This window comes from Microbacterium sp. gxy059 (assembly GCF_050958665.1).
GTDB lineage: Bacteria > Actinomycetota > Actinomycetes > Actinomycetales > Microbacteriaceae > Microbacterium.
In genome coordinates this window covers 1-99,235 of sequence record NZ_JAMXWT010000009.1, presented here as the reverse complement: position 1 = coordinate 99,235, position 99,235 = coordinate 1, and the positions used below count along the sequence as shown (strand labels likewise).

At 70.5% G+C, this 99,235-nt stretch carries 79 protein-coding genes, 3 tRNA genes and 4 pseudogenes; 42 read left to right on the top strand and 44 right to left on the bottom strand.

What is annotated here, in order from left to right:
• Together NHL53_RS07525 and NHL53_RS07520 are read right to left on the bottom strand one after the other, a co-directional pair.
• Positions 1–1,041 (bottom strand): collagen-binding domain-containing protein (locus tag NHL53_RS07525; protein ID WP_433776236.1); only part of this gene is annotated, 1,041 nt, incomplete at its 3' end.
• Between the two features lie 311 nt (positions 1,042–1,352).
• Positions 1,353–2,003, bottom strand: a complete 651-nt coding sequence (locus tag NHL53_RS07520; RefSeq protein ID WP_433776235.1) for a TetR family transcriptional regulator — start codon at positions 2,001–2,003, stop codon at positions 1,353–1,355.
• 181 nt (positions 2,004–2,184) lie between these two features.
• Between NHL53_RS07520 and NHL53_RS07515 the strand changes: the two are divergent.
• A pseudogene (locus NHL53_RS07515) lies at positions 2,185–2,391 on the top strand (transposase); the annotation flags it as partial.
• 147 nt (positions 2,392–2,538) lie between these two features.
• On the opposite strand, the pseudogene NHL53_RS07510 reads toward NHL53_RS07515, so the two are convergent.
• A pseudogene (locus tag NHL53_RS07510) lies at positions 2,539–2,829 on the bottom strand (transposase); the annotation flags it as partial.
• An 85-nt stretch (positions 2,830–2,914) separates the two neighbouring features.
• On the opposite strand from NHL53_RS07510, the gene NHL53_RS07505 reads away from it, so the two are divergent.
• Positions 2,915–4,291, top strand: coding sequence for an IS30 family transposase (locus NHL53_RS07505; RefSeq protein WP_433776234.1), 1,377 nt, complete (start codon positions 2,915–2,917; stop codon positions 4,289–4,291).
• 1 nt (position 4,292) lies between these two features.
• Here NHL53_RS07505 and NHL53_RS07500 read toward each other — a convergent pair.
• From NHL53_RS07500 to allB, 17 genes and pseudogenes are all read right to left on the bottom strand, one after another.
• Positions 4,293–4,994, bottom strand: a pseudogene (locus tag NHL53_RS07500) (DDE-type integrase/transposase/recombinase); the annotation flags it as partial.
• Between the two features lie 28 nt (positions 4,995–5,022).
• On the bottom strand, positions 5,023–6,120 hold the full coding sequence (locus NHL53_RS07495; protein ID WP_433776233.1) for an IS110 family transposase: 1,098 nt from the start codon (positions 6,118–6,120) through the stop codon (positions 5,023–5,025).
• Positions 6,121–6,339: 219 nt separating this feature from the next.
• Positions 6,340–6,609 (bottom strand): annotated as a pseudogene (locus NHL53_RS07490) (transposase); the annotation flags it as partial.
• A gap of 281 nt (positions 6,610–6,890) precedes the next feature.
• On the bottom strand, positions 6,891–7,976 hold the full coding sequence (locus NHL53_RS07485) for an ornithine cyclodeaminase family protein (RefSeq protein ID WP_433776232.1): 1,086 nt from the start codon (positions 7,974–7,976) through the stop codon (positions 6,891–6,893).
• Complete coding sequence (locus tag NHL53_RS07480; RefSeq protein WP_433776231.1) at positions 7,973–9,226, bottom strand: amidohydrolase; 1,254 nt, start codon at positions 9,224–9,226, stop codon at positions 7,973–7,975. The genes NHL53_RS07485 and NHL53_RS07480 overlap by 4 nt, the downstream gene beginning before the upstream one ends.
• Entirely contained in the window at positions 9,223–10,077 is an 855-nt protein-coding gene (locus NHL53_RS07475) for an aspartate/glutamate racemase family protein (protein ID WP_433776230.1), read from the bottom strand. Before NHL53_RS07475 ends, NHL53_RS07480 begins: the two co-directional genes overlap by 4 nt.
• Positions 10,007–11,515, bottom strand: coding sequence for a chlorohydrolase family protein (locus tag NHL53_RS07470; protein WP_433776229.1), 1,509 nt, complete (start codon positions 11,513–11,515; stop codon positions 10,007–10,009). The genes NHL53_RS07475 and NHL53_RS07470 overlap by 71 nt, the downstream gene beginning before the upstream one ends.
• A complete protein-coding gene (locus tag NHL53_RS07465) occupies positions 11,515–13,056 on the bottom strand; it encodes an ABC transporter substrate-binding protein (protein ID WP_433776228.1) in 1,542 nt (513 codons plus the stop codon). The genes NHL53_RS07470 and NHL53_RS07465 overlap by 1 nt, the downstream gene beginning before the upstream one ends.
• Positions 13,057–13,164: 108 nt before the next feature.
• The gene (locus tag NHL53_RS07460) at positions 13,165–13,983 is read right to left on the bottom strand and encodes an ATP-binding cassette domain-containing protein (protein WP_433776227.1); all 819 of its coding nucleotides are present in this window, start codon (positions 13,981–13,983) and stop codon (positions 13,165–13,167) included.
• Complete coding sequence (locus tag NHL53_RS07455) at positions 13,980–14,981, bottom strand: ABC transporter ATP-binding protein (RefSeq protein WP_433776226.1); 1,002 nt, start codon at positions 14,979–14,981, stop codon at positions 13,980–13,982. The genes NHL53_RS07460 and NHL53_RS07455 overlap by 4 nt, the downstream gene beginning before the upstream one ends.
• Positions 14,982–14,997: 16 nt before the next feature.
• On the bottom strand, positions 14,998–15,939 hold the full coding sequence (locus NHL53_RS07450) for an ABC transporter permease (protein WP_433776225.1): 942 nt from the start codon (positions 15,937–15,939) through the stop codon (positions 14,998–15,000).
• A 95-nt stretch (positions 15,940–16,034) separates the two neighbouring features.
• Positions 16,035–16,955, bottom strand: a complete 921-nt coding sequence (locus tag NHL53_RS07445) for an ABC transporter permease (RefSeq protein WP_433776224.1) — start codon at positions 16,953–16,955, stop codon at positions 16,035–16,037.
• Between the two features lie 194 nt (positions 16,956–17,149).
• Positions 17,150–18,031, bottom strand: coding sequence for a MurR/RpiR family transcriptional regulator (locus NHL53_RS07440; protein WP_433776223.1), 882 nt, complete (start codon positions 18,029–18,031; stop codon positions 17,150–17,152).
• Positions 18,032–18,077: 46 nt separating this feature from the next.
• A complete protein-coding gene (locus NHL53_RS07435; RefSeq protein WP_433776222.1) occupies positions 18,078–19,361 on the bottom strand; it encodes an allantoate amidohydrolase in 1,284 nt (427 codons plus the stop codon).
• 38 nt (positions 19,362–19,399) lie between these two features.
• Positions 19,400–20,587, bottom strand: coding sequence for a pyridoxal-phosphate-dependent aminotransferase family protein (locus tag NHL53_RS07430; protein ID WP_433776238.1), 1,188 nt, complete (start codon positions 20,585–20,587; stop codon positions 19,400–19,402).
• A gap of 99 nt (positions 20,588–20,686) precedes the next feature.
• Complete coding sequence (locus NHL53_RS07425; protein WP_433776221.1) at positions 20,687–22,399, bottom strand: AtzH-like domain-containing protein; 1,713 nt, start codon at positions 22,397–22,399, stop codon at positions 20,687–20,689.
• The gene (allB, locus tag NHL53_RS07420) at positions 22,383–24,923 is read right to left on the bottom strand and encodes an allantoinase AllB (protein ID WP_433776220.1); all 2,541 of its coding nucleotides are present in this window, start codon (positions 24,921–24,923) and stop codon (positions 22,383–22,385) included. The genes NHL53_RS07425 and allB overlap by 17 nt, the downstream gene beginning before the upstream one ends.
• A gap of 169 nt (positions 24,924–25,092) precedes the next feature.
• Here allB and NHL53_RS07415 point away from each other — a divergent pair, with 169 nt between their 5' ends.
• Positions 25,093–25,881, top strand: coding sequence for a sulfite exporter TauE/SafE family protein (locus NHL53_RS07415; RefSeq protein ID WP_433776219.1), 789 nt, complete (start codon positions 25,093–25,095; stop codon positions 25,879–25,881).
• 65 nt (positions 25,882–25,946) lie between these two features.
• Here the strand turns inward: NHL53_RS07415 and NHL53_RS07410 are convergent.
• From NHL53_RS07410 to NHL53_RS07400, 3 genes are all read right to left on the bottom strand, one after another.
• A tRNA-Gly gene (locus tag NHL53_RS07410) sits at positions 25,947–26,019 on the bottom strand.
• Positions 26,020–26,103: 84 nt separating this feature from the next.
• Positions 26,104–26,176: transfer RNA gene (locus NHL53_RS07405), tRNA-Ala, on the bottom strand.
• 91 nt (positions 26,177–26,267) lie between these two features.
• Entirely contained in the window at positions 26,268–27,437 is a 1,170-nt protein-coding gene (locus tag NHL53_RS07400) for an acetyl-CoA C-acyltransferase (RefSeq protein ID WP_433776218.1), read from the bottom strand.
• A 91-nt stretch (positions 27,438–27,528) separates the two neighbouring features.
• Here NHL53_RS07400 and NHL53_RS07395 point away from each other — a divergent pair, with 91 nt between their 5' ends.
• On the top strand, positions 27,529–28,146 hold the full coding sequence (locus NHL53_RS07395; RefSeq protein ID WP_433776217.1) for a flavin reductase family protein: 618 nt from the start codon (positions 27,529–27,531) through the stop codon (positions 28,144–28,146).
• Between the two features lie 174 nt (positions 28,147–28,320).
• Entirely contained in the window at positions 28,321–28,692 is a 372-nt protein-coding gene (locus NHL53_RS07390; RefSeq protein WP_433776216.1) for a cupredoxin domain-containing protein, read from the top strand.
• A gap of 200 nt (positions 28,693–28,892) precedes the next feature.
• On the opposite strand, the gene NHL53_RS07385 is transcribed toward NHL53_RS07390, so the two are convergent.
• The 11 genes from NHL53_RS07385 to dnaA form a co-directional block, all read right to left on the bottom strand.
• The gene (locus tag NHL53_RS07385; RefSeq protein WP_433776215.1) at positions 28,893–29,117 is read right to left on the bottom strand and encodes a hypothetical protein; all 225 of its coding nucleotides are present in this window, start codon (positions 29,115–29,117) and stop codon (positions 28,893–28,895) included.
• A 1-nt stretch (position 29,118) separates the two neighbouring features.
• Positions 29,119–29,298 carry a hypothetical protein gene (locus NHL53_RS07380; RefSeq protein WP_433776214.1) on the bottom strand — a complete coding sequence of 60 codons (180 nt, stop codon included), beginning with the start codon at positions 29,296–29,298 and terminating at the stop codon, positions 29,119–29,121.
• Positions 29,299–29,317: 19 nt separating this feature from the next.
• A complete protein-coding gene (locus NHL53_RS07375; protein WP_433776213.1) occupies positions 29,318–29,878 on the bottom strand; it encodes a hypothetical protein in 561 nt (186 codons plus the stop codon).
• A 74-nt stretch (positions 29,879–29,952) separates the two neighbouring features.
• Positions 29,953–30,026: transfer RNA gene (locus tag NHL53_RS07370), tRNA-Ile, on the bottom strand.
• An 88-nt stretch (positions 30,027–30,114) separates the two neighbouring features.
• Positions 30,115–30,519, bottom strand: coding sequence for a DUF3566 domain-containing protein (locus tag NHL53_RS07365; protein WP_433776212.1), 405 nt, complete (start codon positions 30,517–30,519; stop codon positions 30,115–30,117).
• Positions 30,516–33,077 carry a DNA gyrase subunit A gene (gyrA, locus tag NHL53_RS07360; protein WP_433776211.1) on the bottom strand — a complete coding sequence of 854 codons (2,562 nt, stop codon included), beginning with the start codon at positions 33,075–33,077 and terminating at the stop codon, positions 30,516–30,518. The genes NHL53_RS07365 and gyrA overlap by 4 nt, the downstream gene beginning before the upstream one ends.
• Positions 33,078–33,156: 79 nt before the next feature.
• Positions 33,157–35,229, bottom strand: coding sequence for a DNA topoisomerase (ATP-hydrolyzing) subunit B (gene gyrB, locus NHL53_RS07355; protein WP_433776210.1), 2,073 nt, complete (start codon positions 35,227–35,229; stop codon positions 33,157–33,159).
• 121 nt (positions 35,230–35,350) lie between these two features.
• A complete protein-coding gene (locus NHL53_RS07350) occupies positions 35,351–35,845 on the bottom strand; it encodes a DUF721 domain-containing protein (RefSeq protein WP_433776209.1) in 495 nt (164 codons plus the stop codon).
• Positions 35,838–37,034 (bottom strand): DNA replication/repair protein RecF, encoded by a 1,197-nt coding sequence (gene recF / locus NHL53_RS07345; RefSeq protein ID WP_433776208.1) that lies wholly within the window; start codon positions 37,032–37,034, stop codon positions 35,838–35,840. The genes NHL53_RS07350 and recF overlap by 8 nt, the downstream gene beginning before the upstream one ends.
• A 4-nt stretch (positions 37,035–37,038) precedes the next feature.
• Complete coding sequence (dnaN, locus tag NHL53_RS07340; protein WP_433776237.1) at positions 37,039–38,190, bottom strand: DNA polymerase III subunit beta; 1,152 nt, start codon at positions 38,188–38,190, stop codon at positions 37,039–37,041.
• 544 nt (positions 38,191–38,734) lie between these two features.
• Positions 38,735–40,147 (bottom strand): chromosomal replication initiator protein DnaA, encoded by a 1,413-nt coding sequence (gene dnaA / locus NHL53_RS07335; protein WP_433776207.1) that lies wholly within the window; start codon positions 40,145–40,147, stop codon positions 38,735–38,737.
• A 276-nt stretch (positions 40,148–40,423) separates the two neighbouring features.
• Between dnaA and rpmH the strand changes: the two genes are divergently transcribed.
• The 8 genes from rpmH to NHL53_RS07295 all read left to right on the top strand — a co-directional run bounded on the left by rpmH (position 40,424) and on the right by NHL53_RS07295 (position 46,115).
• The gene (gene rpmH / locus NHL53_RS07330) at positions 40,424–40,561 is read left to right on the top strand and encodes a 50S ribosomal protein L34 (protein WP_433776206.1); all 138 of its coding nucleotides are present in this window, start codon (positions 40,424–40,426) and stop codon (positions 40,559–40,561) included.
• A gap of 21 nt (positions 40,562–40,582) precedes the next feature.
• Positions 40,583–40,921 (top strand): ribonuclease P protein component, encoded by a 339-nt coding sequence (gene rnpA / locus NHL53_RS07325; protein WP_433776205.1) that lies wholly within the window; start codon positions 40,583–40,585, stop codon positions 40,919–40,921.
• Positions 40,918–41,268 (top strand): membrane protein insertion efficiency factor YidD, encoded by a 351-nt coding sequence (gene yidD / locus NHL53_RS07320; protein WP_433776204.1) that lies wholly within the window; start codon positions 40,918–40,920, stop codon positions 41,266–41,268. Before rnpA ends, yidD begins: the two co-directional genes overlap by 4 nt.
• Positions 41,269–41,274: 6 nt before the next feature.
• A complete protein-coding gene (gene yidC / locus NHL53_RS07315) occupies positions 41,275–42,351 on the top strand; it encodes a membrane protein insertase YidC (protein WP_433776203.1) in 1,077 nt (358 codons plus the stop codon).
• Positions 42,348–42,827 (top strand): protein jag, encoded by a 480-nt coding sequence (locus NHL53_RS07310; protein ID WP_433776202.1) that lies wholly within the window; start codon positions 42,348–42,350, stop codon positions 42,825–42,827. The genes yidC and NHL53_RS07310 overlap by 4 nt, the downstream gene beginning before the upstream one ends.
• Before the next feature lie 946 nt (positions 42,828–43,773).
• Complete coding sequence (rsmG, locus tag NHL53_RS07305) at positions 43,774–44,424, top strand: 16S rRNA (guanine(527)-N(7))-methyltransferase RsmG (RefSeq protein WP_433776201.1); 651 nt, start codon at positions 43,774–43,776, stop codon at positions 44,422–44,424.
• Positions 44,425–45,021: 597 nt separating this feature from the next.
• Positions 45,022–45,513: a pyridoxamine 5'-phosphate oxidase family protein gene (locus NHL53_RS07300; protein ID WP_433776200.1), complete on the top strand. Its 492-nt coding sequence runs from the start codon at positions 45,022–45,024 to the stop codon at positions 45,511–45,513.
• 212 nt (positions 45,514–45,725) lie between these two features.
• A complete protein-coding gene (locus NHL53_RS07295) occupies positions 45,726–46,115 on the top strand; it encodes a VOC family protein (RefSeq protein WP_433776199.1) in 390 nt (129 codons plus the stop codon).
• A 905-nt stretch (positions 46,116–47,020) separates the two neighbouring features.
• On the opposite strand, the gene NHL53_RS07290 is transcribed toward NHL53_RS07295, so the two are convergent.
• Positions 47,021–47,743, bottom strand: a complete 723-nt coding sequence (locus NHL53_RS07290; protein WP_433776198.1) for a GNAT family N-acetyltransferase — start codon at positions 47,741–47,743, stop codon at positions 47,021–47,023.
• Positions 47,744–48,843: 1,100 nt separating this feature from the next.
• Between NHL53_RS07290 and NHL53_RS07285 the strand changes: the two genes are divergently transcribed.
• From NHL53_RS07285 to NHL53_RS07265, 5 genes are all read left to right on the top strand, one after another.
• The gene (locus NHL53_RS07285) at positions 48,844–49,581 is read left to right on the top strand and encodes an NUDIX domain-containing protein (RefSeq protein ID WP_433776197.1); all 738 of its coding nucleotides are present in this window, start codon (positions 48,844–48,846) and stop codon (positions 49,579–49,581) included.
• 3,397 nt (positions 49,582–52,978) lie between these two features.
• Positions 52,979–53,905 (top strand): ParA family protein, encoded by a 927-nt coding sequence (locus NHL53_RS07280; protein WP_433776196.1) that lies wholly within the window; start codon positions 52,979–52,981, stop codon positions 53,903–53,905.
• Complete coding sequence (locus NHL53_RS07275) at positions 53,905–55,065, top strand: ParB/RepB/Spo0J family partition protein (protein ID WP_433776195.1); 1,161 nt, start codon at positions 53,905–53,907, stop codon at positions 55,063–55,065. Before NHL53_RS07280 ends, NHL53_RS07275 begins: the two co-directional genes overlap by 1 nt.
• A gap of 98 nt (positions 55,066–55,163) precedes the next feature.
• Positions 55,164–55,421, top strand: a complete 258-nt coding sequence (locus NHL53_RS07270; RefSeq protein WP_433776194.1) for a Rho termination factor N-terminal domain-containing protein — start codon at positions 55,164–55,166, stop codon at positions 55,419–55,421.
• Between the two features lie 52 nt (positions 55,422–55,473).
• The gene (locus NHL53_RS07265) at positions 55,474–55,824 is read left to right on the top strand and encodes a tryptophan synthase subunit alpha (RefSeq protein ID WP_433776193.1); all 351 of its coding nucleotides are present in this window, start codon (positions 55,474–55,476) and stop codon (positions 55,822–55,824) included.
• A 1,072-nt stretch (positions 55,825–56,896) separates the two neighbouring features.
• On the opposite strand, the gene trxA is transcribed toward NHL53_RS07265, so the two are convergent.
• A complete protein-coding gene (trxA, locus tag NHL53_RS07260; RefSeq protein ID WP_433776192.1) occupies positions 56,897–57,220 on the bottom strand; it encodes a thioredoxin in 324 nt (107 codons plus the stop codon).
• A 50-nt stretch (positions 57,221–57,270) separates the two neighbouring features.
• On the bottom strand, positions 57,271–58,221 hold the full coding sequence (gene trxB / locus NHL53_RS07255; protein WP_433776191.1) for a thioredoxin-disulfide reductase: 951 nt from the start codon (positions 58,219–58,221) through the stop codon (positions 57,271–57,273).
• 237 nt (positions 58,222–58,458) lie between these two features.
• Between trxB and NHL53_RS07250 the strand changes: the two genes are divergently transcribed.
• From NHL53_RS07250 to NHL53_RS07200, 11 genes are all read left to right on the top strand, one after another.
• The gene (locus NHL53_RS07250; RefSeq protein ID WP_433776190.1) at positions 58,459–60,195 is read left to right on the top strand and encodes a dihydroxyacetone kinase family protein; all 1,737 of its coding nucleotides are present in this window, start codon (positions 58,459–58,461) and stop codon (positions 60,193–60,195) included.
• Positions 60,192–60,650, top strand: coding sequence for a ribose-5-phosphate isomerase (locus tag NHL53_RS07245; RefSeq protein ID WP_433776189.1), 459 nt, complete (start codon positions 60,192–60,194; stop codon positions 60,648–60,650). Before NHL53_RS07250 ends, NHL53_RS07245 begins: the two co-directional genes overlap by 4 nt.
• Before the next feature lie 3 nt (positions 60,651–60,653).
• Positions 60,654–61,424, top strand: a complete 771-nt coding sequence (locus NHL53_RS07240) for a triose-phosphate isomerase family protein (RefSeq protein ID WP_433776188.1) — start codon at positions 60,654–60,656, stop codon at positions 61,422–61,424.
• The gene (locus tag NHL53_RS07235; RefSeq protein WP_433776187.1) at positions 61,421–62,110 is read left to right on the top strand and encodes a GntR family transcriptional regulator; all 690 of its coding nucleotides are present in this window, start codon (positions 61,421–61,423) and stop codon (positions 62,108–62,110) included. The genes NHL53_RS07240 and NHL53_RS07235 overlap by 4 nt, the downstream gene beginning before the upstream one ends.
• Positions 62,111–62,206: 96 nt before the next feature.
• Positions 62,207–63,139: a sugar phosphate isomerase/epimerase family protein gene (locus tag NHL53_RS07230; RefSeq protein ID WP_433776186.1), complete on the top strand. Its 933-nt coding sequence runs from the start codon at positions 62,207–62,209 to the stop codon at positions 63,137–63,139.
• Positions 63,140–63,267: 128 nt separating this feature from the next.
• A complete protein-coding gene (locus NHL53_RS07225) occupies positions 63,268–63,960 on the top strand; it encodes a GntR family transcriptional regulator (RefSeq protein WP_433776185.1) in 693 nt (230 codons plus the stop codon).
• Between the two features lie 149 nt (positions 63,961–64,109).
• Positions 64,110–65,093, top strand: a complete 984-nt coding sequence (locus NHL53_RS07220) for a 4-hydroxythreonine-4-phosphate dehydrogenase PdxA (RefSeq protein WP_433776184.1) — start codon at positions 64,110–64,112, stop codon at positions 65,091–65,093.
• 35 nt (positions 65,094–65,128) lie between these two features.
• Entirely contained in the window at positions 65,129–66,106 is a 978-nt protein-coding gene (locus NHL53_RS07215; protein WP_433776183.1) for a tripartite tricarboxylate transporter substrate binding protein, read from the top strand.
• A complete protein-coding gene (locus tag NHL53_RS07210; RefSeq protein WP_433776182.1) occupies positions 66,103–66,621 on the top strand; it encodes a tripartite tricarboxylate transporter TctB family protein in 519 nt (172 codons plus the stop codon). Before NHL53_RS07215 ends, NHL53_RS07210 begins: the two co-directional genes overlap by 4 nt.
• Positions 66,621–68,228: a tripartite tricarboxylate transporter permease gene (locus NHL53_RS07205; protein WP_433776181.1), complete on the top strand. Its 1,608-nt coding sequence runs from the start codon at positions 66,621–66,623 to the stop codon at positions 68,226–68,228. Before NHL53_RS07210 ends, NHL53_RS07205 begins: the two co-directional genes overlap by 1 nt.
• 138 nt (positions 68,229–68,366) lie before the next feature.
• On the top strand, positions 68,367–70,364 hold the full coding sequence (locus NHL53_RS07200; RefSeq protein ID WP_433776180.1) for a beta-galactosidase: 1,998 nt from the start codon (positions 68,367–68,369) through the stop codon (positions 70,362–70,364).
• Between the two features lie 183 nt (positions 70,365–70,547).
• On the opposite strand, the gene NHL53_RS07195 is transcribed toward NHL53_RS07200, so the two are convergent.
• From NHL53_RS07195 to NHL53_RS07185, 3 genes are all read right to left on the bottom strand, one after another.
• Positions 70,548–71,432: a hypothetical protein gene (locus NHL53_RS07195; RefSeq protein WP_433776179.1), complete on the bottom strand. Its 885-nt coding sequence runs from the start codon at positions 71,430–71,432 to the stop codon at positions 70,548–70,550.
• 219 nt (positions 71,433–71,651) lie between these two features.
• Complete coding sequence (murJ, locus tag NHL53_RS07190) at positions 71,652–73,247, bottom strand: murein biosynthesis integral membrane protein MurJ (RefSeq protein ID WP_433776178.1); 1,596 nt, start codon at positions 73,245–73,247, stop codon at positions 71,652–71,654.
• Positions 73,248–73,257: 10 nt separating this feature from the next.
• Positions 73,258–75,393: a DUF6049 family protein gene (locus NHL53_RS07185; protein ID WP_433776177.1), complete on the bottom strand. Its 2,136-nt coding sequence runs from the start codon at positions 75,391–75,393 to the stop codon at positions 73,258–73,260.
• Between the two features lie 181 nt (positions 75,394–75,574).
• Between NHL53_RS07185 and galT the strand changes: the two genes are divergently transcribed.
• Together galT and galK are read left to right on the top strand one after the other, a co-directional pair.
• On the top strand, positions 75,575–76,759 hold the full coding sequence (galT, locus tag NHL53_RS07180) for a galactose-1-phosphate uridylyltransferase (RefSeq protein WP_433776176.1): 1,185 nt from the start codon (positions 75,575–75,577) through the stop codon (positions 76,757–76,759).
• Positions 76,756–77,949 (top strand): galactokinase, encoded by a 1,194-nt coding sequence (gene galK, locus NHL53_RS07175; RefSeq protein WP_433776175.1) that lies wholly within the window; start codon positions 76,756–76,758, stop codon positions 77,947–77,949. The genes galT and galK overlap by 4 nt, the downstream gene beginning before the upstream one ends.
• 477 nt (positions 77,950–78,426) lie before the next feature.
• Here the strand turns inward: galK and NHL53_RS07170 are convergent, their stop codons facing one another.
• Complete coding sequence (locus NHL53_RS07170) at positions 78,427–79,935, bottom strand: DUF7059 domain-containing protein (protein ID WP_433776174.1); 1,509 nt, start codon at positions 79,933–79,935, stop codon at positions 78,427–78,429.
• A gap of 422 nt (positions 79,936–80,357) precedes the next feature.
• On the opposite strand from NHL53_RS07170, the gene NHL53_RS07165 reads away from it, so the two are divergent.
• From NHL53_RS07165 to NHL53_RS07140, 6 genes are all read left to right on the top strand, one after another.
• A complete protein-coding gene (locus NHL53_RS07165) occupies positions 80,358–81,785 on the top strand; it encodes a CCA tRNA nucleotidyltransferase (protein ID WP_433776173.1) in 1,428 nt (475 codons plus the stop codon).
• Between the two features lie 595 nt (positions 81,786–82,380).
• The gene (locus NHL53_RS07160; RefSeq protein WP_433776172.1) at positions 82,381–83,568 is read left to right on the top strand and encodes a glycosyltransferase; all 1,188 of its coding nucleotides are present in this window, start codon (positions 82,381–82,383) and stop codon (positions 83,566–83,568) included.
• Positions 83,565–85,250 carry a glycosyltransferase gene (locus tag NHL53_RS07155; protein ID WP_433776171.1) on the top strand — a complete coding sequence of 562 codons (1,686 nt, stop codon included), beginning with the start codon at positions 83,565–83,567 and terminating at the stop codon, positions 85,248–85,250. Before NHL53_RS07160 ends, NHL53_RS07155 begins: the two co-directional genes overlap by 4 nt.
• Positions 85,251–85,533: 283 nt before the next feature.
• Positions 85,534–86,283: an SDR family NAD(P)-dependent oxidoreductase gene (locus tag NHL53_RS07150; protein WP_433776170.1), complete on the top strand. Its 750-nt coding sequence runs from the start codon at positions 85,534–85,536 to the stop codon at positions 86,281–86,283.
• Positions 86,284–86,605: 322 nt separating this feature from the next.
• Positions 86,606–88,810 (top strand): ATP-dependent Clp protease ATP-binding subunit, encoded by a 2,205-nt coding sequence (locus NHL53_RS07145; protein ID WP_433776169.1) that lies wholly within the window; start codon positions 86,606–86,608, stop codon positions 88,808–88,810.
• An 86-nt stretch (positions 88,811–88,896) separates the two neighbouring features.
• The gene (locus NHL53_RS07140; protein ID WP_433776168.1) at positions 88,897–90,693 is read left to right on the top strand and encodes a hypothetical protein; all 1,797 of its coding nucleotides are present in this window, start codon (positions 88,897–88,899) and stop codon (positions 90,691–90,693) included.
• Positions 90,694–90,883: 190 nt separating this feature from the next.
• Here the strand turns inward: NHL53_RS07140 and NHL53_RS07135 are convergent, their stop codons facing one another.
• Complete coding sequence (locus NHL53_RS07135) at positions 90,884–91,984, bottom strand: ABC transporter permease (protein WP_433776167.1); 1,101 nt, start codon at positions 91,982–91,984, stop codon at positions 90,884–90,886.
• Positions 91,981–92,865: an ABC transporter ATP-binding protein gene (locus tag NHL53_RS07130; RefSeq protein ID WP_433776166.1), complete on the bottom strand. Its 885-nt coding sequence runs from the start codon at positions 92,863–92,865 to the stop codon at positions 91,981–91,983. Before NHL53_RS07130 ends, NHL53_RS07135 begins: the two co-directional genes overlap by 4 nt.
• A 183-nt stretch (positions 92,866–93,048) precedes the next feature.
• Between NHL53_RS07130 and NHL53_RS07125 the strand changes: the two genes are divergently transcribed.
• The 4 genes from NHL53_RS07125 to NHL53_RS07110 all read left to right on the top strand — a co-directional run bounded on the left by NHL53_RS07125 (position 93,049) and on the right by NHL53_RS07110 (position 96,630).
• Positions 93,049–93,954 carry a MetQ/NlpA family ABC transporter substrate-binding protein gene (locus NHL53_RS07125; RefSeq protein ID WP_433776165.1) on the top strand — a complete coding sequence of 302 codons (906 nt, stop codon included), beginning with the start codon at positions 93,049–93,051 and terminating at the stop codon, positions 93,952–93,954.
• 71 nt (positions 93,955–94,025) lie between these two features.
• Entirely contained in the window at positions 94,026–95,057 is a 1,032-nt protein-coding gene (locus NHL53_RS07120) for a methionine ABC transporter ATP-binding protein (RefSeq protein WP_433776164.1), read from the top strand.
• The gene (locus tag NHL53_RS07115) at positions 95,054–95,725 is read left to right on the top strand and encodes a methionine ABC transporter permease (RefSeq protein WP_433776163.1); all 672 of its coding nucleotides are present in this window, start codon (positions 95,054–95,056) and stop codon (positions 95,723–95,725) included. Before NHL53_RS07120 ends, NHL53_RS07115 begins: the two co-directional genes overlap by 4 nt.
• A gap of 293 nt (positions 95,726–96,018) precedes the next feature.
• A complete protein-coding gene (locus NHL53_RS07110; RefSeq protein ID WP_433776162.1) occupies positions 96,019–96,630 on the top strand; it encodes an NADPH-dependent FMN reductase in 612 nt (203 codons plus the stop codon).
• A 63-nt stretch (positions 96,631–96,693) separates the two neighbouring features.
• Here the strand turns inward: NHL53_RS07110 and NHL53_RS07105 are convergent, their stop codons facing one another.
• Positions 96,694–97,194 carry a VOC family protein gene (locus tag NHL53_RS07105; RefSeq protein WP_433776161.1) on the bottom strand — a complete coding sequence of 167 codons (501 nt, stop codon included), beginning with the start codon at positions 97,192–97,194 and terminating at the stop codon, positions 96,694–96,696.
• A 629-nt stretch (positions 97,195–97,823) separates the two neighbouring features.
• Here NHL53_RS07105 and NHL53_RS07100 point away from each other — a divergent pair.
• Positions 97,824–99,110, top strand: a complete 1,287-nt coding sequence (locus tag NHL53_RS07100) for a sensor histidine kinase (protein WP_433776160.1) — start codon at positions 97,824–97,826, stop codon at positions 99,108–99,110.
• Positions 99,111–99,235: the final 125 nt, after the last annotated feature.

Genomic DNA, 99,235 nt, shown 5'->3' with positions numbered 1-99,235 from the left:
CGGATCCGCCGGGACCGTGGGCTGGTTGCCGCAAGGAAGGCTACCGAGGAAGGTGTGGTGGTGGATCTCTCCACCGCCAGCTGAGGTGATGTCTCCGCCTGCGAACCACTGCCCGTTGGTGGTGACACCGGAGTTGAAGTGCAGGCTCGCGTTCGGGGCCCAGATCGAGCCCAGCGCAAGACCATCGATCGTAACGTCGCCTGTCACGTCGGACATGTCGAGCATGATGTAGCGGGCAAGCGACTGCTGGGCACCCGCCTGTGGCGACCAACCTTCGAAGTTCAGTTGCCCGATGCTTGTGGTGCCGTCTGAGACACGGATGACAAGAGGCGCGTCAGCCGTGGGAACGTATCCGTCGGCGTTGTCCATCTTGATCGTCTTACCAGCGATGTCGGCGTAGTCGATCACGTTCGGACGATCGGTCGCGAACCCGCTCGGGAACGCCATACCGCCTTGATCGTTCAGATCAACTGCGTGAGCCAGACCGAGACTTGGCTCATACATCGAGGCAAGGCACTGGTTCGTCTGTGCCACGTGCGCATCGATGTCGGGGAAGTATGCGGCGACCGACGATTCGGCCGTCTCGTAGTTCGCGACGTCTGACCCGGAGAACGGTACTCTCTTCAGGTCAATGTTTCCATCGTCGGAGTTCGTCAGGCGCAGGAAACCGCTGCGGTCGGAGCCCTGAAGCCCGTCCGTGTTGACGAGCTTGAGAGCAGCGTTTGCTTCGGGAGAATCCGGGCTGATCGTGCCGGAGTCGTCACGGTTCGACAGATCAAAAGACCCGGGCCCCGCGAACACGTCCGCCAGGATCCTCACCGGCGTCCCATCCACGCTCGGGACGGTGTAGTCAGGCTCGCCAGCCGCGGAGTGGACGACGGGGTAGCCATTCTGGTTCCCGCTTGAGATGGACCCGAACGCCGCAACCGAGCCTTCGATCTCCCCGTTGTTGAGGGTGATGTCTCCCTGTGCGACGGTGGTGAAACCGTTGTTGATGTCGAACGGGTTGAACGTCGTCGGGGCTGCTGTCGCAGCCGACACGCCTCCGCCCACGATCGCGCCAGCAACCAGGGCTGAGGCCCCAATGCCTGATAGAGCCCGCTTCCAGCCCGCGAGAGCGGGTGGGCGTGATGATCTCGCCAAAGTAAATCTCCCCTTGAGGTGCCGCAGACACGTAAAGAGCGCCCCAAGGGTGCACCCCACAACCCCGTAGACGCCCGTCTACTAGACGCTAGTCTAGACCTGTACGTAGCGCAAACTGTGTCCTCGCGGGCAGGGAGAGCGGCGTCTCCTTAGGGGTGCGTGCTTGTGTGAGTCCGTGAGTGGCAGCGACTGATTACCGTTGCGGGAGATTAGTGGTCATCGATACGGGCGTAGTCAAAGGCGGGAAGGCGGCCGTCGTGCTTGCTGAGAACGTCGTCAGCATGCTGATCCACGTGTGAGACGCCTGCGGCCTTAAGCCCTGCGCGCACGAACCGTAGTTTCTGTGTTCCCGGCATATTCAGTCGAACGTGGCGTCCGAAGAAAGCGGCCCCGAGGTTCGTCACCAAGAAGATTTCGGCCGCTTCAAGCGTAGAAGGGCTGGGGGCAGGCTCGCGGGCTGTTTCGAGCGCTTCGATACTCAGCGCCAGCCAGTCCTGAATCACGTCGTCCGCTTCGAACGTGGGCGAGGCACTATCGGTGAACAACGCCATTCCCGCTGCGTAGCATGGCACGGTAGCACTCCAACTCCCCATCACCATGAAATGCAGTAACAGCCTTCGGGCGCCGCATGTGGGGTATTCGGAATTCGCGTAGGCGTCTGCTTGCGCAGTGGCAGCACGGAGTGTCCGGATGAAATGATTCGCGAAATCAGCCTTGGTAGGAAAGTGATAGGCCAGAGCACCTTTAGTGAGACCTAAACGTTCGGCAACCGCAGATAACGAAGTGCCCGCATATCCACGCAAGAGAAACTCCTGAGCTGCCGCTTCCGCGATAGCTCTGCGAGTGTCTGCACCTGTCACTCACCGCTCCCTCCGATCAGTGGCGATTCTACCCGCCGCTGCACGTCAAGCACCGGAACCTTCAGTCGGTCAGAAGCCGATGCCGCGTTCACGGTACGGATCGGCCTGCGGGCGTTGCCCGTGCTCAACGGACGTGATTGAAGCGCCCCGGGTGTGATGGAGGCTCTCAAACCAGTGAAGGATGAGAGTCATGGCAGCACCACGGAAGTACAGCGAGGAGCTCAAACAGCGCGCGACACGGATGGCGCTGGACGCGCGCCGAGACCCCGCGACGAAGACGGGAGCGATCAAGCGGATCGCCGAGCAGCTCGATATCCATCCCGAGGCCTTGCGCACATGGGTGAGGCAGGCCGAGATCGATGCCGGCGACGCGCCGGGCACCACGACCGCGGACACGCAGAAGATCGCCGCCCTCGAACGCGAGGTCCGCGAGCTGCGGCGGGCGAACGAGATCCTGAAGACCGCGTCGGCTTTTTTCGCGGCCGCGGAGCTCGACCGCAAGCTGAAGTGAACCGCCGCAGGTTCTCTGCCGCTGTTATGCGGGGAGCGGTTCCTCGGTGGGGGCCGCGTAGTGGGCCTGCTCGAACTCGTTCGGGCTGACCATGCCGAGGCTACCGTGGAGCCTGCGGTGGTTGTACCAGTCGACCCAGCCGGCGGTCGCGTACTCGACGTCGGCGATGGTCTTGTAAGGGCCGTCGTGGTAGATCGTGGTGCGGATGCATTCGGCCTTGTAGAGCCCGTTGATCGTCTCCATGAGGGCGTTATCGTAGGCGTCGCCGACGGACCCGATCGAGGGGGCGATGCCGTCGAGGGCGAGTGTCTCCGTGTACGAAATCGCGGTGTATTGACTGGACTCAACCGGTGGAAGCAACACCTGACCGGAGGGTGTTGTGGGAAGACCATCGAATTGGATGAAGGAAGTGACTGGACGAGCGCCGATGCGGTCGCCCGGTGCGCCCTCGCACCCGCGTGCGCGGGAGCGTGAGTTCTGGGCGAAGATCAGCACAGGGCTGCTCCCGACTGAGGCCGGGATCGCTATCGGCGTGGCGCCGGTAATGGGGTCGCGATGGTTCCGACAATCAGGCGGTATGACACCGTATTCATGGCCGGCACCGTCGCGCCGGTATCTGTCGCTGGCTGAGCGCGAGGAGATCGCGATCTTGAAGGCGACCGGCAGCGGGGTCCGGGCGATCGCGAGAGCGCTGGGACGTAGTCCATCGACGATCTCGAGGGAGTTGCGCCGAAACGCCGCGACGCGAGGCGGGAAGCTGGACTACCGAGCCTCGGTTGCGCAGTGGAAGGCGGAGCTGTTCGCGCGAAGACCGAAGGTCGCGAAGCTGGCCGCGAACCGTCGGCTGCGTGAGTACGTCCAGGAGCGACTCTCCGGCCAGATCCGAAGACCCGACGGCAGCATCGTCACCGGGCCGGTATCACCACAGTGGATCGGGAGGAACAAGCCTCACCGGAAGGACCGTCAGTGGGTGTCGGGGTGGAGTCCGGAGCAGATCGCGAACCGGATCAAGCTCGACTTCCCCGATGATGACAGCATGCGCATCAGCCACGAGGCCATCTACCAGGCACTGTTCATCGAGGGCCGCGGCGCTTTGAAGCGCGAGCTCATCCTCTGTCTGCGCACCGGACGCGCTCTGCGAATGCCGCGGGCCAGGTCCAAGCGAGTGCCGTGGGCTCATGTCACCGCCGATGTCCTGATCAGTGAGCGGCCCGCCGAGGCGGAAGACCGCGCTATACCTGGTCACCACGAGGGTGATCTCATCATCGGCCTCAATCGGTCCGCGATCGGCACCGTCGTTGAACGAAGCACAGGGTTCACCACACTCGTTCACCTGCCCCGCGAGGACGGGTGGCGGGAACAGCCCATCGTCAAGAACGGGCCGGCGCTATCCGGGTACGGGGCGCTGTCGATGAACCGCGCGCTTGCGAGGGCGATGAGCACTCTGCCGTCGGAACTCAAACGCTCGCTGACCTGGGACCGCGGGAAGGAGATGTCCGCTCATGCCCAGTTCGCGATCGACACCGGCCTGACGGTCTACTTCGCAGACCCTCACAGCCCCTGGCAGCGCGGCACGAACGAGAACACGAACGGGCTGCTCCGTCAATACTTCCCTAAAGGCACCGATCTCTCACGCTGGGCCCCAGACGACCTCGCCGCCGTCGCCCACGCCCTCAACACACGACCCCGCAAACGACTCGGTTGGCGAACTCCGGCTGAAGCACTCGACGAACACCTACACTTGCTGCAAACAAGCGGTGTTGCGACCACCAGTTGAATCCGCCTTGCGACCCGGCATCCGAGTGTGCGCGGAGCTGACCGGCGGCGACGGGGTGGCCTTGCCGTTCGCGTTCCCACAGCGCCATCCGCAGCGGGATCATCACCAGTTCGACGTGTTTGGTGGTCTGGATGTGCCAGGCGACGAGGCGCTGCGAGTAGACGTCGAGGATGAACGCGACGTACACGAACCCGGCCCAGGTACGCACGTAGGTGAAGTCCATCACCCAGGTGTGATCCGGGCGCGGGGCGGTGAAGTCCCGGTTCAGCAGGTCCCCGGCCCGGACGCCGCCCTTCCCGGGGATCGTCGTGCGCACCGCCTTGGCCCGCTTGACGCCTTCGAGGGTGAGCAGGCGCATCGCCCGGTCCACCGCACCCCAGGACGCGTCCGAGAGCGCGGTGCGGCGGGTCAGCGCGGTCATCTTCCGACGCCCGTAGAGCCCTTCCGGAGTCATCTTCCGACGCACCTCTCCCGTCGCGGGATCGGTCTCATCGTGCCAGGCGGCGTCGCGGACCGCGTCCACCACGAACGCGTCGGTGACGGTCCGCGCGCTGATGCGGCCTTGCTTCCACGCCCGGTAGGTGCGCGCGGCGATCTTCACGCCCTGCTGCTGCAGGACGCGGAGGATCGACTCGACCGCATGCCCCTGGGCCCGCATCTGGTCGATGAAACCCATGATCATCGGTTGCGGGGGTCGAGTTCCCCGATGCTCCTATGTCAAGTGCGATCGCTCAGGCGGCCATGAGCGTCATCGAGGACGCGGGATCCTCGATCGTCGGCGGCCCCAATGGACCATCACTCGCAGGCGCCTGGACGGTGGGGACCACGTCGGCTCGCTGTGCCGCGTAGACGCGGTCCGAGAGTCGACGTCGTAGTAGCCGTAGCGCCTCTTTGCGAGTCTTGCCGGCGGCGATGAGCTTGTCGTAGTAGACGGCGCCTTCAGCGCCCATCCGGATCTGGGTGAGGGCAGCCATATGCAGGGCGGTGTTGATCGTGCGATTCCCTCCACGCGAGAGGCGAACACGGACCTTGTTGCCTGACCAGACCGGGATCGGCGCGGTGCCGTTGAACCGTGCGTAAGCACCGCGGGAGCGAAACCTGGCGATCCCCGCGGTCTCGCCGATGATCATCGCTGCGCCCAAGGTGCCCATACCCGGCACGGCGACCAGCGAGGGATGACTTGACCGCACCAGTCGGCTCAGGCGGCTCTCCAGTGCGTTGATCCTGACGGTGAGCTCTCGGATATCGACCAGGAGGTCGAGAGCGATCTCGGCGACCGCCCCCTCGACCGGCTCCAGGTACTCGATCAGCTCGTCCAAGAGGTGGTATCGGCGCAGAGCACGAGAGGGAATCTCCAGCTCAGGATCGATTTCATGGAGGAACCAGCGAGCCTTGGACTGCATCGCAGTGCGCCGGGCGACCAAGGTCCTGCGATGGTCAGACAGGAGCTTGATGTCCCTGGAAGCGCCCGGAAGCTCAGCGGTCGGCAAGCCCTCTTCGCGCAGTGCCACCCGGGCCACGGCCTCGGCGTCAATGGGGTCCGACTTCCCGCGCTCGCGGCTGCTACGCCTCATGCCAGCCATCAACCTGGTGTGCACGCGCACGACTCGATGGCCGGCCTCGAGCAGATCCGCCTCGAGCCGACGAGTCAAGTGTCGACAGTCCTCGACCGCGACAGTGACGTCTTCGAAGGCTTCCAGCCAGGTCATGATCTTCCGGTGCCCGGCGGCACGTGCTTCGACCGTGAGCTCCTTGATCCTGCGTCCCACTTCGTCCACCGCGACGAGCGTGTGCCAGTCCTTGTGAGCGTCGATCCCGACGACAGTCATGACAGTCCCTTCCACAGGTCGGTTACTGCTCGAGCAGCGGTGCCGAACGCGGGAGGGCACGCCTCAGTGGGGCATTCGAACCAGCAGGCTCCTATCAGGCCACGCCCACCTCCAGCACCGCGGGCCCCGGCGGGACGGCACATCGCGGACAAGCCACGAAGGACAGCGAAAAAACGAGCCAGTCCCGCCGGGACACCCTCAGTCTGGTACTGACGCGAAGAAAGTCGCGGCCGCTTTCAGGATCGCCACGTCCTCCCGCAGCCGCTTGTTCTCGGCCTTGAGGCGACGGATCTCCGCGGCCTCCTCGCTGGTGACACCGTCACGGTCGCCCGCGTCGATGTCGGCCTGCATCACCCACCGACGCAGGCTCTCGCGCCCGACACCCTCCTGCCGGGCGACGGCCTTCGCGTTCGAGGGGTACTCGGCGCGGTGCTCCCGCACGAGCCGGACAGCTCGTTCCTTGAGCGCGGGATCGATCTTCTTCGGCATGACGCCATCCTTCCAACCAGAAAAGACGCGGCATCAAACCTGCGGCGGTTCAAATCACCCGTCGAGTTCGAAGCAATCATGACCACACCGACCGCATCCGCGGCCTAACGAGAAGAGTCCCCAAGACCTTCAGCAGTCCCGAAAGTCTCAACCATTCTCGAGTGGAGCCGAGGAGATTCGAACTGCGGGATCGGACGCTTGCGAAGCTGGCGCGGGAACACGTCGATTCGGTCGCGATGCCCTGCATCGCCGCGTTGCGCTCACCAGAGCAGCGCCCCGTATCACCGGATTGGCGCCGTGCTCCCTACCTGTGCGCCTTCCGCAGCAGCGAGCACGAGGCGCGCGGCGGCGAGGTCCTGCGCGCCCACGCCCACGGAGTTGAAGACGCGCACGTCGCTCGCGGAGAGCGCCTCGACCCGCGCAGCGTCGCCGCCGGCATCAGCAGAACCAGCAAGCTCGACAGCAGACCCGGCAGCGCCCGCAGAGCCTCCCCGCACCTCGCCCAGTTCCACCAGGTCCTTCTCCTCCACGGCTCCTGCCTCCAGGGCGCCGCGGACGTTCCCGGACTCCGCCAGCGCCACGGTGCGCACATCCACGACGGTGAGCGCGCAGCGGGAGAAGACCTCAGGCAGGAGCTCTGCGAAGCACGGACGCGGGGGAGAGCCCACCGCGTTCACGAGCGCGCCCGGCCGCAACCATTCCGCACGCAGATAGGGCTGCACCGCCGGGGTGAGCGTGCACACGACATCGGCGGCCCGCACCGCCTCCTCCACGGTTTCCGCGACGATCACGTCAGGGGAGACCGGCTGCGCTGCGTCCGCACGGATCTGCCCCGCGGCTTCGCGCGCCCGCTCCTGCGACCGCGACCAGACCAGCACCTTCTCGAAGCGGCGCACCCGCAGCAGGGCACGCGCGTGCTCCACCGCAAGGGGACCCGCCCCGGCGAGCGCGAGCACCCCCGCATCCGGCCGGGCGAGCGCATCCGTGGCCGCGGCCGTCACGGCCGCCGTGCGGATCCGGGTGAGCGCACGGCCATCGATGAGCGCCGTGCACACACCCGTCGCCCCGTCGAACAGCGCCACCGAGGACCGCTGCGCAGGCAGCCCGCGCGCACGGTTCGCCGGGGCGTCCGCGAGCACCTTCACGACGAAGTCCCCGGTCTCCAGATCGTGGGCGAGCATGGGCACCACCGCCGGCCGGTCCGCGGGATCCAGTGCGGGGTCCGCCAGAGGATGCGGCGCCGGCTGGAGCACGCGGCCCTCGGCGATGCCGCGGTGCACGGCGACGAGCGCGCCCCGCAGCCGGTCGCGCGCCTCGGCCCCGGCGAACAGCCCCTCCACCTGCTCCGAGGTGAGGATCCGCGTCACAGCAGCGTACCGTCCTCGGCCACCACGCGCCCGCCGTGCACCACGGTGCGCCCGCCCGGCCGGTCCATGACCACCTGCGCCGGCAGCTCGCCGGGCACCAGCACGAAGTCCGCAGGGTCGCCCACGTCGAATCCCCGAGCCGGTCCGAACGATGCCGAGGCGTCCATCACCCGGGCACCGCCCAGCGTCGCGGTCTCGAACGCACGCTCGATGTCCTCGTCACGGCGGAGGTTGTTCGTGAAGGCCAGCTGCCACGTGCGATCGAGCATGTCCGTGCTGCCGTAAGGAGACCAGTAGTCGCGCTGCCCGTCCTGACCCAGGCCCAGACGGACTCCCGCGTCCATGATCTCCAGCATGGGGAGCACTCCCCTGTCGCCGGGTGCCACGGTGGTGAGGGCGATGTCCAGCTCCGCCATGTCCGCGAGCACATCGGCGCGCTGGCTCTCCGTGATCCCCGCGAGGAAGAAGGAATGCGCCAGCGTCACCCTCCCGCGCAGATCGAGCGCCCGCACCCGCTTGATCACCTGCCGTGCGCTGAACAGACCCAGCTCTCCGGGTTCGTGCAGATGGATGTCGATCCGTGCTCCGTGGCGCTCGGCCATGTCGAACACCGTGTCGAGGTGCTGCCGAGGATCGGCGTCGAGCGCACAGGGATCGATCCCGCCCACCAGGTCGACGCCGCTGCGCAGACCTTCCTCGATGAGCGCGGGCACTCCCGGCTCCAGCAGCAGGCCGGCCTGAGGGAATGCGACGACCTCCACCTGTGCGCGGTCCCTGTGCTCCTCACGCGCGGCGAGCACCCCTTCCAGACGTTCGAGCCCGCAGTCCGCGTCGATCTGCGCATAGCTGCGCGCCCGCGTCATGCCGTGGGCCACGGCCCGGCCCAGGGTGAGGGAGGCGCGCTCGGAGACGGAGGCCTCGGCCTCGCGCCAGTGGTCGCGGTCGTTCTGGATGAACGACCACAGGCTCTTCCGCACGACGTCGTTGGGTCGGAAGGGCAGCCCCACGCGCGTCGAGTCGAGGTGCACGTGCACGTCCGAGAACGCGGGGAAGGCGAGTCTGCCGGCACCGTCGACGGTGCTCCCCGGCGCCTGCCCGGATCCCGCCGATGCGGGGAAGAGGCCCGTGGGATCCTTCCCGGGCGCCTCAGCTCCGGCGGGCTCCACCTGCGCGATCGTCCCGGCGCGCACCGTCACATCCACAGGCTCCCCGCCCCACGGACGGACGTTCGCGATCAGCGCGTCATTCATGCCTCTCCCCTCGGATCCTGAGCTGTCTGGTATTCGTGCGGCGGCCACATCTTCCACGTCTTGTCCTCATTCACCGGTCGGTACGCACCGTGCCGGGACGTCTGCAGACCGGAACGGCACAGCACCTCCGCCATCCGCACCGCGGCGGCCACGGGATCCACGACGGGAACTCCCAGCCGGTCCTGGAGCTCCGCGTCGAGGCCCGCGAAACCGGCGCACCCCAGAACGATCGCCTCCGCACCGCGCCGGAGCAGGTCCCGGGAGCAGCGCTCCAGAGCGGCCGCGGCCGCGCGCACGGAGGAGTGGATGCCGGAGACGGGGATGTCTCCCGCCACCACGTCCGTGCACCGCGCGTCCAGACCGGCCCCGCGCAGGCTCTCCCAGATGAGCGGGAGCGTGCTGTCCAGTGTCGTGACGATCCCGTACCGGTGCGCGACCAGCTGCGCCAGCTGAGGGCCGGCCTCTGTGATGTCCACGACCGGCACGTCCCAGCGCTGGCGCATCCCCTCGCGACCGTGCTCGCCGAACCCGGCCAGCACGATCGCGTCGAAGTGCTCTGGTTCCTGTTCCACGGCCGCGAGCATCCCGGCCGCCGCGACGAAGCTCTCGTAGTAGCCCTCTGCCGATTCCGGGCCGAACGGCGGGGTGAGCGCCGTGATCCGTGTGCTCGGCAACGCTGCGGACTGCGCCGTCGCCCCGATCGCCCGCGTCATCTCCGCATTCGTGTTGCAGTTGACCACGAGGATCCGGCGTTCGGGTGTGCTCACTAGTGCTCCCTCGTCATGCGGGTGAACCCTCCGTGGTGAACGCCGGCGGGAACAGCTCATCAGCACTGCGATGACGGTAGTCACGATCGGCGTACGAACTGCGCAGCGTGGCGAACAGCTCCTGCGCCTGCGCGGCCAGGGCATCCATGTCGTCGACCCCCCGCACCACGCCGTCGGCCATGATGGTGCGCCCGGCCACGACGGTGCGCACGACGTCGCGCCCCGAACCGTTCACCACGAGGGTGCGCACGGGATCGTCCACCACACCGGTGGCGAAGTCCGTGAGGTCGGCGACGATGTAGTCCGCCGTGGCCCCGGGAGCCAGCCTGCCCAGGTCCGGCCGGCCCAGCACGTCCGCCGCGACGGAGGTGGCCGCACGCACATAGTCGTCGACGCGCCCCGCCGCCAGCGATTCATCGACGATCTTGGACAGCTGCACACCCACGTCGATGCCGCGGAAGAGGTCCGGCGGGAACGAATCGGTCCCCAGCACCATGGTGAGACCCGCCCGGCGGTACGCCTCGAAGGACAGCAGGGCGGAGCCGTAGCGCGCGGACGTGAGCGGGCAGTGGATGATGGGCACATCGTGGCGCACCAGCGCCTGCACCTCTGCTCCGGCAGCGACCTCAGGATCCCGCAGATCACCCAGCTCACGGCCGTGCGGGATGAGCAGCTTCGCCTCGAGCAGGCCCGAGCGCTCGAGCGATTCGACGACGTCCATCCCCCAGAACCGCTGCGTGTAGACAGGTTCCTTCGCCCCCTGCAGGCAGTGCAGGCGCACGTGGACGTCGCGTTCGCGGGCCAGCTGCGCCGTCTGCTCCATGAGCTCGAACGTGAGCGTCTCGATGCGGCAGGGAAGCAGAACCCCGTGGACGAGGTCCGTGTCGAGGGACTCTGCGTGGTCCAGGAACGCGCGAGCCTCTGCCAATCCTGCCTCGCCGCGCTCCACGTCCTGGTGGACGTCCGCGCCCTCCGGGCCGTACACGCTCACGCCGGCCCGGTAGGAGGGCCCCATGTACCCGCGCAGTCCCAGCCTCTGGGTCACCTCTGCGACGTCTGCGAAGTCGCGGCACGTCTCCGCCCACTGCGCATGCACCTCGGAGGCGATCGGCATGTATGTGGTGACGCCGTGACGCGCCAGCTGTGCGAGGGCGTACTCCCGCATGAGGGCCCGTTCCTCCTGGGTGAGGGCTCCCGTGGGATCGGCGGCGTACTCCGGCGACCAGTTGAACCCGCCCGTCTCCTCGCGGTCGCCCCACGAGTCGAGCAGGCAGTGGTCGATGTCCGTGAGCGCGTCCAGGTCGATGAGACCCGGCATGACGAGGGAGCCGCGCGCATCGACCTCCTCATCCACCTCGCCGGTGTAGCCGTGCCCCGCGAAGACGATCTCCGCCCCGCGGTGGACCAGTTCCGCATCCCTCAGCAGCACGTGATCCGCACCGTCCCAGGCGAGCAGGTGACCGGCCCGCACGCGAGTCACCGGCGCATCTGCTGCGCCCTGCTGTGCGTCTGCTGTCGCCATTACTCTGCTGCTGCCTCGCCGCCGATGGGGAAGAAGAGGTAGAGCCCGTCCGCACGCGGATCGAACTCCACGTCGTCCGACACGACGAAGTTGGTGTCCGGCACGTACAGCGGGATGAGCAGCGAGTTCTCCTCGTTGTAGCGCATCAGATCGCCGTACGCCTCAACGCGCTCCTCACCCTCCGTCTCGCGGGTGAGGTCGACGAGCTCGTCCGTCTCGTCCTCCATGGCGTAGTCGTTGTAGCCGCCTGCGAACATGTCCTCGATCACCGGATCGCCGTCCATCTGCGAGGGAGCGTACGTGTTGAGGTAGATGCCGGGCATGTCCTTGTCGGAGTACACCCGGTCGCTGAAGGTCGACTGGTCCATGCCCTCCAGCTCGATCTCGAAGCCCACGTCCTGGAGCATCGCCTGCACCGCCTGCACGTACTCGGCGCTGAGCGGGATGCGCCCGGCAGAGGCGTAGGAGAGCGTGATGGGAGTGCCGTCGTAGCCGGCCTCGTCGAGGAGCTCGCGGGCCTGATCCGGGTCGAAGTCGCTGACCTCGAGGGAGTCGTCGTAGCCCGCCACCGCGGGTGCGATCATCTGCGAGGCGACCGATGCCCGGCCGTCCAGCACGTTGTCCACGAGCGACTGCTTGTCGATCGCGAGCTCGACCGCCCTTCGCACCTTCTGGTCCTGCAGCGGCCCCTCCGTGCTGTTCATGCCGAAGAAGGTCACGCCGTTCGACTCCTGCGACATCGCTTCCGCCGCCCCGCTCACGGAGTCCACCTGGTTGGGGGCGATGAGAGCCACATCGACGCTGGAGGAGAGGACGCCGTTGAGGCGCGCGTCCTCGTCCGCGATGGTCTGGAACGTGATCTTCTCGTACGGGGCCTGCTCTCCCCAGTAGTCGTCGTTGCGCTCGATCACGTAGTCCACACCCACGTTCCGGCTGGTGAACTGATACGGGCCGGAGCCCACCGGGGCCTCGGCGAAGGCCTCGCTGCCCATCTCCGTGTAGGTGTCCTCCGGCACGATCGACACCGAGGTGGTGATGGAGGGGAACGGGGAGAACGGGGTGTTGAGGTGGAACTCGACCGTCGTGTCGTCGATCGCCTCTGCGCTCTCGAGCGGCTGCATGTAGGAGCGCGGCGAGGAATCCGGTTCGGAGAGGATCTGGTTGTAGGTGAAGGCGACGTCATGGGCGGTGAGCGGATCGCCGTTCGTGAACGTCACGCCCTCACGCACGTTGAACGTCCAGGTCATGAGGTCGTCGGAGGACTCCCACTCCGTCGACAGCCGGGGGACGATCTCCCCGTCCGGCGTGAGAATCGTGAGCGTGTCGAAGAGCGCGTAGTACCAGCTGTAGCCGGCCAGCGACCCGTCGATGATGGGGTCGGCCACCCGGGTGGGTTCGGATTCCTTGGCGACGACGATCTCCGCCGGGACATCGCTCTCGTCTCCGCCGCCCCCGCTGCCTCCGCCGCTGCAGGCGGAGAGCGTGAGAGCAGTGGTGACGGCGGCTGCGAGGACTGCGGCGCTGCGCTTCTTGGTGAACATGGGAGGTCTCCTCAGGGAAGGAATGGGGATGGGGTGAGGGAGCGGTGCGAACCGGTGTGAGGACGGGACATGAGGGGAAGGGAGCGGCCCCGAGCGTGAGCGGTCTCCTCATACCCCGGCCTCGCGCCGCTGGTGCGGGTCCGGCACCGGCACCGCGTCGAGCAGGGTGCGGGTGAAGTCCTCCTGCGGAGAGTCGAAGACCTGATCCCGAGTGCCGGTCTCCACGATCCGGCCCGCGTCCATGACCGCCACCCGATCCGCGATGTGGCGGATCACGGACAGGTCGTGGGCGATGAACAGGTAGGACAGCCCCAGGGAGGACTGCAGGTCGTCGAGCAGGTTGAGCACCTGCGCCTGGACGGACACGTCGAGGGCGGAGACGGGCTCGTCCAGGACGATCACCTCCGGCCGCAGCGCCAGCGCCCGTGCGATGCCGATCCGCTGGCGCTGCCCGCCGGAGAACTCGCGGGGGCGCTTGGACAGCGCACTCTCGTCGAGGCCCACCTGCTCCAACAGCTCGACGACGCGGCTGCGGTCGTACTCGCGGTTGATGCGCAGAGGCTCGGCGACGATGTCGTGGGCGGTCAGCGCGGGATCGAGTGAGGAGTACGGATCCTGGAACACCATCTGCACCTGCCGATACAGCTGGGTGCGGGCGCTCCTGCCCATCGAGGCGACGTCCCTGCCGAACACCTCGATGGAGCCCGAGGCGATCGGGTTGAGGCCGAAGATCGTGCGCACCAGCGTGGACTTGCCGCAGCCGGACTCTCCCACGAGGGCCAGGGTCTCGCCGCGCCCCACGGAAAGGCTCACTCCGTTCACGGCACGATTCACGGGCCGCTTCAGCCCCCGGCGGGTGGAGAACTCCACCACGAGGTCCTCGATGCGGATGGGCGGAGCGGGCACGGTGCTCTCCGGCGTGCTCATGCTGCTGCACCTCCGGCCTCCGCCTCGGCGTGCTTCTCCGCCAGCGGGACGCAGGCTGCCTGATGCACTCCGCCCAGGTCGACGGGCACCGGCCTGCCGCTGTGGCAGGCCGGCCCCTTGAGCTCGCTCTCGCAGCGCGGGGCGAACGGACAGCCCGCCGGCCTCTGCGCCGGGGCCGGAGGCGAACCGGGGATGGCGTAGGCGCGCTGGCCCAGCGTCGCAGCCGTGAGCAGGCTGCCCAGCAGTCCGCGGGTGTAGGGATGGGCCGGGCGGTCGAACACGTCCCAGACGGTGCCCTTCTCCGCCACGCGGCCGGCGTACATGACGGCGACGTCGTCCGCGATCTGTGCGACCAGACCGAGGTCGTGGGTGATCATGAGCATCGCCGCACCGGTCTCCCGCCGACGGCGGGCGAGCACGTCGATGACCTGCGCCTGCACCGTGACGTCAAGAGCCGTCGTGGGTTCGTCCGCAAGCAGCACCGCGGGATCGTTCGCCATCGCCATGCCGATCACCGCACGCTGCCGCATGCCGCCGGACCACTGATGCGGGTACGAGCGCATGCGCTCATCCGCATCCCGGATCCCCACTTCGTCGAGGATCTCGCGCACCTTCTGCCGGACCTCGGACGACCCCGCATTGCGGTCGTGCGCCCTGATCGCCCGGCCTATCTGGTCGCCCACGCGCTTGACGGGGTTGAGGCTGGTCATGGGGTCCTGGAACACCATCGCGATGTCTTTGCCGCGCAGCCTGCGCATCGCCGCCTCGGACAGCTCGGTGAGCTCCCTGCCCCGGAACCGGATGCTGCCGGAGAGCACCTCCAGCGGCGGCGGGAGCAGTCCCAGCACGGCGAGCGCCGTGACGGACTTGCCGCTGCCGGATTCGCCCACGAGGCACAGCGTCTGGCCCTCGTGCAGCGTGAAGGAGACGTCCTCGACGATCTCCACCGTCTCGCCGGATTCCGTCTCGAATCCCACCCGGAGGTTCTCGACCTCCACCAGTGCGTCGCTCATGTCATGCCTTCCTGGTCCTGCGAGCCGATTTCCGCGAGGTCCTGCGCAGGCGCGCTGCGGAGTTCTCCCCCGTGAACTTCTGGCTGAAGAGGTTGGTGCCGGACACCGCGAGGAAGATCGCGATGCCGGGGATGATGGCCTGCCAGGCCTCTTCGCGCATGTACCGCTGCGAATCGCCGATCATGGACCCCCAGCTGGGCAGCGGGGCCTGCACGCCCAGCCCCAGGTAGTCGAAGGCCGACATGAGCAGGATGATGGTGCCGATGTCCGTGCTGGCGAGGATGAGCATCTGCGTGCCCACGCTGGGCAGGACGTGCGTGCGGATGATCCGCGCCGTGGTCGCTCCCTGCAGCTTGGGCGCCAGCACGAAATCCCGTTCGCGCAGACTGCGGGCCGTCGTGCGCGCCACGCGAGCGTAGCCGACCCAGAAGGTCAGGGAGAGCGCCGCCACCATGAGCGTGACGCTCGGCCCGCGCACCGCCGCGAGTGCGGTGAGGACCAGGATCATCGGCATCGCCAGCTGGATGTCCGCGAGCGCCATGAGCGCGTTGTCCAGCTTGCCGCCGAAGTACCCGGACAGCGTGCCGATCACCATGCCGATGACGGCGTTCGCCACGATGATGATGACGATCGCGAGAAGAGTGACGCGGCCGGCGAGCGCCAGGCGCGACGCGGTGTCGCGCCCCAGGCTGTCCGTGCCGAGGATGTGCGCCGGATCCGCTCCCGGGGCCAGCAGGGACTTGGTGAGGTCCTGCCCGTAGGGGTCGTAGCCGGGCAGGAGCGGGAGAACGAGCGAGTACCCCACGACGAGGACGAGCATCGCCAGCCCCACCCACGGCTGCCACTGGTCGACCGAACGGGGCAGCCAGCGCAGCGCCAGCGGCCTGCGCGCCGGAGCACCTCCACGCGAGTCCTCTGCGAGGCCGGGCTGCGTCGCCGGCATGGCCAGTGCATCCGCCGCTGCCTGTGATGTGGCGTTCACAGAGGCGGGGGCGGGTGCTGCCGGGTTCCGCGAGGTGCCGGCGGAGTCTGTGGGTGTCATGAGAGCCTCACACGGGGGTCGAGAGCGGCCTGCAGCAGATCGACGAGCAGGTTCGCGCACACGAAGAGGAGGGCGACGAGGATCAGCCCGGACTGCACGACCGGGAAATCACGGGTGTAGACGCTGCCCACGATCAGCTGGCCGAGCCCCGGCCAGGCGAACACGTTCTCGATGAGGACGAGCCCTCCCAGGAAGGATCCGAGGTTCATCCCGGCCAGGGTCAGCACGGGGACGACGGCGTTGGGCAGCGTCTCCGCGAAGAGCACCCGGGTGCGCGTCTCGCCGCGGGCGTAAGCCGTCCGCACGTAGTCGGCACCGGACTCCACCGTCATCGAGGAGTCGAAGAGCCTCATGTACACGACGAACTGCGCCGTGGCGATCGTGACTGCCGGCATGATCACCGCTCCTGGGGCCGAATTGCCCAGTGAGGGGAGCCAGCCCAGCTGCACGGAGAACAGCAGCACCAGCAGGAGGCCGAAGAAGAAGTCGGGGATCGATGCGCGGATCGAGCCGATGGACAGCAGGATCGAGCGCAGCCACCGGCTCTCCGTCATCTGCAGGAGGAGCACAGCCGCCAGGGCGAGCACGAGCCCCAGGACGAGCCCCGTCGCTCCCAGCTGGAGGGAGTGGGGGAAGCGCTCCAGGACGAGCTGCATGGAGGACGTCCCGGACTGCTGGTAGGAGTTCTGGAAGTCCCCGGTGAGCACACCACCCAGGTAATCCAGGTACTGGGTGAGCAGCGGGCGGTCGAGGCCCAGCTCCGCATTGAGCGCGTCGACCTGGTCCTGGGTCGCGTTCTCCGGAAGCATCTGCGCCGCAGGGCCGCCGGCCAGCCGGCCGAAGAGGAACGTGATGCTCACGACCGCGAAGATCGTGAACACGGCCTGTGCAAGGCGCCGCAGCAGAAATCCGAGCACTGCCACCCCTTCCTGATCATGGATGTGATGATCACGGCCGGAGCGTCCGGCCGTGACACCGCTCACGGGCGGCGTCTGGAAGGAACGGTATTCCTCGGATGTTTCGCGAGTGTTGCACCCGTGGGGCACAGGTGAAACATATGGATCTTACAAATCTGCCGCGTGAAACGCTATGAAACGTTGCGCGGCGCTCCTCAGAGCTCCAGCTCGCCCAGCTGCTCGTAGCCGGACGTGATGGAGGAGATCCGCCTGCTCCCCTGCGCGGGGATCGTGCTGAGCACGCCGTTGGACAGGAGGCTCACCAGCGACATCGGGGCGGCATAGCTGTCGAAGGCGCTGTCCGTGCCCAGCGGGCACTCGATCCAGCAGTCCGTGAGCATCGCGAAGCGCCGTGCGCTCGAATCCCCCACGCAGATGAGCTTGGCCGGCGATTCGGCGAGAACGTCGATCACCTGACCGAATGCCGCCGGCCGGCGGCGGAATCCGAACGCGACCACGACGTCCTCAGCAGTGAGGCCAGCGAGCTCCTCGCCCAGTGTCTGTCCGGGCTGCGGAATCAGCCGGACGCCCTCACGCACCTGGATGAGCTGCTGACGCAGGTGCAGTGCCAGCGGATAGCTGTTGCGCAGCCCGAAGACCCGGATGCTGCGTGCATGTGCGAGCAGGTCCACGGCGGCCTCGATGCGCGTGCCCGTGAGGTCGGTGCTCATGCGCGCCAGGTTCTCCTGGTCGCTGGCCACATGCCGCTGCAGGGCGGTGGAGTCCTCCGTGTTGGCGGACCGGGCGGGTCCGGCGGTGGGCAGGCCGCTCCTGCGCAGTTCCAGCGCGTGCTCGCGTGCCTCCTTGTAGTCCTCGAATCCCAGCTTGCGGATGAACCGGGAGACCGTCGCCTTCGAAACACCTGTTTCACGGCTGATGTCCGCCGCCGGCATCACGGACAGATCGCCCAGGTGCTCCAGCAGGAAATCGGCGACTCTGCGCTCCTGCGGCGCCAGCGCTCCGTACTGTTCGTCGATCCGGATGTCGATCCGCACCGTACGCGCGCTCATCGCCGCGCGGTCTGGCAGCTCCGTCATCAGCACCCTCTCCCTCGGCCGGTCGTCATGATGGCACAGATCCGCATCACCGGCGCTCTGCGGCGAGGTGGAGGACGGCCTCGGCGAGCGCCTGCAGCCCCGCACGCACGTCCTGCGCGCTCACGAACTCGTCCGGGTGGTGGCTGATGCCGCCGGGGTTGCGCATGAACAGCATCCCCACGTCCGTGATGCCGGCGAGGGCCATGCCGTCGTGCCCGGCCCGGCTGAAGATCTGCGCGGGCTCATCCGCGCCCCGGGGCAGTGTGGAGACGATTCCCTCGCGCACCACGTCCCTGAGCAGGGGGGCGCAGAAGACAGCCGGGGCACTGTGGAACTCCTGTGCTCGCCAGTGCAGGCCACGCCGGGCCATGATGGCGTCGACCTCGTCGGAGATCTGCTGCCACACCCTGTCCCGGGTCTCATCCAGCTCTCCGCGCAGGTCCAGGCTCAGCTTCGCCTCGCCGGGAACCACATTCACCGCTCCGGGGAAGGCACCCAGCTGCCCCACCGTGCCGATGATGTGGTGCTCCGCCCTGCAGATGCGCTCCACGGCCAGTGCCGCCTCGCTCGCCCCCAGCAGCGCATCGCGGCGCATGTCGTAGGGCGTGCCGCCTGCGTGCCGGGTCTCCCCCTCCACCGTGATGTCGAAGCGACGTGCACTCGCGATCGAGGAGACGACGGCCAGCGACTCCTCGCGTCCTTCGAGCTCAGGCCCCTGCTCGATGTGCGCCTCGAGATAGCCCACGAGATCCTCGGGACGACGGGCGGCCTCGCCCACCCGGCCGGGGTCCAGTCCGAATTCCACGAACGCCTCGCGCAGGCTCACGCCCTGGGCGTCCGTGAGCTGCCACCATTCCTCGCGCCAGGTTCCCGCCACGGCTGCGGAGCCCAGCAGCGCCGCCCCGAACCGCGTGCCCTCCTCGTCCGCGAAGGCGATCACCTCGAGCGCGAACGGCAGCACCACGGTGCCAGAGGCCCCCGGCGCGGCGGTCTCTGCCTCGCCCGGGCTGCGCAGCATGCGCACCGTCTCCAGCGCCATGAGCACTCCGGCTATCCCGTCGAACCGGCCGGCGTCCGGAACCGTGTCCAGATGGGAGCCCAGCACGAGGGCCGGACCACCGGGCTCGCGATCGGCGGGCTCGATCCGTCCCACGAGATTGCCCGCCGCGTCCTGCCGGGCGCTCATGCCGACCTCGCGCATCCACGCGGCCACCACGCGATTCACCTGCGCGTGTTCGGGCGAGAGGTAGACCCGCTCGATCCCGCGACCGGGGGTCGCCGTGATCCGTGCGAGCTCGTCGCAGCGGGCCATGATGCGCTGTGCGGCCACAGCGGCGGAGTCGACCAGGGTGCTGCCCAACCGCCGGCTCACGCAGCTGCTCCCCGGAACACCGCACGGGCCGCCTCGACGCCGTCGCCGTTCGGCACGGAGGCACCGTGGCTGCGCAGCGCGGACTCGAGCGCCGCGAGCGTCTGGAGCACTGCGTCCTCTCGTGCGTTGTGGCCCATCGTCCCGATCCTCCACACACGGCCGTGCAGGGGGCCGAACGACGTCCCGATCTCGATCCCGAAGTCCTCGAGAAGCGAGGCGCGAACGGCATCCCCGTGCACCATCTCCGGGATTTCGACGGCCACCACGTTGCTCATCTTGTGCGCGACGTCGCCGAACACGCCCAGGCCCAGTCCGCGCACCCCCTCCAGCATGGCTTCGCCGGCGACCCGGTGCCGCGCGATGACGGCGTCTCGTCCCTCCTGCAGGAGCAGCCGGGCGCATTCGTGGGCTGCGTAGAGCATCGACGTGGCCTCGGTGTGGTGGTTGAGGCGGCGCGGCCCCCAGTAGTCGCAGATCTGGCCCAGGTCGAAGTAGTTGGACCGGATGAAGTCCGGGGCGGAATCGTCGCCGTCCTCACGGATGCCCGCCTCGATCCGGCGGCGCGAGCGGATCACCCCCAGCGCCCGTTCCGAGAGTGTGAGGGGCGAGGAGCCGGACGGGCCCCCCAGGCACTTCTGCAGACCCGCCGTCGCAGCGTCCACGCCCCACGCATCCGCTTCGAAGGGGTTTCCTCCCAGGGAGGCGGTGGCATCGGTGTAGAAGAGCGCGCCGTGCTTGGCGCAGAGCTCTCCCACCTCGTCCAGCGGCTGGTTCATGGTCGTGGAGGTATCACCCTGCACGAGCGCGAGCAGAGTGGGCCGCACCCGTGCGATCGCCTCCTCCAACACGGACACGGGGAACACCTGTCCCCAATCCGTCTCGATCGTGTGCACTTCCGCCTGCGCGCGCTCCGCGATCTCAGCGAGCAGGTGGCCGAACCGTCCGAACACCGGCACGAGCACCCGCTCACCGGGGCGGATCAGGGAGACGAGGGCCGCCTCGATCCCGGCGCGCGAGGTGCCGTCGACGAGCAGCGTGGCGTCGTTGCGCGTGGACCATACACCGCGGTACAGCTCCTGCGTCTCCTCCATGAGTGCGGTCATGTACGGGTCGAACTGCCCCACGAGCGGTGCGGACATGGAGCGCAGCACGCTGGGATAGGCGGAGATGGGGCCGGGGCCCATCAGCAGACGGGCGGGCGGGTCGACGGGACCGGGAATGTTCATGCGTGCTCCTTCGGGACGGCGGAGTTCGGGGTGCGGGTCATCAGCCGGTGCAGCCCCTCACGACGAGAACCGCGACGAGTCGACCGCGTGGCTTCGGTCGACCGGGGCCGACCCCTCGAGGGCGAGAGCGACGAGGCTCCTGCCCAGACGGACGAGGCCGGGATCTGTGCGCGCGGCTCCGACGAGCGCAACGCCCACCGGAGCCGGGCCCAGAGATGACGGCACGGTGAGCAGCGGAACCGACAGGGAGGGCAGACCTCCGACCGCCGCCGGTGTGGTCATACGCAGGGTCGCCGTGCGCACCGCTTCCATGTCTGCTCCCGCGAGCGTGCGTGCAGGAGCAGTGCCAGGGACGGTGGGATGGACCAGCACGGCACCGCGGACAAGTGCATGGAGCCGGTCGCGGAGCCCCGCGAGCACCGCGCGTGCTGCGGTCTCCTCCGGCGCGGAGACGGACTCGGCGACGCGGAACCGCTCAGCGGCGGCCTCGCCCACGGACCCGGGGTGCGCGCGCAGCCACTCCCCGTGGCAGCGCCAGGCCTCCGCGGCCTGCACCGTGCGGAAGGCCTCCTGATACTCCGGGAGCGCGCCGATCCGCACAGTGGAGATCTGCGGTGCGCCCACGACATCGCCCACGAGCGAGAGGAAGTCCGCGAAGGCCTCGCGTGTGGCCGGTTCCGCGGCCTCGAGAGCCTCCTCGACGACCAGCAGTCGCGCGGGGAGACGCGGGGGTCCTGCCATCTCGGCGCTGCCTGGGCGCCCACCCCCCGCGGACGGCTCCCGGGCCACGGCAGGTTCCGCGGCCTCTGCCGCCGAGTTCTCCGCACCCAGGCACGTGTCCACCACGCGCTGCAGGGTCTCGCCGTCGCGGGTCAGCCAGCCCACCGTGTCGAAGGACGGCGCCAGCGGCAGCAGCCCCCGGCGGGTGACCAGGCCGTGCGTGGTGCGCAGGCCCCACAGCCCCTGATACGAGGCCGGGACGCGGATGGAGCCCGCTGTATCCGTGGCGAGCCCGATGTCCGCCTGGCCCGCGGCGACCGCTGCGGCCGGACCGTTCGAGGAGCCGCCGGGCAGTGCGCCCGGTACGGCGGCGTTGGGCGGCGTGCCGTAGTGGGGGTTGGCCCCGGCGATGCTGTAGGCGAACTCGTCCGTGCGGGCGATCCCGCGCAGGGAGACGCCGGCGCGGAGGAGGTCGCCGACCGCTGCGGCGGAATCCGTCTCCGGGCGCGCATGCGCGAGGAACGTCGGGTTGCCCGCGCCGATCGCATGCCCCTGCACCGCGAACAGGTCCTTCACCGCCACCGTGAGTCCGGCGAGCGGGCCCGCCTGCGCGCCCGGCAGCAGGGGATCGCCCACGATCCTCCACACCGAGCGATCGAAGACCTGCGCCCGTGGGGTCACATGCGCGGCGGTGATGAGCCAGCGGCCGCCCTCACGCTGCCACAGCTGGGTCTGCAGGCCCGTTCCCCCCGCGGCGAACCGGGAGACGGACACGATGAGCGCGGCATCCTCCGTGAGCGACCTGTGCTCGATCCGCTCGATCACGCGCTCCGGCACCCCGCCGCGCACGCCGCGGAAGGCGGAGAGCGCCGCATGGCCCACGAGCAGACCGGCGGAGTCCCCGCGGAGGGTCTCCGGGGAGTCCGCGAAGGCTTGATCGAGCGCATCGAGGTCGTTGGCGAGGAGGGCCCTCTCATAGGCGCAGAAGGCGCGGAGGAGGTCCGTGGGCACGGCCTCGGCGCCGGGGATCCGCTCACCGCTGCGCGTCACGGTCCACCGCCTCGAAGTCCGATTCGCGGATGCGGGCGTGCACGCCGCACACCTGGTCGACCACCTGGGAGATGTCGAAGTCCGTCGCCGCGCTCAGATAGGCGTAGGCCAGGTGCTCGTCCATCCCCCAGCGGGCGCGGATGAGGGAGAGCGCTGCGCGCACGCATGCCCGCATCGCCTCGTCGAGGTCCGGGTCCAGTCCCGTGGGGATGAGGTACCCGCCGGCACGGGCGAGCGGTCCGAGCACGTCGCCGAACGAGGCCAGCGCCTCCTCCCGGGGCACGATGTCGAAGCGCAGTGTGGCGCGCAGCGGCGCCTCGAGGGCGGTGAGTGCGACCTCGCCGTCCCCCTGGGCGAAGTGCGGATCGCCGACATACGCGAGTGCGCCCGCCACCTGCACGGGCAGGTAGAGCACCGATCCCTCGCCCAGCAGGTTGATGTCGATGTTCCCTCCGTGAGCACCGGGCGGAACGGAGTGCGGCCGCACATCCGCGTCCGCGGCCACGCCCATCGTGCCGAGGAACGGGGCGAGCGGGTAGACCACGGCGTGCGGGCCGCCCTCCGTCACGGGCAGGGTGCCCACGAGGCCGCCCTCGCGCTCCTCGACGGCGCTGAAGACGCTCACGTTCCCCTCGCCGCGCGGCAGCTCGCCGGAGAGCGCCCCGCGGCCGTGGCGGTTGGAGATCACGCCGTAGGGCGCGCGCAGGTCCAGCCGTTCCACCGTGATCCGCAGCAGATCGCCGGGTTCGGCACCCGTGATGCGGATGGGCCCGGTGAGCACGTGCGGCCCGTCCGTCCGCACGTCCCGAGTGCCCGCCGAGGCGATCTCGACGGCGTCGCGCAGGACAGCCTCGGCGGGCACTCCGTGCGCGGAGAAGTAGGCGAGCGGATCCGAGCCCTGGTCCTCGAGGATCCCCTCGTGACTGACGGTGTCGATCGTCACGGAGGTTCCGGGATCCACCGTGAGCACAGGGGGGTCCGTGCGGCACGGGGAGCGGCCCCACAGCACGGTCTCCGGTGCGGCTGGGAGATACACGGAGCCCGGGATGGCGCCCTCCCCCCGCTGCAGCACCGACACGACGGGTCTGCGCAGCAGGCAGCCCTGCGGCTGCTGTTCGCGCACGGGTGCCGAGTCGGACACGGTGCTCGCGTCGAAGACAGGGGATCCGCGCAGCCAGGTGCGGCGGACGCGGCCGGTCAGGGCGGCACCGTCGTAGGCGCTGATGGGATTGCGGTGCCGGAGCGCGTGCGCGTCGACCGTGAAGGGCTCCTCGGGACCGAACTCCGCCAGGTGCGCGGGCGCACCCACGGCGATCTCACCCAGCCCGGTCAGTCCTGCCACCGCGGCCGGACCCGTGGTGAACAGCGGGAGCAGCGCCGAGAGCGGGACGTTCCTCCGCTGCGCCTCCGTCCACACGGCGGAGAGGCCCAGCTGCAGGCCGGAGATGCCTCCCCATGCGAGTCCGAAGTCCCCGTCGCCGCTGCGCTTGAGTTCCACGGTGCTCGGGGAGTGATCGCTCACGATCGCGTCGATGGTGCCGTCCAGCACTCCGTCCCAGAGGGCGTCCCTGTTGGAGGCCTCCCGAACGGGCGGGCAGCACTTGAACTCCCCCGCTCCGTCGGGGATCTGTTCGGCCGCGAGGGTGAGGTAGTGCGGACAGGTCTCCACCGTGACCGGCAGTCCTTCGGCCTTCGCGGCGCGGATCAGCGGCAGGGAGCGCGCGTCGCTGAGGTGGAGGATATGGACCCGGGCGCCCGTGGAGCGTGAGGCGTCGATGACGGCGGCGATGGCCGATTCCTCGCTCTCCGGCGGCCGGGTGGCCAGGAAGTCGTCGTATCTGCGGCCCAGCGCACCCTCGCCTCGCAGCAGCGCCGGATCCTCCGCGTGGACGATGAGACGCGAATCCAGAGCGGCGATCTCCCGTGCGGCTGCGAGGAGCTGCGGGCGGGTGAGGTAGCCGAACTCGTCGACGCCGGAGGGGGACAGGAAGCACTTGAAGCCCAGCACTCCGGCCTCGTGGAGCGGCCGCAGCCGGCCCAGGTTCTCCGGCACGGCACCGCCCCAGAACGCGACGTCGACGTGCGTCGAGCCCGCGGCCGCGGCACGTTTGACGTCGAGTGCGCTCCGCGTGGTGGTGGGCGGGATCGAATTGAGGGGCATGTCCACGATCGTCGTCACCCCTGCCGCGGCGGCGGCCCGGGCGGCGGACCCGAAGCCCTCCCACTCCGTGCGACCGGGCTCGTTGACGTGCACGTGAGAATCGACGAGGCCGGGCAGCAGAACCGTATCGTCCGGCACCCGGAGCTCAGCGCCGCGCACGGCCGCAGCGGAAGGGCTCGCGCCCAGGGCACCGGCGCCTCCGCTGTCCGGGGAGGAGGACCCCCGATGCTTCTCGCTCTGCACGGAGGACTCGTGCGGATCGATCGCGGTGATGATGCCATCCTCGACCCTGACCCGCGCCGCTCGGAACTCACCGTCGATCCATGCCCGCTGAGCAGCGAGGGTGAACGCGGACTTCGACATGTGTGCCTCCCCGTGGATGTGGACCGTGCAGCGTCACGCTAGCCGCCACATGCTTCGTGATTGTTTCATCCATCATGCTTGGATGAAACGATAGTGTCGGTTCGAGTGCACGCGTACGTCGAGCACGTCCCCGGCAGTCGCCGCTCGCCGGCAGAGAGAACGAGGCAGCATGAATCCACCGACACCGCGCCCCGGTTTCGCGTCCCTTGCTCTCGCGGGAGCCGTCACGGGGCTGATGTCCGGACTGTTCGGGATCGGCGGCGGAGTGCTGCTCGTCCCCGCCCTCGTCATGCTGCTGGGCTTTCCCCAGCGGCTGGCCGCCGGCACCTCCGTCGCCGCGATCCTGCCTGCCGGGATCGTGGGCGGCATCGCCTACGGCCTCCAGGGCAACGTCGACTGGATCTCCGCACTGGCCCTCGCCGTGGGCATGGTGGCCGGTGCGCAGCTGGGCAGCTGGCTGCTCTCCCGGGTGTCCACCCGCTTTCTCAAGGGGCTGTTCATGGTCTTCCTCGCCGCCGTGGTCGTGAGCCTCTGGTTCGCGGTGCCGCAGCGCGATGCGGAGATCGACCTCGACGTCCTCACCTTCGTCCTCCTCGTCGTCACGGGGCTGGCGACCGGCACGCTGTCCGGCCTGGTGGGCGTGGGCGGAGGTGTGATCGTGGTGCCGGTGCTCATGTTCTTCTACGGCGCCAGCGACCTCGTGGCCAAGGGGACGTCGCTCATCATGCTCATCCCCGGCTCCGTGTCCGGAACGCTGGGCAACTGGAAGCGGAAGAACGTGGACCTGCGCGCTGCGCTCATCATCGGCATCGCCGCCAGCGTCGTCTCTCCGCTCGGCACGCTCTGCGCGGGGCTCATCACGCCGCTGTGGTCCAACATCGCGTTCTCCGCGCTGCTGCTGATCATCCTCGTGCAGATGGTGGTGACGTCGATCCGACAGGGACGCCGGCGCGACTGAGGGCGTCGGCGGCGGCCTGCCCCCGAACGCGAAGAAGGGCCCCTTCCGGGACCGTTCTCGATCGGAGCGGGTGACGAGGCTCGAGTTCGCGACCCTCACCTTGGCAAGGTGCTGCGCTGTCGGCTGCGCCACATCCGCTCATCCGGAACAGCGGAAACGATAAGCGCCTGGCTCGTCAGAACCAGGCGCTTGTCAACGAGGAATGTCTCAACCATTCTCGAGTGGAGCCTAGGAGATTCGAACTCCTGACATCTTGCTTGCAAAGCAAGCGCTCTACCAACTGAGCTAAGGCCCCTCCGTCGCCTGCGGCGAGCGCAGGACAACCCCGTCATCATACCCGGGGCGGGGCGGCGGGGCCAAACCGCGCGGTCGGCACCGCCGGGGGGTCAGACGGCGCGGAGGATGATCGCGCTGCCCTGGCCGCCTCCGCCGCAGATGCCGACCGCGCCGAGGGATCCGCTGCCCCGCTCCGCGAGCTGGCGGGCGAGGGTGCCCACGATACGGGCGCCCGAGGCGCCGATCGGGTGGCCGAGGGCGATCGCGCCGCCGTGCGGGTTCACGATCTGCGGATCCAGGCCCAGCTCGCGCGTCGACGCGACGCCCACCGCGGCGAAGGCCTCGTTGATCTCGACGACCTCGAGGTCGCTCGCGGTGGCGTCGGTCTTCTCCAGCGCCGCGGCGATCGCGCGGGCCGGCTGCGCGTGCAGGTGGGTGTCGGGGCCCGCGACGAACGACGTCGCCTCGACCCGCGCGAGCGGCGAGAGCCCGAGCCGCTCGGCCGCCGCGTCGCTCACGAGCACGAGCGCCGCCGCGCCGTCGGTGATCTGCGAGGCGTTGCCCGCCGTGATCGTGCCGTCCTTCGCGAACGCCGGACGCAGCCCGCCAAGGGTCTCCGCCGTCGTGTCGGGGCGGATGCCGTCGTCGGCGTCGACGACCGTCTCGCCCCGCCGCGACGAGACGACGAAGGGCTCGATCTCGCCCACGAGGAATTCTGCCGACGCTGCCGCCCGCTGGTGCGAGGCCGCGGCGAACGCGTCCTGCTCGTCGCGCGTCAGGGCGAGCGGGGCGTTGCCCTGCTCGGTGAGGGCGCCCATCGCGACCTGGTCGAACGCGTCGGTCAGCCCGTCGTGGTCGGCCGTGTCGACCAGCTGCGCGGATCCGTACTTCGTGCCCGCGCGCAGCGGGATCACGTGCGGCGCGAGAGACATCGACTCCTGGCCGACAGCGACGACCACGTCGGCCTCGCCCGCCCGGATCAGCCGCACGGCCTGCGACACGGCCTCCGTGCCGGACAGGCACACGGCGTTGACCGTGATCGCCGGCGTCGACAGCGGGATCCCCGCGCCCGCCGCCGTCTGGCGGGCCGGGTTCTGCCCCGCGCCGGCCTGCAGCACCTGGCCGGCGACGACCTGATCCACCTGGTCGGGGGCGACGCCGGCCCGCGCGAGCGCCGCCTTCGCGGCGTGCGCGCCGAGCGCGGTCGCCGGCTGCGCGGCCAGCTGCCCCGTGAACCGGGTGAACGGCGTGCGGGCGTACCCCGCGATCAGAGCGCTCATGACGATATCCTCCCCTGAATCGGTCCATGCGGCGCACCCCGCGCCCCGTCACATTCGGGGCCGGATCCCGCCTGCGCGCTAGCGTCGGAGCATGGAACACGTCGTCGCCCGTCCCGAGACGCTGTATGTCGGCACCCCGGCCTATCTCATCGCGACCGAGAACCCCGACGGCACGGCGAACCTCTCTCCGGCATCGTCCTACTGGGCCCTCGGCCGCACGCTCGTGCTCGGCCTCGAGCTCGCCGGCCAGACCGCCCGCAACCTGCTCGAACGGCCGGACATCACGGTGAGCTTCCCCGACGGCGACCTCTGGCGCGCGGTGCTGCGCCTCGACGGCACGACGGGCAGGGATCCCGTGCCGACCGAGAAGCTGCCCCGGTACCGCCACGTCGCCGACAAGTTCGCGGAGGCGCATCTCACGCCGCAGGCCTCGGATCTCGTCTCCGTGCCCCGCGTCGAGGAGTGCCGGCTGCAGTTCGAGGCGCGGGTGCGCCGCACGACGACGGGTCTCGACGGCAGCTACCTCATGGTCGAGGCGGAGGTGCTGCGGGTGCACGCCGACCCCGACATCCTCAAACCCGGCACGGATCTTCCCGACCCCGCCCGCTGGAGCCCGCTCGTCTACCAGTTCCGACACTTCTTCTCGACGGGCGAGGAGCTCGGCTGGCTCCCGAAGAGCCCCACGGCCGACGGCCCGCCGCCCGCCTGAGGGGCACGCGGGAGCGCCCTCCCCAAGTCGGCGATTCGCACCGATGACGCCCCCGATTCGGTGCGATTCCCCGACTCGGAGCGGCAGCGCCTCCCCCGAAGCGCGGAATCGCACCTCCCGATAGCCTGGATCGGCGGATCCGAGGTCCGCGGGATGATCGACCGGAGGAGATCTATGACCCTGACGCGACGCGCTCTCCGGCTCCCCGCCCTCGCGCTGCTCGTCGCCGGATCCCTCGCGGCCACCGGGTGCGGAGCGGAAGACGACGCCCCTGTCCTGACGGTCGAGGTCGAGGCCGACGGGATGCGTTACGCTCCCGACCGCATCGAGGTGCCCACCGGCACGCGGCTCGTCGTCGAGTTCGAGAACGCCGACGACCAGGCCCACGACCTCGTGTTCGACGACGTGCGCAGCCAGCGCCTCGCGCCCGGCGACAGCGAGACGATCGACGTGGGCGTGATCGACGGCGACCTGGACGGCTGGTGCTCCATCAGCGACCACCGTCAGATGGGCATGACGCTCGAGGTGGTCGTCGTCGATCGCTGACCGGGGCGGCTCTGCCCCATGACGTTCACCCGCGCTGCGGACGATCGCGTTCGGCAGCCACGGCAACCCCGATCCTCTGTGTCTCGTCGATCACGGATTCGGGATCGCTGGCGTCGACGCTCAGCCGATCATCGAGCGTGCCCGGATCGGCCCTCAACGGCGACCGCACCGTCGGGCTCGCGTCCCACGGCGATCAGCGCCTATCCCGCGACGAGCTCGCGTCCGCGGAAGTAGCGCGAGTGAGTCTTCTTGACCGTCTCGATCGAGTCGCTCACCAGCGACACGACCTCCCACCCATCGCCGTCATGACGGGATTCCAGCGTGAAGCGATGTTCGAGCGCGGCGCGATGGCCATCAGGCCCCGCGAACTCATAGACACGACGGTCACCCGACCTGCGGTCGTACTCGATGACGAATCCCGACATGTCAGCCCTCCAGCTCCCTGATCTGATCAAGGGTATCTCCGATCTCGATGAGCGATGCTCGCGCCCGCTCCTTCGCTGACTCCACCGATCTGCGCGGGCTCGGCTCCAGATCGGCAGCTCCATCGACCGCTCCTTCGATGAACGCGATCGTGTCCACCGAGAGATCGATCAAGCCCTGCACGGCCTCCGCCCATACCGGGTCATCGGGAATCCGACCGTAGCGGATCTCCCTCCCGATGACGTCGGCCGCGGTCTCGTAGACGTTCGCCCAGGCGCCCTGAAGCGCCGTGCGCACCTGCACCTCGACGCGCCCGTCCGGCAATCGGAGCCAGAGATGAACACCGCGATACCCGCTTGTGGGGATCGCTGCGGAGATCCCGGACGACGCGCGGGTCGTCCGGGTCGTGATCGAAGAGAAGCGCGATCTCGCGGACTACAGCGTCCTGCGTCGTGAGCGTCATGTCCGCCTCGAAACGCACACCGGCGATGTCCTGCACGTTCTGCAGCGGCGTGTGCCGATCCCTCCGGAGCTTCTGCCGCAGCGTGTCGATCGTCTTCGATCGCGACACGACCTCGAAGGGGATATCGCCGACGATCGGAGTCCAGTCCACCTGGCGGATCTCCTCCAGCACCGTCGCCGCGAGCGCATCGAACCAGATCATCACGTGCCGGTAAGGCGGACACGATTCGGGAGGCTCGCGGTTGTCCCGCAGCGCCTCACCCAGCCTGCGAAGCTGGTTCGTTCCCCAGGGAATCGTCATGTCAGCGACCGTAGAGGCACCCTCTGACACGAAGAAGGCCGAGCGGATATCCGCTCGGCCTTCTTCGTATTCTGTGGGGCTACCAGGACTTGAACCTGGGACCTCTTCATTATCAGTGAAGCGCTCTAACCGCCTGAGCTATAGCCCCGTGATGCCGGTCGGCAGAACCTGCCAACCTGCACGAGTTTAGCGGAGCCCGGCCGCGCCGTTCAAATCGGGGCGGCCGGGCGCGCCTGTCAGTTCGATGTGAAGCCGACGAGCAGGCCGCCGGTGATCTTCACGCACATGTTGTAGATGCCGGCGGCGACGGCGCCGAGCACCGTCACGACGACGAGGTTCACGATCGCCACGGCGGAGCCGAAGGCGAACACCTGCGGCAGTCCGACGGCGGCCTCGATCGAGAAGCGCCCGTCGCTGAAGCTGCCGATGAACTCATCGAGCTGGGCGATGAGGCCCGTCGACTGGATCACGAGGTACATCAGCAGCAGGGAGACGAGCGTCACGATGGCGATCGCGATCGCGACGAGGAACGACAGCTTCACTGCCGACCAGAAGTCGATGTACACCAGGCGCAGACGCACCTGCTTCGACTTCGTCTTCTGCGCCGACTTCTTGGCCAGCTTGTCGGCTACCGTGCTCATTCGTCACCCTTTGCGGTCTCGGGAGCGGTATTCTCCGCCGAGTCTGACGCATCGGCGTCCTCGTCGTCATCCCCCAGGCCCCGTTCGCTGTTCTTGGCGATGGTGAGGATCTGGTCGCCCTTGTCGGGGCGGGCGAAGACGACGCCCATGGTATCGCGGCCCTTGGCGGGCACCTCGGCAACGGCCGAGCGTACCACCTTGCCCTTGGCGAGGACGACGAGCACCTCGTCATGCTCCTCCACGATGATCCCGCCGGCGAGCTCGCCGCGGTCGTCGCTGAGCTTGGCCACCTTGATCCCGAGGCCGCCTCGACCCTGCTGGCGGTACTCCGAGATGGCGGTGCGCTTCGCCCAGCCGCCGTCGGTGACCGTGAACACGAACGTGTCGGGGCGCGCCACCGACGCGCTCAGCAGCTCGTCGCCCTCGCGGAACGACATGCCCTTCACACCCGAGGTGGATCGGCCGAGCGGACGCAGCGTCTCGTCGGACGCCGGGAACTGCAGCGACATGCCCTTGCGGCTGATGAGCATCAGGTGGTCATCGCCGTTCACGAGCATCGCGTCGACGAGCTCATCGCCCTCGCGCAGGTTGATGGCGATGATGCCGCCCTGGCGGTTCGAGTCGTACTCGGTGAGGCGGGTCTTCTTCACGAGGCCGTTGCGGGTCGCGAGCACGAGGTACTCAGCGTCCTCGTAGCCCCGCAGCTCGATGACCTCCGCGATCTGCTCGTCGGGCTGCAGCGCGAGCAGGTTCGCGACGTGCAGGCCCTTCGCGTCGCGCCCGGCCTCGGGCAGCTCGTAGGCCTTCACCCGGTACACGCGGCCGGTGTTCGTGAAGAACAGCAGCCAGTGGTGCGTGGTCGTCACGAAGAAGTGCTCGACGACGTCGTCTGCGCGCAGCTGCGCACCCCGCACGCCCTTGCCGCCGCGGTGCTGGCTGCGGTAGCTGTCGATCTTCGTGCGCTTGACGTACCCCTCGCGGGTGACGGTGACGACGACCTCCTCCTCCGCGATGAGGTCCTCCATCGACACGTCGCCGTCGAAGCCGTGCAGGATCTCCGTGCGGCGGTCGTCGCCGAACTTGTCGACGATGGCCGTCAGCTCGGTCTTCACGATCGCGCGCTGACGCTCGTCGCTCGCGATGATCTCCTTGAAGTCGGCGATCTTCGCCTCGAGCTCGTCGGCCTCGTCGATGATCTTCTGCCGCTCGAGCGCCGCGAGGCGGCGCAGCTGCATCGCGAGGATCGCGTCGGCCTGCAGGTCGTCGATGTCGAGCAGCGACTTCAGTCCCTCTCGGGCGTCGTCGACCGTCGGCGAGCGGCGGATGAGCGCGATGACCTCGTCGAGCGCGTCGAGCGCCTTGAGGTATCCGCGCAGGATGTGCATGCGCTCCTCCGCCTTGCGCAGGCGGAACTGCGTGCGGCGCACGATGACCTCGAGCTGGTGGGCGATCCACAGCGTGAGGAAGCGGTCGAGCGGCAGCGTGCGGGGCACGCCGTCGACGATCGCGAGCATGTTCGCGCCGAAGTTCTCCTGCAGCGAGGTGTGCTTGTACAGGTTGTTGAGCACGACCTTCGCGACGGCGTCGCGCTTCAGGACGATCACGAGGCGCTGGCCCGTGCGGCCCGACGTCTCGTCGCGGATGTCCGCGATGCCCGTCACGCGTCCCTCGCGGGCCAGCTCGCCGATCTTCACCGCGAGGTTGTCGGGGTTGACCTGGTACGGCAGCTCCGTCACGACGAGGCAGGTGCGGCCCTGGATCTCCTCGACGTTCACGACGGCGCGCATCGTGATGGATCCGCGACCCGTGCGATACGCCTCCTGGATGCCCTTGGATCCGAGGATCTGCGCGCCCGTCGGGAAGTCAGGGCCGGGGATCCGCTGCATGAGACCTGCGAGCAGCTCCTCGCGCGGCATCTCCGGGTTCTCGAGCGTCCAGAGCGCGCCGTTCGCGACCTCGCGCAGGTTGTGCGGCGGGATGTTCGTCGCCATGCCGACGGCGATGCCGACGGATCCGTTGACGAGGAGGTTGGGGAAGCGCGCGGGGAGGACCGTGGGCTCGCGGGTGCGGCCGTCGTAGTTGTCCTCGAAGTCGACCGTGTCTTCCTCGATGTCGCGCACCATCTCGAGCGCGAGCGAGGCCATCTTCGTCTCGGTGTACCGGGGGGCGGCCGCGCCCTGGTTGCCCGGGGTGCCGAAGTTGCCCTGCCCCTGCGCGAGGGGGTAGCGCATCGACCACGGCTGCACGAGGCGCACGAGGGTGTCGTAGATCGCGCTGTCGCCGTGCGGGTGGTACTGACCCATCACCTCGCCGACGACGCGGGTGCACTTCGAGAACGACTTGTCCGGACGGTATCCGCCGTCGTACATCGCGTAGATCACGCGACGGTGCACGGGCTTGAGCCCGTCCCGCACGTCGGGCAGCGCGCGCCCGATGATCACGCTCATCGCGTAGTCGAGGTAGCTGCGCTGCATCTCCGACTGCAGGTCGACCTGGTCGATGCGACCGTGGTTGTGGTCGGCGTTGGGGTCGGGGCGCTGCTCTTCGTTCTCTGCCATTGGTCTCTTCGATTCCGTCCTGAGGTCCGCTGTCGTCCGGGGATCGTGTGCCGCCGGCGACGAGGCCGGCGGCGCGCGATCAGATGTCGAGGAAGCGGACGTCCTTCGCGTTGCGCTGGATGAAGCCGCGGCGCGACTCGACGTCGTCGCCCATCAGCACCGAGAAGATCTCGTCGGCCGCGGCGGCGTCCTCGATCGTCACCTGGCGCAGCGTGCGCGTCTCGGGATCCATGGTCGTCTCCCACAGCTCCTCGGCGTTCATCTCGCCGAGGCCCTTGTAGCGCTGCACGCCGCCCTCGTTGCTCTTCGGCAGGCGCTTGCCCGCCTCGAGGCCCATCTCGAGCAGCGCGTCGCGCTCGCGGTCGCTGTACACGTACTCGTGCTCCGCGTTCGTCCACTTGAGGCGGTACAGCGGCGGCATCGACAGGTACACGAAGCCGGCCTCGATGAGCCCCCGCATGTAGCGGAACAGGAGCGTCAGCAGGAGCGTCGTGATGTGCTGGCCGTCGACGTCGGCGTCGGTCATCAGCACGATCTTGTGATAGCGCGCCTTCTCGATGTCGAACTCCGGCCCGATGCCCGTGCCGAAGGCCTGGATCATCGCCTGGACCTCCTTGTTGGCCAGGGCCTTGTCGAGGCGCGCGCGCTCGACGTTGAGGATCTTGCCGCGGAGCGCGAGGATCGCCTGCGTCGTGGGGTTGCGGCCGTTCACGGCGGATCCGCCGGCCGAGTCGCCCTCGACGAGGAAGACCTCGCTGATCGAGGGGTCCTTGCTCGTGCAGTCCTTGAGCTTGTCCGGCATCGCGGCCGACTCGAACACGCTCTTGCGCCTCGCCGTCTCGCGGGCCTTGCGCGCCGCGAGGCGCGCGGTCGCGGCGTCGATCGCCTTCCGGATGATGTTCTTCGCCTGCTGCGGGTTGCGCTCGAACCAGTCGCCCAGCTCGTCGGCGACGATGCGCTGCACGTAGCTCTTGGCCTCCGTGTTGCCGAGCTTCGTCTTCGTCTGGCCCTCGAACTGCGGCTCGGAGAGCTTCACGGAGATGACGGCGGTGAGGCCCTCGCGCACGTCGTCGCCCGTGAGGTTGTCGTCCTTGTCCTTGAGGAGGCCGTTGGCGCGCGCGTAGCGGTTGACGAGGGTCGTCAGCGCGGCGCGGAAGCCCTCCTCGTGGGTGCCGCCCTCGTGCGTGTTGATCGTGTTGGCGTAGGTGAACACGTTCTCGCTGTACGAGGTGGTCCACTGCATCGCGACCTCGAGGGCGATCTTGCGATCGCCGTCCTCCGATTCGAAGCTGATGATCTCCTCGTGCACGCGCTCCGCCTTGCGGGCGCCGTTGAGGTAGTCGACGTAGTCCATGAGGCCGCGCTCATAGTGGAACACGTCGTGGCGCTGCTGCGTCTCGGGCGCGCCCTCGGCGGTCTCGACCTCCTCGGTCGAGGTGGGGCGCTCGTCCGCGAGCTCGATGCGCAGGCCCTTGTTGAGGAACGCCATCTGCTGGAAGCGGGTGCGGAGCACCTCGTAGTCGAACTCGACCGTCTCGGTGAAGATCTCGGGGTCGGGCCAGAAGGTGATGGCGGTGCCCGTCTCGTCGGTCGCTTCGCCCTTCTCGAGCTGCTGCTGCGGGTGGCCGCCGTCGGCGAAGCCGTGTCGCCAGACGTGCCCCTTCTGCTTGATCTCGACCTCGAAGCGCGTCGAGAGCGCGTTCACGACCGAGGAGCCGACGCCGTGCAGGCCGCCCGAGACCGCGTAGGCGCCGCCGCCGAACTTGCCGCCGGCGTGCAGCACGGTGAGCACGACCTCGACGGTCGACTTCGTCGGGTCGGACGAGTGCGGGTCGACGGGGATGCCGCGGCCGTTGTCGACGACGCGGATGCCGCCGTCGGCGAGGATCGTCACGCGGATCGTGTCGCAGTAGCCCGCGAGGGCCTCGTCGACCGAGTTGTCGACGATCTCGTACACGAGGTGGTGGAGACCGCGCGGACCGGTCGATCCGATGTACATGCCGGGGCGCTTGCGCACGGCCTCGAGGCCCTCGAGGACCTGGATCTGGTCGGCGCCGTAGTCGTTCTCGACCTTCCCGGGGCCCGTCGGCGTGTGCTCGCCCCCCGCGTCGGCCGGATTCGACTCGTCGTTCTCGGGGGTGTCGCTCGTCATGGGGAAGGTCGCTCCTTGTGTCATCGGACAGCGCTTCCATCTTAGCGCCTCGCGGGGGTCGCGAAGCCTCTGACGGGCCCTCAGGCGCGAGAAAAACCCCGGGGATGGGAAGCGACCCGTCCTAGCCGTAGGTATCGCGCGGACCGCGCCCCTGAACGCGCCTGGAGCCGTGTTTCCAGCTGGGGACGTCCGGTCCGAAGAAGCGGATCTCCTTCACGCCCGCCTCCGGGTACAGGTGGACGATGCGCGTGAGGAACGCCGCGCGCATCATCCGCATCTGCGTTCCGCGCGCCGTGGAGTCGCAGCGCACGACCACCGTCCCCTCCGCGAACGTCTCGATGTGGGAGTGCGCGGCGTTGTCCGCGCCGGCGATCTCCTCCCAGTTCAGGGTGAGCTCCTCCCGCTCGAGCTGCGGCTTCCATCCGCTCGCCGCCGTGAGCGCGTCCAGCGCATCGCCCAGCAAATGCGGATCCCGCCCCTTCGCGAACGGCTTGCTGCCCTCCTGCTCCCCGCGGCGCCGACGACGACGCTTCGCCGCGCGGCTGAGTGGCAGCCCGCGCAGGCGCAGGTAGGTCGCGAGGGTCTCCGGGATCTCGTCGACGGGCTCGTCAGGCATCGCCGTGCTCCCCGTCGGCCTCCAGCGGGTGCTCGGCGAGCGGGCCGAGGATCGCGCCGTCCTCGATGCGCACCGCGTCGGCGCGCAGGGGCTCGGGGATGTCGCCTGCCACCGCGGCCGTGACGATCACCTGCTCGTAGTCGGCGACGACGCCGGCGAGTCGCCCGCGGCGCGAGGCGTCGAGCTCGGCGAACACGTCGTCGAGGATGAGGATCGGATCTCCTCCCGGCGACTCGGCGCGCAGCAGCTCCGCGGACGCGAGCCGCAGCGACAGCGCCACCGACCAGCTCTCGCCGTGCGAGGCGTACCCCTTCACCGGCAGGCCCCTGAGGCGCAGCACGAGGTCGTCGCGGTGCGGGCCCACGAGAGTGAGCCCGCGCTCGAGCTCCTGCGCCCGCCGATCCTGCAGCGCCGCGCGGAACCGCTCCGCCGTCGCGCCGCCCTCGTCGAGCACGGTGGCGCCCGATCCGTCGTCCTCCTCCGGATCCGCGCCCCCGATCGACAGCGCCCACGCGAGCTCGGGCGCGTGATCGGCGCCCGCGATGGCCTCGTACGCCGCGGCGACAGGCGCCTGCATGTCGGCCGCGAGCCGCGCCCGCGCGTCGATGATCTGCGAGCCGAGCGCGACGAGCTTGTCGTCCCACACGTCGAGGGTCGTCAGCTGCTCGATGCGCATGCCGCGGGCCCTGGCCGATTTGAGCAGCGTCGTGCGCTGGCGGAGCGTGCGGTCGTAGTCGGCGAGCACCGAGCCCATCCGGGGCGCGCGCTGCACGAGCAGCTGATCGGCGAACCGGCGCCGCGACGACGGATCCCCCCGCACGATCCCGAGATCCTCCGGAGCGAACAGCACGACCTGGGCGTAGCGGGGCAGCTCCGACGGGCGCACCGGATTGCCGGAGATGCGGGCCTTGTTCGATCCCTGCCTGTTCACCTGCAGCTCGAGCGTGACGTGGCGGGATCCGTGCACGAGGCGGGCGCGCACGAACGCCGCCTCCTTCCCCTCGCGCACGAGGGGCGCGTCGGCCGACACCCGGTGCGAGCCGAGCGTCGCGAGGTACGCGACCGCCTCGGCCAGGTTCGTCTTGCCCTGGCCGTTGCGGCCCACGAGCAGGTTGGTGCCCGCGCGCAGGTCGAGCTCCGCGGACGCGTAGTTGCGGAAATCGACGAGGCTGAGGTGCTCGACGATCACGGAATCAGCGCAGGAGCAGGTTGGGCTGCAGCAGGTACTTGTAGTTGTCGCTCGCGGCGTCGTCGACCGAGGTCTGCGCCGTCACGAGGATCGGGCTGAGCTTGTTCGCGTTGTCGCTCGACGTGAACGTGATGCGCGTGAACTCGCTGCGCACCGCGCCGAGCGCCTCGAGGAGGTACTGCGGGTTCAGGCCGATCGTGACCTCGTCGCCGCCCGTGAGGGTCGCGTCGACCGACTCCGAGGCGCGGGCCTGGTCGCCGCCCGCGGCGTCCATCGTGACGCTCGACTCGCCGAACGTGAAGCGCAGCGGCGCCGAGCGGTCGAGCACGAGCGCGACGCGGCGCACGGCCTCCTGCAGGTCGGAGGTGCTGACGACCGAGTAGTGGCCGGTCTGCTCAGGGAACAGGCGGCGCACGGGCGGGAAGTTGCCCTTGATGAGCAGCGAGGTGACGGTCTTGTTGCCGGCCGTGAAGGCGATGATCTCGCGGTCGCCGGACCCCGAGAAGGCGACGGAGATGTTGCCGCCGTGCGAGAAGGTCTTGCCGACCTCGCTCAGGGTGCGCGCCGGCACGAGCGCGGCGGGCTTCTCGTCTCCGGCTGCGCCGTCCCAGGGGATGTCGCGGAGCGCGACGCGGTAGCGGTCGGTCGCGACGAGGCTGAGCTGGTTGTCGCCGACCTCGAGCTGAACGCCCGTGAGCACCGGCGTGACGTCGTCGCGCGAGGCCGCGAATGCGACCTGCGCGATCGCCGTCGCGAAGTCCTCGCCGGGCACGAGGCCCGATTCGCCCGTCACCTCGGGGATCGCCGGGTACTCCTCGACCGGCATCGACGCGAGCGCGAAGCGGGCGGGGCCGCAGACGACCGCGACGTTGCCGTCGTCCTCCGTCGAGATCTCGATCGGCGCGTTCGGCAGACGGCTCGCGATGTCGTTGAGCAGCCGGCCGTGGACGAGGATCGTGCCCGGCTCGTCGACGGTGGCCTCGATCGTCGTGCGCGCGGAGGCCTCGTAGTCGAAGGCCGACAGCGCGAGGGATCCGTCTTCGCCGGCCTCGATCAGCACGCCCGCGAGGATCGGCTGCGGGTTGCGCTGCGGCAGCAGCTTGACGACGAACGAGACCGCCTCGCTGAAGACGTCGCGGTTCACGTGGAACTTCACGTAACTCTCCCTCATGTGGCGAAAGAAGCACTCGCGACGGGGTGTGGATGACCTCGGGACGAGGCCGGATGTCGCGGAGAACCCATGCTAGTGGGTCGGCCCTGCGCCGGACATCGTCGTTCGCCCTGCGGTCATCGGAGCCCCTTGGATAAGAGAGATCTCTTAACAGCGTTAACAGCTGTGGATACTGTGGATAACTCTGTGGATCCCAGTGCCCCGTAGGAAACCACACCGGTGTGATCTGTGGACGGGCTGCGGAGAGCGCGTGGAGTCGCCATCGGGCGAGATCCGCGGTTTCACAGCGTTCTTCACACCCGAGGCGCGTGTCATGCACAGCGCGGAGGGCGTGTCTCCACAGTTATCCACAACTTATCCACAGTGGGGAGAACCCTTAAGGGCGAGAGGCGGCGCTGTCAACCCGTCCCTGGGGATGAAGACACCTTCTGTTCACCTGGGGATCGTGGACAACTCGTCCCCGAGAAGCGGAAAGCTCCCGGTCTCGCGACCGGGAGCCCTGTGGACAACCTGTGGAGAAGTCGCCCTCTTAACGTCGCCCGAGCTGCGCCGTGATCTCCTGCACCTGGTTGTACAGCTGGCGGCGCTCCTTCATGAGCTCGGTGATCTTCTTGGTCGCGTACATGACCGTGGTGTGGTCGCGGCCTCCGAACAGCTGGCCGATCTTCGGCAGCGACAGGTTCGTGCGCTCGCGGCACAGGTACATCGCGATCTGCCGGGCCTGTGCGATCGCCTGCGCGCGGCCGGGACCGTGCAGGTCCTCGACCGACAGCGAGAAGTAGGCCGCCGTCGCCTGGATGATCTCGGCGGGCGAGACCGCCGTGTCCTCCGGCTTGTCGACGATGTCGCGCAGCACCTCGGACGCGAGCTCGACCGACACCTCCGCGCGGTTGAGGCTCGCGAACGCCGAGACGCGGATCAGCGCGCCCTCCAGCTCGCGGATGTTCGTCGACACCGCCGACGCGATGTACTCGATGACCTCCTCCGGGATGAAGATGCGCTCGGAGGCGGCCTTCTTGCGGAGGATCGCGATGCGGGTCTCGAGGTCGGGCGCCTGCACGTCCGTGATGAGACCCCACTCGAAGCGCGAGCGCATCCGGTCCTCGAACCCCTTCAGCAGGCGGGGAGCCACGTCGCTCGTGATCACGACCTGCTTGTCGTGGTCGTGCAGCGTGTTGAACGTGTGGAAGAACGTCTCCTGCGTCTCGGCCTTGCCCTGCAGGAACTGGATGTCGTCGATCAGCAGGATGTCGAGATCCCGGTAGCGGGCGTTGAACTCGGCGCCGCGGTTGTTCGCGATCGAGTTGATGAAGTCGTTCGTGAACTCCTCGCTCGAGACGTACCGCACCCGCACCCCGGGGAAGAGGTTCTGCGCGTAGTCGCCGATCGCGTGGAGGAGGTGGGTCTTGCCGAGCCCCGAGTCGCCGTAGATGAAGAGCGGGTTGTAGGCCTTCGCCGGCGCCTCGGCGACCGCGACCGCCGCGGCGTGCGCGAACCGGTTGGACTGCCCGATGACGAAGTTGTCGAAGGTGTACTTCGGATTGAGGCGCGTCTCGCTGCGCGACAGCGTGTGCGGCGTGGGGTTGTCGCCGATGGGGCGGGGGTTCGTGCGCTCGTAGTGCTCGCGCTCCGCCGCCTCCTCCGCGATGGGGTTCGGCTCCGGCACGTAGGGCTGGTCGTTGAGCTCCGGGTTGACGACGACGCGGAACGAGGTCACCTCGCCCCCGATGCGTCCGAGCGCATCCACGATGGCGTCGCGCATCCGCTTGTTGAACTGCGCGGCCGTGAGGTCGTTCGGCACGTCGACGTAGAGCGCGCCGCCCATCACCCCCTGCGGGACCGCGAGGTTCAGGAAGCCCTCGAGCTGCGGCGTGATCCGCTCGTCCTGCTCGAGCTCCGCGATGACGAGGCGCCAGAGCGGCACATCCGGGACGTCTGCCATCCGTCGCTCCCCCTTGTTGTTCACAGCCTGTGGATAACTTCGAATACGCTAGTCAGACACGGCCGAACCCGCAAACGTGGTTTCGGATGTCGACCGCGTGTCGACGCCGGTCGCGCCCCCGCGCTGTGGGGATACTGACAGGTTGGCGACGCAGTTGCGTCCGTGCGACGTCGCGGCGTACGCTATTTCGGTTGACTTGTGCCCGAACTGGGCACCCCTGTAAGACGTCTCCGGTCGAGCGAGTTCCGGTGACATTTCCTCCCGGAGTGAGAAGCCATGAGCAAGCGCACTTACCAGCCCAACAACCGCCGCCGCGCCAAGAAGCACGGCTTCCGCGCCCGCATGCGCACCCGCGCCGGTCGCGCCATCATCAACGCTCGTCGCGGCAAGGGCCGCACCGAGCTCTCCGCGTAAGACCGCGAAGCGGCGACGGGGGTGCTCGCCCGCCAGCAGCGCATCACCCGCGGGATCGACTATCGACACGTCGTCCGGCGGGGATCCCGCTGCGCGAGCCCTTCCGCCGTCACGCACGTCGTGCACACGCACGAGCAGCGCCCCGCCCGCTTCGGCTTCATCGTGAGCAAGGCGGTGGGGAACGCGGTCACCCGCAACACGGTCCGACGCCGTCTCAAGGCCATCTGCCATGAGGCGGCGTCGAACGTGCGTCCGGGCGCCGACGTCGTCATCCGCGCGCTGCCCTCCTCCGCCTCTGCCGACTTCGCGCAGCTGCGGTCCGAGGTGCGGCGCTGCCTCGAGCGCCGGGCCGCCCCATGAGCGCGCTGCCCGCGTCGGCCGTCGGGTCGGCGCGGTTCCGCGCCTCCGACGCGCTGCGGGCGATCCCCGTGATCCCCCGCGACATCGGGATCCTCCTGCTCTCGATCTACCGCGGCACGATCTCGAAGCTGTACGGCGACGTGTGCATGTACTACCCCTCGTGCTCGGCCTACGCCGTGACCGCCGTCCAGCAGCACGGTCTCGTGAGAGGATCGGGCATGGCGGCCGCGCGCATCGCGCGCTGTCATCCCTGGGCATCCGGCGGCGAAGACGACGTGCGACCCCACCCGAACTTCCGATACGACCTGACTCCCCGCGGCTTCGTCGTGCCGCGTCGAAAGGACTGACGCTCCGTGGAATGGATCGGCCTCATCCTCGTCCCCATCCGCTTCGTCATCGAGGCGATCCTCGTCGGATGGCACTGGCTCTTCACGAGCCTGGGCATGGCGGCCGACAGCGGCCTCGCCTGGGGTCTCGCGATCCTCGGCGTCGTCATCATCGTCCGCATCGCGATCTTCCCGCTCTTCCGCAAGCAGATCCTCAACCAGCGGAAGATGATGGAGCTCGGCCCTGAGATCAAGAAGATCCAGGAGCGCTATCGCGGCAAGCGAGACCAGCTGTCCCGCGAGGCCATGAGCCGCGAGACCATGGCGCTGTATAAGAAGCACGGCACGACGCCGGTCTCCGGCTGCCTGCCGATGCTCGTGCAGATGCCGATCTTCTTCTCGCTGTACTGGACCCTCGCTGACATCCGCACCTGGGCCGCGGCCGACATCGGCGGCTGGACGGCGCGAGCGAGCTGGTTCCCCGAGCTGCTCTCGGCCGACCTGGTGCACGAGTTCAACGATTCCCAGCTGTTCGGCATCGCTCCGTTCAGCATGGCGCTGACCGACCACTTCAACAACCCGATCTCCACGTCGAGCGCGGCGATCGTGATGCTCGTGATCCTCGTCGCGCTGATGATCACGACGCAGTTCATCACGCAGCTGCAGATCGTGTCGAAGAACCTCTCGCCCGAGGCGAAGACCGGTCAGGCGTACCAGATGCAGCGGATCATGCTGTGGATCATCCCCTTCGCGATGATCTTCTCGGGCGTCTTCTTCCCGCTCGGCGTCGTGACCTACTGGTTCTTCAACAACCTGTGGACGATGGGCCAGCAGTTCTACGTGATCCGCGAGATGCCGACCCCCGGTTCGGAGGCCGCGAAGGCCCGCGAGGAGCGTCTGGCGAAGAAGGGCAAGGCCCTCAACTCGCAGGGCAAGGTCGTCTCGATGGCCGAGTACGAGCGCGAGCAGGAGGAGCTGCTGCGCCAGGCGGAGCTCGAGCGCCAGCAGAAGGCGAAGCGCGTGCAGCCCAAGAGCGCCAAGCGCGCCAAGAAGGACCAGCAGAGGAAGCAGGGCGGACCCGGTCAGGGAGGATCCCCGTCATGAGCGACCAGACCGAGCCGACCGCCGAGCACCTCGAGCGCGAGGGCGACATCGCCGCCGACTACCTCGAGGGTCTTCTCGACATCGCCGACATCGACGGCGATCTGGAGCTCGACGTGCGCCAGGGGCGCGCGTACGTCTCGGTCGAGTCGGACGACGCGTCGCTGAGGGCGCTCTCCGATCCCGACACGGTGCAGGCGCTGCAGGAGCTCACCCGCATCGCCGTGCAGCGCGAGACGGGCGAGTTCTCGCGGATGATCCTCGACATCGGCGGATCCCGCGAGACGCGCCGGCGCGAGCTCGAGACGCTCGTCGAGGCCGCTGCGGAGAAGCTCGACGCTGGCGCGACGCAGGCGTCGCTCCCCCCGATGAGCTCGTACGAGCGCAAGCTCGTGCACGACATCGCCGCGGAGCGCGACCTCCTCTCCGAGTCGTACGGCGAGGGCCCCTCGCGCCACACGGTGCTGCGCCGGGCCTGATCTCGTCCCGGGGCGCCCCGGCCGCATTCCTGCACGTCAGGACGCGGCCGGGGGCGTTCTGCGTGCGTCCGTCTCCTGCGGACCCGGTCGCGGGGCTGTCGTGCCGGCGGCGGGTGCGCTGAGCGTCTCGGAATCCGGTGGGCGTCTGGGTGATGGCGCGTTCGGGTGAGCTGGCCGGGTGATTTCGAGATGCTCGGGCGGGGCCTCTCTGGCCGCATCGTGTGGATGTCTTGGATCGGGTCTCGGCCGTGGCCAGGGATCCCCGCGGTGCTTCCGAGGGGGGGCGGGATCCGGGCCGCAGAATCTGTGGTCTTGCGGGTGCCGTGTGCTGAGCGTCTCGGAATCTCGCGGGTGTCTGCGTGATCACGTGTTCGGGTGAGACGGCCGGCCGATTTCGAGATGCTCGCGCGGCTGTGCGGATCCGACTTCGGCGTGGTCAGGGATCCGCGCCGTGGGTCCGAGCGTCTGGGAAACGCGTGACGCGCCTGAGGATCCACGGCACCGGCGAGTTGGTCGGGTGATCTTGATTCGCTCGCGTCTCGCTTCGCCTCCTCTCCCCGACGATCGCCGGGGTCGGCAGGTTCCGTGGTCGTGCTGAGCGTCTCGGAATCTCCCGGGCATTTGCGCGATGTGGCGTTGGGATGAGATGTTCGGGTGATTTCGAGACGCTCGCGCGGTCGCTGTGCGCCTTCCGGGGCTTGCGGGGCTGCGCCCGCAGGGTCGGTGGTCGTGCGGGTTCTGTTGTGCTGAGCGTCTCGGAATCTTCCGGGAGTCCGTGTGATTGTGCGTTCGGGTGAGACGCCCGGCGAATTTCGAGATGCTCGGGACGTCCGGGCGACTCCCGTCGGGTGGTGGGCGGCGCCGCGCCTCCTCGCGAGGCATCCGGTCCGCCTCGGACGAACGGAGCGGATGGCGGTTCCCAGCCGGGAGGCGCTTGAATGGATCCATGAGCTCTCCTCTCGACGACCTGGAAGCCGAGCCCGCGGAGGCCGCGGAGCTGTTCGGCGACCGCATCGATCTGGCGCGGCGGTTCACGCGTGCGCTGGCCGAGCACGGTGAGGAGCGGGGGCTCATCGGCCCCCTCGAGGTGCCGCGGCTGTGGAACCGGCACATCCTCAACTCGGCCGTCGCGGCGCCGCTCTTCCCCGCGGGTGGACGCGTGGGCGACGTGGGGTCGGGGGCGGGACTGCCGGGCATCGTGCTCGCGATCGCGCGGCCCGACGTCGAGTGGGTGCTGATCGAGCCGATGGAGCGCCGGGTGACCTGGCTTGCGGAGCAGACGGAGCAGCTCGGCCTCGAGAACGTCGTGATCGAGCGGGCGCGCGCCGAGGAGGCCGGCCGCTACGAGGGCATGCTCGACGCGGTCACCGCGCGCGCCGTCTCCGCGCTGCGGACGCTCATCCCGTGGACCGCTCCCCTCGTGCGAGACGGCGGCGAGCTGATCCTGCTCAAGGGCCAGGGGGCGCCGAAGGAGATCGAGGCGGCGCAGAAGGTCATCCGGAGGCACAAGCTGAGCGACGTGCGCGTCGAGGTCGTCGGCGAGGGAACGATCGCCGAGCCCACGCGGGTGGTCCGCGCCACGGTGCGCGAGGGCTGATCCCGGCGGATCCATCAGGCCGGGATCGCGGGCGTCGGCTGCGGATACTGCTGTCGCGGCGGGACCGCCGGCGCGCAGCGCGCGTTCCGTCGGCCGGGCTTTGGCGGGGTGATGGCGGTCCGTGGAGGGGCTCGGGCCGCGTCGCATCGGCGAAGGGGATCCCAGTGCGGCGACCGCGCGTGTCTCGATTGTCGGATCCGTTCACGTGAGTTGCTTACCTCATCGAGCTGCGCGCACGAGATCGTGATATTCGGAGTGGCCTCGACGGGAGGTGCGCAGGGATTTCCGGCACCGCGTTCGAGGTCCGCAGAGGCTGTGAAGGGCTCGGCCGCGGAAGCGATATTCTGGCAAGCCGCGGCGGCGACCGTGAGAGCCGCAGATCGGTCGCCCGGCTTCTCGGCCCGCGCATTCGTGCGTTGTGAACGGGCCTGTTGAGAACCTCGGTGATGTTTCACGTGAAACGTCCCGTTTCCGCATGTTCCTGCGGAATCTGCCTGTGGATAACTCTGTGGAGAAATTCCCATCGGGCGTGCGTTCACGGCGCGCGGTTCAGCGTTGCGCATGGCGCGGGTGATTGATCTCTGTGAGACTTCGACCATGTATGAGACGGCGGCGGAGATCGAGGCGCTCGACGAACTGATCATGAGATCGCGGTCGGGAGGGTCTGCGCACCTGCAGACGATTATCTCGGGTGATCACGCGCTCGGCGCGGCCGAGCTCCTCCCCCACCTCGAGGGGATGAAGGTGGTGAGCCTCGCGACGGTGACGAAGCGCGGTGAGCCGCGCATCAGCGCGGTCGACGGGCACTTCATCCACGGCGCGTGGACCTTCGGCACCGACGGCACCTCGATCAAGGCGCGTCACCTGCACGCTCGTCCGAGTGTGAGCCTCTCCTTCGTGGACGGGGAGAAGCTCGGAGTGTTCGTCCACGGTACTGCGCAGCGACTGCTCGACGAGGATCCTCGTACCGAGGAGATCATCGCTCACTGGGCGGCCCACTACGGCAGCGATCCCCGCACGTGGGGTGACGACATCCGGATGTTCCGGCTCGAGCCGAGCTGGATGGTGGCGTACCGCGGCGCGGAGTGATTCGATCTGCGTGTGCGGATCGGCTTCACCGTCCCTCTCCCCCGACGGAGTCGCAGGGCGCCGGATCGGCTTCTCTTCGTCGCCGGTGTCGACAACTGCCTCCCTCGCAGCGATTCGATGGCACTTCGGGTTTGGCGGCGACTATGGCGGTCCGGATTGCGGAGCGGATGTGATGCGTCGATGTTTCACGTGAAACGAGAGGAGCACAAGCTGTGGCGGGACTGCACCATGTCGAGATCTGGGTGAGCGACGAGTCGAGGGCGGACGATGCCTGGGACTGGTTCTTGGAAGCCGTCGGTCTCCGCTGTGCGTCTCGGTGGCCGGGCGGCTCGTCCTGGGAGGCGGGCGGGGCCTACGTGACACTGACACGTTCGCCGAACACCGTGGACGCCCCGCACGATCGTCGGCGTCCGGGGATGAACCACATCGCGTTCTCGTTGGCCGGGACGGGCGAGGTCGACAGGATCATGCGCGATGCGATCGCACACGGATGGACCCCGCTCTACGACGGCCGATACCCGCACGCGGGTGGACCGGATCATTACGCGGGCTGGCTGGAGAACGAGGACGGGTTCAAGGTCGAGCTCGTCGCGGTGGGCTGATCGCGGTCGGGAACACACCTCGTGTCGTCGTTCTCGGAGAGATGCCGCGCTTCCTGGGTACCCGACCCTTCGCGTCGCGAACGGTCGCACTCTGTCACGAGGGCATCGGACGCGCCGGCAGGCCGAGAGGGGGCTGGGCGGTGAGAAGGATCCGTTCGCTCCTCTCCCTCGCGCGCGAGGGTGGCTGTGCCGTAGCGGGGGTCACCGCACGGCTGGCACCACTCCAGGCCGTGAGGCGGATCCGTTCGCCCCTCCCCTCGGCCGTGAGGGTCGTTGCGCCGCCGGCGAGGGCGCCGTACCGCCGGTACCTCCCGAGAAGGCACGCTGGTCGAACGGGGATGGTGAGTGAACCAGCGGGTGATCCCCCGGGTGCTGAGCGTGTGCCCGAGAACCACCCACCGAGGAGAGCTTTACGAGCGTGACCGGGGGCTCCCAAGCGCGACCTCGCTTCGAAGAGGACCTTGTACCGATCATCGGTCTTCGCGACCCGCGATCGCCCCCGCGCGGGGCGTTGAGTGAGGTGTCTCGAAGGATCGCATCGCCCAGGACGCTCTGGTTGCGAAGAGTGAGGCAACGAGCGTCGCTGTCCCCGAACACGGCCTCGAGAGGCTCGGTGAGCCGGCACCGATGCAGAAGCGTGGTTGGCCTCATCGCTTACGCACTCCCCTCGAGAGCGGCATCCCCTTAACGAGAATCGCGAACGCACAGGTGAGTGCGTCGGCATCGTACGCGGCGAGCACGTCCGCGAGCACAGTGCGGAGCTGCATCGTGTGCGCGCGCCCAACCCGGAAACGCCGCTGACCTCGTCGGGTACGGGATCCGTTCTGATGGTGCGGCGAGGCGTCGTCACCGTGCGGCGTTCGTGGCGCCATCCCGGCGGCGTTGAGGTCGGATCCGCGGCGGGGTCAGGCGTCGGATCCGCGGTACTCCTCGGCGAGGAGGGCATAGCGCACGCCGTCGATCCAGCCACGGGTCTTGTGCAGCGAGTCCTTGAGCGAGAAGGACTCGCGGCGCATCCCGATCTTCTCCATGATGCGGATCGATGGCGCATTGTCTGCGAAGGCGTTCGCGATGACGCGCCGAACGGCGAGCCCGGTGAAGGCGAGGTCGACAAGAGCCTGGGCGACCTCGGAGGCGTACCCCCTCCCGGCGTAGGCCGGATCGACCGTCCAACCGATCTCCGCTTCCTGATGCGCCACGAGAGCAGAATCCGTTCCGCCCTGCCCCCAGCCGTCGTGGACATGGATCAGGAAGTCGCCGATGACGGTGCCGTTCCCGGTCTCCGCGATGATCCGCCACTCCTCCAGCGAGGTAAGCCAGGAGCCGGTCCAGGTGGTGACGTCCTCTCGGCCTCGGTAGAGCCAGGTCTGCTCGATGTCGTCGACGACGAAGGGGCGAAGGACAAGACGGGCGGTGCGGATCGGCCAGTCGACGGACGCGAGGGTGCGGGCATGAGATCGATCCTGCCACGGTGCGCATGGGTCGCTGGGGGCGTGCTGCGTAGGGAAGGGCGAGGGTCTGCACGGTTCCCTGCAGTGGGCCCCGGACGCGGCGACTCGAGGGTGCGGGGCAACGGTCACGTCGGCAAGCGCATGGGCGGGGTCGGAGGCGCGTTTCACGTGAAACATCGATGCTCGCGAGAGGTGTGCCGGGCTGTGAGAAGAGGCTCCGCGATCGTACGGGTGAGGAGAACGCCTGCTGTGGCGACAGGGGGGCAGGGCCAGGACGCGGGAGAGAGGCAGCAGGGGCGTCGAGTGGTGGGCGAGGGAGGCCGGGCCCGTCGTCGATCCTGCACCGTGCTCGACCCGCTGGCGGGGCGGTGGCCTGTCGTTGCTTCACGCTCTCTCGCAGCGTCACGGCCGCAGCCCTCAGGTGAGTGATGGGTCGCGCGCGGTACGCGGTGCTGCCACGTTTCACGGGAAACCTCTTTCGCACGGTGTTGGGGGAAGATGGCGCGCCGCTCTTGTGCAGGGGAGGACGCCCTCCCACGCGGTGCCGTCGGCCGGTCTCGGGGCATTGGGGGCCGCGGGCGGACCGGAGGATGGCGCGCTCACGAGTGGGGTGTCTCTCCGGCAGCGTAGGTCGAGTTCCGGGCGCGCACCTCGGCGGGCGGACAGGGTGGCCGAACACCGCGTGTGCTCAAGTCCTACCGTTGGACGCGCCTCGCTCCGAACTGCCTCTGAACGGGCTGGTCCCGCGTTCGTTCGGATCGGCGCGGCGCACTCCCCCATCGCCGCCCGGCCCACGTTTCACGTGAAACATCTGAAGAGAGGACCCGGGGCGGGCGTCGCGGGTCTGGTGGTGTCGCGAAGAGGTGTACCCCTTCGGTCAGGTGCGGCGGTGCGTTGGGGCAGGGTGGTTCCCTGTGGGGCTGCGCGGCACGGGACGGTGTGCAATGCCCGGAGTGAACTGTGGGGCCGCAAGGAAGCGCCAGGACCCCGCAAGATACGGCGCGGGGAGGAACCTCTCCATCCCGCCGGGTCGGATGGCGGTCTGGGGAGGGAAGGAAGGCGTCGAGCTCGTCCGACGAGATGCCGGAGCGTATGAGGGCGAGCGGGCAGGACGGTTGCGCGATCGGGGGTGGCGCTAGTCCACGAGGTCTTGCTGCGAGGTGCGGGACGCCGGTCGTGCTGACGCGATGCACGCGAGGCGGGCAGCGGTGTGGGGTCCCGCGTTCGGTGGTGATGCGCTTCCTCCTGCACGCGGGTGCGCCGCTGCGCTGTAGGCCATGACGACGTCGCGCATCTCTCCGAGAACGGAATCCACCTTCCGGTTGGCATCGTATGCGGTGTGCGTGCGCGACGGCGCAGTCCGGCTGGTCACTGTCGAGGATCCCGCGGATAGCGGAGCGGTCGTCTGGACGCTGCCGGGCGGGGGAGTCGAGCCGCTGGAGGACCCCGTGGACGCGGTGATTCGCGAGGTCGCGGGGGAGACGGGTTCGCCTACCCGGGTCGTTCGGCTGCTCGGCGTGGATTCTCGGGTGATCCCCCGGCACGAGGCGATGCGGGGTCTTCCGCATCAGAACGTCGTGATCTTCTACGAGGTGGAGGAGCCATCTGGCGCGCTTCGTGAAGCCCTCCGGAGACGCGGCGACGCCGACGTGGGTGTCATACGAGCGGCTGCCTTCGCTCCCCCGGAGCGGCCTGGTGGATATCGGGCTCGCCCTTCTCGTCGACCGCCCGGACTCCGGTCACGTTCCACCGATCGCCGCCGGTGGACTGATTCGCCACTAGGCCGCGCAGGCGGGTGCGCCGTAAGGACGGCCCGCGGTTCCGGCATCGCCTCGCACCGCGCTCTGGCTGTGCTCGATGGCCGCGGGCGCGAAGAGCACACGAGTCGGTTCATCGGTGAGCGCGCCGTCGAGGTCGGTCCTGGGAGCGATCCAACGGATGTTGACACCGCGAGGAATGGTGGCCTCCGCGGGGCCTCGACAGGCCAGGAGCGCCGAGCTGGCCGCCCGCAGTGAGCGCCATCCGTCTCGGAGACGAGGAACCGTGTTCCGGGAAGGAACTGTGTCGCGTGGCTCAGGTCTGTGGACGTTCCACGTGAAACGCTGTCGCGCTGCTTGCCTTACCGTTCCCGCCGGATGCTGGCACCCTGAGGCGCTGGAAGTGGCGGGGCGAGACAATCGTCGAGGCTGGCTCCGTTGACCCGGCAACTGGTGCGTCGGGCTGCGGATCCGTGTTCGCACGGTCCGGGCGCGATGTCGATCTCTCTTCGCGCGGGGAGGGGGGGAGGAATTGGGGGGAGGCGCCGATGGGCTGGACGGCATCACCGGAGACGGAACCGCGGGGTGCAGAACACTGCAGAGGAACGGATTCGGCTCTGTGGTCGAGCGCCGCCCCAGCGTCGCGATCAGGCCGCGCATCGGACCCGGACCGGAGACGTCCGCTTCCGCTCGACCCGAGGAGACCGGGTTCTGGCGAGGGCAGGAACGGCGCTTTAGCCAGGGGCTGCCGTTGGTGGGTGCTCCCCGGAGAATCTGTGTGGCGCCCCTCGGAGTGATTGCGACGGCTTTCCGCGTCAGTTCCCGGAGGGCGGAGGGGACGAGCGTTCGGGGCTGATGTGCGAACGCCTGATTCCTGCGGCCCGACCTTGGAACGTCGACGCGGTTCCCCTGTTGCTTCGTGGGTGATCTGGCGGACCGATCTCACCCGGACCTGGCCGGCTCGGCGTCGAAGAAGCGGCCTTCGTCGGCGAGAAGCCCCATCACACCGCTCCCCTACCGAACCAGCGACGTGTCGGGAGGATGGGTCGGGATGGCGAGAGAAGCGCGCGGGTGATTCCCCTGCGTTCGGCACGTGTTTCACGTGAAACAGCGCCGGCTACGTCTCCTCGTCTGCGCGCTTCCTTCCCGATCGATCGTGTGGTGGTGGGCATCGGATGGAGGGAGGGGCTGAGAAGCGATTGAGGCGCATCATCACGACGCGTCGCGTTCTGCCGTCCGTTCTGCACCCGCAGGTACGGGTGTCTCACCACTCGCCGCGGGATTCGCAAAGCGTCTCGCGGATAGGGGGCCTCCACGATATATGCACGTGGTCTGGGATTCCGGGTGGCGGCCAGGCGCGGGCGCGCGGAGCCGAACCTGAATGAGCGTCGTTTCGTCGTGCTTCTGGCAGGGAGCCCCCGAAGGGTTCTGTGTGGATGAAGGCTGGCCACTCCCCCCTGGGGTGTCGGTCAGGGGTCTCGTTGATGAAGGCTTGCTGCGATTCGTGGCGATGTTTCACGTGAAACCGCGCTGTCGTAGTGCTCTCCCCGGGATCCGCGTGTGGTTCTTGAACCCGGACGGACCGCAGGGCTGGCGGGGTAGATGTTCGACGGGCGCCGCGTTCGTCTCGTTCGGCTGCCCGAACCCCAGGCTCGTGCTCCGAACAGGAGGCGGTCGCCGCAAGACGACGTAGAGGAAGGCGGGTTCTCGTTCGAGGCGTCCGTTTCACGTGAAACATCGATCTGTGGATTTCGGTCAACTCTCCTCCACGCTGGTCAGCAGCGTGGAGGGCGGCGCGCCCGGGCGAGGGGCGGTGAGGAACTGCTCCGCCAACGCTCCAGAGGCCCGAGCGTCGAGGAATGGGGAGCGCCTTGGGCGTCTGGGATGTCGGAGTCCCCGACTGCTCGATTGTTCGCGATCTTGGGTACGCTGCTGTCTCCCGAGCTGCGCGGCCCCGGCGGCCTCTTCGGTGGATTGAGCCGGGAGGCTTCTGTGGCTGGGCTGTCCGGCTGGTGGCGCGTCGGATAAGGGGAGGAGCCTCCGGTCCGGCGTCTGTGTGTCCATGACGTGGGGGCGCGAACGGATGCCTGATGATCTCCTCGATGCTGTCTCGCGCAGACTCTTGCGGGGTCAGGCGCACGTGCCCGCTGCCGACCGGGCGGTTGTTGCGCGTCTCGTGGGTCCGAGGTTGGGAGGCCCCTGCGCGCGGGTGGCTGTCTATCGGGCGCGCGGATCGTGTGGTGGGGGATTTCGGGTCAGTGGGAGGTCTGCTCGTCTACGACGCGAGGGCAATACTCGCGGAACGCGTCCTGGTCTTGTGTCTGTCCGGCCTCTTGCGGGTTTGCGGGCGGGAGTCCGCTGCTGGCAGAGGGTCGTTGTTGTGTGCCTCGTGGATCGACGCGGGGCTCCCCGGGCGGGTGGGTTGTCTGCCTGGCGCGGGTCGTGCGGTGGGGATCCTGGGGTCGGAAGGGAGGTCTGTGCCTCCACAACGAGGGAGCGCTGATCGCGGGACGTATCCGCCGGATCGCCCCGACACTGGGTCCACCCGGACTCCTGTGGGACGGGGGTGCGCCCGCCGGCGGACGGACCGCTGTTGTGTGTCTCGTGGATCGATGCGAAGGACTGGTGACTGCCTGCCTGGCCGCGCATCGGATGAGGGCGAGCCTCCGGTCGAGGGGAGGCGCGCCGCCTCCACGACGAGAGGGGACCACGATCACGGTGCCACCCGGTGGACTGCCTCCGCGGTGGTTCGCAGCCTCCTCGCACAAGACCGGTACTCGCTTCCGTCGGCAACCAGGCGTCCCTCGTAGCTCGTCCCTCGGATCGAAGCGGGAGGACTCCGCGGGTGGCGCTGGCGGAGTGCCGGGTGCTCCGACCCACGGAGCGAAGACGAGACCCGTGCGGATGCGGGCCGCGGCAGCTGTGCCCCGGCTCGCCTGCGCCGCCGAGGCGAGGCCCTCCGCGGTGGTTCGCAGCCTCCTCGCACAAGACCGGTACTCGCTTCCGTCGGCAACCGGGCGCCCCTTTGCAGCCCCTCCCTCGGATCCGGAGCGGGAGGACTCCGGGTGGGGCTGGTGGAGCGCGGGGTGTTCCGACCCTCGGGACGAAGACGAGACCCGTGCGGATGCGGGCCGCGGCAGCACCCCGGCTCGCCTGCGCCGCCGGGGGCCTCGGCGCTTTCGGTCCGTTCGTTCGCGTGGTGAGCGAATGCCGGCTCGCGTCCGAACGGAGGAACACGGCCTGACTCGCGTCGACGAGGGGTGGGGCGATTCGGCTCCCGGAGCTGCTCACCCAAGGGTGCCCCGGCCGCTCTGCACCCGTGCGGGAGCTCCCTGCGGAGCCGCAAGCCTGCGCGTGAGAGCCTTTCCTGCGGCCGCGGGATCCCCGCAGAACGGCGCGCCGTAAGGCTCTCCGCGGTGGCGAGGCCGTCCCGCGGTCGACCCGCAGGCACGTGCTCCTTCCCCGGCTCGCGAGGGTGGATGGCCCCCGTAGCGTCACCACGAGGGGCCCCGTGTTTCACGTGAAACATCCGTCGTGCAGGTCTCTCCTGCCGACCTCGATTCCCAGAGCGAATACACGGCAAGACTTCCCCAAAACCCTGGTTCGACAGGCCCTCGCGGGTAGAGTGTCATGGTCGGCCTCTGACGCGGAAAGGATGAGCGTGGGTCAGCATTCCAGCGATATCGCAGCGGCCTTCGACGACAGCCCGATCATGCAGCAGCTGCAGGATCTCAGCGCGCGGCGCCGCAGGCTGGATGACGTCGAGGTCAGCTTCACCGGTCAGACGCGCGTTCTCACCGTGTCGAACCAGAAGGGAGGCGTAGGGAAGACCACCACGACCGTCAACATCGCCGCCGCGATCGCGGAGCTCGGCGGGCGCGTCATGGTCATCGACCTCGACCCCCAGGGCAACGCCTCGACGGCTCTGGGCGTGCCCCACAGCGCCGACACCGCCAGCATCTACGACGTGCTCATCAACGACACCCCCGTCGCCGACGTGGTGCAGCAGAGCCCCGAGAGCGAGCGCCTCTTCTGCGTGCCCAGCACGATCCACCTGGCGGGCGCCGAGATCGAGCTCGTCTCGCAGGTCGCGCGCGAGAAGCGCCTCGCGACCGCCCTGCAGGAGTTCTTCGACGAGCTCGACGAGCCGCTCGACTTCGTCTTCATCGACTGCCCGCCGTCGCTCGGCCTCCTTACCATCAACGCCTTCAGCTCTGCGGACGAGGTCTTCCTGCCGATCCAGGCGGAGTACTACGCCCTCGAGGGCCTGAGCCAGCTGCTCGGCAACGTGAAGATGATCCAGAAGCACCTCAACCCGCGTCTGAGGGTCTCGACGATCCTGCTCACCATGTACGACGGGCGCACGCGGCTGTCGCAGCAGGTCGCCGACGAGGTGCGCGAGCACTTCCCGGACGAGGTGCTGCAGACCGTGATCCCGCGCTCCGTGCGCGTATCCGAGGCGCCGAGCTTCGGTCAGACGGTGATCACGTACGACGGATCCTCGGCGGGCGCGATCGCGTACCGCGAGGCGGCGGTGGAGATCGTGAAGCGCGGAGCACCGCGCAGGAAAGGGCGGAAGTGATGGCGAAGCGCACGGGTCTGGGACGAGGAATCGGAGCCCTCATCCCCACATCGTCGGAGACGCGCGAGCGTCCGGCCGACGTGTTCTTCGCGGGCACCTCGCTCCCCGCCGAGGAGGGCGCCGAGCAGACCCCCGAGGCGCCTCAGAAGAAGGCGGCGTCGACGAAGAAGGCGCCCGCGAAGAGCGGCACGACGGCTCGCGCCGGATCCGCCCGGAGCGGCTCCGCGAAGAGCGCCGCATCGGCCAAGAAGAGCGCGTCGGCATCCGCTCCGGCGAAGAAGGCCGCCCCGAAGAAGTCGGCTCCTGCGCGCAGCTCCGCCCCCTCCCCCGAGCCTGAGCTCGCGGAGGTCCCGGGCGTGCGGCTCGTGCACATCGATCCGCACAGCATCGTCGCGAACCCCCGGCAGCCGCGCACCCTCTTCGACCCGGAGGATCTCGCGGAGCTCGTCCACTCCGTGCGCGAGTTCGGCGTGCTGCAGCCCGTCGTCGTCCGCGACAAGAAGGACGGCACCTACGAGCTCATCATGGGCGAGCGCCGGACGCGCGCGTCGCGGGAGGCGGGGCTCGCGGAGATCCCCGCGATCGTCCGCGAGACCGCCGACGAGGACATGCTGCGCGACGCGCTGCTCGAGAACATCCACCGCGCGCAGCTCAACCCCCTCGAAGAGGCGTCCGCCTACCAGCAGCTCATCGAGGACTTCGGCATCACGCAGGAGCAGCTCGCCGAGCGCATCGGCCGCTCGCGCCCGCAGATCTCCAACACGATCCGTCTCCTGCGCCTCCCGGAGCCGGTGCAGCAGCGCGTCGCCGCCGGCGTGCTGAGTGCCGGCCACGCCCGGGCGATTCTCTCCCTCGACGACGTCGACGGCATGCAGAAGCTCGCCGACAAGATCATCAACGAGGAGCTCTCGGTGCGGGGCGCCGAGAACGCCGCGAAGGCGGCCGCGGCCGCCGGCACGGCCCCGCGCAGCACGACGCCCAAGCAGGGCGCTCGCCGCGCGTATCTCGATGATGTGGCCGAGCGCCTCGGCGATCGCCTCAACACCAAGGTCAAGATCGGTCTCACCACCAGGAAAGGCCAGATCAGCATCGATTTCGCATCGATTCAGGATCTCAACCGCATCCTCGAGGAGCTCGGCGAGACCGGTTACGAGTCCTGACGACGGGGGTCGATCCCTCGCCCGCCGCGTGCTAGCGTGTGCGCGCGTCGGCTCGACCCGCTCTGGCTGACGCTCGTTCGAGAGCGAAGGAGGCGATCATGCCGGAACCGCAGATCAAGGACGAAGAGCTGTACCAGCGCCTGCGTGAGGAGGGCGCGTCCGCCGAGAAGGCGGCGCGCATCGCGAACGCGGCCGCGCGCGACGGGCGATCCGCCGTCGGGCGTCGCGGCGGATCCGCGGAGGACTACGAGGACCGCACGGTCGACGAGCTGCGTCAGAGAGCACGCGAGATCGGGCTCACGGGCTACTCCCGCATGCGCAAGCAGGAGCTCGTCGACGCTCTGCGCGACCACTGAGCGATGCCGCCGTCGCGGCCCCCGCGCAGGGCCGCGCGCGTAGGCTGAATCGGTGACTTCCGCGGATCCCCTCCTCCCCCGGCGCGCGAGCGTCGAGGTGCTGCGCGCCGAGGCGGAGGAGGAGCGGGAGAGCCTCGTGATCGAGCGTCTGCGCGCCGGGGAGGACCCGTGGGACTTCATGGACGACCTGCCCACGATCGACGAGCTCGTCGTGTTCACGCTGCGAGCGGAGCACATCGCCGCCGACGGAGGCCTGCGCCCCACGCACGCGCGCAACCAGCGGCTCCTGAGGCAGATCGCCGCGCAGTACCCCGAGCTGTCTCGGGCCGTCTGGGGCATGATGGGCGCCGAGAACACGCACCGGCGCTGGGACGCGGTCGTGCGCGTCATCGGCGACCGCTGAGGCGCGGCCCCGGATCGGCGAAGCCGCTGCCCGCACGAGCGCGTATGCGGCCGCGACGGGCGACCCCTGCTCGCGACCCGCGCAGGAGATCGTGAGCGGCTCGTCCCCGTCGGCGCCGCCGGTCCGCGGCTCCTCGGCCCCGCGGACGGATCCGCCGTCGAGGATCCGGCGGGCAGACCGCCGCGGGCGGCTTCGGGCGAGCACATCGCTTCCGCCGGGGATCCCGCGAACGCCGGATCGTTTCGGCGGGATCCGTCCGGCGTTCGCGGGATCCCCGGTCGAACGGGCGGGCTCGCGGGTCCCGTCTCGCGGAGAACACGGCTTCTGCGGAGGGATCCCCGACCAGGGTTCCGCTGAGCGCGTGATTCCCGCAGTTCTGCTCGGCGACTCGGCCGGTTCGCGATCGGCGCTGAGCTGTCGGATCTCGGCGCCGGTCGCGAAACTCTGCACCATTCGCGAGCCAGGCGGAGCGACGATCCGCACGCTGAGTCAGCCGGAGCGGACGCGCGTCAGGCGGGCGCAGAACCTCGCGGGCGGTGGCAACGGGGGGATCGCGGCGTCGTTCGCGCACCCGACGGGGCGGTGAGCCTTCCGGGGCGGACCTGGGCCGGGTGATGTCGATCTGGGAAGCCGAGCGGGCGCGAATCCGGGCGGCGCCGCAGCCGATGGGCGCTATCCACGAACCGGAGCGAGCAAGGGGTGCTCGACGGGAGTAGCGAGGCGTGGCTGGTGGCAGATCCCTCTCGAGCCCGCAGCCGGCGCTGATCGCTCGGATCCCCACGTCGGGTGCGACGGTCGGCGCCAGGCGCGATCCAGGCAGGGCGATGGCCGGCACGTCGAGTCGGCCGGCGCGGGCGCGCGCGAGGACCTGTGACCAGAGGCAGGGGGCGAACCCGCCGGTCGCGTCCCGCGGGGATCCGCACGCGAACACTCGCGCCGGGGCCAGGTGCCGTTCCCGGGGCGGAGCGACGACCCGCAGCAGAATCCACTCGTGCGGACGCGCGAAAGGACCCCGCGCGGATACGCGAGAGGGGCGATCGGACTGATCCGATCGCCCCTCTCGTCGCGTGCGTCAGCGCAGGAACTCGGCGAGGTCCTGCTCGAGCGCCTGCTTCGGCTTGGCGCCGATGATGGTCGTCGCGACCTCGCCGCCGCGGAACACCTTCATCGCCGGGATGGAGGTGATCTGGTACTGCATGGCGAGGTCGGGGTTCTCGTCGACGTTGAGCTTGACGATCGTGATCTTGTCGGCGTTCTCGGCCTGGATCTCGTCGAGCACGGGCGCGACCATGCGGCAGGGGCCGCACCACTCGGCCCAGAAGTCGACGAGCACGGGGCCGTCGGCCTGGAGCACGTCCTGCTCGAACGTCGCGGAGGAGGTGGCCTTCGCAGTCATGGGATTCTCCCTTGTGTCGGTCTGTGGGGTGAGGGGATCCGCGGGGCGGATCAGGCGGACGCGACGACCTTCTCGCGGTCGCTGAGGGCCGCGAGGAAGTGCTCGGCGTCGAGGGCCGCGACGGTGCCGCTGGCGGCGGCCGTGACGGCCTGGCGATAGGTGGGGTCGATGACGTCGCCGGCGGCGAAGACGCCGGGCACGGACGTGCGCGAGGTGCGTCCGTCGACCGCGATCGTGCCCTCGGGCGAGATCTCGAGCACGTCGTGCACGAGGTGCGTGCGGGGGTCGTTGCCGATCGCGATGAACAGCCCATCGACGGCGAGCTCGCGCGTCTCCCCCGTCACCGTGTCGCGCAGCACGACGCCCGACAGCGCGGACTCGCCCTGCAGCTCCGCGATCTCGGAGTTCCAGATGACCTCGATCTTCTCGTTGTCGAAGGCGCGCTGCTGCATGATCTGCGAGGCGCGGAACTCGTCGCGGCGGTGGATGAGGTACACCTTCGAGGCGAACTTCGTGAGGAACGTGGCCTCCTCCATCGCGGAGTCGCCGCCGCCGACGACGGCGATCGTCTTCTCGCGGAAGAAGAAGCCGTCGCACGTGGCGCACCAGGAGATGCCGTAGCCCGAGAGCTCGTCCTCGCGGGGGATCCCGAGCTTGCGGTTCGCGGATCCGGTCGCGAAGATCACGGCCTTGGCCTCCTCGACCGTGCCGGATCCGAGCGTGACGCGCTTGACCTCGCCGCTGAAGTCGACAGCCGCGGCATCGTCGTACACGACCTCGGTGCCGAAGCGCTCGGCCTGCTGCTGCATCTTGGCCATGAGGTCGGGACCCATGATGCCCTCGGGGAAGCCGGGGAAGTTCTCGACCTCGGTCGTGTTCATGAGCTCGCCGCCCACCTCGACCTGGCTGGCGATGACGACCGGCTTGAGGTTGGCGCGCGCGGCGTAGATGGCGGCGGTCCAGCCGGCAGGGCCGGAACCGATGATGATGAGGTCTCGCACAGGGATGCCTTTCTCGGGCGTGTTCTGAGGCTGGAACCCATGCTACGGCGCGGGTATTCCCGCCGCCTGTCCTCCCGCCGTCCGACGGTCGGCGGCGCCCGGGCGGGGCGCCGCCCCGAGCATGCCGTGAACGGCTCCTCGCTCGCGCAGAGCAGCCGACGATTGATTTCAAAGATCCTGTAGGATATTGTTTCCGAACGAACGTCACCGCAGGTACCCGAGGCAACGGAGCTGAGAATGACGCGCCTGTTCAACGAGCCCTCCGCATTCGTCGACGAGATGATCGAGGGCTTCGTCGCCGCATCCGGCCGCTGGGTCGCCGCCGCCCCGGGAGGGGTCGTGCGGTCGACGCGGAGCGAGGAGCCCACGGTGGCCCTCGTCGTCGGCGGCGGAAGCGGACACCACCCGGCCTTCGGCGGGCTCGTCGGGCCCGGCCTGGCGCACGGAGCCGCGATGGGCAACCTCTTCGCCTCGCCCTCCGCGCAGCAGGTCCACTCGATCGCGAAGGCGAGCGACCAGGGACGAGGCGTGCTGCTCTCCTACGGGAACTACGCCGGCGACGTGCTGCACTTCGGCGAGGCGCAGGATCGGCTGCGCGCCGAGGGGCACGACGTCCGCACGGTGACCGTGACCGACGACGTCTGGAGCGCCGGCCCCGACGAGCGCGAACGCCGTCGGGGCATCGCGGGCGACCTGGTCGTCTTCAAGATCGCCGGCGCGGCCGCCGAGAAGGGCGCGGACCTCGACGAGGTCGAGCGCCTCGCGATCCTCGCGAACGAGCGCACCCGCTCGTTCGGCGTCGCGTTCACCGGCTGCACCCTCCCCGGCGCGGACGAGCCCCTGTTCACCGTCCCGGAGGGCCGGATGGCCGTCGGGCTCGGGATCCACGGCGAGCCGGGCATCGACGAGGTCGACATCCCCACGGCGGACGAGCTCGCCGCGATGTTCGTGGAGAAGCTGCTCACCGAGATCCCCGACGGCGTGGAGGCGCGGGGGGCGCGCGTCGTCCCGCTGCTCAACGGCCTCGGCTCCGTCAAGCACGAGGAGATGTACGTTGTCTTCCGCGCCGTGAGCAGCCTCCTCGCAGAGCGCGGGATCACGGTGGTGGAGCCCGAGGTGGGCGAGCTCTGCACGAGCTTCGACATGGCGGGCTGCTCGCTCACCCTGTTCTGGCTGGACGACGAGCTGGAGGAGCTCTGGGGCGCCCCCGCGGACGCCGCCGGATACCGCAAGGGATCGGTCGCTCCCCGCGAACGCGTCGAGCGGGTGTTCGAGGAGGAGGCCGAGGAGGAGATCCCCGAGGCCAGTGCGGAGTCGCGCGTCGCGGCGGCGCATGTCGTGCGCATCTTCGAGACCATCGCGGAGACGATCGACGCCGCCGCCGACGAGCTGGGGCGCATGGACGCGATCGCCGGCGACGGCGACCACGGCATCGGCATGCAGCGCGGTGCGACGGGCGCGCGCGAAGCCGCGCGGTCAGCGGGCGCGGGCGGCGCGGGAGCGGAGACGGTCCTGGCGCGGGCGGCGGGGGCCTGGAGCGACCGAGCGGGAGGCACGTCCGGCGCGATCTGGGCGCGGATGCTGCGCTCCGTCGGCGCCGCGCTCGGCGACGACGCGGTCGTCGACCGTCATGCGGTCGTCTCGGGAGCGACGGCGGCGCGGGAGGCCGTGATGTCCTTCGGCAAGGCCCAGGTCGGCGACAAGACCATGATCGACGCGATCGTCCCCTTCGCCGACGAGCTGCGTCGCGGCGTCGACGAGGGCGCGACGCTCGCGGGCGCCTGGCGTCGCGCGGCCGCCGTGTCGACCGAGGCTGCCCGCGCCACGGCGTCGATGTCCGCGACGCTCGGCCGCGCTCGCGCGCACGGCGACCGGTCCATCGGCACCCCCGACCCGGGCGCGGTGTCCTTCGCGCTCATCTGCACGGCGATCGCCGACGTGCTCGACCACATCGAGGAGAACGGGAACTCATGACACTGCGACTGATCATCGGATCCGACAGGGCCGGGCACGACTACAAGGAGATCCTCAAGCGCGATCTCGAGGCGAGCGAGCTCGTCGAGAGCGTCGCCGACGTGGGGGTGGGCTCGACGTCCGACGACACCTCGTACCCGAATGTCGCGATCGAGGCGGCCACCCGTATCGCGGCGGGCGAGGCCGATCGCGCGATCCTCATCTGCGGCACCGGCCTCGGCGTGGCGATCTCCGCGAACAAGGTCAAGGGGATCCGCGCGGTCACCGCGCACGACTCCTTCTCGGTGGAGCGCTCGATCCTCTCCAACGACGCGCAGGTGCTCTGCATGGGGCAGCGGGTCGTGGGCATCGAGCTCGCCCGCCGCCTCGCGGGCGAGTGGCTGACGTACGAGTTCGATCCGACGAGCCATTCGAAGGCGAACGTCGACGACATCTGCGCCTACGAAGGGGCCTGACCCGTGGCGAGGTTCGCGATCGGCTCGAGCCTCAAGATGTACTTCGGCCGCGCGCGCACCCGCGACTGGGTGCGATCCGTCGCCGAGCTGTGCGCCGAGCATCCCGCCGTCGCGCAGGGCATCGTCGAGCCCTTCGTCATCCCCACCTTCCCCTCCATCCCCGAGACGGTCGCGGCAGCCGCCGGCGCCGGACTGCGCGTCGGCGCTCAGGACATGCACTGGGAGCCGTCCGGCGCCTTCACGGGCGAGGTCTCGGGTCCGGAGCTCGTCGAGCACGGCGTGAGCCTCGTCGAGATCGGCCACGCGGAGCGGCGCGCGCTGTTCGGCGAGACCGACGAGACGGTCGCGCTCAAGACGGCTGCGGCGCTCCGCGCGGGGCTCGCGCCGGTGCTGTGCATCGGCGAGCAGCGGAAGCAGGATCCGGCGGCGGCCGCCGCCGAATGCCGTTCGCAGCTCGAGAGATCGCTGCGGCGGGCGCGGGAGGAGGGCGTCGGGGGCCGCCTGATCGTCGCCTACGAGCCCGTGTGGGCGATCGGTGCGCCGGAGCCGGCCGCGGAATCGCACATCCGCGGCGTGACGGGCGCTCTCCGCGAGCACCTCGCCGACGATGCGCTCCTCTCGCCCGCTCAGGTCATCTACGGCGGGAGCGCGGGGCCGGGTCTGCTGCCCCGGATCGCCCCGGACGTCGACGGCATGTTCCTCGGGCGATTCGCGCACGACCCCGCGGCGTTCGGCGCGATCCTCGACGAGGCGCTGGAGCTCGGCGCCGCATGAGCGTCGCGACAGCCGAGGTCAGGCGGCGCGCCCTGCGCGATCAGGTGTACGACCGGATCCTCCGCTCGCTTCTGGAGGGGGAGGAGGAGCCCGGCCAGCGGCTCTCGATCGACCTCGTCGCACGGGAGCTGGACGTCTCGCCGACGCCGGTTCGCGAGGCGATGGTGCAGCTCGAGCGCACGGGGCTCGTGACGCGCGAGGCGCTCAAGGGGTATCGGGTGGCTCCCCCGCTCGACCACCGGGGGCTCGTCGAGCTCTTCGATGCGCGCCTGATGCTGGAGAGCGAGGCGACGCGGCTGGCGAGTGCGCGGGCGGACGAGGTGCGGGTCGTGCTGCGGGACGCTCATGACGCGCACGGAGAGGCAGCCCGGCGGCTGTCGGATGCGCTGAGGGGCGGCGCGAGCCCGGTGCCGCTCATCCGGGCGTACTTCGAGGCCGACGCCGCATTCCACCGCGCGCTGTTCGTCGGCGCGGGGAATCGCCATCTCCTGGCGATGCACGAGGACCTCGGGGCGCTCACGCATCGGATGCGGCAGGCCGCGATCCGCGGCGTCGACGACGTCGAGGAGGCGCACGAGGAGCATCGGCGGATCGTCGAGGCCTTCGAGAGCGCACCGGCTGAGGCCGTCGAGAGGATGCGCGCGCACATCCTCGGCGTGCGGGGTCGCTCCCTCGCGGCGCGCTGACGCTCACGACGAGAGCAGCAGGCGCCGGATGCTACAATTTCATAGATCCTACAGGATCCGAATCGGATTCTCCTGTCCCCTGCACTGGAGCAGACTATGAGCACGCCGCCCTACACGGCCGAGACCTGGCCGATCGCCACCTGTCTGCACGGCCTCCGGCCGACGACCGAGGAGGGCGTTCCGCTCCATGATGCGGGAGCCGAGGCCTGGGACGACATGTTCGCGCAGGTCGCCGACGTCGGCTTCGACCTCGCCGAGCTCTCGGACAGCCATGTGCGACCGGCGGATCTCGATCCCGTGCGTCGGGACGAGTTCCTCTCCATCGCCGCCTCCCACGGGGTGCGGCTTCCGAGCATCCACGTGCAGCGCCAGAGCGTGATCATGCCCGGCGAGGGCGAGCGCAACCTCGAGTACGCCCACCGGACCATCGACGCCGCGGCGGAGTGGGGCATGGAGGTGTTCTCGACGGGGCTCCATCAGCCCTTCAGCGCGGCCCAGCGTGAGGCGCTGTGGTTCTGGACGGCGCAGGGACCGGCGGATCCGGACGACCGCGAGGTGTGGCAGACCGCGGTCTCCCGGCTGCGCGAGCTCGGGACGCACGCGGCCGAGGTCGGGCTGAGGATGTCGCTCGAGATGTACGAGGACACCTACCTCGGCACGGCGGACGGCGCGGTGCGCCTCGTCGAGGAGATCGGCCTCGACAGCGTCGGGCTCAACCCGGACGTCGGCAACCTCATCCGGCTCCATCGGCCGATCGAGGACTGGCGGGAGATGTACGCGAAGACCCTCCCCTACGCGAACTACTGGCACGTGAAGAACTACATGCGCGACGAGGCGGCGGACGGCTCGTGGGCGACGGCGGTCCCGACGACCGCGGAGGGCGGGCTCATCAACTACCGCCAGGTCGTGCGGGAGGCGCTCGCGGCCGGGTTCGACGGCATCTTCCTCATGGAGCAGTACGGGGGCGACAGCCTGGGCGTCTGCGCGACGAACCGCGACTACATCCGCTCCCTCCTGCCGAAGGGCTGACGGGAGGGGCGCTGCACGGGGCGCGAGGATGCTGTTGCTACGCTCGGGACGGTAGCGCGATGGCTTCTCCGAACCCGTGCGGACCATCCTGCCCGCCGTGCCGATCGCGCTGATGAAGGAGAGCGCCGATGGGCATTCGACGACAGGTGCTGCGCGAGGAGGTCGAGGAGCTGATCCTGCAGCGCCTTCTCGAGAGCCGCTGGGAGCCGGGCGCGCGCCTCAGCATCGACGGGCTCGCCCGCGACCTGGAGGTCTCGCCGACCCCGGTCAGGGAGGCGCTGGTCTCGCTCGAGCGCTCCGGGCTGGTCGAGTACGCCGCGCTGCGCGGCTACGTGGTGGCGTCCCCGCTCGATCGCGAGCACATGGCCGAGCTGCTCGAGGCGCGCCGGATCGTGGAGACGGCGGCCCTCAGCAAGGCGTTCGACGACTGGGAGGCCCTCAGCGCCGCTCTCGAGGCCGCTCACCGACAGCACACCGAGGTGCTGGAGCGGATCGCAGCGCAGGGCGAGCAGGAGATGGACTTCTCGCTGATGAACGAGCATTATCAGGCCGACTGGGCGTTCCACCAGGCGTTCTTCGATCACGCGGGCAACCGCTACCTCCGCGGGATGGTCGAGAACCTGCGCATCTACACGCACCGGATGCGGCAGACGTGGACGGGAGGGCCGGCCTCCTTCGACGCGCGCACCGCGTACGAGGAGCACGCGCGGATCCTCGAGAAGGTCCGGCATCATCACTACGACGGCGCCCTGAAGGCGCTGGAGGCGCATCTCAGCGGGGTGCTCGAGAGGTCGCTGGCGGAGGCGCCGCAGCCCGAATAGGGCGGTGGGTCCGTCGGCGCCGTCTGTCCCGAGGGGCGGGCGGCGCCTCTCTGTCTCGGCCCTCTCCGCGCCTTTCGACGAGGGGTTGACAGCGGATCCTTCCCAGATATCCTATAGGATAGATTTCCCCTCGAGACAATGGAGTACCCGTGACGAATCGACCCCGCATCGCGCTGACTCTCGGCGACCCGGCCGGCATCGGCCCCGAGCTCGCCGCGAAGCTCATGTCCCGCCCCGAGAACCGTCGGGCCGCTCGGATCCTCCTGCTCGCGGATCGCTCGGAGCTCGAGGCCGCGGCCGCCCAGGCTCAGGTCGACGTCCCGCCCATCGGCGCGGACCTCGAGGACGGCATCGTGCTCCTCGACGACGGGAGCGCGCCGACGGAGCCCATCGAGCTCGGCGTGGTGAGCGAGGCCGCCGGCGCGCGCGTGAAGCACCAGCTGCTCCGCGCGCTCGCGCTCGTGAACGAGGGGGAGGCCGACGCGATCGTCTTCGCCCCCCTCAACAAGACGAGCCTGCACCTCGCGGGGATGAACCACGAGGACGAGCTGCGCTGGTTCGCCGAGGAGCTCGGGTACACGGGAACCACCTCCGAGCTCAACATCCTCGACGGCCTCTGGACGGCGCGCGTCACGTCGCACGTCGGGATCCAGGATGTCGCCGCGCTCGTCACGCAGGAGCGCGTCGTCGCGGCCATCGAGCTGCTCCACGGCGTGCTGCGCGACTCCGGTCTCGCCTCGCCCCGTCTCGGCGTCGCCGCGCTCAACCCGCACAACGGCGAGAACGGCCTCTTCGGGCGGCAGGAGATCGAGGTGATCCGCCCCGGCGTCGAAGAGGCGAAGGACTCCGGGATCGACGTCGACGGACCCCTCCCCGCCGACACGATCTTCCTCCAGCGCGACCGCTTCGACGGCATCGTCACGATGTACCACGACCAGGGGCAGATCGCGATGAAGCTGCTCGGCTTCGAGGGCGGCGTGACGGTGCAGGGCGGGCTCCCCGTCGTCATCGCCACTCCCGCCCACGGGACCGCCTTCGGCATCGTCGGCGAGAACGTCGCCGACCTCACCTCCACTCAGAATGCCTTCGACGTGGCCGTCGCCGTCGCGTCGAGCCGCGCGTCCGGCTCCTGACGCCGGGCCCGCAGAACCTCGAAAGGGAAATGACGATGACGTCACGCATCGCCGCCACGGCGGCCCTCCTGTCCGCATCCGCTCTCGTCCTCGCGGGCTGCTCCGGCAGCTCGGGAGGATCGGGAGGCTCCTCCGACGGCGAGTACTCGCCCTCGGGCACCGTCAAGATGGTCGTCGCCATGGCCGCCGGCGGCGGCAGCGATCGCGCCATGCGCGTGATGTCGCAGGCGATCAACGAGGGCGCCGAGGGGTACAGCACCGTCGTCGAGAACCGCGAAGGCGGGGGCGGCGCGGTCGGCTGGTCGTACTTCTACGGCCTGGCTGGTCAGCCCCAGCATCTCGTGAAGGCCGAGACCGCGATCCACACGCTCCCGATGCAGGAGGGCGTCGACGTGCCGTGGACCTACGCGGACTTCACGCCGATCGCGCTGTTCGCCGAGGACTCGCGCATGGTGGTGGCACCCGCCGACTCCGACCTCGACACCTGCTCGGATCTCGTCGACTCCACGGGACTCTCCGTCGGCGTCAGCGGCACCTTCGGCGCCGACGGCATGGTGCTCCACCACCTCGACGAGGCGGGTCTCGACGCCGACCGCGTGCCCTTCGGATCCACGGGAGAGGTCATCACCGGAATCCTCGGCGGACAGATCGACGCGGCGCCCGCCAGCGCCGCCGCCGTGAAGCCCTACGTCGAGAGCGGCGACCTCAAGGCGCTGTGCACGCTCACCGAGGAGCGCTACGCCGACGACGAGGTCCTCGCGGACGTGCCGACGGCGATCGAGGAGGGCATCGACGCCACCGTGGTCATCTGGCGCGGCATCCTCGCGGCGCCCGACATCTCCGACGAGGCCCAGCAGTTCTGGATCGACGAGGTGAAGCGCGCGGTCGAGACCGACGAGTACAAGGACTACATCACCACCGACCTGCTCATCGAGAAGCAGCTCTACGGCGACGAGTTCGCGACGTACCTCGACGAGTACGACGCCGAGATCCAGGAGTACTTCGCAGAATGAGCGAGACGACTCACGCTCCGCGGCGCGTCCGCCGCGGGGTCGTCGCAGCCTACGGGGTGATCGCGCTGATCGGCGCGGCCTTCTTCGCCCTGTCGTTCGAGTACGACTTCTTCCGGTACGGAGACCAGGTCGGCCCGGGCTTCCTCCCGCGCGTCGCCGGCATGCTCGCGCTGCTGCTCGGGATCGCGCTCATCGTGCAGGAGATCCGCACCGGCTCCGTGCTCCTCGGCGACTCGGGCGTCGAGGAGGACGGCGACACGGGGATGTCCCGCGCGAGCATGATCAAGCTGCTGACCGTGTTCGGTCTCATCATCCTCGCGGTCCTCCTCGTGCCGGTGCTCGGGCTCATCCCGCCGCTCGTGCTGCTCGTGGGGACCCTCACGATCGTGATCGAGCGCATGCCGATCCTCCCGTCGATCCTGGTCGCCGCGCTCGCCGCGGCCATCGCCTACGCGCTCTTCGTGCTCGTGCTCCGCGTGCCCATCCCGATGGGCGTCTTCGAGGGGATCCTCTGATGCTCGACAACCTGCTCATCGGCTTCGAGGCCGCGCTGTCGCTGGACAACCTGCTGTGGTGCTTCATCGGCGTCCTCCTCGGCACGGTCATCGGGATCCTCCCCGGCCTCGGCTCCGCGACGGGCGTCGCGATCCTCATCCCGCTGACGCTCACGCTCGACCCGCTCACGGCGCTCATCATGCTCGCGGGCATCTACCACGGGTCGCAGTACGGCGCGACGATCACCGCGATCCTCATCGCCACTCCGGGCGAGGCCTCCTCGGTGGTCTCCACGCTCGACGGCTATCAGATGGCGCGCAAGGGGCGCGCGGGCCAGGCGCTCGCGATCTCCGCCATCTCGGCGTTCGCCGCATCGATCGTGACCGTGATCCTGCTGTTCACCCTCGCCCAGTTCTTCGCGAACATCGCCCTCGGCTTCGGCCCGGTCGAGATCATGGCGATCATGCTGCTCGGCTTCGCGACCATCTCGATGTTCTCGTCGGGCAACGTGCTGCTCGGCATGGCCATGTGCGTCGTGGGCGTGCTCATCGGCACGGTCGGCATCGACATGGGAACGGGCGTCGCGCGCTTCACGTTCGGCAGCGTCGACCTGTTCTCGGGGGTCCCGTTCATCGAGGTGATGATCGGCCTCTTCGCCCTGGGCGAGCTGCTGAACCAGCTCGACAAGGGGCAGCCGAAGCCCATCAAGGCGCGCTTCCGCGACCTGATGCTCACGAAGGAGGACTTCAGGAGGTCGGGTGCGCCGACCGTGCGCGGCACCGTCATCGGGTTCCTCGTCGGCATCCTCCCCGGCGCCGGATCCACGCTCGCGTCGTTCCTCGCGTACGGCACGGAGAAGCGCTTCTCGAAGCACCGCAAGGAGATGGGACGGGGCGCGATCGAGGGCGTCGCCGCCCCCGACGCCGCGACGAGCGCGGCGGCCAACGGCGCGTTCATACCGACCCTCACCCTCGGGGTGCCGGGCGGCGCGACGACCGCCGTCCTCCTCGGAGCCTTCCTGCTCTACGGGATCACCCCCGGACCTCTGCTGTTCGAGCAGGAGCCGCGGCTCGTGTGGGGCCTGCTCGTGTCCTTCCTCATCGGACACCTGCTGCTCCTCCTCCTGAACCTGCCGCTCGCTCCGGTCTTCGCGCAGCTGCTCCGCCTGCGCTACGGCTACCTGTACCCGCTCATCATCTTCACCGCGCTGATCGGCGCCTTCGCGATCTCGAACAACACCTTCAGCCTGTGGGTCGTGATCGTGTTCGGCATCGTCGGGTATCTCATGAAGAGGATGAACTTCCCGATCGCCCCGCTCGTGCTCGGTCTCGTCATCGGCCCGATGTTCGAGAAGGCGCTCGTGCAGTCGTCCGCTCTCGGCGGCGGGGATCTCCTCGGGGTCGTGGTGGCGAGCCCGACGGCCATCGTCATCCTCGTCGTCGCGGCGCTGCTGCTCGTCGGCCCTCCGGTGTTCGCGATGATCCGCGGGCGCTCGGCGACCGGCCTGAAGATCGCCGACGCCGACGCGATGATGGAGGAGGTCCGCGAGCCCGTCACGACGAGCGTGCCCACGGAGTACCTCGCCTCCTCGCGGAGGAAGAAGGCCAAGAAGCGCACGAAGAAGTGACGCCTGCGTCGACGTGAGACGAGGAGCCGCCCGGAGATCGCTCCGGGCGGCTCCTCGTCTCACCCGCGGACGCGCGCATCTGGCAGGGTGTGAGAGACCCTCCCTCCGTCTCCCGCACGCCCCGACCAGAGGATCCCGATGCTCCCCCGCCGCTGGCTCCGCACCGACCCCGACCGCCCGCGCCGCATCTCGTTCGGCGCCGACTACAACCCCGAGCAGTGGCCGCGGGAGGTGTGGGACGAGGACGTGCGCCTCATGCGGGAGGCGGGCGTCGACGTCGTGTCGGTGGGGATCTTCTCGTGGGCGCGGATCCAGCCGGCGCCCGGCGAGTGGGACTTCGCCTGGCTCGACGAGGTCATCGATCTGCTGCACGCGAACGGCATCGGCGTCGACCTCGCGACCGCCACCGCGTCGCCGCCCGCCTGGCTCACGACCGCCCACCCCGAGGTGCTCCCCCGCACCCGCGAGGGGCACGTGCTCTCGCCCGGCGGCCGCCAGCACTGGCGCCCGACCTCCCCCGTCTTCCGCGAGCACGCCCTGGCGCTCGTCGAGGCGCTCGCCGCGCGGTACGGATCCCACCCCGGGGTCGTCGCCTGGCACGTGAGCAACGAGCTGGGCTGCCACAACGCCTACGACTACTCGGACGACGCCGCGCGCGCGTTCCGCACCTGGCTCGAGGCGCGGTACGGCACCGTCGCGGGGCTCAACCACGCCTGGGGGACCGCCTTCTGGGCTCAGCAGTACGGATCCTTCGACGAGATCCTCCCGCCGCGCCTCGCCGCGACATTCCCCAACCCCACGCAGCAGCTCGACTTCGCGCGGTTCTCGTCCGACGCGCTGAAGGCGCACCTCGTCGCCGAGCGCGAGGTGCTGCGCCGCCTCTCCCCCGACGTGCCCGTCACCACGAACTTCATGGTCATGGGCGGCACCCGCGCCATGGACTACGCCGACTGGGCGCACGAGGTCGACTTCGTCTCGAACGACCACTACGTCACGGCGGGACGCGACGAGCTGGCCTTCTCGGCCGCCTTCACGAGCGGCATCGCCCGCCACCGCCCCTGGTTCCTCATGGAGCACTCGACGAGCGCCGTCAACTGGCAGCCGATCAACCGCCCCAAGCGGCAGAACGAGCTCGTGCGCGACTCCCTCACCCACGTCGCCCACGGCGCCGACGCCGTCTGCTTCTTCCAGTGGCGCCAGTCGCGGGCAGGGGCCGAGAAGTACCACTCCGCGATGGTGCCGCACGCCGGATCCGACTCGCGCCTGTTCCGCGAGGTCGTGCGGCTCGGCGGCCTGCTGCGCGACCTCGACCCCGTCGCGGGATCCGACCGCGAGCGCGGGCAGGTCGCCGTGCTCTTCGACGCGGAGTCGCGCTGGGCCGGCGAGCTCGACTCGCACCCCACCGACCGGCTCGACTACCACCGCGAGGCGCTCGACTGGTGGCGCGCGCTGACCGACCTCGGCATCCGCGCCGACGTCGTGCCGGCAGACGCCGACCTCGACGCCTACCCGGTCGTGATCGCGCCCGTGCTGCACGTCGTCCCCTCCGCGCTCCGCGACCGCCTCGAGGCCTACGTGCGCGGGGGCGGATCCCTCGTCGCCACCTACTTCTCGGGCATCGTCGACGAGAACGACCACATCTGGCTGGGCGGCTACCCCGGGGCCCTGCGCGAGATGCTCGGGATCCGCGCCGAGGAGTTCCGGCCCCTGGCGGACGACGAGACCGAGCCGCTGTCGCTCGGCGTCTCCGGCGACCTGTGGAGCGAGCCGATCGACCTCGTCGCCGACGACGTCGAGGTGCTCGCGACCTACACCTCCGGCGACCTCGCGGGCGGCCCCGCCGTGACGAGGAGGGGCGTGGGATCCGGATCCGCGTCCTACGTGTCGACGCGCCTCGGCGCCGAGGGGCTGCGGGCGCTGCTGCCCGAGCTGCTCGCCCCCGCCGGCGTGTCCTCGGAGCTTCCCGACTCGCTGATCGGATCCGTGGAGCTCGTCGCGCGCCGCGCGGGGGACGACGTGTTCTGGTTCCTCCTCAACCGCACCGACGACGAGATCGCGCTCGCCGGGGTCGAGGGCGAGTTCCTCGTGGGCGGCGGTGCGCTCGAGCCCCGCGGCGTCGCGGTGCTGCGGCGCTGAGGGGGTTCACCGGCGGGGTCGGTGGTCGGGGCCGGTCGGTCCGGCGGCGCCTGCTGTTCCGTGAGAGCACACTCGTTTGCGCGGTTCGTGGGGACGGTGTCGTTCCGTCGGAGATCGGGGGCGGGAGGGGCGGGTTCGGGCCAGGGCGGCAGCTCCGCGCGAGGATCTCCGACAGGACGGCTCTCAGCGGCGGCGCACGGGCGGAGCCACCTGCGCCCGCACGCTGCGGGCGCCCGTGAGCACGGCGGCGTAGACGCCGAACGCGACGCCCACGCCCAGCCCGATGCAGGTCACGCCGGCCTGCAGGAAGAGATCCATGCCGGATCCGCCCGACATCTGGTGGATGACGCCGCGGAACACCGTGAGACCCGGGAGCAGCGCGCCGGTGATGCCCATGAGCGCGAGCACCGGGTACGGGTAGCCGACCCGCGGCGCGAGGAACACCGACACGAAGCCGAGCAGCACCGCCGCGATCGCGGCCGCCCACCCGAACGGCAGGTCGGTCAGCTGCAGCGCCTGGCTGGCGGCGCTCGTGACGATGCCGAGGGCCGCCGCGGGCAGGATCAGCGTCGCCCTCCCGCCGTTCGCGAACGCGTTGGCGATCGCGCCGAGCGCGGCGAACACCAGGCCGAGGTACCAGGGCAGGCTCGGCAGCTCGTCCAGCACGGGGTCGTCGAGATCGAGCGCGGATCCCGTGAAGAGCACGATGGATCCGCCGATCGCGATGCCGCCGGCCGTCACCGCCACGTTCGCGACGCGCACGAGGGCCGACGTGTAGGCGCCCTCCACGGCGTCGGTGGTCGCCTCGATGACCTGCGGCAGCGGCAGGATCAGCAGCCAGCTCACCGCGAATGCGGCGGCGGCGCCGACCGGCTCCACGAGGCCGAGCTGCACGAGCGGCACGGCGAGGTGGCCGAGCACCCGCAGCCGGTCGGCGTCGATCACGTCGATCGCGCGCGCCGTGCCCCGCGCCGGTGTGACCGCCCCCTCCGGGGAGACGTGCTCCAGCGTCAGGACCGGCCCGTAGACCGAGAGGGCCACGTCGGGCAGGTCGACCGCGGCCGCCACGGCCTCGAGCGTGCGCTCGGTCTGGCTCGACGACTACCCCGACTCGAGGAAGCCCTGCCCCAGCGCGATCAGCAGATCGAGGCGCTCGCGGGTGTCGTGGACGTTCATCGGGCCTCCGGGGTGCGGGCGGATGAGATCACGGCAGCGGGTGGGGTCGCGTCACTGCGCTCCCCGCCTGCGGAGAGGCGCTCGCGCCCGTCAGCGGGGAGAGCGGATCCCTCAGCGCCCGAGGCGGCCGCGCACCATGCCGACGACGCTCTTCAGCTCGGGGGCGCGGAGGAGGGCCAGGAGCGCGACGTAGACGACGGCGCAGACGGATCCGATGACGAGGCAGCCGCCGGCGGCGGCGAACTTGCTCGTCAGCATCCAGCTCTCGGGACCGCCCATCCACGCGAACACCGCCCAGCCCGCGAGGCCCGCGGGGATCGCGGCGATCGCGAAGCGGACGAGCGCCGCGAGCGAGCGCGCCATGCCGAGCCGGCCGAGCCGGCGGCGCAGGAGGAACGACGCGAGGACCAGCTGGGCGACGCTCGACAGCGACTGGGCCGCCGCGACGGCCATCGTCAGGTGCGTCTCGCCCACGAGCGACCACGCGACGAGCGCACCGGCGGCGCACAGCACCGCCTGGAACAGCGTGAAGAGGAACGGCGTGCGGGTGTCGCCGTAGGCGTAGAAGGTGCGCTGCACGACGAACAGCACCGCCATCGGCACGAGCCCCGCGAGGAAAGCGATGAGCACGGGAGCGGCGGCGGAGGCCTCCGAGACGTCGTTCGTCACCAGCCGGGCTGCGGGCAGCGCGGCCGCGGTGATCGCCGCCGTCGCGAGCACCACGAGGAGCCCCAGCGTGCGGGTCGCCCGGCCGATGTCGCCGCGCACCTCGTCGTCGCGGCCCGCGGCCGCGTGCTCGCTGAGCTGCGTGAAGTAGGGGGTGCCGATGCTCATGACGATGACGGAATACGGGAGCATGAACACGAGCCAGGCGTTGAACCACACGGTCGACGAGGCGTCTCCCGTCTCCGACGCCGTCGTGATGATGTTCTGCTGGACCACCGAGACGCCGAGGCCCACGAGCAGCATGCCGACGCTCCACCCCGCGAGGTTGCGGATCTGGCCGAGGCCCATGCCGCGCCACCGGAAGTCCGGCCGCAGCCGCAGACCCGTGCGGCGCCAGAAGACCACGAGCGTCACGGTCTGGGCGACGATGCCCAGCGTCGCCGTGCCGCCCATGAGGGCGATCATCGCGGGCGTCCACTCCTCGACCGGATGCCCGCCGCCGCCGAACAGCCAGATGAACGCGCCGAACCCGGCGACCGACACGACGTTGTTGACGATCGGCGCCCACGCGTATGGGCCGAAGACCCGGCGCGCGTTGAGCGTCTCGCCCACGAGCGCGAACATCCCGTAGAAGAAGATCTGCGGCAGGCACCAGAGGGTGAACGCCACCGTCAGCTCGAACTGCTCGGGCTGACGGAAGCTCGAGATCGCCGAGACGAGCAGCGGCGCCAGCAGCATCGACATGGCGGTGATGACGAGCAGGATGAGGGTCGCGAGGGTGAAGAGCTTCGAGATGAGGCGGCGCCCGCCGTCCTCCTCCCGCGACCAGCGCACGATGAGCGGCACGAAGACCGCCGTCAGCACGCCCGTCGAGATGACCTGGAAGATGTAGTTCGGCAGCTGGTTCGCGATCGTGAACGCGTCGGCCGACATCACCGTCGCGCCCATCGCGCTCACGAGCACCATCGAGCGCAGCAGGCCCGTCACCCGCGAGGTGAGGGTTCCCGCCGCGATGAGCGCGCTGGATCGTCCGAGGCCCATTCGCCGTCCTTCAGTTCATGCCGTCTTCGGAATGCGAGGGATCCTCACCTGCGGCGTCATCGGATCCGTCGCCATCGGGATCCGCGTCGGCGCGCTCCGCCGCCTCCTCCTCCGCGGCCTCGGCGCGGTCGCGGCGGCGACGATGGATCTGCCGGTACGTGCCCGCGCCGAGCAGCAGCACGACGAGCACGACGAGCACGGTGACGCCGATGCGCTCCCACTCGGCGCGCACGGCCACCTGCATGTCGCGCGGCGGCCCGATCTGCTCGCCCGTCATGGCGTGGAGCGCGTAGTGCACGACGAGGTCGCCGCTGCCGACGCGGGCCTCGATCGGGATGGTCACGCGCGTCGAGCTCTCCGGCTGCGCGATGACCTCGGTGCGCTGCTCGATGCTGAGGCGCGGGTCGTCCGGCACCGCCTCGATGACGACGCGCGCGGGGTAGGGGAGGTCGTTGCGGATCCACACCGGCATGTCGGCCTCGGGGCTGAGCAGATGCACCGGCGACGGATCCTGCAGATCGATCGCCTCGCCGCGGCGCGCGAGCTCCGCCTCGAACGCGACCCGGCGATCCGCCCACGCGTCGTGGTTCGTCGTCCAGCCCACGGAGAGGAAGCGCAGCATCTCGGCGCGGGTCTGCCCCCGCAGCAGCTCGGGCCGCTCGAGCGCGGTCGAGATGTGCCAGATCGCCGGGGCGAGCTCCTGATAGCGCCGCACCGCCGCGACGCGCTCCTCGTCGTCGGGCGCCTCCCGCAGGGCGACGGATCCGCTTCCCGCCGCGAGGGCGTCGGAGAGGCCCGTCGGCGCGAAGGCGGGGCTGCGCAGGCCCGCCTGCACGGCCTCCCGCAGCCCGTCCGCCGTCACGTCGGGCGCGGTGGACGGCGACGTGACGCCCTCCGCGTCGGTGTCGAGCTCATCCGATCCCATGCGGTCGAGCGCGACGAGCAGCGGGCCGTCGGTCTCCGAGGCGCCGAGCCACAGCTCGGCCGTCGCGGCCACGAGGGCTGTCTCGCGGTCGAACGAGGAGGTCGCCTGCGCGGCCTCGAGGAGGGCGTCGCCGGCCGCGTCGTCGTAGGCGAGGACCGACTGGCCCAGCGCGGGCGACCCGTCGACCGTGGAGCTCGCGGGCACGAGGACCCGCGCGTCGCCGATCGCCGCGAGCGTGTCGTCGTCCGCCGAGCCGGGGGCCGGCCAGACGATCGACGAGGACGCCTGCCCGCCGATGTCGAGCAGATCGTCGAGCTCCGGCGCCTCGGTGACATCCCCCGGGAGGTATGCGTCGAGACCGGCCGGACCCAGCGGCGTCGCGAGACCCGCGTCGAGCTGAGCCGTCACGTCGGCATCGGCGAACTGCAGCGCGAAGCGATCGTTCGGCAGGGTCTCCAGCCGCGTGAGCCATTCGGTCGCCGACGCGGGCGCGGCCTCGCCCAGCACGCGGATCGCCGCGGGGATCGCCGGATCCACCGCGAGCACAGCGGCGGTGCCCTCCACCGCGTCGAGCTGGGCCGAGAGGAGGCCGTCCTCGCCCGTCAGCGTCGCGAGCACGTCCGCCGAGAAGAGGCCCCGCGTGTCCACGGGGCCCGTGATCGGCATCACCATCGCCACGGCCGGTCGATCCCCGCCCGTGACGATGAGGAGGCTCCGCGCCTCGGTCGCCGGGTTCGCGCCGTCGAAGCGGGCGTGCAGCGGATATACGCCGGACGGAATGTCTCCGAGGTCGACGCTCGTCGACGTGCCGAGAACGTCGCCGCCGCCCACCGTCTCGGTGTCGAGGGAGTCGAGCTCGGTGAGCGAGGTCGACGCCGACCCGTCGAGCCACGCGTCGATGTCGCGCGCGGAGCCGAGCCGGTCCCCGCGGGAGATCGCGACCGACGACTCGGGGATCTCCTCCCCGGAGGAGTTGGCGATCTCGACGCGCACGGAGGCGGATCCGCCCGTCACGACGCCGCGAGACGTCGGCGCGATGCGCAGGGGCGGACGCCCCTCCGCGTCGTCGCCGGGCTCCGGCTCGGCGTTCGCGACCGTCGCCGGCAGCTGCCGGGGCGCCGGGACGTCCGCGTGCGCGGCGATGGGCGCGGCCGTCAGCGCGAGCGCGAGCGCGGCGCCGCAGAGCGCGGCACGGCGTCGGATCAGGAGCGATGTGGTCATAAGAAGGGCCGCGCGGAAGTCAGGACCGCCCGGTTCCCCAGCGATCTTACGGACGCCTCCCGTGTTGACCCTCCATCTGCGATCCGCGCCGCGGCCCGCGGCGTTCTAGGATCGCCAGTGACTCTCCGTGCGCGGGCGACATCGCCGCGCCCGTTCACCGCTGACGAATCGCGAGATCCCCATGCCCGAAGACGACATCCGCCCGCTGACCGCCGAGCCGCTCACGGGGGGCGTCGTGCGTCGCACCGATCGGCTGGCGGACGGCCGCGAGCTGATCTACTACGACGACGCCGACACGACCCTCCCCGCCGAGCGCCGCATCGACGGCCGCGCTCTGGATCCTCGCCCGGAGACCGCGTCCATGCGCCGCGACGTGCTCACGGGCGAGTGGATCACGGTCGCCGCGAACCGCCAGAACCGCGCCATGCTGCCGCCGGCCGAGCTCGATCCGCTCGCGCCGCAGAGCGAGACCAACCCCTCCGAGGTGCCGAGCGTCTACGACGTCGCCGTCTTCGAGAACCGGTCCCCCTCGCTCGGTCCCGCCCTCGCCGAGGCGACGGGCGGCGTTCCGCAGGGCGACGACGCGCCGCAGGGGCTCGACGACCTCGCCGCTCCGGGGCTCGGCCGCACGCGCACGGCGATCGGCCGCTGCGAGGTCGTGTGCTTCAGCCCCGAGCGCACGGGGTCGTTCGGCACGCAGAGCGTCGCCCGCGCCCGCACCGTCATCGAGGCCTGGGCCGACCGCACCGCCGCGCTGTCCGCGCTGCCCGGCGTCGAGCAGGTCTTCCCGTTCGAGAACCGCGGCGAGCAGATCGGGGTGACGCTGCACCACCCGCACGGCCAGATCTACTCCTACCCGTACGTCACGCCGCGCACGCAGGCGCTGCTGCGCCAGATCGACGCCGAGGGCCCCGACCTGTTCGAGCGGATCCTCGCGTTCGAGCTCGCCGGGCCGCGCACCGTCATCGAGGCGGAGCACTGGGTCGCGTACGTGCCGTTCGCGGCCCGCTGGCCCGTCGAGGCGCACCTCGTGCCCCGCCGTCACGCCGCCGACTTCACCGAGCTGACGGGCGACGAGCGCGACGAGCTCGCGCACGTCTACCTGCGGCTGCTGCGCGGGGTCGACGCCCTCTACGACGACCCCACGCCGTACATCGCCGCCTGGCACCAGGCGCCCGTGAGCACGGGACGCGACGCGGTGCGCATGCACCTGCAGCTCACCTCGCCCCGCCGCGCCGCCGACAAGCTGAAGTTCCTCGCCGGCTCCGAGGCCGCCATGAGCGCCTGGACGGCCGAGATCCCGCCCGAGAAGAGCGCCGAGCGGCTGCGGGACGCGATCGCGCGCGCGGGCGAGGTCGACGCATGACCGCCGCCCAGGACGACGCGATCCGCCTGTTCCGATCGCTGACGGGATCCGCGCCCGCGGGCGTCTGGTCGGCTCCCGGCCGCGCGAACCTCATCGGCGAGCACACCGACTACAACGAGGGGTTCGTGCTGCCCTTCGCCATCGCCCAGCGCACCTTCGCCGCCGTCGGCCCCCGCGACGACGAGCGGATCCGCGTCGCGTCGACGTTCAGCGACGAGCAGGTCGAGGTCGCGCTCGACGAGCTCGACGGGCTCTTCTCCGGGCCCGCGGGCGAGGCCGTGCGCAGCGGCGCGGTCGCCGAATGGGCGGCCTACCCCCTCGGCGTCGCGTGGGCGGCGCTCGCCGCGCGCCCGGACGCCCGCGCGACGGGCCTCGACATCGCGATCGCCTCCGACGTCCCGGTCGGCGCCGGCCTCTCGTCGTCGGCGGCGATCGAGGGCGCCGCGGCCGGCGCGCTGAGCGACCTGTGGAGCCTCGACCTGTCGCTCATCGACATGGCGAAGATCGGCCGCCGCGCGGAGAACGAGGCGGTCGGGGCTCCGACCGGGATCATGGACCAGGTCGCCTCCGTCATGGGGCGCGTCGACGCGGCGACGTTCCTCGACTGCCGCACGCTCGAAACCCGATCCGTCGATCTCGGGCTCGCGGGCGAGGGCCTCGCGCTGCTCGTCATCGACACCCGCGTGACGCACGCGCACTCGACCGGCGGCTACGGCGACCGGCGCGCGGCGTGCGAGCGCGGTGCAGCGGCCCTCGGCGTGCCGATGCTGCGCGACCTCGGGACGGACGATCTCGAGCGCGCCCGTCGGACGCTGGACGACGAGACCTTCCGCCGGGTACGGCACATCGTCACCGAGAACCAGCGCGTGCTCGACGCGGTCCGGACCCTCGACGCCTCCGGCCCGCGCGCCATCGGCGATCTGCTCGTGGCGTCCCACGCGTCGATGCGCGACGACTTCGAGATCTCGGTGCCCGAGCTCGACGCCGCCGTCGACGCGTCGCTCGCGGCGGGCGCGATCGGCGCGCGCATGACGGGCGGCGGATTCGGCGGATCCGCCATCGCCCTCGTCGAGCGCGCCGCGGTCGACGCGGTGTCGCGCGCCGTCGCGGCGGCCTTCGACGCCGCCGGCTTCCGCGCGCCCCACCTCTTCACGGTCGAGCCGTCGGAGGGCGTCCGCCGCGACGCGTGACGGCCTGCGGCGCGGGCGCGTCGCCGGGTGGGGTGCGGGAGTCACGGCGCCCGTCGCCGGGCTGGGGCGAGGGCGGGCCGGCTCGCGCGTGGGCCTGCGGGGGCGGATCCGCTTGCGTCGCCGGCCCGCGGGTGTCCGCCGTGGGGATGACGTGGATCCGCCTGCCCCACGATCAGCGTGTCTCGCATGTGGCGGGAAATCAGCCCGGTTTCCGACCAGAAACGAGACATGCATGCGTGGGCTGCGCCAGCGTGTCTCGAATACGGCGGGAATCCGGCCCGGTTTCCGACCAGACGTGAGACACGCTTGGGTGGGGTGCGTACGGCATGTCTCGCGTACGGCATGTCTCACATCCGGCGGGAAAGCAGCCCGGTTCCGACCAGAAGCGAGACACGCGTGCGTGGGTTGCGCATGCATGTCTCGCATGTGGCGGGTATGCAGGCGTCATTCTCGCCAGAAGCGAGACACGCTCGGCGCTCACGCGAAGCGCAGGAACCCGTCCACGAGCAGCGCGCGCACGGCGGGCAGCACGGATCCGCTCAGCGCCTCCTCGTCCACCTCGAGCAGCTGCGCGAGGGCGCCGACGATCTGCCCGACCGTCAGCTCGCCGTCGCTCGCGCCCACGAGCCCCGCGAGCGCCGGGTCGGCCTGCACGGAGCGCCCGAACCCGGCACCCTGGCGCAGCTCGATCAGCGTCGGGTTCTCCTCCCCCGGCATGTGGTGGCGCGCCTCCGTCACGTCGGGCGCGACGCGGAGGGTCGCGTTCGCGAGCGCCTCGTCGTCGACGACCGCGAGCGCGTCGTGCACCGCGAGGGCGTCGGCGAGATGCGCGCCGAGCGCGGTCTCGTCGGGGATCGGCTGCGGGATCCGCTCGTAGCGCGCCAGCGTCGGCGCGCCCGCCGCGCGGCGCAGCAGCACGTACCCGAAGCCGACCGCCGTCACGCCGCGCTCCGCGAAGTCGTCCAGCCAGGCGCCGAGCAGCCGATCGTGCGCGGGCGATCCGGGCACCGTCCCGCCGTCGCGGATCCACATCTCGGCGTAGGCGATCGGATCGAGGCGCTCGCGCTCGATCACCCACGCGTCGAGCGGCACGGGTGACGACTCCACCCAGGCGCGCACGCGATCGAGGCCGTCGACGCCGTCTCGCGTCTCCCAGTTGCCGAGCAGCTGGCAGGCGCCGCCGGGGACGAGATGCTCCCCCGCGCCGCGCACGACCTGCTCGACGAGCGCGTCGCCCACGAGGCCGCCGTCGCGGTACTCGTATGCGGGAACGTCGGCGGTGCGCGGCGTGATGACGAACGGCGGGTTCGACACGATGCGATCGAAGGTCTCGCCGGCGACGGGATCGAAGAGGGATCCGCGCCGCGTCTCGATCCCCGACGCGCCGTTCAGCAGGGCGGTGAGACGCGCGCAGGCGAGCGCCGGCTCCGAGATGTCGGTCGCGACGACCGCGTCGGCGTGCTGCCGCGCGACGAGGGCCTGGATGCCGCAGCCGGTGCCGAGATCGAGCACGCGGCCCGCGGGCGTCGGCAGCTGCAGCCCCGCGAGGGTCAGCGAGGCGCGGCCGACGCCGAGCACGAAGTCCTCCGCGAGCGCGCCGCTGTCCGACGCGAGCTCGTCGAGGCCGGCGACGATCCACCATTCGGCGCCGAGGGAGTCCTGGGGGCGGATCGTCGCGACCGGCCGCACGAGATCGCCGTCGCGCTGCGCGAGGCCGAGGGCGACGAGGCCGCGGGATCTGGCGGTCGGCAGCGCGCGGTCGACCGCCTCGGTCGGCTGCGTCCGGCCGAGGGTCAGCAGGCGGGCGAGCGTCGCGAGTGCGTCGTCGCGGTCGGCGAGCGCGCGGAGGCCCGGGGTGCGCAGGCCCCTCCGCACGGCGTCGTCTGCCTCGGCGCCCCACGCGTCGCGCAGGGCGGAGGAGCGCAGCCCCGCCGCGGCGAGGTCGGCGGCGAGGTCTCGGCAGAGGGCGGGATCGGGATTCGGCATCCGCCCATTGTCGCGCGGGCGCCTGGGCTGCCCTGCCCGGAGTCGGCGGGGCGGTGGAGGCCGGGCGCGTCGACGGGGTGCGGGGCGCGTCGGTGCGGTGCGCGGCGCAGGTCGGCGGTGGCCCGATGCACGACGACGCCATTTCTCCGTGCGGGGCGGGCAGCGCGCCGGTTTCGGGGCGTTGGGCGGGATTGTGGCGTCGTCGTGCATCGGCGCGGAGTCGGCGGGGCATGGGATCCCTGGGCCGCCGGATACTGCGGGGGAGGTGGTGCCCCGGTGCACGACGACGCCATTTTCTGGGGAGTGACGGCATTCCGCCCGGCTCTGGGGCGTTTGGGTCGGGTTCTGGCGTCGTCGTGCATCGGCGCGGGACGACGGCGTCCCGAGCGAACCCCCGGAAGCCCGCGACTACCCTGGAGCGCATGCTCAACATGGCCGAAGGCGTGGCGCGCCTCGGCGACCTCGCGCAGTCCCCCGTCGTCGCCGAGCTCGCCCGCGCGTTCGCCGCGGCGGGGCATCAGCTCGCCATCGTGGGCGGCCCCGTGCGCGACGCCCTGCTCGGACGCGCCACGCACGACCTCGACTTCACGACCGACGCCCGGCCCGACCGGATCCTCGAGATCGTGACGCCCGTCTCCAGCACCCAGTGGGACATCGGCCGCGCGTTCGGCACGATCGGCGCGCGCGTGAGGGGCGAGCAGGTCGAGATCACCACCTTCCGCGCCGACAGCTACGACGGCGAGACGCGCAAGCCGCAGGTCGAGTTCGGCGACACGCTGGAGGGCGACCTCGCCCGCCGCGACTTCACGGTCAACGCGATGGCGCTCGTCGTGCCCGAGGTGCGGCTCGTCGACCCGACCGGCGGCGTCGAGGACCTCCTCGCCGGCACCCTGCGCACCCCCATCGACCCGCGCGTGAGCTTCGGCGACGACCCGCTGCGCATGCTGCGCGCGGCGCGCTTCTCGGCGCAGCTCGGCTTCGACGTCGAGGACGGCACGCGCGACGCGATCGCCGACCTGCGCGGATCCCTCGGCATCGTCAGCGCCGAGCGGGTGCAGTCCGAGCTGAACCGCATGCTGCAGACCGACGACCCCGTGCGCGGGATCCGCGCGATGGTCGACACGGGGCTCGCCGACGAGTTCCTGCCCGAGATCTCGGCGCTCAAGCTCGAGGTCGACGAGCACCATCACCACAAGGACGTCTACGAGCACTCCCTCACGGTGCTGCGGCAGGCCATCGACCTCGAACGCGAGCGGAACCCGGGCGCGGACCCCGACGTGGCGCTGCGCCTCGCCGCCCTGCTGCACGACATCGGCAAGCCCCGCACGCGGAAGCTCGAGGACGGCGGGGCCGTGACCTTCCACCACCACGACATCGTCGGATCCCGCATGGCGAGGAAGCGCCTGCAGAAGCTGAAGTACGACACCGCGACGATCCAGTCGGTGTCGCGCCTCATCGAGCTGCATCTGCGGTTCTTCGGCTACGCCGAGGGGGCGTGGACCGACTCGGCCGTGCGTCGCTACGTGCGCGACGCGGGGCCGGAGCTGGAGAGGCTGCACATCCTCACCCGCGCCGACGTGACGACCCGCAACCGCCGCAAGGCGCTGCGCCTGGCTCGCGCCTACGACGACATCGAGACCCGCATCGTGCAGCTGCGCGAGCAGGAGGAGATCGACTCCGTGCGTCCCGAGCTCGACGGCAACCGGATCCAGGAGGTCCTGGGCATCGCCCCCGGGCCCGAGGTGGGGAAGGCGTACCGCTTCCTCCTCGACCTCCGCCTCGACGAGGGACCCATCGGCGAGGAGGAGGCCGAGCGGCGCCTTCTCGCGTGGTGGGACGCGCAGAGCTGAGGGGATCCGCACGCCCGCCTGAGCGCGCCCCGCGAGCGCTCGTCTGCTGACCTGGGTGGATCCCGCGGCCCGCCGCGCCTGAGCGCCCTCCCGCCGAGCGCCGCCCCGAGTGCCCCTCCGCTCGAACGCGCCCCCGCCGTGGACCCCGCCGCGTCCGCCGACCCGCCGAGCGCCTGAACGACGCCCCGGGCGCCCCTCCTCTCGAACGCGCGCCCGCCGCGCCTGGGCGCGCTCCCGCGAGCGCTCGTCTGCCGACCTGTGCGGATCCCACCGCGTCCGCCGACCCGACCCCGCTGAGCGCGCTCCTGCCGCGCCGTGCGGATCCGCCCGCCGCACCCCGCGCACGCGCATCCGCCGCCCTGAGCGGATCGGGGGATCCGCCCGCCCGCATGAGCGCCCTCCCGCCGCGGATCCCGCCGACCCGCGCGCCGAGCACCCGCCCCTCCCCGGTAGGGCCTCGCGGGGGCGCGCATCCCTCCCCGGGATGAGGCGAGACGGCCGAGCCTCGTCCTGCGGAGGGATCTTCTCTGGGTAACCCCCGAATTCCACCCTGGAACCGGGGATTCGCCGGGCGCGCCCGGTAGCGTGTGTGCTCGTGTCCGCCACCTCTCACGAACGTCCCCTCCGAGTGCTCCTCGGGTGCGACACGTTCGCGCCCGACATCAACGGCGCCGCGCGCTTCGCCGAGCGCCTCGCCGCCGGGCTCGTCGCCCGCGGGCACGAGGTGCACGTCAGCGCCCCCAACCAGCGGCATCGCGAGGAGCCGCCCCGCGTCGAGCGCATCGAGGGCGAGGACCTCACGGTGCATCGCCTGCCGTCGGTGCCGCTCCCCTGGCACGAGTGGCTGCGCTTCGTGTGGCCGTGGCGCTCGAAGCACTACGCGCGGAAGGTGCTCGACCGCGTGCGCCCTGACGTCGTGCACATCCAGTCGCACATCGTCATCGGCCGCGGCCTCGCGAGGGAGGCGCGCAAGCGCGGGATCCCGGTGATCGCGACGAACCACACGATGGCCGAGAACATCCTCGACTTCACGCGCATGCCGGAGTGGGCCAACCGCATCTTCGTGCGCGAGGCGTGGGCCGACGCGAAGCGCACGTTCGACCTCTGCGCCGCCGTGACGACCCCGACGCGCAAGGCCGCCGACTTCCTCGAGTCGACGATCGACGTCGCGGGCGTCGTGCCGGTCAGCTGCGGCATCGACATGACGCAGTACACGGCCGACCTGACGCCGCGCGACGAGAACCGCGTCGTGTTCGTGGGCCGGCTCACGAGCGAGAAGCGCATCGACGTGCTGCTCCGCGCCGTCGCCCAGCTCGACCCGGCGCTCGAGACCGCGGTCGACATCGTCGGAGACGGCGACCAGCGGGCGGCGCTCGAAGCCCTCGCGACCGAGCTGGGGATCAGCGACCGCGTCTCGTTCCTCGGCCACACGACCGACGAGGAGCTGCGCGCCGCGCTGACCCGCGGATCCGTGTTCGCGATCGCGTCGATCGCCGAGCTGCAGTCGATCGCGACGATGGAGGCGATGGCCTCCGGCCTCCCGATCGTCGCCGCCGACGCCGTCGCGCTGCCGCACCTCGTCTCGGACGGCGAGAACGGATTCCTCTTCCCGCCGGGCGACGTCGACGCGCTCGCCGCGCGGCTCGCCGAGGTGCTGGCGCTCTCTCCCGAGCGCCGCGAGCGGATGCAGCGGGCCTCGCTCGAGCTCGTCTCGATGCACGACATCGGGCGCACGCTCGACACGTTCGAGTCGCTCTACCGCGGAGAGCCGCTGCCGGCATGATCGGCGCGGGCGACGTCGACGGGGCGGAGCGCCCGCTGCACGTCGTGCTCTTCGCCGACCAGCACGTCGAGACGTCGGGCGGCGCGCAGGTCGCGATGCGCCTGCAGCGGCGCTTCCTCGAGCGCCTCGGCCACACCGTGACGGTCGTCGCGCCCCGCCGTCACGGCCGCGACCTGCCGGGCGCGGGCGACGAGGCGTACGTCGACATCCCGTCGATCCCCGTGCCGACGGATCGCGAGTACGCGTTCGTCTGGCCCGGATCCCGCGCCGACCGCGCGGTCGACGAGGGGATCGCGCGCCGCGTGGCCCGCGGCGCGCCTCTCCCCGACGTCGTGCACGTGCAGGCGGACTTCTGGGGGGCGTTCCTCGGCGTCCGCTTCGCGGAGCGGGCCGGGATCCCCCTCGTCATCACGATGCACAACAGGGTCGACGCGGGGATCGAGGCGACGACCCCCGCCCCGCGGCTCGTGCTGCGGGCGCTCAATGCGTGGCGCAGGTGGCAGCTGCCGGGCTCCGGGCCGGGCGACGACGGGTGGGCGCACCTCGCGGGCCTCGCCTCGCGGGCGGCGGCGGTGACGGCGCCGTCGGCGCACTTCGCGCGCCGCCTCGAGGAGCACGGGGTGTTCCGGCCGGTCGACGTGGTGTGGAACGGCATCGACGACGGCGTGCTCGCGGACCTCGGCGGCGGATCCGCGGGGGCGGCGGGCGAGCAGGCGGGCGTCGCGCGGAGCGAGGATCCGGATGTGCGCGGTCGCGAGGGCGGCGGGACCGGGTCGGGCGCGCCGGGCGAGCAGGCGGGCGTCGCGCGGAGCGAGGATCCGGATGTGCGTGGTTCCGAGGGCGGCGGGTCCGGGTCGGGCGCGCCGGGCGAGCAGGCGGGCGTCGCGCGGAGCGAGGATCCGGATGTGCGTGGTTCCGAGGGCGGCGGGTCCGGATCGGGCGCCCCGGGGCGTGCGCGTCCGGGGGATCCGCGCCGCGCGCCCGGCGGATCCACGGGGTCGGGAGCCGAGTCGGGCGCGGAGGGCGTCGCGCGGAGCGAGGATCCCGACGCGCACGGTTCCGAGTCCGGCGGAGTCGGATCGGACGCCGGCGGCGGCCCGGGAGGCGGATCCGGATCGGGCGCTCCGGACGGGCCCGCGGCCCCCGTGCGCCTCGTGTGGGTCGGGCGGATGAGCCCCGAGAAGCGGCTCCTGCCGTTCCTCGAGGCGCTCGCCGCGTCTGGCGCCGACGCGCGCGCGGAGGTGATCGGGGCGGGCTTCGAGCTTGCCGCCGCCCGCCGCCTCGTCGCGGCGCGCGGGATCGCCGGGCGCGTGGACTTCCTCGGACGCCTTCCCTACCGGGAGACCCTCGCCCGCGTGCGCGCGGCCGATGCGCTCGTGCAGACCTCGATCGGCTTCGAGACGCAGGGCATGACGCCCTTCGAGGCCGCGTGCCTCGGCACGCCCGCGATCGTCAGCGACCCCGACATCGCCGACGAGATGGGCGGCGGCGTGTGGCGCGTCGAGCCCGCAGCCGAGGAGCCGGCGCGCGTCGCCGCCCTCGCCGATGCGCTGCGCGTCGCCGTCCGCGACCTGCGGAACGGCCGCGCGCCGCGCCCGGCGGAGCGCGTGGTCCGCGAGTTCCGCCAGTCGTCCCGCACCGACGCGATGGTCGCCGTCTACCGGCGGGCGCTCGCGGGCTGAGAGGCGCGCGGCGCGGATCCTGCGTCCGCCCCTCGTGCACGACGACGCCAGATCTCGGTCGAATGCCCCGGAGGGCGCCCATATCCCGGCTCCGCGCCGAAGAATGGCGTCGTCATGCATCGGGCGCTCGCGATCCCGCCCCTCGCCGAACGGGCGATGATCGCGGGCTCCGCGGGCCGGGCGCCGGGGATCCGCCCGCTGGTTCCGGATGGCTCCGCGGGCCCGACCCCCGCGCCCCTGCGACGATGGAGGATCACCCGCGCATCGACGGAAGGGATCGGGAATGCACCTGCAGGGCAGGCGAGTGCTCGTCACGGGCGGAGGGCGGGGCATCGGCCGCGGGATCGTCGATCGGCTCCTCGAGGAGGGCGCCCGCGTCGCGATCGTGCAGAGGGGCGACGTGGACGAGGTGCTGCGGGAGCACCCCCGCGTCGAGGCGCTGCGCGCCGACTTGACGGATCCGTCCGCCTACGCGGGGGTCGTCGCGGAGGTCGCGGAGCGGCTCGGCGGCATCGACGTGCTCGTCAACAACGCGGGCGCGATGTTCGAGCGGTCCGTGGCCGAGATCTCGCCCGACGAGTGGGATCTCATGGTCGCGCTGAACCTCCGCGCCCCGCTGTTCCTGACGCAGGCCGCGCTCCCCCACCTCCGCGACGGCGGCGGCGCGATCGTCAACATCGGGTCGATCGAGGGCATCGGCGCCAACCCGCAGCACGCGGCGTACAGCGCGACGAAGGCGGGGATCCACGGGATGACCCGCGCGCTCGCCGTGGACCTCGGCGCCGACGGGATCCGCTGCAACGCGATCGCACCGGGGTGGATCGACTCCGACCTCAGCGAGGCCTACCTCGCGGAGCTGCCGGACGGCGCCCGCGCCGCGCTCGACGCCCTGCACCCCGTGGGCCGCACCGGCCGGCCCCGCGACATCGGCGACGCCGTCGTGTTCCTCGCGAGCGACGCCTCCGCGTTCCTCACGGGCGAGGTCATCGTCGTCGACGGCGGACGCACCGCCCACCTCCCCCTGCCGAGCTGACCGGGATCCCGGCGTCCCCGTGTCGCCACGAACCGCCGGATCCTGGATCGCCCGACGTGCGATTCTGCGACCGGGAGATGATCGCCCTCGCCGGGTCTGCGAAACGGCGCGATCTGGCGCCTCCCGGCGTGCGTTTCTGCGACTCGGGCGCCGAGCCGTCCCTCCAGGTCGGCGAAACGGCCGGGACCGCCCCGCGGATCCCCCGAAAGCTCCGCTCATCCGGGATTTCTCGGCACTCGTTCAGGTCGCGCTCTTCCCTTCGCTCCTCGCCGGCGTTAAACTTGAGCCACACCAACTCAACTTTGACCCCAGGAGGAGACGCATGGCGACACAGCAGGTGCCGCAGCAGGACGAGCAGCAGAGCGCTCTCGAGCAGTTCGGCATCAACCTCACCGAGCAGGCCCGTAACGGCAAGCTCGACCCGGTGATCGGGCGCGACGGCGAGATCCGGCGCGTCAGCCAGGTGCTCACGCGCCGCACGAAGAACAACCCCGTGCTCATCGGCGAGCCCGGCGTCGGCAAGACCGCCGTCGTCGAGGGCCTCGCCCAGCGCATCGTCGCGGGCGACGTGGCCGAGAGCCTCAAGGGGCGCGAGCTCATCGCGCTCGACATCTCGGCGCTCGTGGCCGGCGCGATGTACCGCGGCCAGTTCGAGGAGCGTCTGAAGGCCGTGCTCAAGGAGATCGCCGACTCCGAGGGTCGCGTGATCACCTTCATCGACGAGCTGCACGTGCTCATGGGCGCGGGCGGCGGAGAGGGATCCGTCGCGGCCGCGAACATGCTCAAGCCCATGCTCGCGCGCGGCGAGCTGCGCATGATCGGCGCCACGACCCTCAACGAGTACCGCGAGTTCATCGAGAAGGACGCCGCGCTCGAGCGCCGCTTCCAGCAGGTGTACGTGGGCGAGCCGAGCGTCGAGGACACGATCGCGATCCTCCGCGGCCTCAAGCAGCGCTACGAGGCGCACCACAAGGTGACGATCAGCGACAGCGCGCTCGTCGCGGCCGCGTCGCTCTCGCACCGCTACATCCCCAGCCGCCAGCTGCCTGACAAGGCGATCGACCTCATCGACGAGGCCGCCAGCCGCCTGCGCATGGAGATCGACTCCGCCCCGCTCGAGATCGACGAGCTGAGCCGCCACGTCGACCGCCTCAAGCTCGAGGAGCTCGCCCTCAAGAAGGAGAAGGACGCCGCCTCGAAGGAGCGCCTCGCGACGCTGCGCGCGACCCTCGCCGAGCAGGAGGAGAAGCTCGCCGAGCTGCAGAAGCGCTGGGACGCCGAGCGCGACTCGCTGAACCGCGTCGGAGACCTCCGCACGCGCCTCGACGACCTGCGGGTCGACGCCGAGCGCGCGCAGCGGGAGGGGCGGCTGGAGAAGGCGTCGCGCCTGCTCTACGCCGAGATCCCCGCCCTCGAGCGAGAGCTCGCGGAGGCGGAGCAGGCCGAGCAGACGGGCGAGCGCATGGTCGGCGACCAGGTCACCGACGAGGACATCGCGAGCGTCATCGCGGCGTGGACGGGCATCCCCGTCGGGCGCCTCCTGCAGGGCGAGACGGAGAAGCTGCTGCACCTCGAGAGCGAGCTCGGCAAGCGCCTCATCGGCCAGCGCGAGGCCGTCGAGGCCGTCTCCGACGCCGTGCGCCGCTCGCGCGCCGGCATCAGCGACCCGAACCGGCCCACGGGTTCCTTCCTGTTCCTCGGTCCGACGGGCGTCGGCAAGACCGAGCTGGCGAAGTCGCTCGCGGAGTTCCTCTTCGACGACGAGCAGGCGATGATCCGCATCGACATGTCGGAGTACGGCGAGAAGCACTCGGTGAGCCGCCTCGTCGGCGCCCCTCCCGGGTACGTCGGCTACGACCAGGGCGGACAGCTGACCGAGGCCGTGCGTCGTCGCCCCTACTCGGTCGTGCTGCTCGACGAGGTCGAGAAGGCGCACCCCGAGGTGTTCGACGTGCTGCTGCAGGTCATGGACGACGGCCGCCTCACCGACGGCCAGGGGCGCACGGTCGACTTCAAGAACGTGATCCTCATCCTCACGTCGAACATCGGCTCGCCGATCCTCATCGACCCGACGCTGTCGCCCGACGACAAGCGCGAGCGCGTCATGACGCTCGTGAACAGCTCGTTCAAGCCCGAGTTCGTCAACCGCCTCGACGACATCGTCGTGTTCCACGCGCTGAGCCAGGACGACCTCGCGCAGATCGTCGAGCTGCAGGTGGATCAGCTGCAGCGCCGGCTCGCGGATCGTCGCCTCACGCTCGCGGTCACGCCCGACGCGCGCGCCTGGCTGTCGGAGCGCGGCTACGACCCGGTGTTCGGCGCCCGCCCCCTGCGCCGCCTCATCCAGAAGGAGATCCAGGACCGCCTCGCCCGGGCGATCCTCTCCGGAGGCGTGCGCGATGGCGATCTCGTCGCGGTCAACGTCTCGGCCGACCAGACCCAGCTCGTGCTCATGAGCGAGGGCCCGGCGGCCGTGCCGACGGACGACGACGAGCACGCGATCGAGGCCGTCATCGACGAGGACTGATCCCCTCTCCCCCTGCCCGCCCGCCCCGCCGAGATGTGACCTCGGCGGGGCGGGTGCGTAGTGTGGCGGGCAGATTGGGGGATCACATGACCGACAACGACCAGCCCGTGCGGCCCGAGGGACCGGGTGCGCCGGACCCGCAGAACCCGCCGTCGCACGACGACCCGACCATCGCCTTCGGGCAGCCCGCGCCGCAGGCCGAACAGCAGGATCCGGCGGCCGGGCAGCCCGCGGCCCCGCAGGACCCGCAGGCGGGCCAACCGCCGCAGGCCCCGCACGGTGAGCAGCAGGACCTGCCGCCGTACGCCCGCCAGCCCGAGCCGCCGCACGGCGATCCGTCCGTGTCGTTCGGCCAGCCCGCGGCGCCGACGCCGCCGGCCGAACAGCCCGCGCCGCAGGCCGAACAGCAGGATCCGGCGGCCGGGCAGCAGCCCGCGCAGGATCCGTACGCGGCGCCCTCCGCCCCGCAGGCCGACCCGTATGCGGCGCCGAGCGCCCCGCAGCCCGGCGGCGCGCCCGACGTGCCGCAGAGCCCGACGTTCCCGTGGGCGGCGCCCGGGCAGCAGGCGCCAGGCGGACAGACCCCGCCCTCGCACGACGACCCGGCCATCTCCTTCGGGGGCCCCGCCGCGTCGCAGGATCCGCAGCGCGGACAGGCGCCGGAGCCCTCGGCTCCGCAGGGCGGCGGGCAGGATCTGCCGCCGTACGCCCGCCAGCCTGAGCAGCCCGCGCCCGGCGGCGAGGCGCCAGACGCCGCGCCCGGCGGATCCGCCCCGGAGAACCCGTACGCCGCCCCGCAGCCTCCGCAGGACGCCCCGACCGTCGCGTTCGGCGACGTGCCGCCCGCGCCCGGCGGATCCGCCCCGCACGACGCGCCCACGGTCGCGTTCGGCGCGGCGCAGGGCGACGAGCAGCCGACCCAGGTGCTCGGCCAGCAGGCGAACGGCTACGGCCAGCCGCCCGCCGGGTCGTACGGCGCCCCGGGACAGCCGGATCAGGGCTCGCCCTACGGCGCTCCCCCGCAGGCGCCGCCGCCCGGCGGCTACGGCACTCCCCCCGGCGGTCCGGGCGGCCCCGGCGGCTACGGGAACCCTCCCGGCGGGCCGACCCCGCCGAAGAAGAAGGGCATGCCCTGGTGGGTGTGGCTGCTCATCATCGTCGGAGGACTCGCCGTGATCGGCGGCGGCGTCTTCGGCGCGATCGCCATCAGCCAGACGTTCACGACGCCCACCCCGAACCCGGAGCCGGGCCCCGTGGAGCCGGGCGACGACGCGGCGGACGACGCGGCCGAGGCTGGCGAGGAGGCGGGCGGCGAGCCCGCGACGGAGGCCGCCGAGGAGTCCGCGGACGACGGCGGCCAGACCGACCCGTCGACCGGAGGCGGCCCCTACGAGCTCACCGACACGGTGCCGTTCTCGTCTCAGCCGGTGTGGCAGTTCCCGGTTCCGAGCGGGTGGGACGTCACCGCGGCCGACGAGGAAGGGTGGAACGCCGCCGCGAGCCCCGACGGCGCGCAGTGCGTGTTCTCGTCGTACCAGGGCGTGTGGATGCAGGGCGACCAGAACGCGTCGACCGACTTCTCGGCGACCGAGGGCGACTTCCCGGTGATCCTGCAGGCGCTCGAGATCACGGATGCCGACGTCCAGTCCGGCCTCGGCTACGCGTCGATCGACTCGCCGGAGGGCGCGATCGACTTCCAGGTCTACGAGGTCTCGCACACGATGACGAGCGACGGCGAGCAGGTCGACCTCGACGAGCGCTTCTACGTGCGCAGCATGATGGACGCGAACTCGACGATGTTCCTGCGCGTGTCGTGCGGATCCGACGGCCTGACGGACGACATCGTCTCGCAGACCCTCGACGCGGCCAGCATCACCTACTGACCCGGTCGGGTCCCCAAGTCTTCGCGAAGTCCGCGCCCATTCGCACCGGACTTGACGAAGACTTGGGGACTCGTGGTTGCGCCGCCCGTACGGCGTCGTCGACCGGATGCGGGGCCGCGCTGCCGCTCCCACGGCGCACCCGCGAGATGGCCCCGCGCCCTCCTCGGAGGACGCGGGGCCGTCGGCGTACTCAGCGCTCGGCGCGCAGCGCCTCGCCGAGCTTCACGCGCGATCCCATCCGCAGCAGCGAGTTCTCGTAGATCTTCGCCGACAGGAGGATCACGACGAGGCAGGTCGCGAGCGAGATCGCGATCGAGGCGACCGGCTCCCACCAGTCGGCCTCGCCGAAGAACAGCCGGATCGGCATCGACACGGGGGCCGAGAACGGCACGTACGACATGATCGTCATGACCATCGGGTTCGTGCTGAAGACGATCACCATCATGTACGGGATGAGCACGAGCCACATGACGGGCATCGTCGACTGACCGATGTCCTCCTGGCGGGAGACCATCGCGCCCGTCGCGGCGTAGAGCGTCGAGATGAGCAGGAAGCCCGCCAGGAAGAACAGGGCGAACCAGAGCAGCGGCGTGCCCAGCCCCTGCAGGATGTCGGTCTGCCCCGTCACCACGAGCCCCACGGCGACGGCCACCGCGATGAGGACGATCTGCGCGAGCGCGAGGACCGTGTTGCCGAGCACCTTGCCGGCGAGCAGCGCCCTGGCGGGGATCGCCGTGATGAGGATCTCGATCACGCGCGTCTGCTTCTCCTCCACGACGCTCGTCGCGACCGGCAGGGCGAAGGTCATGCAGGCGGTCATGAAGATGACGCCGAAGGCGAGGCCCATCATGTAGCGCAGCGGGCTCCACCCGCCGTCGGGGTCGAGCAGCTCGACCGACGGCGACTGCGACAGCACCTCGAGGAGCACGCTCGGCGCCTCCGTGTCCGCGATGACGGCGAGACCGGTCGGCGAGGCGTCGTCGGGCAGCACGGCCGCCTCGACCTCGCCGTCGACGACCAGCTGCTCGGCCTCGTCGCGGCCGTCGACCGGGGTGACCTCGAAGCCGTCGACCTGCTCGAGCGTCTGGGCGGCCTCCCCCTGGGCGGCGACGGAGGTGGTGCTCTCCCCGCTGCTCACGAAGTGCATGACGATGATCGCGGCGAGGATGCCGAAGACGAAGATCGCCGTGGTGATGAGGAACGCCTTGCTGCGCAGCCGCGTCGTGACCTCGCGCTCGGCGACGAGCACGGCGCCCTGCGCGGTGCTGAGGGCGGTGGGCTGGGGATTCATCGGACGACCTCCTGGAAGATCTGGGCGAGAGAGGGACGCTGCCTGCCGAAGGCGGTCACGGGGGCGAGGTCGGACGCGCGGCGCAGCACGCGCTGCGCCGTCTCGGGGGCGTCGACCTCGAACACGGCCTGGCCGGCCGAGAAGTCGACGACGACGACGCCCGGCTCCTCCCGGAGCCATCCGGCGTCGCCCTCGGTCGCGATCTCGTAGCGGTCGGGCGAGTGCTCGTCGCGCAGCTGCTCGCGCGTGCCGCGTGCCGCGACGGATCCGCCGGCGATGATGACGAGGTCGTCGCAGAGGCGCTCGACGACGTCGAGCTGGTGCGACGAGAACAGCACGGAGGATCCGGCCGAGGCGTGCTCCTGCAGCACCTGCAGCACCGTCTCGACCGCCATGGGGTCGAGACCGCTGAAGGGCTCGTCGAGGATCAGCACCTTCGGCCCGTGCACGAGGGCCGCCGCGATCTGCGCGCGCTGCTGGTTGCCGAGCGACAGATCCTGCACGTCGTCGTTCAGGCGCTCGCCGAGGCCGAGGCGGTCGAGGATCTCCTCCGCCCTGCGGGTCGCCCCGCGCTTGTCGAAGCCGTGCAGGCGCGCGAGATAGGTGATCTGCTCGAGCACCTTCATCTTCGCGTAGAGGCCGCGCTCCTCCGGCATGTAGCCGAAGGTGCGGCGCGCATCCGGACCGAGGGGCGCGCCGTCGAGCGTCACCTCTCCCCCGTCGCGCGAGAGCAGACCGAGGATGATCCGCATAGTCGTGGTCTTGCCAGCGCCGTTGCCGCCGACGAATCCCGTGAGGCGGCCGGGCGCCACCTGGAACGACACGTCATCGAGGGCGAGGCGCTCGCCGAAGCGCTTGGTCACACCGCTGAGTTCGAGCATGCCTCCGACGCTACGGATCACCCGGCGGGCTCCGCATCCGCCGTGCGGCGGATCCTCGCGCCGCGGAGGCGGGTCCCCTCCCCCGCAGGGTGGAGGAGACCGACGTTGCCTTCTGTGTCATCCCGGTTTCCGGGCGGGAAGAGCGCGTGCCTATCGTGGGATCCCCACAGCAAGGAGCATCACATGTCCCGTCCCCTTCGTTCCCTCGCGGCGCTCGCCGCAGTCGGCGCCCTCGCCCTCGCTGGATGCGCCTCCGGATCCGACGACCCCGCCGCCTCCGAGGAGCTCGGCACCGAGGACCGTCCCGTCAAGATCGGCGTCGTCGGCAAGAGCGAGGCCTACTGGGGCGCGTTCGAGGAGGCCGCCGAGGCGGAGGACATCCACATCGAGCTCGTCGACTTCACCGAGTACACGCAGCCCAACCCCGCGCTCGCGGCGGGCGAGCTGGACATCAACAAGTTCCAGCACATCCTCTACCTCGCCGACCACAACGAGGCCGCGGGCGACGACCTGCAGCCCATCGGCGCGACCGAGATCTACCCCCTCGGCCTGTACTCCGATAAGTACGACTCCCCCGAGGACATCCCCGACGGCGAGACCGTCATCGTGCCGAACGACACGACCAACCAGGCGCGCGGCCTGCTCGTGCTGCAGTCGGCCGGGCTCATCTCGCTCGACGGCGGCGGCACCGCCTTCTCGACGCTCGAGGACATCGTCGAGGAGGACTCGCGCGTGTCGGTCGAGGCGCTCGACGCCTCGCTCGTCGGCACGTCGCTCCCCGACGTGGCGGCGGCGATCATCAACAACGACTTCCTCGACAACGCCGGCCTCACGGGCGAGGACGCGATCGCGCAGGACGACCCGTCCGACCCCGACGCCGTGCCGTACATCAACATCTTCGCGGTCAAGGCCGACGACGTCGACAACGAGGTGCTGAACAAGCTCGTCGAGATCTACCAGACCGACGAGAAGACCCTCGAGCTCGTGCAGGAGAGCGCGGGCGGCACGGCGGTCTTCGCGACTAACCCGGCCGAGGAGCTGCAGGAGGTCCTCGCCGACGTGCAGGCGGACATCCAGTCGGCCGGCTGACCGATCGACCACAATGGTGCGCGGGCGGATCCCATCCGCCCGCGCATCGTGCTGATCAGGCGGGAGCATCCATGGCGCACATCACGCTGTCCCACGTCTCGAAGACCTATCCCCCGCAGCGCAGGGGCGGATCCGCCGTGACGGCCGTCGACGACGTCTCGCTGACGGTCGACCGCGGCGAGGTGTTCGGCATCATCGGCTACTCGGGCGCCGGCAAGTCGACCCTCGTGCGGCTGATCAACGGCCTCGAGCCCGTGACGGGCGGATCCATCGAGGTCGACGGCACCGACCTCGTGACGCTGCCGGAGCGCCGGCTGCGCGCGGTGCGCCAGGGCATCGGCATGATCTTCCAGCGGTTCAACCTGCTGCGCTCCCGCACGATCGCGGGCAACGTCGCCTATCCGCTCGAGGTCGCCGGGGTGCCCCGCGCCGAGCGCCGCGCCCGCGTCGCGGAGATGCTCGACTTCGTGGGGCTCGCCGACAAGGCCGACGCCTATCCGGAGCAGCTCTCCGGCGGTCAGCAGCAGCGCGTCGGCATCGCCCGCGCGCTCGCGGCGCGCCCCGGCATCCTCCTCGCCGACGAGGCGACGAGCGCCCTCGACCCCGAGACGACCGACGAGGTGCTCGACCTGCTCGCGCGGGTCAACCAGGAGCTGGGCCTGACGATCGTCGTCATCACGCACGAGATGGACGTGATCGCCCGCATCGCGACCCGCGTCGCGGTGATGGAGAAGGGCCGCGTCGTCGAGACGGGCGACACGTACGACGTGTTCACGAACCCGCAGACCGACACGTCGCGCCGGTTCGTGCGCACGGTCGTCCGGGCTCTCCCCGAGGGCGACGCGCTCGCGACGCTGCGGGAGAAGACCGACGGACGGCTGTTCACGATCTCGTTCTCGGACGAGGGCGCGAGCGAGGCGCGCGTGTTCGGGGCGCTCGCCCGCGCGGGGGTCGACTTCCACCTCGTGCACGGCGGCGTCGACGACATCCAGGGTCGCGTGTACGGGCTGCTGACGATCGCGGTGCGCGGATCCGACGAGGCGGTGGCGAGCGCGCTCGCGGGCGTGGGCCCGGGCGTCACGGTGCAGGAGGTGGCGGCATGAGCGAGATCGTCGAGCAGGTCGGAGACATCTGGCCGACGCTGCTGGAGCAGACCGGCATCACCCTGTGGGTCGTGGCCCTGTCGCTGCTCATCGGCGGGTCCGCGGGCCTCGTCATCGGCACCGCCCTGACGGTCACGCGGCGCGGGGGGATCCGTCCGCAGCCGGTCGTGAACGCGGTGCTCGGGTTCCTCGTCAACACGTTCCGGCCGATCCCGTTCATCATCCTGCTCGCCGCGCTGCAGCCGCTCGCCCGCTACGTGATCGGCGTCGGCATCGGCAACCCCGCCGCGATCTTCGCGATCTCCGTGGCGGCGACGTTCGGCGTCGCGCGCATCGTCGAGCAGAACCTCGTGACGGTGGATCCGGGCGTCATCGAGGCGGCGCGCTCGACGGGCGCCGGCACGTGGCGGATCATCCTCACGGTGCTGCTGCCCGAGGGCCTCGGCCCGCTGCTGCTGGGCTACGCGTTCGCGACGATCGCGATCATCGACATGTCGGCGGTCGCGGGCATGATCGGCGGCACGGGCATCGGAAACTACGCGATCGCCTACGGCCACCGCCAGCAGGACTGGGTCGTGATCATCGCCGCGCTCGTGATGATCATCATCGTGACGCAGATCGTGCAGGGGCTCGGCAACTTCCTCGCCCGCCGGGTGCTGCGCCGCTGACGGCCGGGGCCGGGCGGGCTCGGTCGGGCTTGGCGGATCCCGGGGTCGGGTGCGTCGCCCGGGGCCTCCGGCTTGCGAGTGCTGCTCGGGGCTCTGGCTCGCGAGTGGCGCAGATCTTCGTGAGTGGCGCAGATGTTCGGCTGGTTTTCTGCGCCACTCGTGAGTTTCTGCGCCGCTCGCGGGCGGGGGTGGCCGGGCGCGGGCGGCGATCGCGGGCGTCGGCTCCTGCGCCGCCCGGCGGATCCGATCCGGCGCGGCGGGAATACCTCGGCCGCCGAAGTGCTTTCACGTGCATGGACACGAGCGTCGTGCCGTGTCCGCAGGCACTCTCAGGAGGTTCATCCGTGACCAGGATCGGGTACATCGTCGGTTCCATCGGCAGCCAGTCCCTCAACCGCCGCCTCATGGGCGCGCTCGTGCGCCTCGCGCCGGAGGGCGTCGAGCTCGTGGAGATCCCGATCAGGGACCTGCCGTTCTTCTCGACCGATCTCGAGGCCGACTTCCCGCAGGTCGCACGCGACTTCAAGAGCGCGATCGAGGGCGTCGACGGCGTCATCATCGCGACGCCCGAGTACAACCGCTCCATCCCGGGCGTGCTGAAGAACGCGATCGAGTGGGCGAGCCGTCCCTACGGCGACTTCTCGTTCGGCGGCACCCCCGTCGCGGTCATCGGGGCCTCCCCCGGCGGCATCGCGACGGCCGCCGCGCAGCAGCACCTCAAGGCCGTGCTCAGCCACGTGAACGCCATCGTCATGGGCCAGCCCGAGGGCTTCATCCAGATCACCCCCGGCCTCATCGACGACGAGGGCGAGATCTCGAACGAGGGCACGAAGCAGTTCCTCCAGGGCTACCTCGACGCGTTCCTCACGCTCGTGGGGCGCGTGCAGAAGGCGTACGCGGCCTGACGCGCGGATCCGGGCCGGCAGCCTCCGCGGCGTGCCGGCCCGGCGGCCCGCCGGAGTCCTCTCTCAGTCCCGGGCGGGCCAGCCCTCCTCCTCGGCGTCGGCGTACGGATCGTTCGCCTCGGGGTTGTCGTGGTCGGGCTCGGCGAAGAACGCCTCCGGGCCCTTCTCGGCGGCGACCGGCTCCATCCACATGAACTCGAGGATGTGGCCGTCGGGATCCGTCATCGAGATCTGCGTCATGAACCCCAGATCCTGCGGGGGCCTGTTCTCGCCGCCGCCCGACGCGAGCACCCGCTCTCGGGTCTCCGCGACGTGCTCCTTCGAGTCGCGGCTGAGCGCCGTCATCACCTGCACCCCCGTCTCGGGGCCCGCGATGGGGCGGTCGGTGAAGGTGGCGAAGTAGTCGGTGCGCAGGATCATGAAGAACACGTTCTCGTCCCACTGCACGCAGGCGGCGTTCTCGTCCGTGAACTCGGGCACGATCCGCGCGCCGAGCGCCGCGTAGAAGGCCTTCGAGCGCTCGAGGTCGGCGACCGGGAGGTTGACGAACACGCTGGTGGACATGGTGCGCTCCTTCTGGACGGGAACCGCTGCTCCTCACAGGATCGCGCGCGGGGGCCGCGGGATCAAGAGGCGAGGCACGCGGGGTCGCCCGGTCCGCGCCGGGGTCGCTGCGGAGGGGCGCTCTGCGGTCGGGGCGGGCGTTTCGTGCGCGGCGTGGTCTCATCGTGCTCCCGGTGCCGGTGCCCTCCTGCTCGCGAGTGCCGAGGCCCTCCTGCTCGGTCCTCCCCGCTCGCGAGTGGCGCAGGTTTTCGCGAGTGGCGCTGATACTCGGGGTGATTTCTGCGCCGCTCGCGAGTTTCTGCGCCGCTCGCGAGCCGGGGGCGGGGGCGTGACGACCGATGCCCGCGAGCCGGGGGCGGGGCGGGGTGACCGAGTGCCGTGAGCTACGGATCCGGGGCCCGCGAGCTGCGGGGCGTGGCGACCGATATCCGCGCGCCGGGTGCGCGGCGTGACCACTTACGGCCTCGTGCTGGGGGCACGGGGGCGCGACCGATGCCCGCGAGCCGGGTGCGTGGTGGGGCGACCGTGGGGCGGGCCCGCAAGCGGAGGATCCGGAACCGCGAGCCGGGGATCCCGGATCCGTCCCGCGGCGGAGGCGCGAGGGGCGGCCGCGCAATAGCGTGGAGGGCATGTCCGCTCCCCCGACCCAGGCCCCGGGCCGCGCCGCCCCGCTCTCGGATCCGCACGCGCTCGAACGCGAGGGCCCCGCGCCCGCGCAGCTGCGCAGCGACCTCTGGCTCGCGGCCGCGATCTTCGTGGGCGGATCCATCAGCGTCGTGCTGAGCGATCTCGCCCGGATCTACGACGGAGAGCACGCCGGTGTCGGGCGGGGCCTCCTGTACGTCGCGGGTCTCGCAGCGGCGCTGGCGTTCCGGCGCCGCTTCGTCATCGTCTCGGCGGTGGTCGCGAACCTCATCGTGGTCATCGGCACGGAGGCGATGGTTCCCGAGATCTACACGGGCCAGATCGCGATGTTCATGTCGGTCTATACGATCGGCGCCTGGGTGGCGAACCGGCAGCGGGCGACGCTCGCGCGGCTCGGCATCATCGTTGGGCTGCTCGTCTGGCTGTTCATCTCCACGATGCGGGCTGCGGCCGAGACCCCGCCGGAGGAGCTCGAGGGCGTCGCGGGAGCGATGTCGCCGCTCGTCGCGGGATTCTTCATCCAGTGGCTCGTCAATCTCGTCTTCTACACGGGCGCCTTCGTCATGGGGAACCGGGCCTACGACGCGGCGATCGACCGGCAGGCGCTCGCCGAGCGCACGCGCGAGCTCGAGGAGCAGCAGGAGCTGGCGTCGGCGCAGGCCGTCGCCCTCGACCGCGTGCGGATCGCGCGGGAGCTGCACGACGTCGTCGCCCATCACGTCTCCGCGATGGGCGTGCAGGCGGGAGCCGCTCGGGCGGTCATCGACGCGGATCCCGAGGCGTCGAAGCGCGCCCTGTCGGCCGTCGAGGGATCGGCGCGCGAGGCGATCGACGAGCTGCACCGGCTGCTCGACACGCTGCGCGGGGGAGAGGACGAGTCCGAGGCGCCCTCGACGGTGGGGCTCGGCAGCCTCGACCGGCTCGTGCGGGCGATGGACGCCGCGGGGATCCCGTCGACGCTGCGCGTGGTGGGGGATCCGGTCGCTGTCCCGGAGTTCGCGCAGGTGAACCTGTTCCGCATCGCCCAGGAGGCGATGACGAACGCGCGGCGCCACGGCGGCCCCGACATCACGGTCGACGTGCGACTCCGCTACGGCGCCGACGCGGTCGAGCTCGAGGTGACGAACACGGGGCGCGTCGTCGCGGGGTCGCGCCCGGGTCTCGGCACGCTCGGCATGCGCGAGCGGGCCACGTCGATGGGCGGTCGCCTCGAGGCCCGACCCCGCGAGGACGGCGGCTACCTCGTGCGCGTGAGCGTGCCGCTGGGGTGAGGGGCGGATCCGTGAGAGTGCCCTCGGCCGTCGCCAGCGTGGTGGGGGGGGGGGGGGCGCCGGGGGGGGGGGGGGGGGGGGGGGGGGGGGGGGGGGGGGGCCCCCCGCGCCCCCCCCCGCCCCCC

What these genes read in the sequence shown, in the direction of transcription:
- NHL53_RS07505 (WP_433776234.1), top strand. Translation starts at nt 2,915, where the DNA reads ATGAAGGAAGTGACTGGACGAGCGCCGATGCGGTCGCCCGGTGCGCCC.
- NHL53_RS07495 (WP_433776233.1), bottom strand. Translation starts at nt 6,120, where the DNA reads ATGACTGTCGTCGGGATCGACGCTCACAAGGACTGGCACACGCTCGTC.
- NHL53_RS07480 (WP_433776231.1), bottom strand. Translation starts at nt 9,226, where the DNA reads ATGAATGACGCGCTGATCGCGAACGTCCGTCCGTGGGGCGGGGAGCCT.
- NHL53_RS07470 (WP_433776229.1), bottom strand. Translation starts at nt 11,515, where the DNA reads ATGGCGACAGCAGACGCACAGCAGGGCGCAGCAGATGCGCCGGTGACT.
- NHL53_RS07465 (WP_433776228.1), bottom strand. Translation starts at nt 13,056, where the DNA reads ATGTTCACCAAGAAGCGCAGCGCCGCAGTCCTCGCAGCCGCCGTCACC.
- NHL53_RS07460 (WP_433776227.1), bottom strand. Translation starts at nt 13,983, where the DNA reads ATGAGCACGCCGGAGAGCACCGTGCCCGCTCCGCCCATCCGCATCGAG.
- NHL53_RS07450 (WP_433776225.1), bottom strand. Translation starts at nt 15,939, where the DNA reads ATGCCGGCGACGCAGCCCGGCCTCGCAGAGGACTCGCGTGGAGGTGCT.
- NHL53_RS07440 (WP_433776223.1), bottom strand. Translation starts at nt 18,031, where the DNA reads ATGACGGAGCTGCCAGACCGCGCGGCGATGAGCGCGCGTACGGTGCGG.
- NHL53_RS07430 (WP_433776238.1), bottom strand. Translation starts at nt 20,587, where the DNA reads ATGGGCCCCGGCCCCATCTCCGCCTATCCCAGCGTGCTGCGCTCCATG.
- allB (WP_433776220.1), bottom strand. Translation starts at nt 24,923, where the DNA reads ATGTCGAAGTCCGCGTTCACCCTCGCTGCTCAGCGGGCATGGATCGAC.
- NHL53_RS07415 (WP_433776219.1), top strand. Translation starts at nt 25,093, where the DNA reads ATGAATCCACCGACACCGCGCCCCGGTTTCGCGTCCCTTGCTCTCGCG.
- NHL53_RS07400 (WP_433776218.1), bottom strand. Translation starts at nt 27,437, where the DNA reads ATGAGCGCTCTGATCGCGGGGTACGCCCGCACGCCGTTCACCCGGTTC.
- NHL53_RS07395 (WP_433776217.1), top strand. Translation starts at nt 27,529, where the DNA reads ATGGAACACGTCGTCGCCCGTCCCGAGACGCTGTATGTCGGCACCCCG.
- NHL53_RS07390 (WP_433776216.1), top strand. Translation starts at nt 28,321, where the DNA reads ATGACCCTGACGCGACGCGCTCTCCGGCTCCCCGCCCTCGCGCTGCTC.
- NHL53_RS07385 (WP_433776215.1), bottom strand. Translation starts at nt 29,117, where the DNA reads ATGTCGGGATTCGTCATCGAGTACGACCGCAGGTCGGGTGACCGTCGT.
- NHL53_RS07375 (WP_433776213.1), bottom strand. Translation starts at nt 29,878, where the DNA reads ATGACGATTCCCTGGGGAACGAACCAGCTTCGCAGGCTGGGTGAGGCG.
- NHL53_RS07365 (WP_433776212.1), bottom strand. Translation starts at nt 30,519, where the DNA reads ATGAGCACGGTAGCCGACAAGCTGGCCAAGAAGTCGGCGCAGAAGACG.
- gyrA (WP_433776211.1), bottom strand. Translation starts at nt 33,077, where the DNA reads ATGGCAGAGAACGAAGAGCAGCGCCCCGACCCCAACGCCGACCACAAC.
- gyrB (WP_433776210.1), bottom strand. Translation starts at nt 35,229, where the DNA reads ATGACGAGCGACACCCCCGAGAACGACGAGTCGAATCCGGCCGACGCG.
- NHL53_RS07350 (WP_433776209.1), bottom strand. Translation starts at nt 35,845, where the DNA reads ATGCCTGACGAGCCCGTCGACGAGATCCCGGAGACCCTCGCGACCTAC.
- dnaA (WP_433776207.1), bottom strand. Translation starts at nt 40,147, where the DNA reads ATGGCAGACGTCCCGGATGTGCCGCTCTGGCGCCTCGTCATCGCGGAG.
- rpmH (WP_433776206.1), top strand. Translation starts at nt 40,424, where the DNA reads ATGAGCAAGCGCACTTACCAGCCCAACAACCGCCGCCGCGCCAAGAAG.
- yidD (WP_433776204.1), top strand. Translation starts at nt 40,918, where the DNA reads ATGAGCGCGCTGCCCGCGTCGGCCGTCGGGTCGGCGCGGTTCCGCGCC.
- NHL53_RS07310 (WP_433776202.1), top strand. Translation starts at nt 42,348, where the DNA reads ATGAGCGACCAGACCGAGCCGACCGCCGAGCACCTCGAGCGCGAGGGC.
- rsmG (WP_433776201.1), top strand. Translation starts at nt 43,774, where the DNA reads ATGAGCTCTCCTCTCGACGACCTGGAAGCCGAGCCCGCGGAGGCCGCG.
- NHL53_RS07300 (WP_433776200.1), top strand. Translation starts at nt 45,022, where the DNA reads ATGTATGAGACGGCGGCGGAGATCGAGGCGCTCGACGAACTGATCATG.
- NHL53_RS07290 (WP_433776198.1), bottom strand. Translation starts at nt 47,743, where the DNA reads ATGTTTCACGTGAAACGCGCCTCCGACCCCGCCCATGCGCTTGCCGAC.
- NHL53_RS07285 (WP_433776197.1), top strand. Translation starts at nt 48,844, where the DNA reads ATGACGACGTCGCGCATCTCTCCGAGAACGGAATCCACCTTCCGGTTG.
- NHL53_RS07280 (WP_433776196.1), top strand. Translation starts at nt 52,979, where the DNA reads ATGAGCGTGGGTCAGCATTCCAGCGATATCGCAGCGGCCTTCGACGAC.
- NHL53_RS07275 (WP_433776195.1), top strand. Translation starts at nt 53,905, where the DNA reads ATGGCGAAGCGCACGGGTCTGGGACGAGGAATCGGAGCCCTCATCCCC.
- NHL53_RS07270 (WP_433776194.1), top strand. Translation starts at nt 55,164, where the DNA reads ATGCCGGAACCGCAGATCAAGGACGAAGAGCTGTACCAGCGCCTGCGT.
- trxA (WP_433776192.1), bottom strand. Translation starts at nt 57,220, where the DNA reads ATGACTGCGAAGGCCACCTCCTCCGCGACGTTCGAGCAGGACGTGCTC.
- NHL53_RS07250 (WP_433776190.1), top strand. Translation starts at nt 58,459, where the DNA reads ATGACGCGCCTGTTCAACGAGCCCTCCGCATTCGTCGACGAGATGATC.
- NHL53_RS07245 (WP_433776189.1), top strand. Translation starts at nt 60,192, where the DNA reads ATGACACTGCGACTGATCATCGGATCCGACAGGGCCGGGCACGACTAC.
- NHL53_RS07235 (WP_433776187.1), top strand. Translation starts at nt 61,421, where the DNA reads ATGAGCGTCGCGACAGCCGAGGTCAGGCGGCGCGCCCTGCGCGATCAG.
- NHL53_RS07230 (WP_433776186.1), top strand. Translation starts at nt 62,207, where the DNA reads ATGAGCACGCCGCCCTACACGGCCGAGACCTGGCCGATCGCCACCTGT.
- NHL53_RS07225 (WP_433776185.1), top strand. Translation starts at nt 63,268, where the DNA reads ATGGGCATTCGACGACAGGTGCTGCGCGAGGAGGTCGAGGAGCTGATC.
- NHL53_RS07215 (WP_433776183.1), top strand. Translation starts at nt 65,129, where the DNA reads ATGACGTCACGCATCGCCGCCACGGCGGCCCTCCTGTCCGCATCCGCT.
- NHL53_RS07210 (WP_433776182.1), top strand. Translation starts at nt 66,103, where the DNA reads ATGAGCGAGACGACTCACGCTCCGCGGCGCGTCCGCCGCGGGGTCGTC.
- NHL53_RS07205 (WP_433776181.1), top strand. Translation starts at nt 66,621, where the DNA reads ATGCTCGACAACCTGCTCATCGGCTTCGAGGCCGCGCTGTCGCTGGAC.
- NHL53_RS07200 (WP_433776180.1), top strand. Translation starts at nt 68,367, where the DNA reads ATGCTCCCCCGCCGCTGGCTCCGCACCGACCCCGACCGCCCGCGCCGC.
- murJ (WP_433776178.1), bottom strand. Translation starts at nt 73,247, where the DNA reads ATGGGCCTCGGACGATCCAGCGCGCTCATCGCGGCGGGAACCCTCACC.
- NHL53_RS07185 (WP_433776177.1), bottom strand. Translation starts at nt 75,393, where the DNA reads ATGACCACATCGCTCCTGATCCGACGCCGTGCCGCGCTCTGCGGCGCC.
- galT (WP_433776176.1), top strand. Translation starts at nt 75,575, where the DNA reads ATGCCCGAAGACGACATCCGCCCGCTGACCGCCGAGCCGCTCACGGGG.
- galK (WP_433776175.1), top strand. Translation starts at nt 76,756, where the DNA reads ATGACCGCCGCCCAGGACGACGCGATCCGCCTGTTCCGATCGCTGACG.
- NHL53_RS07170 (WP_433776174.1), bottom strand. Translation starts at nt 79,935, where the DNA reads ATGCCGAATCCCGATCCCGCCCTCTGCCGAGACCTCGCCGCCGACCTC.
- NHL53_RS07165 (WP_433776173.1), top strand. Translation starts at nt 80,358, where the DNA reads ATGCTCAACATGGCCGAAGGCGTGGCGCGCCTCGGCGACCTCGCGCAG.
- NHL53_RS07155 (WP_433776171.1), top strand. Translation starts at nt 83,565, where the DNA reads ATGATCGGCGCGGGCGACGTCGACGGGGCGGAGCGCCCGCTGCACGTC.
- NHL53_RS07150 (WP_433776170.1), top strand. Translation starts at nt 85,534, where the DNA reads ATGCACCTGCAGGGCAGGCGAGTGCTCGTCACGGGCGGAGGGCGGGGC.
- NHL53_RS07145 (WP_433776169.1), top strand. Translation starts at nt 86,606, where the DNA reads ATGGCGACACAGCAGGTGCCGCAGCAGGACGAGCAGCAGAGCGCTCTC.
- NHL53_RS07140 (WP_433776168.1), top strand. Translation starts at nt 88,897, where the DNA reads ATGACCGACAACGACCAGCCCGTGCGGCCCGAGGGACCGGGTGCGCCG.
- NHL53_RS07135 (WP_433776167.1), bottom strand. Translation starts at nt 91,984, where the DNA reads ATGAATCCCCAGCCCACCGCCCTCAGCACCGCGCAGGGCGCCGTGCTC.
- NHL53_RS07130 (WP_433776166.1), bottom strand. Translation starts at nt 92,865, where the DNA reads ATGCTCGAACTCAGCGGTGTGACCAAGCGCTTCGGCGAGCGCCTCGCC.
- NHL53_RS07125 (WP_433776165.1), top strand. Translation starts at nt 93,049, where the DNA reads ATGTCCCGTCCCCTTCGTTCCCTCGCGGCGCTCGCCGCAGTCGGCGCC.
- NHL53_RS07120 (WP_433776164.1), top strand. Translation starts at nt 94,026, where the DNA reads ATGGCGCACATCACGCTGTCCCACGTCTCGAAGACCTATCCCCCGCAG.
- NHL53_RS07115 (WP_433776163.1), top strand. Translation starts at nt 95,054, where the DNA reads ATGAGCGAGATCGTCGAGCAGGTCGGAGACATCTGGCCGACGCTGCTG.
- NHL53_RS07110 (WP_433776162.1), top strand. Translation starts at nt 96,019, where the DNA reads ATGGACACGAGCGTCGTGCCGTGTCCGCAGGCACTCTCAGGAGGTTCA.
- NHL53_RS07105 (WP_433776161.1), bottom strand. Translation starts at nt 97,194, where the DNA reads ATGTCCACCAGCGTGTTCGTCAACCTCCCGGTCGCCGACCTCGAGCGC.
- NHL53_RS07100 (WP_433776160.1), top strand. Translation starts at nt 97,824, where the DNA reads ATGTCCGCTCCCCCGACCCAGGCCCCGGGCCGCGCCGCCCCGCTCTCG.